Origin of the sequence: Vibrio sp. EJY3 (genome assembly GCF_000241385.1) — a bacterium.
GTDB lineage: Bacteria > Pseudomonadota > Gammaproteobacteria > Enterobacterales > Vibrionaceae > Vibrio > Vibrio natriegens.
In genome coordinates this window covers 1,441,786-1,557,128 of the sequence record NC_016613.1, presented here as the reverse complement: position 1 = coordinate 1,557,128, position 115,343 = coordinate 1,441,786, and the positions used below count along the sequence as shown (strand labels likewise).

The 115,343-nt window shown below is 45.1% G+C and carries 107 protein-coding genes, 2 tRNA genes and 1 pseudogene (2 of these 110 only partly in view); 47 read left to right on the top strand and 63 right to left on the bottom strand.

Going from position 1 to position 115,343, the window contains the following annotated elements:
- The 3 genes from VEJY3_RS07100 to VEJY3_RS07090 all read left to right on the top strand — a co-directional run.
- Window positions 1–794, top strand: the 3' end of a protein-coding gene (locus VEJY3_RS07100) for an ABC transporter transmembrane domain-containing protein (protein WP_014231759.1). Its footprint begins 949 nt before the window's first position; 794 of the gene's 1,743 nt are visible here — the last part of the coding sequence; its start codon lies off the left edge, out of view; the stop codon is at window positions 792–794.
- Window positions 795–2,573, top strand: coding sequence for an ABC transporter transmembrane domain-containing protein (locus VEJY3_RS07095; RefSeq protein ID WP_014231758.1), 1,779 nt, complete (start codon window positions 795–797; stop codon window positions 2,571–2,573). It begins immediately after the preceding gene.
- 273 nt (window positions 2,574–2,846) lie between these two features.
- Window positions 2,847–3,395 carry a hypothetical protein gene (locus VEJY3_RS07090; RefSeq protein ID WP_014231757.1) on the top strand — a complete coding sequence of 183 codons (549 nt, stop codon included), beginning with the start codon at window positions 2,847–2,849 and terminating at the stop codon, window positions 3,393–3,395.
- A 74-nt stretch (window positions 3,396–3,469) separates the two neighbouring features.
- Here the strand turns inward: VEJY3_RS07090 and VEJY3_RS07085 are convergent, their stop codons facing one another.
- The 4 genes from VEJY3_RS07085 to VEJY3_RS07070 form a co-directional block, all read right to left on the bottom strand.
- Window positions 3,470–3,688: a hypothetical protein gene (locus VEJY3_RS07085; protein WP_014231756.1), complete on the bottom strand. Its 219-nt coding sequence runs from the start codon at window positions 3,686–3,688 to the stop codon at window positions 3,470–3,472.
- 102 nt (window positions 3,689–3,790) lie between these two features.
- Window positions 3,791–4,906, bottom strand: a complete 1,116-nt coding sequence (locus tag VEJY3_RS07080; protein WP_014231755.1) for an HD-GYP domain-containing protein — start codon at window positions 4,904–4,906, stop codon at window positions 3,791–3,793.
- A 245-nt stretch (window positions 4,907–5,151) separates the two neighbouring features.
- On the bottom strand, window positions 5,152–6,357 hold the full coding sequence (locus VEJY3_RS07075; protein WP_014231754.1) for an aromatic amino acid transport family protein: 1,206 nt from the start codon (window positions 6,355–6,357) through the stop codon (window positions 5,152–5,154).
- A gap of 386 nt (window positions 6,358–6,743) precedes the next feature.
- Window positions 6,744–7,346: a 2OG-Fe(II) oxygenase gene (locus VEJY3_RS07070; protein ID WP_014231753.1), complete on the bottom strand. Its 603-nt coding sequence runs from the start codon at window positions 7,344–7,346 to the stop codon at window positions 6,744–6,746.
- 361 nt (window positions 7,347–7,707) lie between these two features.
- Here VEJY3_RS07070 and VEJY3_RS07065 point away from each other — a divergent pair, with 361 nt between their 5' ends.
- Entirely contained in the window at window positions 7,708–8,646 is a 939-nt protein-coding gene (locus tag VEJY3_RS07065; RefSeq protein WP_041170221.1) for a LysR family transcriptional regulator, read from the top strand.
- Between the two features lie 729 nt (window positions 8,647–9,375).
- Here the strand turns inward: VEJY3_RS07065 and VEJY3_RS07060 are convergent.
- The 16 genes from VEJY3_RS07060 to urtA form a co-directional block, all read right to left on the bottom strand.
- Window positions 9,376–9,849 (bottom strand): response regulator, encoded by a 474-nt coding sequence (locus tag VEJY3_RS07060; RefSeq protein WP_014231751.1) that lies wholly within the window; start codon window positions 9,847–9,849, stop codon window positions 9,376–9,378.
- A complete protein-coding gene (locus VEJY3_RS07055; RefSeq protein WP_014231750.1) occupies window positions 9,836–11,173 on the bottom strand; it encodes an ATP-binding protein in 1,338 nt (445 codons plus the stop codon). Before VEJY3_RS07055 ends, VEJY3_RS07060 begins: the two co-directional genes overlap by 14 nt.
- A 3-nt stretch (window positions 11,174–11,176) precedes the next feature.
- The gene (locus VEJY3_RS07050; RefSeq protein WP_014231749.1) at window positions 11,177–12,595 is read right to left on the bottom strand and encodes a DASS family sodium-coupled anion symporter; all 1,419 of its coding nucleotides are present in this window, start codon (window positions 12,593–12,595) and stop codon (window positions 11,177–11,179) included.
- 376 nt (window positions 12,596–12,971) lie between these two features.
- On the bottom strand, window positions 12,972–13,502 hold the full coding sequence (locus VEJY3_RS07045; RefSeq protein WP_014231748.1) for a HupE/UreJ family protein: 531 nt from the start codon (window positions 13,500–13,502) through the stop codon (window positions 12,972–12,974).
- A gap of 11 nt (window positions 13,503–13,513) precedes the next feature.
- Complete coding sequence (ureG, locus tag VEJY3_RS07040) at window positions 13,514–14,155, bottom strand: urease accessory protein UreG (protein ID WP_014231747.1); 642 nt, start codon at window positions 14,153–14,155, stop codon at window positions 13,514–13,516.
- Between the two features lie 2 nt (window positions 14,156–14,157).
- Complete coding sequence (locus VEJY3_RS07035) at window positions 14,158–14,820, bottom strand: urease accessory protein UreF (RefSeq protein ID WP_014231746.1); 663 nt, start codon at window positions 14,818–14,820, stop codon at window positions 14,158–14,160.
- Window positions 14,820–15,308, bottom strand: a complete 489-nt coding sequence (gene ureE, locus VEJY3_RS07030) for an urease accessory protein UreE (RefSeq protein ID WP_014231745.1) — start codon at window positions 15,306–15,308, stop codon at window positions 14,820–14,822. Before ureE ends, VEJY3_RS07035 begins: the two co-directional genes overlap by 1 nt.
- 28 nt (window positions 15,309–15,336) lie before the next feature.
- Complete coding sequence (gene ureC / locus VEJY3_RS07025; protein WP_014231744.1) at window positions 15,337–17,043, bottom strand: urease subunit alpha; 1,707 nt, start codon at window positions 17,041–17,043, stop codon at window positions 15,337–15,339.
- Window positions 17,044–17,102: 59 nt separating this feature from the next.
- The gene (locus VEJY3_RS07020) at window positions 17,103–17,408 is read right to left on the bottom strand and encodes an urease subunit beta (RefSeq protein WP_014231743.1); all 306 of its coding nucleotides are present in this window, start codon (window positions 17,406–17,408) and stop codon (window positions 17,103–17,105) included.
- Window positions 17,409–17,416: 8 nt separating this feature from the next.
- On the bottom strand, window positions 17,417–17,719 hold the full coding sequence (ureA, locus tag VEJY3_RS07015) for an urease subunit gamma (protein WP_014231742.1): 303 nt from the start codon (window positions 17,717–17,719) through the stop codon (window positions 17,417–17,419).
- 104 nt (window positions 17,720–17,823) lie between these two features.
- Window positions 17,824–18,681, bottom strand: coding sequence for an urease accessory protein UreD (locus tag VEJY3_RS07010; RefSeq protein ID WP_014231741.1), 858 nt, complete (start codon window positions 18,679–18,681; stop codon window positions 17,824–17,826).
- 4 nt (window positions 18,682–18,685) lie between these two features.
- A complete protein-coding gene (gene urtE, locus VEJY3_RS07005) occupies window positions 18,686–19,381 on the bottom strand; it encodes an urea ABC transporter ATP-binding subunit UrtE (RefSeq protein ID WP_014231740.1) in 696 nt (231 codons plus the stop codon).
- A complete protein-coding gene (gene urtD, locus VEJY3_RS07000; RefSeq protein WP_372378671.1) occupies window positions 19,378–20,157 on the bottom strand; it encodes an urea ABC transporter ATP-binding protein UrtD in 780 nt (259 codons plus the stop codon). Before urtD ends, urtE begins: the two co-directional genes overlap by 4 nt.
- A 53-nt stretch (window positions 20,158–20,210) precedes the next feature.
- Window positions 20,211–21,296, bottom strand: coding sequence for an urea ABC transporter permease subunit UrtC (gene urtC / locus VEJY3_RS06995; RefSeq protein WP_014231738.1), 1,086 nt, complete (start codon window positions 21,294–21,296; stop codon window positions 20,211–20,213).
- Window positions 21,297–21,298: 2 nt separating this feature from the next.
- Window positions 21,299–22,963, bottom strand: coding sequence for an urea ABC transporter permease subunit UrtB (gene urtB / locus VEJY3_RS06990; protein ID WP_014231737.1), 1,665 nt, complete (start codon window positions 22,961–22,963; stop codon window positions 21,299–21,301).
- A gap of 152 nt (window positions 22,964–23,115) precedes the next feature.
- Window positions 23,116–24,390: an urea ABC transporter substrate-binding protein gene (gene urtA / locus VEJY3_RS06985; protein WP_014231736.1), complete on the bottom strand. Its 1,275-nt coding sequence runs from the start codon at window positions 24,388–24,390 to the stop codon at window positions 23,116–23,118.
- Window positions 24,391–24,771: 381 nt separating this feature from the next.
- On the opposite strand from urtA, the gene VEJY3_RS06980 reads away from it, so the two are divergent.
- Window positions 24,772–28,083 (top strand): ATP-binding protein, encoded by a 3,312-nt coding sequence (locus tag VEJY3_RS06980; protein WP_014231735.1) that lies wholly within the window; start codon window positions 24,772–24,774, stop codon window positions 28,081–28,083.
- Complete coding sequence (locus VEJY3_RS06975) at window positions 28,061–28,963, top strand: response regulator (protein WP_014231734.1); 903 nt, start codon at window positions 28,061–28,063, stop codon at window positions 28,961–28,963. Before VEJY3_RS06980 ends, VEJY3_RS06975 begins: the two co-directional genes overlap by 23 nt.
- 76 nt (window positions 28,964–29,039) lie before the next feature.
- Here VEJY3_RS06975 and VEJY3_RS06970 read toward each other — a convergent pair whose 3' ends face one another.
- Complete coding sequence (locus VEJY3_RS06970) at window positions 29,040–29,648, bottom strand: alpha/beta hydrolase (protein ID WP_014231733.1); 609 nt, start codon at window positions 29,646–29,648, stop codon at window positions 29,040–29,042.
- 190 nt (window positions 29,649–29,838) lie between these two features.
- On the opposite strand from VEJY3_RS06970, the gene VEJY3_RS06965 reads away from it, so the two are divergent.
- Both VEJY3_RS06965 and VEJY3_RS06960 read left to right on the top strand, forming a co-directional pair.
- Window positions 29,839–30,090 carry a hypothetical protein gene (locus VEJY3_RS06965; RefSeq protein WP_014231732.1) on the top strand — a complete coding sequence of 84 codons (252 nt, stop codon included), beginning with the start codon at window positions 29,839–29,841 and terminating at the stop codon, window positions 30,088–30,090.
- Between the two features lie 91 nt (window positions 30,091–30,181).
- Window positions 30,182–31,003, top strand: a complete 822-nt coding sequence (locus tag VEJY3_RS06960) for a DNA-binding transcriptional regulator (RefSeq protein WP_014231731.1) — start codon at window positions 30,182–30,184, stop codon at window positions 31,001–31,003.
- A gap of 52 nt (window positions 31,004–31,055) precedes the next feature.
- On the opposite strand, the gene VEJY3_RS06955 is transcribed toward VEJY3_RS06960, so the two are convergent.
- The 15 genes from VEJY3_RS06955 to VEJY3_RS06885 form a co-directional block, all read right to left on the bottom strand.
- Window positions 31,056–32,414 carry an MFS transporter gene (locus tag VEJY3_RS06955; RefSeq protein ID WP_014231730.1) on the bottom strand — a complete coding sequence of 453 codons (1,359 nt, stop codon included), beginning with the start codon at window positions 32,412–32,414 and terminating at the stop codon, window positions 31,056–31,058.
- A gap of 92 nt (window positions 32,415–32,506) precedes the next feature.
- The gene (dmpG, locus tag VEJY3_RS06950; protein WP_014231729.1) at window positions 32,507–33,520 is read right to left on the bottom strand and encodes a 4-hydroxy-2-oxovalerate aldolase; all 1,014 of its coding nucleotides are present in this window, start codon (window positions 33,518–33,520) and stop codon (window positions 32,507–32,509) included.
- An 11-nt stretch (window positions 33,521–33,531) separates the two neighbouring features.
- Entirely contained in the window at window positions 33,532–34,467 is a 936-nt protein-coding gene (locus tag VEJY3_RS06945) for an acetaldehyde dehydrogenase (acetylating) (protein WP_014231728.1), read from the bottom strand.
- On the bottom strand, window positions 34,464–35,264 hold the full coding sequence (gene mhpD, locus VEJY3_RS06940; RefSeq protein ID WP_014231727.1) for a 2-keto-4-pentenoate hydratase: 801 nt from the start codon (window positions 35,262–35,264) through the stop codon (window positions 34,464–34,466). Before mhpD ends, VEJY3_RS06945 begins: the two co-directional genes overlap by 4 nt.
- A 10-nt stretch (window positions 35,265–35,274) precedes the next feature.
- Entirely contained in the window at window positions 35,275–36,138 is an 864-nt protein-coding gene (locus VEJY3_RS06935; RefSeq protein ID WP_014231726.1) for an alpha/beta fold hydrolase, read from the bottom strand.
- Entirely contained in the window at window positions 36,131–37,120 is a 990-nt protein-coding gene (locus VEJY3_RS06930) for a 3-carboxyethylcatechol 2,3-dioxygenase (RefSeq protein WP_014231725.1), read from the bottom strand. Before VEJY3_RS06930 ends, VEJY3_RS06935 begins: the two co-directional genes overlap by 8 nt.
- Before the next feature lies 1 nt (window position 37,121).
- Window positions 37,122–38,807: a bifunctional 3-(3-hydroxy-phenyl)propionate/3-hydroxycinnamic acid hydroxylase gene (locus VEJY3_RS06925; protein WP_202796680.1), complete on the bottom strand. Its 1,686-nt coding sequence runs from the start codon at window positions 38,805–38,807 to the stop codon at window positions 37,122–37,124.
- A gap of 572 nt (window positions 38,808–39,379) precedes the next feature.
- Window positions 39,380–39,907 (bottom strand): chromate transporter, encoded by a 528-nt coding sequence (locus VEJY3_RS06920; RefSeq protein WP_014231723.1) that lies wholly within the window; start codon window positions 39,905–39,907, stop codon window positions 39,380–39,382.
- Window positions 39,908–39,909: 2 nt separating this feature from the next.
- The gene (locus VEJY3_RS06915; protein WP_014231722.1) at window positions 39,910–40,494 is read right to left on the bottom strand and encodes a chromate transporter; all 585 of its coding nucleotides are present in this window, start codon (window positions 40,492–40,494) and stop codon (window positions 39,910–39,912) included.
- Window positions 40,495–40,520: 26 nt separating this feature from the next.
- Window positions 40,521–41,384: a DUF5718 family protein gene (locus VEJY3_RS06910; RefSeq protein ID WP_014231721.1), complete on the bottom strand. Its 864-nt coding sequence runs from the start codon at window positions 41,382–41,384 to the stop codon at window positions 40,521–40,523.
- Window positions 41,374–42,627, bottom strand: coding sequence for an allantoate amidohydrolase (locus VEJY3_RS06905; protein WP_014231720.1), 1,254 nt, complete (start codon window positions 42,625–42,627; stop codon window positions 41,374–41,376). The genes VEJY3_RS06910 and VEJY3_RS06905 overlap by 11 nt, the downstream gene beginning before the upstream one ends.
- A 24-nt stretch (window positions 42,628–42,651) precedes the next feature.
- Complete coding sequence (locus tag VEJY3_RS06900; protein WP_014231719.1) at window positions 42,652–43,881, bottom strand: alanine--glyoxylate aminotransferase family protein; 1,230 nt, start codon at window positions 43,879–43,881, stop codon at window positions 42,652–42,654.
- Window positions 43,881–45,446 carry a gamma-glutamyltransferase family protein gene (locus tag VEJY3_RS06895; RefSeq protein WP_193387281.1) on the bottom strand — a complete coding sequence of 522 codons (1,566 nt, stop codon included), beginning with the start codon at window positions 45,444–45,446 and terminating at the stop codon, window positions 43,881–43,883. The genes VEJY3_RS06900 and VEJY3_RS06895 overlap by 1 nt, the downstream gene beginning before the upstream one ends.
- Window positions 45,447–45,448: 2 nt before the next feature.
- Window positions 45,449–46,630: an amidase gene (locus VEJY3_RS06890; protein WP_014231717.1), complete on the bottom strand. Its 1,182-nt coding sequence runs from the start codon at window positions 46,628–46,630 to the stop codon at window positions 45,449–45,451.
- A gap of 110 nt (window positions 46,631–46,740) precedes the next feature.
- Window positions 46,741–48,180 carry an NCS1 family nucleobase:cation symporter-1 gene (locus VEJY3_RS06885; RefSeq protein WP_014231716.1) on the bottom strand — a complete coding sequence of 480 codons (1,440 nt, stop codon included), beginning with the start codon at window positions 48,178–48,180 and terminating at the stop codon, window positions 46,741–46,743.
- A 338-nt stretch (window positions 48,181–48,518) separates the two neighbouring features.
- Here VEJY3_RS06885 and VEJY3_RS06880 point away from each other — a divergent pair, with 338 nt between their 5' ends.
- From VEJY3_RS06880 to puuE, 3 genes are read left to right on the top strand one after another with little or no spacing between them, the layout of a single operon-like run.
- Window positions 48,519–49,190, top strand: a complete 672-nt coding sequence (locus VEJY3_RS06880; protein ID WP_014231715.1) for a GntR family transcriptional regulator — start codon at window positions 48,519–48,521, stop codon at window positions 49,188–49,190.
- A 6-nt stretch (window positions 49,191–49,196) separates the two neighbouring features.
- On the top strand, window positions 49,197–49,928 hold the full coding sequence (locus tag VEJY3_RS06875; protein ID WP_014231714.1) for an aspartate/glutamate racemase family protein: 732 nt from the start codon (window positions 49,197–49,199) through the stop codon (window positions 49,926–49,928).
- 57 nt (window positions 49,929–49,985) lie between these two features.
- Window positions 49,986–50,915 (top strand): allantoinase PuuE, encoded by a 930-nt coding sequence (gene puuE / locus VEJY3_RS06870; RefSeq protein ID WP_014231713.1) that lies wholly within the window; start codon window positions 49,986–49,988, stop codon window positions 50,913–50,915.
- A 135-nt stretch (window positions 50,916–51,050) separates the two neighbouring features.
- Here puuE and VEJY3_RS06865 read toward each other — a convergent pair whose 3' ends face one another.
- A complete protein-coding gene (locus tag VEJY3_RS06865) occupies window positions 51,051–51,410 on the bottom strand; it encodes a hypothetical protein (protein WP_014231712.1) in 360 nt (119 codons plus the stop codon).
- A gap of 278 nt (window positions 51,411–51,688) precedes the next feature.
- On the opposite strand from VEJY3_RS06865, the gene VEJY3_RS06860 reads away from it, so the two are divergent.
- The 17 genes from VEJY3_RS06860 (at window position 51,689) to VEJY3_RS06785 (ending at window position 73,693) form a co-directional block, all read left to right on the top strand.
- A complete protein-coding gene (locus tag VEJY3_RS06860) occupies window positions 51,689–51,919 on the top strand; it encodes a PAS factor family protein (RefSeq protein WP_014231711.1) in 231 nt (76 codons plus the stop codon).
- Window positions 51,920–52,124: 205 nt separating this feature from the next.
- Window positions 52,125–52,709 carry a DUF4255 domain-containing protein gene (locus VEJY3_RS06855; protein ID WP_014231710.1) on the top strand — a complete coding sequence of 195 codons (585 nt, stop codon included), beginning with the start codon at window positions 52,125–52,127 and terminating at the stop codon, window positions 52,707–52,709.
- Window positions 52,709–53,515 (top strand): hypothetical protein, encoded by an 807-nt coding sequence (locus tag VEJY3_RS06850; RefSeq protein ID WP_014231709.1) that lies wholly within the window; start codon window positions 52,709–52,711, stop codon window positions 53,513–53,515. Before VEJY3_RS06855 ends, VEJY3_RS06850 begins: the two co-directional genes overlap by 1 nt.
- Before the next feature lie 226 nt (window positions 53,516–53,741).
- Window positions 53,742–55,295 (top strand): phage tail sheath C-terminal domain-containing protein, encoded by a 1,554-nt coding sequence (locus VEJY3_RS06845; protein WP_014231708.1) that lies wholly within the window; start codon window positions 53,742–53,744, stop codon window positions 55,293–55,295.
- Between the two features lie 82 nt (window positions 55,296–55,377).
- On the top strand, window positions 55,378–55,857 hold the full coding sequence (locus VEJY3_RS06840; protein WP_014231707.1) for a phage tail protein: 480 nt from the start codon (window positions 55,378–55,380) through the stop codon (window positions 55,855–55,857).
- An 85-nt stretch (window positions 55,858–55,942) separates the two neighbouring features.
- Complete coding sequence (locus VEJY3_RS06835; protein WP_014231706.1) at window positions 55,943–56,386, top strand: phage tail protein; 444 nt, start codon at window positions 55,943–55,945, stop codon at window positions 56,384–56,386.
- A gap of 22 nt (window positions 56,387–56,408) precedes the next feature.
- Window positions 56,409–56,615: a DUF5908 family protein gene (locus VEJY3_RS06830; RefSeq protein WP_014231705.1), complete on the top strand. Its 207-nt coding sequence runs from the start codon at window positions 56,409–56,411 to the stop codon at window positions 56,613–56,615.
- Between the two features lie 2 nt (window positions 56,616–56,617).
- Entirely contained in the window at window positions 56,618–57,283 is a 666-nt protein-coding gene (locus VEJY3_RS06825; protein ID WP_014231704.1) for a hypothetical protein, read from the top strand.
- A 12-nt stretch (window positions 57,284–57,295) separates the two neighbouring features.
- Window positions 57,296–58,114 carry a phage late control D family protein gene (locus VEJY3_RS25900; protein ID WP_202796679.1) on the top strand — a complete coding sequence of 273 codons (819 nt, stop codon included), beginning with the start codon at window positions 57,296–57,298 and terminating at the stop codon, window positions 58,112–58,114.
- A 57-nt stretch (window positions 58,115–58,171) separates the two neighbouring features.
- Window positions 58,172–59,089, top strand: a complete 918-nt coding sequence (vgrG, locus tag VEJY3_RS25895; protein WP_202796678.1) for a type VI secretion system tip protein VgrG — start codon at window positions 58,172–58,174, stop codon at window positions 59,087–59,089.
- Window positions 59,090–59,114: 25 nt separating this feature from the next.
- The gene (locus VEJY3_RS06815; RefSeq protein ID WP_014231703.1) at window positions 59,115–59,414 is read left to right on the top strand and encodes a PAAR domain-containing protein; all 300 of its coding nucleotides are present in this window, start codon (window positions 59,115–59,117) and stop codon (window positions 59,412–59,414) included.
- A gap of 24 nt (window positions 59,415–59,438) precedes the next feature.
- Window positions 59,439–59,888: a GPW/gp25 family protein gene (locus tag VEJY3_RS06810; protein WP_014231702.1), complete on the top strand. Its 450-nt coding sequence runs from the start codon at window positions 59,439–59,441 to the stop codon at window positions 59,886–59,888.
- A complete protein-coding gene (locus VEJY3_RS06805; protein ID WP_014231701.1) occupies window positions 59,885–63,919 on the top strand; it encodes a hypothetical protein in 4,035 nt (1,344 codons plus the stop codon). The genes VEJY3_RS06810 and VEJY3_RS06805 overlap by 4 nt, the downstream gene beginning before the upstream one ends.
- A gap of 2 nt (window positions 63,920–63,921) precedes the next feature.
- Window positions 63,922–64,749 (top strand): hypothetical protein, encoded by an 828-nt coding sequence (locus VEJY3_RS06800; protein ID WP_014231700.1) that lies wholly within the window; start codon window positions 63,922–63,924, stop codon window positions 64,747–64,749.
- Between the two features lie 2 nt (window positions 64,750–64,751).
- Window positions 64,752–67,121, top strand: a complete 2,370-nt coding sequence (locus VEJY3_RS06795) for a hypothetical protein (RefSeq protein WP_014231699.1) — start codon at window positions 64,752–64,754, stop codon at window positions 67,119–67,121.
- Window positions 67,118–70,921: a contractile injection system tape measure protein gene (locus VEJY3_RS06790; RefSeq protein ID WP_014231698.1), complete on the top strand. Its 3,804-nt coding sequence runs from the start codon at window positions 67,118–67,120 to the stop codon at window positions 70,919–70,921. Before VEJY3_RS06795 ends, VEJY3_RS06790 begins: the two co-directional genes overlap by 4 nt.
- Window positions 70,922–70,933: 12 nt before the next feature.
- On the top strand, window positions 70,934–73,693 hold the full coding sequence (locus tag VEJY3_RS06785; RefSeq protein ID WP_014231697.1) for a hypothetical protein: 2,760 nt from the start codon (window positions 70,934–70,936) through the stop codon (window positions 73,691–73,693).
- Between the two features lie 486 nt (window positions 73,694–74,179).
- Here the strand turns inward: VEJY3_RS06785 and VEJY3_RS06775 are convergent, their stop codons facing one another.
- From VEJY3_RS06775 to hcaR, 3 genes are all read right to left on the bottom strand, one after another.
- The gene (locus VEJY3_RS06775) at window positions 74,180–74,617 is read right to left on the bottom strand and encodes a DUF4157 domain-containing protein (RefSeq protein ID WP_014231695.1); all 438 of its coding nucleotides are present in this window, start codon (window positions 74,615–74,617) and stop codon (window positions 74,180–74,182) included.
- An 82-nt stretch (window positions 74,618–74,699) separates the two neighbouring features.
- The gene (locus tag VEJY3_RS06770; protein WP_014231694.1) at window positions 74,700–76,082 is read right to left on the bottom strand and encodes an ATP-binding protein; all 1,383 of its coding nucleotides are present in this window, start codon (window positions 76,080–76,082) and stop codon (window positions 74,700–74,702) included.
- A gap of 277 nt (window positions 76,083–76,359) precedes the next feature.
- Entirely contained in the window at window positions 76,360–77,253 is an 894-nt protein-coding gene (gene hcaR, locus VEJY3_RS06765; protein ID WP_014231693.1) for a DNA-binding transcriptional regulator HcaR, read from the bottom strand.
- Window positions 77,254–77,389: 136 nt separating this feature from the next.
- Between hcaR and hcaE the strand changes: the two genes are divergently transcribed.
- The 8 genes from hcaE to VEJY3_RS06725 all read left to right on the top strand — a co-directional run bounded on the left by hcaE (window position 77,390) and on the right by VEJY3_RS06725 (window position 85,646).
- A complete protein-coding gene (gene hcaE, locus VEJY3_RS06760) occupies window positions 77,390–78,748 on the top strand; it encodes a 3-phenylpropionate/cinnamic acid dioxygenase subunit alpha (protein WP_014231692.1) in 1,359 nt (452 codons plus the stop codon).
- Complete coding sequence (gene hcaF, locus VEJY3_RS06755) at window positions 78,745–79,263, top strand: 3-phenylpropionate/cinnamic acid dioxygenase subunit beta (RefSeq protein ID WP_014231691.1); 519 nt, start codon at window positions 78,745–78,747, stop codon at window positions 79,261–79,263. The genes hcaE and hcaF overlap by 4 nt, the downstream gene beginning before the upstream one ends.
- Window positions 79,263–79,580 carry a 3-phenylpropionate/cinnamic acid dioxygenase ferredoxin subunit gene (hcaC, locus tag VEJY3_RS06750; protein ID WP_014231690.1) on the top strand — a complete coding sequence of 106 codons (318 nt, stop codon included), beginning with the start codon at window positions 79,263–79,265 and terminating at the stop codon, window positions 79,578–79,580. Before hcaF ends, hcaC begins: the two co-directional genes overlap by 1 nt.
- Window positions 79,577–80,389, top strand: coding sequence for a 3-phenylpropionate-dihydrodiol/cinnamic acid-dihydrodiol dehydrogenase (gene hcaB, locus VEJY3_RS06745; protein ID WP_014231689.1), 813 nt, complete (start codon window positions 79,577–79,579; stop codon window positions 80,387–80,389). Before hcaC ends, hcaB begins: the two co-directional genes overlap by 4 nt.
- 9 nt (window positions 80,390–80,398) lie before the next feature.
- Window positions 80,399–81,604 (top strand): 3-phenylpropionate/cinnamic acid dioxygenase ferredoxin--NAD(+) reductase subunit, encoded by a 1,206-nt coding sequence (gene hcaD, locus VEJY3_RS06740; RefSeq protein WP_014231688.1) that lies wholly within the window; start codon window positions 80,399–80,401, stop codon window positions 81,602–81,604.
- A 193-nt stretch (window positions 81,605–81,797) separates the two neighbouring features.
- A complete protein-coding gene (locus VEJY3_RS06735) occupies window positions 81,798–82,754 on the top strand; it encodes a homocysteine S-methyltransferase family protein (protein ID WP_014231687.1) in 957 nt (318 codons plus the stop codon).
- Between the two features lie 440 nt (window positions 82,755–83,194).
- On the top strand, window positions 83,195–84,796 hold the full coding sequence (gene mqo, locus VEJY3_RS06730; RefSeq protein ID WP_014231686.1) for a malate dehydrogenase (quinone): 1,602 nt from the start codon (window positions 83,195–83,197) through the stop codon (window positions 84,794–84,796).
- Window positions 84,797–85,304: 508 nt separating this feature from the next.
- Window positions 85,305–85,646, top strand: a complete 342-nt coding sequence (locus VEJY3_RS06725; protein ID WP_014231685.1) for a DUF3316 domain-containing protein — start codon at window positions 85,305–85,307, stop codon at window positions 85,644–85,646.
- A gap of 87 nt (window positions 85,647–85,733) precedes the next feature.
- On the opposite strand, the gene nlpI is transcribed toward VEJY3_RS06725, so the two are convergent.
- Window positions 85,734–86,675 (bottom strand): lipoprotein NlpI, encoded by a 942-nt coding sequence (gene nlpI / locus VEJY3_RS06720; RefSeq protein WP_014231684.1) that lies wholly within the window; start codon window positions 86,673–86,675, stop codon window positions 85,734–85,736.
- A 360-nt stretch (window positions 86,676–87,035) separates the two neighbouring features.
- Between nlpI and VEJY3_RS06715 the strand changes: the two are divergent.
- The 4 genes and pseudogenes from VEJY3_RS06715 to VEJY3_RS06700 all read left to right on the top strand — a co-directional run bounded on the left by VEJY3_RS06715 (window position 87,036) and on the right by VEJY3_RS06700 (window position 91,617).
- Window positions 87,036–87,857, top strand: a pseudogene (locus VEJY3_RS06715) (HAD family hydrolase).
- Between the two features lie 123 nt (window positions 87,858–87,980).
- The gene (locus tag VEJY3_RS06710; RefSeq protein ID WP_014231683.1) at window positions 87,981–88,751 is read left to right on the top strand and encodes a DeoR/GlpR family DNA-binding transcription regulator; all 771 of its coding nucleotides are present in this window, start codon (window positions 87,981–87,983) and stop codon (window positions 88,749–88,751) included.
- Window positions 88,752–89,024: 273 nt separating this feature from the next.
- A complete protein-coding gene (locus VEJY3_RS06705) occupies window positions 89,025–90,824 on the top strand; it encodes an amidohydrolase (protein ID WP_014231682.1) in 1,800 nt (599 codons plus the stop codon).
- Between the two features lie 367 nt (window positions 90,825–91,191).
- Window positions 91,192–91,617 (top strand): septal ring lytic transglycosylase RlpA family protein, encoded by a 426-nt coding sequence (locus VEJY3_RS06700; RefSeq protein ID WP_049794662.1) that lies wholly within the window; start codon window positions 91,192–91,194, stop codon window positions 91,615–91,617.
- Window positions 91,618–91,704: 87 nt separating this feature from the next.
- Here VEJY3_RS06700 and VEJY3_RS06695 read toward each other — a convergent pair whose 3' ends face one another.
- Window positions 91,705–92,322 carry a LysE family translocator gene (locus VEJY3_RS06695; RefSeq protein ID WP_014231680.1) on the bottom strand — a complete coding sequence of 206 codons (618 nt, stop codon included), beginning with the start codon at window positions 92,320–92,322 and terminating at the stop codon, window positions 91,705–91,707.
- Window positions 92,323–92,436: 114 nt separating this feature from the next.
- On the opposite strand from VEJY3_RS06695, the gene VEJY3_RS06690 reads away from it, so the two are divergent.
- Entirely contained in the window at window positions 92,437–93,414 is a 978-nt protein-coding gene (locus VEJY3_RS06690; protein ID WP_014231679.1) for a GlxA family transcriptional regulator, read from the top strand.
- A gap of 187 nt (window positions 93,415–93,601) precedes the next feature.
- On the opposite strand, the gene VEJY3_RS06685 is transcribed toward VEJY3_RS06690, so the two are convergent.
- The gene (locus VEJY3_RS06685; RefSeq protein ID WP_014231678.1) at window positions 93,602–93,985 is read right to left on the bottom strand and encodes an energy transducer TonB; all 384 of its coding nucleotides are present in this window, start codon (window positions 93,983–93,985) and stop codon (window positions 93,602–93,604) included.
- A gap of 285 nt (window positions 93,986–94,270) precedes the next feature.
- Between VEJY3_RS06685 and VEJY3_RS06680 the strand changes: the two genes are divergently transcribed.
- Window positions 94,271–94,552: a YhdT family protein gene (locus tag VEJY3_RS06680; RefSeq protein ID WP_014231677.1), complete on the top strand. Its 282-nt coding sequence runs from the start codon at window positions 94,271–94,273 to the stop codon at window positions 94,550–94,552.
- Window positions 94,545–96,032 (top strand): sodium/pantothenate symporter, encoded by a 1,488-nt coding sequence (gene panF / locus VEJY3_RS06675; RefSeq protein WP_041170219.1) that lies wholly within the window; start codon window positions 94,545–94,547, stop codon window positions 96,030–96,032. Before VEJY3_RS06680 ends, panF begins: the two co-directional genes overlap by 8 nt.
- A 191-nt stretch (window positions 96,033–96,223) precedes the next feature.
- On the opposite strand, the gene VEJY3_RS06670 is transcribed toward panF, so the two are convergent.
- From VEJY3_RS06670 to hppD, 8 genes are all read right to left on the bottom strand, one after another.
- Window positions 96,224–96,300 (bottom strand) — tRNA-Val (locus VEJY3_RS06670).
- Window positions 96,301–96,335: 35 nt separating this feature from the next.
- Window positions 96,336–96,412, bottom strand: a tRNA-Val gene (locus VEJY3_RS06665).
- Between the two features lie 179 nt (window positions 96,413–96,591).
- The gene (locus tag VEJY3_RS06660; RefSeq protein ID WP_014231675.1) at window positions 96,592–96,930 is read right to left on the bottom strand and encodes a hypothetical protein; all 339 of its coding nucleotides are present in this window, start codon (window positions 96,928–96,930) and stop codon (window positions 96,592–96,594) included.
- A gap of 166 nt (window positions 96,931–97,096) precedes the next feature.
- A complete protein-coding gene (locus VEJY3_RS06655; protein WP_014231674.1) occupies window positions 97,097–97,759 on the bottom strand; it encodes a DUF2726 domain-containing protein in 663 nt (220 codons plus the stop codon).
- 143 nt (window positions 97,760–97,902) lie between these two features.
- Complete coding sequence (maiA, locus tag VEJY3_RS06650) at window positions 97,903–98,571, bottom strand: maleylacetoacetate isomerase (protein ID WP_014231673.1); 669 nt, start codon at window positions 98,569–98,571, stop codon at window positions 97,903–97,905.
- 14 nt (window positions 98,572–98,585) lie between these two features.
- Window positions 98,586–99,623 carry a fumarylacetoacetate hydrolase family protein gene (locus tag VEJY3_RS06645; RefSeq protein ID WP_014231672.1) on the bottom strand — a complete coding sequence of 346 codons (1,038 nt, stop codon included), beginning with the start codon at window positions 99,621–99,623 and terminating at the stop codon, window positions 98,586–98,588.
- Between the two features lie 9 nt (window positions 99,624–99,632).
- Window positions 99,633–100,763 (bottom strand): homogentisate 1,2-dioxygenase, encoded by a 1,131-nt coding sequence (locus tag VEJY3_RS06640; RefSeq protein ID WP_014231671.1) that lies wholly within the window; start codon window positions 100,761–100,763, stop codon window positions 99,633–99,635.
- Window positions 100,756–101,829: a 4-hydroxyphenylpyruvate dioxygenase gene (gene hppD, locus VEJY3_RS06635; RefSeq protein ID WP_014231670.1), complete on the bottom strand. Its 1,074-nt coding sequence runs from the start codon at window positions 101,827–101,829 to the stop codon at window positions 100,756–100,758. The genes VEJY3_RS06640 and hppD overlap by 8 nt, the downstream gene beginning before the upstream one ends.
- Window positions 101,830–102,359: 530 nt before the next feature.
- On the opposite strand from hppD, the gene VEJY3_RS06630 reads away from it, so the two are divergent.
- Together VEJY3_RS06630 and VEJY3_RS06625 are read left to right on the top strand one after the other, a co-directional pair.
- A complete protein-coding gene (locus VEJY3_RS06630) occupies window positions 102,360–103,466 on the top strand; it encodes a M20/M25/M40 family metallo-hydrolase (RefSeq protein WP_014231669.1) in 1,107 nt (368 codons plus the stop codon).
- 182 nt (window positions 103,467–103,648) lie between these two features.
- Window positions 103,649–104,086 carry a hypothetical protein gene (locus VEJY3_RS06625; RefSeq protein ID WP_014231668.1) on the top strand — a complete coding sequence of 146 codons (438 nt, stop codon included), beginning with the start codon at window positions 103,649–103,651 and terminating at the stop codon, window positions 104,084–104,086.
- Between the two features lie 147 nt (window positions 104,087–104,233).
- Here the strand turns inward: VEJY3_RS06625 and VEJY3_RS06620 are convergent, their stop codons facing one another.
- Window positions 104,234–105,316, bottom strand: coding sequence for an ABC transporter substrate-binding protein (locus VEJY3_RS06620; RefSeq protein ID WP_014231667.1), 1,083 nt, complete (start codon window positions 105,314–105,316; stop codon window positions 104,234–104,236).
- 181 nt (window positions 105,317–105,497) lie between these two features.
- Between VEJY3_RS06620 and VEJY3_RS06615 the strand changes: the two genes are divergently transcribed.
- Window positions 105,498–106,550 carry an iron ABC transporter permease gene (locus VEJY3_RS06615; protein ID WP_014231666.1) on the top strand — a complete coding sequence of 351 codons (1,053 nt, stop codon included), beginning with the start codon at window positions 105,498–105,500 and terminating at the stop codon, window positions 106,548–106,550.
- Window positions 106,550–107,320, top strand: a complete 771-nt coding sequence (locus VEJY3_RS06610) for an ABC transporter ATP-binding protein (protein WP_014231665.1) — start codon at window positions 106,550–106,552, stop codon at window positions 107,318–107,320. Before VEJY3_RS06615 ends, VEJY3_RS06610 begins: the two co-directional genes overlap by 1 nt.
- A 114-nt stretch (window positions 107,321–107,434) precedes the next feature.
- Here VEJY3_RS06610 and VEJY3_RS06605 read toward each other — a convergent pair whose 3' ends face one another.
- The 11 genes from VEJY3_RS06605 to VEJY3_RS06550 form a co-directional block, all read right to left on the bottom strand.
- Window positions 107,435–108,079 (bottom strand): hypothetical protein, encoded by a 645-nt coding sequence (locus VEJY3_RS06605; RefSeq protein WP_014231664.1) that lies wholly within the window; start codon window positions 108,077–108,079, stop codon window positions 107,435–107,437.
- 33 nt (window positions 108,080–108,112) lie between these two features.
- Window positions 108,113–108,592: a DUF2059 domain-containing protein gene (locus VEJY3_RS06600; protein WP_014231663.1), complete on the bottom strand. Its 480-nt coding sequence runs from the start codon at window positions 108,590–108,592 to the stop codon at window positions 108,113–108,115.
- A 96-nt stretch (window positions 108,593–108,688) separates the two neighbouring features.
- Window positions 108,689–109,393 (bottom strand): hypothetical protein, encoded by a 705-nt coding sequence (locus VEJY3_RS06595; RefSeq protein WP_237708173.1) that lies wholly within the window; start codon window positions 109,391–109,393, stop codon window positions 108,689–108,691.
- A gap of 445 nt (window positions 109,394–109,838) precedes the next feature.
- Complete coding sequence (locus VEJY3_RS06590) at window positions 109,839–110,627, bottom strand: aminoglycoside phosphotransferase family protein (RefSeq protein ID WP_014231661.1); 789 nt, start codon at window positions 110,625–110,627, stop codon at window positions 109,839–109,841.
- 83 nt (window positions 110,628–110,710) lie between these two features.
- The gene (locus VEJY3_RS06585; RefSeq protein ID WP_014231660.1) at window positions 110,711–110,968 is read right to left on the bottom strand and encodes a nicotinamide mononucleotide transporter; all 258 of its coding nucleotides are present in this window, start codon (window positions 110,966–110,968) and stop codon (window positions 110,711–110,713) included.
- Window positions 110,969–111,004: 36 nt separating this feature from the next.
- The gene (locus VEJY3_RS06580; RefSeq protein WP_014231659.1) at window positions 111,005–111,430 is read right to left on the bottom strand and encodes an N-acetyltransferase; all 426 of its coding nucleotides are present in this window, start codon (window positions 111,428–111,430) and stop codon (window positions 111,005–111,007) included.
- A 152-nt stretch (window positions 111,431–111,582) separates the two neighbouring features.
- Window positions 111,583–111,963 (bottom strand): hypothetical protein, encoded by a 381-nt coding sequence (locus VEJY3_RS06575; protein WP_014231658.1) that lies wholly within the window; start codon window positions 111,961–111,963, stop codon window positions 111,583–111,585.
- Between the two features lie 592 nt (window positions 111,964–112,555).
- Window positions 112,556–112,945, bottom strand: a complete 390-nt coding sequence (locus VEJY3_RS06565) for a hypothetical protein (protein WP_014231656.1) — start codon at window positions 112,943–112,945, stop codon at window positions 112,556–112,558.
- Window positions 112,946–113,401: 456 nt separating this feature from the next.
- Window positions 113,402–113,659 (bottom strand): hypothetical protein, encoded by a 258-nt coding sequence (locus VEJY3_RS06560; RefSeq protein ID WP_014231655.1) that lies wholly within the window; start codon window positions 113,657–113,659, stop codon window positions 113,402–113,404.
- Between the two features lie 201 nt (window positions 113,660–113,860).
- A complete protein-coding gene (gene rlmF, locus VEJY3_RS06555; RefSeq protein WP_014231654.1) occupies window positions 113,861–114,985 on the bottom strand; it encodes a 23S rRNA (adenine(1618)-N(6))-methyltransferase RlmF in 1,125 nt (374 codons plus the stop codon).
- Window positions 114,972–115,343, bottom strand: the 3' portion of a protein-coding gene (locus VEJY3_RS06550) for a M48 family metallopeptidase (RefSeq protein WP_014231653.1). It continues 144 nt past the right edge of the window; only the last 372 of its 516 coding nucleotides appear in the window; its start codon lies beyond the right edge, outside the window; its stop codon occupies window positions 114,972–114,974. The genes rlmF and VEJY3_RS06550 overlap by 14 nt, the downstream gene beginning before the upstream one ends.

Sequence of the window (115,343 nt, the reverse complement as noted above, 5' to 3'; positions counted from 1 at the left end):
AGCAACCTGAAATTGTCAGTGGCGACACGCCGCTGCAAGATAAGCCTCTGCCCCTGCAAATCAATATCGATACGTTTTATTGGTCAACGGATTTACCGCCTGCCCTGGCGGATATAAATGTGACGTTAGAGCCAGGAAAAATGTTAGGTATTGCAGGCCCGGTTGGAAGCGGCAAATCAACATTATTGACGCTACTTTTCCGTCAGCATGATTTGGAAAACGGCACAATTAAATTCGGTGATGTATCAATTAAAGACGCTCAACTTCCGCAATGGCGAAATCGCTTTGCTGTGGTAAATCAAAGCCCATTCCTGTTCTCAAAATCGATCTTTGACAATATCGCATTGGGTAATCCAAATGCGTCTAAAGAAGAAGTGTACCGAGCAGCAAAACTGGCCTGTATTCACGATGACATAGAGAAATTTCCAGATGGATACAACACCGAAGTGGGCGAAAAAGGCATCACGCTTTCTGGTGGCCAAAAACAGCGTATTGCGATTGCTCGCGCCATGTTACTCAATGCTCAGGTCCTTGTTCTGGATGATGCATTGTCTGCTGTCGATGGACGTACCGAGCACCAAATTCTGAAGAACCTTGAAACACACTATCGTGATCAAGCCTTAATCGTGATTGCTCATCGTTTAACAGCACTCAAATCGGCTGATGAGATTATCGTCCTCAATCACGGTCACATTACAGAGCGTGGTCGTCATCAGCTATTGGAGCAAAACCAAGGATGGTACGCGGAAATGCTTCAGTACCAGAAACTAGAACAGGCAATGGAGGAGGAATAGATGAAACAGACGAGTACATTTAGGCGGTTGTTGTCTTACCCATTGTCCCAGCCAAAACCGATGCTCAAAGGTCTAGGTCTGCTGTTTATCGCCGCATTAGCCAGCGCAGGCGGGCCTTGGTTGATTCAATATTTTATTGATGAACACATTGCCAAAGGGGATTACTCGCAAGGTGTCTTGATCACGTTAGCTGCAGGCTACATTGCACTTCAGGTGATTTCAGCGACTTTTCAATACTTGCAGTCATTGCAGTTCAGTATGGTCGCAACCAACACCATTAAAACGATTCGTAAGCAAGTGTTCGCTGGCGTGATCAAACAGCCGCTTTCTGCCTTCGATTACACACCCGCAGGAAAGTTGGTCTCGCGAATTACTAACGATACCGAATCTCTCCAGCAGTTCTATGAGCTCTTGATTGCGACGGTGGTAAAAAATGCAGTGATGATCCTCGTAATGCTGGGGGTTATGTTCTTTATGAGCTGGCAGCTCACACTGGTTGTTTTGGTGCTACTTCCAATCGTGATTGGTTTTATGTATCTGTTTAAGCAACTCAGTACAGAAAGCTACCGCAGAATGCGTGACTTGCTCACTGACATTAACGCCAACTTAAGTGAGTCAATCCAAGGGATGAGCGTTGTTCAGTTAATGCAACAAGAAGAGCGTTTTAATAAACAGTTTAACGAGTTAACCGAAGAGCACCTAGTCGCTTCCAAGCGAGTTATTCGTTTAAACGGCTATCTATTACGTCCATTAATGGATCTGTTAGCCGGTCTTGCTTTGATGAGTCTGGTCGCTATCTTTGGTTTCAATGGTGTCGAGGTGATTGGTGTCGGTGTACTTTATGCATTCATCAGTTACCTGGGCCGCGTTACTGAGCCGCTGATTGAAATGACTCAACAACTGGCTCTATTGCAACAGGCACTAGTATCGAGTGAGCGAGTGTTCGAACTCATAGATGCAAAAGAACAGACGTACGGCGATGACAAGGCCGTTCTCAAAACGGGATCTATCGAGATTAAAAACCTGACGTTTAGCTACGATGGAAAGCAAGACGTATTAAAAGACATCTGTATTAAAGCTGATCATCAAGACTTTATTGCCTTAGTTGGTCATACAGGAAGCGGAAAAAGTACCCTAGCCTCGCTGCTAATGGGATTTTACCCAACAGAAGTTGGCGAATTGCTAATTGATGGCCGTCCGCTCAATACGCTAGACAAGCATGTGCTGCGTAAAGACGTGGCAATGGTTCAGCAAGACCCGCACATTCTTCCCGACTCAGTTAGGGAGAACGTTTCTTTGGGTCGGCCCGTTGAAAACAATGAAATATGGGATGCATTAGATAAGGTAGGTTTATCGGAGCAGATCCGTCGTTATCCTAACGGGCTGGATACTCAGCTAGGTCAGGGTGAAACTAACCTTTCCGCAGGTCAAAAGCAACTGCTCGCTTTGGCAAGGGTATTAGTGGCGAAACCAAAAATTCTCATTCTGGATGAAGCAACGGCAAACATTGACTCTGGCACTGAAGCTTTAATTCAAAAGAGTTTAGCGGTATTACGTCAGAATATGACTTTGATAGTGATCGCTCACCGTTTGTCTACGATCTTGGATGCCGATCAGATTGTGGTTCTTCATCATGGTGATTTAGTTGAAAAAGGTACGCACAAATCACTTCTTGCACAAGATGGCCGCTATGCGCAAATGTATCAATTGCAACAAGCTAGCAGACATTTACAAGAAATTGAGGAAGAGGAAGCAAATCAATTGGAAGAAGCGGTTTAGAGTATGCGCCCGTAGCCAGTTTACGGGCGTACTATTTTGGTGCAGTAATCACACCTTAATATTCAACTTCTGCATTTTGACGTAATTTAGCGTTACATTTCGCAACAAACGACAATAATTTTCTATTTCCTCACCGATAATTGACATAACCCCTCGCTAATTAACGCGATGTCGTTGTAAAATCGCAATTAAATTCAGCCAGTCTATTTTCTATTTCTCGATCGGCTGGTTATCACATTTCAATATTGCATATTAATCTCATGACTGAAGTCCATGGATAAAGATAAGTTTACTAATATCTATCGTTTACCAGGCTCGATTCAAATTCGCATTGGTAAATGGCAAAAAACGTTCCGCGGAACCTCAGATTTGGTTTTGCACCAAGCTTTAATGGAACGTAACAAACAATTTAAGAAACCAGACTTTCTCCCAAAAGGCTGGTGTATTACTCCTATTGACGAAAATGACATCACCGTAACGCATCATGGCAAATATATTCAGACTGTCATGAGAACCATGCTGGACAGAAAAGTTTCTTATAAAAGGCTTTTCCTTTCTCGTATGAGCGAAGACAAAGGTGAACAAGTGCTTCGTGACTACAAGTTAGAGTGGGTAAGAAAGCACAATCAGATAGCGAAGAAGTACAACCAGATTAAGAAAAAGCAGTACATGAACTTTTCCCGAGAAGAAGAAGAGACCCTCTACCCTTCTATCCCTAAAGGTGAGTTTGATAAAGCACTGTGGAACAAACTGGTGGTTTCTGCATTTGGTCCAGCAAAGAAATACAAAAACCCGCACTACGTACGCAAAGCGGATTTCTAAGCGCATCCAGTTAATGCAAAAGCAATTGCGCTGCGGCATTTATTATGTGTAAGCCGCAGCAGCGATGAAAAGGATTAATGACGAGAATCCGCGCTAAACTCTACTTCTTTGTATATATCAGCCAGCGATTTTTTACCTTGTCTGTCTTTGGCTGAACGCGCGTTTTTTGGTTGGTAATGATACTCTTGCTCATGCAAAGCCTGTTCATGCTCTTTGGCCGACTGAACAAACTCAGAATTCGCAAGTGCTTGTTGGCGTAAGCGGTTTACTCTTTCTAGGGTTTCCCACAACATACTTCACCTCCAAACTTAATCTAAACCACAATACTGTACATGCATACAGTATTGTTTATAAAATCCTCCTGGTCAAATTTTCATCTCCTTCATTGTTTACCACTATTCGACAGAGCAGTGTTCTGGATATTTATGGATAATTTGTTTTAGATAAACTTGGTTATCCCGCAAGACGTTGACACATTCACCAGACAATAATCCGTCACTTACCCATTTCTCTAACTCAATTAACGCATACGGAATAGACCATGCCTGACGGTTTGGGTGGTGCGTGGTCAGTACGTCAAAGGAGTTCGCAACTGCAACAATTTGAGCGGCGATTGGAATATCCTTTTCTTCCAATCCATGCGGGTAGCCTGACCCGTTTAAATTTTCATACTGATAAGTCACCATCTGCATGAATAGCACAACACTCGGATGAACGGGGTTACCAATGCGGGCAACGGTGTCATCTGCCGACTCGATACATTGCTCAATATGCTGGATGATGATGGACTCTTGCTCTTTGCTAAAATGACTACGATGACAAGCAATATCAATCGGCAATTGGGTACCACTCACAGCATGGAACTGTGCGAAAATACCAATCTGTTCAACCATTTCATCCGTCAACTTATGTCGTTCCGCAAGGTGAACACCAAGCAAGTGAGCGTAAAGGCGCATTCTCTTGGTGTGGGCGTAGCACTCTGGACAATAACCAGGCATCGAACATAGCTTACGCTCAGACAGCCTTTCGATCTCATTCACAACATGATCTTCCGACTCAACGGCAAATTCGACCATATCAAAATAAGGTTTGAGCACATCCAGCGTTTCTAACTTAAATGAATTGGGTTTAACGGAATTCAAAAAGACAAAGCCGGTAAACACTTTGTTTTCGTAGCAAGGAATTGCGGCAGAGGATCGATACCCGTAGTTAAGCAGGACTTTAACGCGATCGCTGTGGTTAATGTCGTTGAGATCATCAACGATACGAGGTGTTCCGTTTTGAGCCGCGGCATACAAGTTGGGGAGTTTACGAAGTGGCGCTTCATAATGCGCTAAATCCCAGTTATCAAACTCAGTGTCAGCGAAAGATATGAGCATATCTTGTCTGGGGTGATATTTTGCGAACGACACCCTGTCAATGCATGGCATATGTGCCTGCATCCTATTTTTCAACGCTTGCAATTGCTCATTAAGCGGTTTTGCAAACGGATAAAAACTACGGTGTGTCATACTTCCACTCTCCCAGTCAAACTAGGTATTGAGCGAAAAAGCCCATTTTATCAGTTTATTGCGTAAATTATCAGAGCAAATTTTTTCAACTCAAATTTTTGATATACCACAATATAAGTGTACAAAACAAAACCGAACATCCGCCAACTTTTTTAGTGGATATATCCAACTCACCTGATCCAGATTAAAAAAGCCAATGAGTCATACCCATTGGCTTTAAAAATGTTTAGTTTTAGACAGAATAATCAACCTAAAGCTGGCAACACTCCAAGCGTAATCAATATCTGTGCAGCGACGATTCCCGTACCTGCGATACCTGTGATCACTAACGCCCCCTGCCCGCCAGCTACGCGGTATTCTCCGGAAAAATCGTCAGAACGACGGACTTTAATAACCATCACCAGCGGTAAAAATATCGCTAGAATAGCCAGAGCGATAGCCGCATAGCCTAATGCCATGATGAAACCTTGCGGATAAAACAGCGCAAAGCCTAATGGTGGAGTAAACGTGATTAACGCAGCAATCAAACGGTTTGGCTTTTCACTGCTTCCTTTGATCGTATCGCCCAAGAACTCGAACAAGCCAAGACTCACGCCAAGGAAAGAGGTTAATAGAGCCAAATCTGCAAACACGCCAACAATGTTACCCAGATTTGATTGGTGAACCGTCAGTGATAACTGTCCAATAAGAGCACTTAATCCGCCATTTTCAATCAATGTATCCTGACTGACCACACCTAACGTCACGACTTGCCAGAATATGTAAATGACCAGAGGAATAGTAGAGCCTACGATCACGGCTTTACGCAATGAGGCAGTGTCTCCGTCTAAATAGTTCACAATAGCCGGAATACTGCCGTGGAAACCAAAAGACGTAAAAATCACAGGAATTGCCGCCACAATAAGACCTTGTCCTATTGGCATGCTTAGCAGGTAAGATTGCGTCACATTTGGCGCTAAAAATGACAGTACCGCTACCATAGTAAGAAGTTTGAGGGCAAACAAAACACGGTTCACTTTATCTACGGTACCAGTGCCGACAGTCACAACTAACGTCACTATCAGTGTGAAAATGATGGTTGAAGTCGAACCTGAAATATCAAGATCAAACCATTGGGTTAGGCGTTCGCCAAATTGTGCACCGCCACCAGCGATGTATGCCGCACACAAAGAGTAAAACAAAAATAGCATTGCAAAACTGGCAACCCATTTACCCTTCTGGCCCAGTATTTGTTTCGCCAGAGTATGGAGTGTTGCACTGCTTTCAGCATACTGATGAAGCTCGAGCATCAATAAGGCGGTAAATGCCATTAAAGCCCAAAGACCCAACATAATAACGAGGGAAGTAGAAAAACCGATACCAGCAGAGGCAAGAGGAAGCGCCAGCATACCGGCACCAATTGTAGTCCCTGCAATAATTAGGGTGCTACCAAACACTTTAGAACGACTCATTGTATATTATTCTTTACATCATATTGAATATTAGCAGCACCAGATCGGGTAAGAATGACCCTACATGACACCATATTTTGTTATTATCCCGATATTGTAGGATATTCACGATAAGATCAAGCAAAGTGTAAGAATAAAAATCCATTAATGTATATTTTTATTTACACATGGAAATCAGCCAAAAAAATTCATGACGATCGGGTGAGACTCATCACGACTATCAGGGCAAAACTTAATTATATGATTTCTGGTAGGTTTGTTATGGATGGTTGGGAGTGAAACAGAGGATTCAGAACATGGTTGAAAATGTTCTGTTATAGGATGATGGCGAGACGTAAAGATTACGCCTCACCTGATTTTAAGAAAAAGGGATTAAATCGTGTCAGTTAGCTTGCGATATCTAACAAATTATCTCTGACGCCATTGATACGGAACCAACCTGCGATACTAAATCGCTCTGCATTAGTCGGTAACACTTCATGTGGAAATTGTTCTGACAAGAAAACAAGAAGACGCCCTCCACGCGGTGGTATCTTGGCGATTACGTTGTCTTTAAGATCATAAACGACCAGTTCGCCAGCGTCTTCTTCACTCCAGGCTTCATTCATGTAAAACACGGTGGTCAAACGACGATTTTCGTTTCCTTTGAAACTATCGAGATGTTTTTTATAAAAATCGCCTTGCTCGTATTTCGCAAAGTGAGATTCATATTCAAACAGACCGAGATATAGATGACGGTTAACCGCTTCGCGAATGTCTTCCATCTTATTAAGGTAAGATGCTATCGGCTCCCCCATATCAGGTTTTAGCCATTGAATTTTGTCACTGCGAATGGATTCTATGCGTGTAACATCTTCATTACGACCAATGCGCGCCTTTTTCCAATTGTCAGGGATACACGCTCTTAAGTGAGCAACCTCTTCTTCTGAAAGAAAATCGTCCCAAATATAATATCCATGAGTCGCAATAGCATCGATCAGTTCGTTCATTTAATCTATTCAATCGTGTGGTTAGATGCGTCTTATATGTAATTCAACCAACAACGACAAATGTGATATTTTGTCGATACGACAACTATTTAGTTTTATAGGTCGTCCTTCTCATTTCCGCTCTGTCTTCCCTATAAAACCTTACGAAAACAGAAACTCTCTGCTTTACTAATAGAATTGTTTGCAAACCGCCTATCCACATTTTCTCGGTAACAACGCTCAAACTGGACGAGATGGGACGAACAATCCTCATCAAAATCGAATCGCTATAGTGATAAACACCAGAAAAGATTGTTTTCATAACATGATAAATTACAAAATTGCTGTTATTCTCGAATAAAACAAAGACCGAAACTCACTTATGGACTATATCACTCTTTCTAGAATCAGTTTGAAACACCTCACCGTGTTACACATGTTGCTGACAACACACAGTGTCACTCAAGCTGCAGAGCGACTTTGTGTTACACCTTCGAGTGTCAGTAAAACACTAAGCCAGCTTCGTGAAACTCTAAAAGATGAACTTTTCTATCGTGATGGTACCCGTTTAGTTCCTACGCCATTTGCAATAAATATCGGTCCTTCTATTCACGGTATCTTGTCTAGCATGAACGGCTTATTGCACCAGGGCTCATTCAGTCCGGCGTACTATCAGGGCGATTTTTCCATTGCGATGCGTGAAAGCTCAATGGAGCTGTTTGCTCCAGTCTTGGTTCACTTGTCACAACAGCTTGGTAACCATGCTTATTTAAACGTCCATTCTAAAGACGAGATGAGTTTTGATGCGTTGATCAGAGGGCAGATTGATTTCTTGTTGCTGCCCCATGATCTTAGTCAGCCACCGACTCATAACAAAGATCTCGTTTGGCAAACCATATTAAAAGATGAACTGATCTGTTTGATGGGCAAATCTAATCCGCTGGCCAAGCAACCACTGACGATTGAAGGGTATCTGTCCGCTCGGCATATAGGTATTCATGACAAAGACCTTTCTCGGCCATACTTTGAGCAAAACTTGCAACAAAGGCACCAGAAACGAAACCTTGCCATGCGCGTCGCTGATTTCGGCTCTGCAGCGGTAATGTGCCATCATACAGATTACTTATTCACCTGCTCTAAACGTTGGGCAAGAATCGCACTGCAAACAAAAGGTTTGGTTGAGCAGCCTCTGCCGTTTGATTTTGGGCAAGTGTCGTATAGTTTGGTCTGGAACAAAGCGAGCTTAAATGATCCCGCCTTACGCTGGTTACAACAGCAACTACTTGATGCATGTAAAGTGCTTAGCGCTTGTGAATATTGACTATTAACATTTTGAACAAGCTGAAGATGTAAAGATGGGATTTTTGTCTTGAGAGTCGAGGAAGATTCCCCACCGGATGTCGTCACTACGCAGGTAAACGTCTTAACATCATCAAATCGCCCACCGCTTTTATAGAGTAGCCAGCCATTTTTAATTTAGATTGTACTGGTCTATCTCTACTACGGTAAACGCAGTGGGTTCACTCCTTTTTAAGCCAAACAACGTTGTTGTTTTGTTATTCTGTCGAACCACACACAGAGTTTACTCTAGCCAACGATTGGCAACTAATGAAAAAACCCGCACGCACTATTTCCAAAAAGGAAATAAGACATGCCTAAATTAGCACTTAATTATGCAATTCAATTTGCCAATCTTGATTAGTTTCTTCTAAACAACGATCTTTTAATAAACAGCAGTTATTTCATAAAGTTAATTAAGTTGCACCCAGAAAGAGTGATAAGTTGTTAAAGAATAGAAAAACGTGCCCCTTTCACGCCATAAGCGACTAAGAAACTTTGTGTGATATCGTCAAGCCGGAAGGCAAATAATTAAAATTTCTGATTATATCTGAGTGTTTTATTCGCTACGGTTTTAGCGTAGGAATAGTATGACATATTTCCATAACAGAAATTAAAAGACTTAAAGATGATAGATTTCTATTTCGAGGCGTGGGAAATAAAACGGCTACGATTTTGAACTCGTAGCCGTAAAAAATGACAGAGATATTCGTTATCTAAGTCTTTCAAAGACAACGCTTTGATCAAGGTGTTCATGGTATTGAGTATAATCCAGCCCCCTATCAAAGATGTATGCGGTCACCAGATTCCTCACACACTCTACCAACTGACTGGCCTGCCACGGCTTCTCGAAGTAACGGTCGATGCCTGCCGTATTAATCGCATTAATGGTATCAGTGTGCGTTGCCTGCCCGGTTAAAAGGACTTTTCTAGTATGAGTAAAACGACTGTCTTTTGAAATTTCAGCCAAAAGCTCAACGCCAGTTTTTCCTGGCATGACGTGATCAGAGATGATCAAAGCAATCATTTCACCCTCTGCATCAAGTTCATCCATCAGTTCCAGAACTTCATCTGCGGACTCACAATCTTCTATGTTTAGCCACTGAGATAATGGTTCTAGATCAAGTAAAACTGCGCTTAACACCTCTCGTTGGTCATCAACGCAAATTAAATTAAGCTTCTCCATGTTCACCCTCTACCGGTAATTTGATTCTAAAAATAGTTTTGTCACTGTTACTCTTTACAACAATCGAACCGCCATAGCCTGCTACGATCCGTTTAACTATCGACAAGCCCAAGCCCAGTCCAAATGACAGCCCCCCTTTCTTGGTAGTGAAGTTCGGCCTAAATATCTTTCTACGCGTCGCTTCATCTATCTCAGGGCCGTTATTAGTGATAGTGACAAGAATTTTTCCTTTGCTGGCTCGAGTTTGAATCTCGATGACTGGCGAATCTACGCTAATGAGCGCGTCACAAGCATTTTTTAAGATATTCACCCAAATCTGGACGAGTTCAGTCTGTGAGCCAACAAACAAAGGGAGTTCCGCAGGACTAAAACGAACCTGTACTCGTCTTAAATCACTTTGTAGTAATGCAACCGCTCGGTTAATCGAATCATTGATATTCAAAGCCTCATCCAGATCGATATCGGTTCGACCCAATTGCTTAACAGAGCGAACAATGCCCACCGTATGCTTGGAAGCCAGACGCAAGTCATGAAGATCTCTCCCCATCTGCCAGTACCTGATGGCTTCCTCGGGACGCTTCAACCAATGCTCTGAGAGGTAACCTTCTGGTACCGCACGAGCCAAATCCCTCGCTAAGTCCCTCGGGAGGCCATAATACTTTTCAAAATGCTTTCCTCGTTTGCGTGCCTCACTAGAGGAGACTTTTTGCCCCTGAAGCAAGCCAAAATCAAAAAACTGACTCGCCTCCGGATGCACTTCCTCTAACAGTTCCATAATCACAGTTTGTAAACGTTCGGACTTACTGCTTACTACCCCAATGGCGTTGTTAAGCTCATGCGCAATACCCGCAGCCAATTGCCCCAGCGTTGTCATCTGCTCTGCAGTATGAAGCTTTTGCAGGGCCTTTTCTTTTGCAAGTGCCTCTTCCATTGCGCGGTGCTGACGGCGAGATAACTCGTTGACCATTACCGGCATAAATTGCGTTGTCAGAGGACCGAATTGTGATTCTTGCACCGCTGGCGTACTTCGCTCTATCCAAGCTAGCTCTGCGGCTGTTTGGGCAACCACGGTTGACGACGCCGTCCACGTACCAGAAAAAAAGCTATGCACCCCGATAAATGTCCCCTCGGAGGCGGAAAAAACTTTAATGGGCTTTTTGTCATCTTCTGAGTAGTAGCCCGCCAATTCACCCGAAATCACGAAATATAGACGATCGTTATAGCCAGCTTGTTCAATCAATACCGACCCTGCCGACACATTAATTCGGCGGTCGTTATTATCGAAGTAGCGTTCTACCAACGCATCTAATTTGCTTTCATACATGACTTAACCGATATGCCCTACAGAATGCAGTATCCAAACCATAACAAAGCTTAGCAGTACACCCACAACACCAAGTACCACGCCAATCCGAGCCATTTGGTTACTTTGTACATGCCCGGTAGCATGAGCAAGCGCATTTGGTGGCGTACTGATTGGCAGAGACATACCCAAGGAAGCAGCAAACGTCACTACCAGAATCAACGTTACTTCACCACCTAATGGCGTTAGTGATGCCATCGATGTACCTAGAGCGGCCATAATTGGCATCAACAAGTTAGCGGTTGCCGTATGCGACATAAAGTTGGCCATCGCTAAACAAAGGAAAGCGGCACCAAACAACACCACATAAGGTGAATATTGGTCGAATGGAATGCTGTTCACGACTAATTTAGCCAAGCCGGTTTTATCAAGGGCTAACCCTAGGGCAATACCACCGGAAACCAACCAAAGCACGTCCCAGGAGATTTTCTTTAAATCTTCTTTGTTGATGATGCCAGTTAAGGAAAAGACCGCGACAGGAATCAAAGCGACTGTATATGAGTTCATGCCGTGTGCTGAACCCATTAACCAAAGAATAATCGTACCCGCAAATGTAATGTACACAATCATCGCTTTCGGCGTCTTCAGGAATTTGCTCTTAATATTCAAGTCGATTGTGGTTTGTTCGGCTTTATACATTGCCCCGATAAGTACCCAAGCTAGAGCCATCATAATCACGACAAACGGCACACCAAATACCATCCATTCACCAAAAGTAATCAGGTTCTCCCCGACTAAATATTTAAGTGCAATCGCGTTAGGTGGAGTCCCGATAGGTGTCCCGATGCCACCGATGTTTGCCGCAACTGGAATACACAAAGCAAATGCGATTCTGCCTGGGTCTTTCGGCCCGAATACAGCAATGACAGGAGTCAGGATAGATAACATCATCGCGGTAGTTGCCGTGTTAGACATAAACATGGAGAAAATGGCGGTAATCAGCATCAACCCCAACATAACGTACTTGGGATTTTGTCCAAACGGCTTCAAAAGTACACGCGCTAAGTTCACGTCCAAACGGTACTTGGTCGCCGCCATCGCTAGAAAGAAACCGCCCAAGAACAGCATAATAATTGGGCTGGCAAAGGTCGCCATGATCTCATTGTATTGCAACAACTCGCCAAAATGCGCCTGCCCTTCTTGTGCCCTAAACAACACGATTCCCTTATTGGAAATCAGCAGTAGTTCCAGAACAATAATCACCACCGAAGTCGCGTAAATTGGGATAGGCTCGAAAACCCAACACAATGCCGCCAGCAAGAAAATCGCGATGACGCGCTGTTGAATAATGGTGATGCCATCAAATGGAAACGCAGACAAAGGCATCAGCCAGATGATTAACGGAATTATCGTTGGGATGATGTATTTAAGATAAGGACGCATAGTGCTACTTCTCTTCCTGAGATGGTGTAAAGATGTAGGAGTTTCACTAATAAACGGACGTTTTGCTGTTTCGAATACTGGCTTTGTTGATGATGCTTATCCGAAACAAACGCAGCTAATCACGACTCCGATTTGGAATTATGCGCACTGTTAAGGGAAAAAGATTTGGTGTTAGATCAATGAACTTGTATTCACATTGGAAAACATCTTTGAGATGTGTTCGACCTCACTAAATACGTGTCATAAATAATAATTTTCGTTATAAGTCACTACAACCTCATGCCCTTGGTCTCTGAAAATAAACATGCCGACATTCGCCAGCATGTTTTCGCTTTGGTTTGGAAAGGCGATGTGACAACCGCTACAACAAAATCTTTTATTGACGGGCAAAACGCGCCTTTATCGCCACGACTTGTCTAGAGACAGTATAAGTAGCACCAATTACCAGTGCGCTCGCCAGCATTACACCCAAACCAAATTGAGTAAATGAGCCCTGAGCCTCAGCGCCTTGCACCAATCCATGAGATAAACTGAAAAGAAGTATCGCAGCGGCAGCAATCACACTCTTCGCACCACCCTTTTTCAGAGCGATAAGCGCAAGCGGTAAACCGATTAATGAACTAGCGACTAAAGCTTCTACTGAATTAGCCGCAGCCCACTCAAGACCAATCGCATACCCGCCAATAATTGCTGCCATTATCAGTGCTGAAATTTGGCTCGCTCTACGTAGTGCAAAGCTTGAAAGAAACAATCCGATCAATGCCAGTGCGGATAAATGATCCCAGCCGGTCAATGGGTGCAAAAAACCTTGAGAAAAACTGGCCTGCATTGCGTGGCCCGTATGGGCAAAACTGCTTGCACTGACTAAAGCCAAACTTGCTGCAAATCCTTTTGTTAGTCCTTTCATATCACTGTTCCTTATGCTTCCGTTACTTCAACTTTTACGTCACGCTTCTCCAGCATGCCGCGCTCAACAATAAAATTGATCACTTCCTGTAAACCATCACCACGAATCAGGTTGGTAAATACAAATGGCTTTTCGCCACGCATCTTTTTCGCGTCACGGTCCATAACGTCTAACGATGCATTAACCATCGGTGCGAGGTCGGTCTTATTGATGATCAATAAGTCAGACTTAGTGATACCCGGTCCGCCTTTACGAGGGATTTTATCTCCCGCGCACACGTCAATCACATAAAGGGTTAAATCAGATAACTCCGGGCTGAAGGTCGCACTCAGGTTATCTCCGCCACTTTCGACTAACACGAACTCTAAGCCGGGATGACGATCTTGTAGCTCATCGATCGCTGCCAAATTCATAGACGCGTCTTCGCGAATAGCCGTATGTGGACAACCGCCTGTCTCCACGCCCAGAATACGGTCAGATTCTAACGCTTCATTGCGCAGTAAAAATTCCGCATCTTCTTTGGTGTAAATGTCGTTAGTGACAACGGCTAAATCGTAATGTTGGCGCATTGCTAAACATAACTGACGCAGCAGCGCCGTTTTTCCTGAGCCAACCGGGCCGCCCACGCCAACTCGTAAACATTGTGTACTCATCCTTAACTCCTAAATAATCTTGAATATTGGGTTTCATGCCATGCACAGGCCATCGCAAAGTTCGGTAAAGTCAGCCCTATTGCTTCGTCTTCTACCGCAAACCCTGTGGTAATTGCTTCTTCAATTTGTGGCATTAATGCGATGAGAACGCGTTGGGCTGACGTCTGCCCCAACGGCACCGTTTTACATGCCACGGTAATTTGATTCTCCAGCCACGACCAAAGCCACCCCGTCGCAGCTTGCTCCAGTGATACACCAAAGTACTGGCAAGCTTTGGCAAATAACGGCAGATAAGTCATTGTTTTTGCCTGTGGCGGTAATTCCACTTCTAAGCTCGTTAATAAACGATAAAAGGTTTGCCCAAGTTTTTGCTCTTCCATCACCAGCTCCGCGGTTTCCCGGTTTGCCAGTAACACCGCCTGCCAATGTTCCAGAGCTGCCATGTCGTTTGCTTGCCACGCTTGATAACAGCGAACTAAAAGTGGTACTTCCAAATTGGCCTGAGCATGATTAAGAATCGGTTCAAGCCAGCTTTGTAGTGTCGCCTCATCGCTCACCCACTCCAGATCCACTGCCGTTTCCAAACCTTGGCTGTAAGCGAATGCACCAATAGGCAGACTCGGACTGCTAAGGTGCAACAGAGAGAGTAATGACTGAACGTTCATTAATGGCTATGCTCCCCATGGCTGTGATGATGTTCATCATGGGAATGACCGTGACTATGCCCACTGCCGTGATACGCACCAGACTCAGGATTAAACATCGCTTGATGATGGTTGCACTCCAGCCCAAATAGTTCGACCATCTCCTCCAATACGTGGTCAGGTTGAAAACGCAGCCAAAGTTCACCGATTTCCATTGGTACATGGCGATTTCCCATGTGGTAGCAGGCTTTGGAAAATGTTAGCCAGTCTTTTGCTGAAGCCGTGACAATCTCTTCCTCCTGAGCTTCAACCAGAAATACCTTTCCGCATTCAGTGAAAAGACAGTCACCATCTTGAAGAACATCACCTCGTGGTAGAAAAACGCCCACGTCCATACCCGTTTTGCTTGATGCTCGAAAACGTCCGCGTTGACGCACTTCATAAGCCAATACAATCGAGTCATCGATTTCACCATGATGATGATCTGAGCGGCTAATTACTCGGTACATAATAAAATTCCTTCTTTAAACTGAGCGATCAGAACAGGGTGTAACGCTGCGCGAGAGGCAACTCTGTCGCTGGGTCGCACGTTAATAGCTCGCCATCTGCTCGAACTTCATAAGTTTGTGGATCTACCGTCACCGTTGGCATATAGTCGTTCAGAATCATGTCGTTCTTGGTGACAGTTCGGCAATTCTTGCAGGCTATCAACTCTCGCTGTAAGCCCAGTTTGTCTTTCAGCCCATTCTCACTGGCGACTTTGCTGGTGAAGGTGACGGACGTTGCAGAAGCTGCGCTACCAAAACCACCAAACATACGGCGATAGTGAACAGGTTGAGGCGTCGGGATTGACGCATTCGCATCGCCCATTGGTGCTGCAGCAATAAAGCCACCTTTAATGATTAACGCTGGCTTAATACCAAAGAACGCTGGTTTCCAAAGAACGATATCCGCTAGCTTACCCACTTCAAGAGAGCCGACCGTATGATCAACACCATGCGCGATTGCAGGGTTTATGGTGTATTTTGCGATGTAGCGTTTAGCGCGGAAATTATCCGCCTGAATCTCTTTGTCTTGTTCCAGATAACCCCGCTGTACTTTCATCTTGTGTGCGGTTTGCCAGGTACGGGTAATCACTTCACCCACTCGCCCCATCGCCTGTGAATCCGAGGCAATCATGGAGAACGCTCCTAAATCATGGAGAATGTCCTCTGCTGCAATGGTTTCTTTGCGAATACGAGAATCGGCAAACGCGACATCTTCCGGAATGTTTGGATCAAGGTGATGGCACACCATCAACATATCCAAATGTTCATCAACGGTATTCACCGTGTAAGGACGTGTTGGGTTCGTTGACGATGGCAGTACGTTTGGCTGACCACAGGCAACAATAATGTCAGGAGCGTGACCGCCACCCGCACCTTCGGTGTGGTAAGTGTGAATCGTACGTCCTTTAAACGCTGCAAGTGTGTCTTCCACAAAACCAGATTCATTCAGCGTGTCCGTATGAATGGCGACTTGCACATCGTATTTTTCAGCAACGGTCAAACAATTGTCGATCGATGCTGGTGTTGTGCCCCAGTCTTCGTGCAGTTTTAATCCGCAAGCGCCAGCTTCAATTTGCTCTGCCAACGGCTCCGACAAACTTGCGTTACCTTTGCCCAAAAAGCCAAAGTTCATCGGCATTTGGTCCGTACTGCGCAGCATTTGCGCCATGTTCCAAGCGCCTGGTGTACACGTCGTAGCGTTCGTTCCCGTTGCTGGGCCAGTACCGCCACCAATCATAGTCGTGGTGCCAGCCATTAACGCTTCTTCGATTTGCTGAGGGCAGATAAAATGAATATGCGCATCGATAGCACCTGCCGTGACGATATGACCTTCGCCGGCAATCACTTCGGTACTTGCGCCAATGTTAATCGTGACATCAGGCTGAATGTCTTTGTTACCTGCTTTGCCGATCGCGGCAATGTTGCCATCTTTAATGCCAATATCCGCTTTCACAATGCCCCAGTGATCAAGGATTAACGCATTGGTGATCACGCAGTCCATCACTTGATCACGACATAACTGGCCTTGTCCCATGCCATCACGAATGACTTTACCGCCACCAAATTTCACTTCATCACCGTATACGGTGTAATCCTGCTCAACTTGAATAAATAGCTCAGTGTCGGCCAGACGGACTTTGTCGCCTACAGTCGGGCCATACATATCGGCGTAGGCGCGACGAGAAATTTCTGCCATTGTTTAGTTCTCCTTAACCTTCAATGCTTAGCATCTCACTAAAGCTGGCTAAATCTGTATTAGACCTTTCCCATGACTTCACCGCGGAAGCCATAGATGGTTTTCGTTCCGTCAATCTCGACCAATTCTATGTTGCGAGTCTGCCCCGGCTCGAATCGTACTGCGGTACCAGCCGCAATGTTGAGTCGCATTCCTTTGGCTTTCTCGCGGTCAAAATCCAGTGCCGGATTGGTCTCAAAAAAGTGGTAATGACTGCCAACTTGGATCGGGCGATCACCATGATTAATTACTGCCAATTGCTCAGTACGACGTCCTTTATTCAGCTCGATTGGCACGTCACTTAAAATGTATTCACCAGGCTTCATGGTTGCTCCTATTGAATCGGGTTATGAACAGTGACCAGCTTCGTGCCATCCGGGAACGTCGCTTCTACCTGCACTTCCTCTAACAGCTCTGGAATACCTTCCATCACGTCATCTTTGGTGAGCAGTGTGCGTCCATCACTCATAAGCTGGGCGACCGTTTTGCCGTCACGAGCGCCCTCCATGATTGCTGCGGAAATATAAGCAGACGCTTCTGGATAATTGAGTTTTACGCCGCGAGCGAGTCGACGCTCTGCCACTAACGCCGCGGTAAACAGCAATAACTTGTCCTTGTCTCTTGGAGATAATTCCATTTGTAAACCCTCTAACCTATGCGTTACGTCCCTAAACGTTACATTGTGACTTTTAATGCCGCTGTACTTAGCAGGCTTCGTTTAGTTAATGGACTTAATTTAAACTACGTATTCCAAATTCTCGGTGGGCATGCCGGACGCCGAAGCAGCTCTGGACGAATAAGTTGCCAGCACGCTCGCAGTTGCTGCTGAGCCTCTTCACTGCAATCACCAAGGTAACGAACTAATAAAACATTGAGTCGATAAGTGATGCTCAAAGTGCCCAGCGTATCCGCGCAAAAGTGTTCACGTAGTGTTTCAACCATGCTTTGACCGTCACTCAATCCGACAACCGTTAAGGTGCCAGAGACTAAATTGCTGTTGAAACCACTGATAGCGGTCAAAAGCGGATCGTCTGCGGCTAGATATTGGCGTTCAAGTAACAGAGGCGTGCCGTCTTGATAGATGGATAAACGCTGCTCAACACTTCCCTGTATGAACGGAAAATGACTTTTCGGGCGACCTAAACAGAAAACATCAATACCGATAAACTTCGCGTCACCGTAGAGATTGACGTTGGTGGTTAACTTACCGTGTGCCCCGTTGAAGACGATGGTTTCCATGGTTAGCCACTCGCACGCGGCATTATCAACTTCGATATCGACATGCTGTTTTTGCTCGATGTTTTTACTGTCAGCCTTATAAATTTTGCCAGCAGACGGTGTGGTGATCAGCGCATGACTATCGTTTTGGCAATGAATCTGAATACTCAAATCGTCACCAGACACCAACCCACCCGGCGGATGAAGCAGGTAAACGTGGCAGACATCCAATTCTGGGTAAAATGGTCGCTGCACGCGCAAAGGGCCTTGAAACTCCATACGCTTCATCTGCGTTTTGTCATCGGACTTACTAAAGCCGAGGGACAGATAAGCTGGCCAATGGCGCTGCTGTTGGGTCGACATGTTAAATACACTGTTCATACGCTTACACCGTCAGGTATTTCTTAACTAACGTATCATCGAGTGCTTCCATCTCTCCCATCGCCACCTGACGACCACGATCAATAATGCAGAAGTTGTCAGCGACTTTACGCGCAAACGGCAGTTTCTGTTCAACGAGTAACACCGTCAGGCCAATTTCTTTATTCAGACGGCGGATGATGTCGCCAATTTCAGCGACGACATTGGGCTGAATGCCTTCGGTAGGTTCATCCAGAATAAGGAGCTTAGGGTCAATAACCAAAGCGCGACCGATCGCAAGCTGCTGCTGTTGTCCGCCAGATAAATCACCACCACGACGGTGAAGCATCTCCTTCAATACAGGGAAAAGCTCATAGATGAATTCCGGAACTTGTCTCGCTCCATCTTTGCGCATCGGTAAGCCAATACGTAAATTCTCTTCTACCGTCAGCAACGGAAATATCTGGCGTCCCTGAGGAACATAACCTATCCCGATTGGCGCACGTTTCTCTGCGGCCATTTTGGTTATGTTTTGTCCCAAGAAGTTAATCTCGCCGCTCTTGGTTGGTAACAAGCCCATGATGCATTGTAGCAACGTCGTTTTCCCTACACCGTTGCGCCCCATCAGAACGGTACATTTGCCTTCAGGTATCTGCATGTCGAGATCCCACAACGTGTGGCTCTGTCCATAGAACTGGTTTAATCCTTTAATCTCAATCATGCTTCTTCTCCAAGGTAGACTTCCACGACCTTACGGTTGCTTTGAACTTGGTCCATCGTGCCTTCAGCCAATACACTGCCTTGGTGTAAAACCGTTACATCACGCGCTATTGAGCGGACAAAATCCATATCGTGTTCAACCAGCACAATGGTTCGCTCACCCGCTAATGACGTTAGCAATTCGCCCGTTCTATCCATCTCTTGGTGGGTCATCCCCGCAACAGGCTCATCAACCAGCAACAGTTTCGGGTTTTGCATCAGCAGCATGCCGATTTCCAGCCACTGTTTCTGACCATGAGATAATGCACCAGCCAATAAAGCACGCTGCTCGTACAGACCTATTTGCTTGAGTACGTGATCGATATGATCCACCTGGCTTGGCGTTAGTGTGGCAAACAGCGTAGAAAACACCGTTTTTGCCCCAGCCATCGCCAGCTCTAAGTTGTGAAATACCGATTGAGATTCAAACACCGTCGGCTTCTGGAATTTACGGCCGATGCCCGCTTGTGCAATTTCAGGCTCACTCATTTGTAACAAGTTAATGTTTTGACCAAACCACGCGGTACCGGTATCCGGACGGGTTTTACCCGTAATGATGTCCATCATGGTGGTTTTGCCTGCGCCATTAGGGCCGATGATGCAGCGCAATTCCCCTTCTTTAATGTAGAGATTGAGGTCGTTGATCGCTTTAAAACCATCAAACGACACGCTGATACCTTCGAGATACAACAAGCAACCATGACCGACTTTAAGCATCGGGTTAACTTGCGGCTTCATAAACTCATAAACGTGTTCGCGGTCCGTCAGCTCTTTAGCAAGGCTTAGAATACTCATGAATGCACCTCTTTACGTTTGATTAAGCCGGTTACACCCTTAGGCAGGAATAGCGTGACCAGAACGAACATTGCGCCTAAGCTAAACAGCCACACTTCCGGAAGCGCTGCGGTTAAGTAGGTTTTGGCGTAATTGACAGCTAAAGCACCAACCACCGCACCGTACAATGTTGCACGTCCGCCAAGCGCCACCCATACGACAAGTTCAATTGAGTTAAGAGGAGAAAATTCTGAAGGGTTGATGATGCCCACCTGAGGGACATACAACGCACCTGCAATGCCAGCGAGTACCGCAGAAAAAGTGAAGATAGCTAACTTGACGTATTCCACTTTGTAGCCGGTGAAACGAGTCCGAGCTTCAGCATCACGAACGGCCATGGCAACTCGACCTAAGCGGCTAACGACAATGAATCGACAAGCCATATACCCTAATCCAAGAGCGATGCCAGACAATGCAAACAGCGTCAAGCGCGTCGAATCCGATTGCAGGTCAAAGCCAAGGATATCTTTAAAGTCAGTTAAGCCATTGTTACCGCCAAAGCCCATCTCATTGCGGAAGAAAGCCAGCAGTAATGCATACGTCAGAGCCTGAGTGATAATGGATAGGTAAACACCCGTTACACGCGAGCGAAAAGCAAACCAGCCAAACACGAAGGCGAGTATTCCAGGCGCTAACACTACCATCAACATTGCAAACCAGAACTGGTCAAAACCATGCCAGAACCAAGGCAGCTCTTGCCAGTTAAGGAAAACCATAAAGTCCGGCAGTTCTGGATTGCCATACACGCCGCGATCACCAATCTGACGCATCAGATACATACCCATCGCATAGCCACCCAGCGCAAAAAAGGCGGCGTGACCTAAGCTCAGAATACCCAAATAACCCCAAACCAAATCCACTGCGACTGCCAGTAGCGCATAGGTCAGATACTTACCCATTAGCGTGACGGTGTAAGTCGAAATATGAAGTGCAGATCCTTCTGCAAAGAACAGGTTCAGCGCTGGAATTAAGCAAAGCGCCGCACCCAATACAATCAAAAACATCAGTGTAGAGCGATCGAACAATTTTGATTGATGATCCATGATTAACCCTCCGCCGAGCGACCCTTCTGAGGGAACAAGCCTCGGGGTTTCTTCTGAATAAATAGAATGATAAATACCAGCACCAGGATTTTAGCCAGAACGGCACCAGCCCATGGCTCCATGACTTTGTTTGCGATACCAAGCGACATACCAGCGACGAGAGTTCCCCACAAATTGCCGACACCACCAAACACCACGACCATAAATGAATCGATAATGTACGCCTGACCTAAATTTGGTCCCACGTTGGTGAGCTGACTAAGCGCGACACCAGCAATGCCTGCAATACCAGAACCGAGACCAAAGGTCATTGCGTCAACCCATTCCGATTTCACGCCCATTGCTCTCGCCATACTGCGATTTTGCGAAACAGCGCGAACTTCAATGCCTAAACGGGTGTAACGTAATACTGCAAACAACAGAGCAAAGACGATCAAACAGAAGATGATGATGTAGAAACGGTTCAGGGTCAGACTTAGCAGCGGGTTAATTTCAATCACACCTTGCATCCAGTCCGGTGTTGATACCGAACGGTTCAGTGGAGAGAAAATCGTGCGTACGGTCTGTTGCAAAACCAGGCTGATACCAAACGTCGCCAACAAAGTTTCTAACGGTCGTCCGTATAAGAAACGAATCACACCTCGTTCGATCAATATGCCTACTGCTCCAGAAACTAAAAATGCCACAGGTATCGAAACTATGATTGACCAGCCAATATGATTCGGCATCAACGTTTGAATCACGTATGTGGTGTAAGCGCCAAGCATGATCAGTTCACCATGCGCCATGTTAATCACGCCCATAACACCAAACGTAATCGCCAGACCAATTGCGGCAAGCACCAGAACGGAACCTAAGCTCAGACCAAAAAACAAGGTTTCACCAAAATGTGCCAGACTGACGCGCTGCTCTATCAAGCCGAGTGCTTTGTTTGTCGCATTGGTGAGTGTTTCATTAGGTTCTGTGGCTAAAAATTGGGTAAGTGCATTGCGCGCGGTTGGCTGATAGCTATCACCCAGTGTTGCTATCGCTTGTTCTTGTGCCGCTTGGTCGCTCGAATGTTCTAGTTGATATATTGCTAGTGCTGTATCTAAAACTTGTTGGACATCCGAGTCTTCTTCACTAAGTCTCGCTTTTTCTAGCAAGGTATACGTTTGTTCGTTCAGGTCACCCATAAGCTGTGTCACCGCATTGATACGGGTGCCTGAATCTGGGTGACGGATATTAAGCGCTGCCAACTGGGCTTTAATCTCGCCGCGAATCTGATTATTAATGCCAATTTTTTTGACAGAACGACGTTTGACTGATTGAGGTTCTGCTGTCTCTTGAGCAAAAAGTGGGGTGATTAAATATTGACTGCCCTTTTTCTCCACAACTTTGACCAGTTGCTTAGATTCTTTATCAAGATAAATATCGCCACTGAATAACAGCTCTAATACTTGAATTGAACGTTCGTCGCCACTCTCACCAATATTGATAACCGCCTGGCTGATTTGATCATAGTCTCGCGTCGCTAGGCGTTGTAGCTCACTCTCTAACCCTGTCGTTGAGGCTAGAGTTTGAGCAGATAAAAAAAGGCTAAAAAGAACAACGGTAACATGCGAAGCCGAGGAAAATATCCCATAGCAACATTGAGTTAGTCGCTGAAAAATGGATGCGTAAAACATCGTAGGCAAACCTCTGGTTAAACGAATATTCTTCTCGAGTGAACGGAAAAATAAACAAAAGACTCGAATAAGTGACAGTGCCACGTATGAGTTAAAGGCACTGTCACTAACGTTTAACGATTGAACTCTGCTATGAGAGCGTGATGGTCAACTTAGAAGTTTTGACCAGAACATTTGCCAGTTTTGGTGTTGTAGTTACCGCAAGATAACGGTTGACGCCAATCCGAGATAAGGTCTTTTGAACCCGGTAGGAAATCCGACCATGCATCACCAGCCACTAATCCCGACGTTTTCCATACCGTTTCAAACTGGCCATCGTCTTGGATTTCGCCGATAAGAACGGGTTTAGTGATGTGATGGTTAGGCATCATTGCGGAGTAACCACCAGTCAAGTTAGGAACGGTCACGCCGACAAGCGCATCACCAACAACAGCTGGATCGGTTGTGCCTGCTTTCTTAACCGCCTCAACCCACATGTTGAAGCCAATGTAATGCGCTTCCATTGGGTCGTTGGTTACGCGCTCATCGTTCTTGATGAACTTGTGCCATTTTTCGATGAACTCGTCATTCACGTCGGATTCAACGCTCATGAAGTAGTTCCATGCCGCCAAATGGCCAACCAAAGCAGAGGTATCCATACCGGACAACTCTTCTTCACCCACAGAGAATGCCACTACAGGAATGTCATCTGCTGAGATACCTTGGTTACCTAGCTCTTTATAGAACGGTACGTTAGCGTCACCGTTGATGGTAGAAACCACTGCTGTTTTCTTACCTGTAGAACCGAATTTTTTAATATCTGAAACGATTGACTGCCAATCAGAATGACCAAACGGCGTGTAGTTGATCATAATATCGGCTTCAGCCACGCCTTTTTCTTTTAAGTATGCTTCAAGAATTTTGTTGGTAGTGCGCGGGTAAACGTAATCTGTTCCGGCTAAAACCCAACGCTCTACGCCTTGATCAAGTAGGTAGTCAACCGCTGGAATGGCTTGCTGGTTTGGCGCGGCACCCGTGTAGAATACGTTTTTCGATGACTCTTCACCCTCGTATTGAACTGGGTAGAACAATAGACTATCGAGCTCTTCAAAAACAGGAAGGACAGACTTACGAGACACCGACGTCCAGCAGCCAAATACTGCGTCGACTTTATCTTTTGAAATGAGCTCACGCGCTTTTTCAGCGAACAGTGGCCAGTCAGAAGCTGGGTCCACAACCACAGCTTCAAGCTTTTTACCTAGTAAGCCACCTTTTTTATTTTGTTCATCAATCAGCATCAACATCGTGTCTTTGAGTGTTGTTTCACTGATTGCCATGGTGCCGGATAGAGAGTGAAGTACACCGACCTTGATGGTGTCTTCTGCCATTGCGTACCCACTCAGTAATGATGCCGCTAATACCGAAGTCGCCAAGAAATTCCGTTTCATTTGTCTTCTTCCTTTCAATAATTTGTTGATAACAAATACTAATTCACGTCGCGATGTTACTTATCCAATGGATAAATCCTGCTGACTAAATGAACGAGTTTGAGTATTGACCAGAATGGAAAGTTTGAATATGCGCGGTTCGTGCATAAAAACTACGTATAATTACGCATAGGTGGAAAAATAAATGCGAGCTATAATTGCGCGCGTACAAGGTGCACAGGACGTGCATTTGATAGTTTGAGCCACCAAATCGAAAAGTACTTTTACTCAAACGACACTGTTAATTCTCAAGGATGAAGAGTTATCTCTATACAAAAAGTCACCGTAACCCGACGCAAATACAATAAATTAGTCGGTAACGAGCTGCTCGAAGATTTCGCGTTGCGCTTTACTGCTAAGCGTGCACGAAAATGGTCGGCCAGTTGGATCGCGAATACCGCACTCGGTATCGTTTCGTTTTTGGTGCTCGAAGCACTTGGTGGCACGATCACGCTCAATTACGGTGTCACCAATTCACTTTGGGCGATTCTCGCCGTTGCTTTGGTCGTCATTTTTTCTGGTATACCCATCTGTTATTACGCCGCGAAGCACGGAGTCGATATTGATCTACTTAGCCGAGGGGCGGGTTTCGGCTATATCGGCTCTACCATCGCCTCGCTCATTTACGCCTCATTCACGTTCATCTTCTTTGCTCTGGAAGCGGCGATCATGTCGATGGCTATCGAACTGTTGTTTGATATACCTTTGGCTATCGCTTACGTGATCAGCTCCGTCCTCGTTATTCCCCTTGTCGTACTTGGGATTACCAATATCGGGCGCTTTCAAATGTGGTCTCAACCTATTTGGCTGATGCTACAAATCATACCGTTGATCTACGTTTTTACTCATGAAGACGCCAAGATTGATGAATGGCTAAGTTACACAGGCGTAAACGATGTCGGCCCTGACTTCAACTGGCTACTTTTTGGCTCAGCCTCAGCAGTACTGCTTGCGGTTGTGGCTCAAATCGGCGAGCAAGTGGACTTTTTACGTTTCCTTCCTGCCAAAGAGCGTTGCGGTAAACTAAAATGGTGGAGCGCCATGCTGTTAGGTGGCCCCGGTTGGATGATCTTCGGTTCGATGAAGCTTGTGTTAGGCAGCTTTTTAGCTTGGTTAGCCATCAGTCACGGTGTGCTGCCGAATCTTGCCGGCGATCCTGCACACATGTATTTTACCGTGTTCAGTTATACCTCAGACAACACGCAACTGGCTTTACTGGCTGCGGGCCTGTTCGTGATCATTTCCCAGTTAAAAATCAATGTGGCAAATGCCTACGCTGGCTCACTAGCTTGGTCAAACTTCTTTTCACGCCTAACTCACCACCATCCCGGCCGGGTGGTTTGGATGGTATTCAACGTATTAATTGCCCTGCTTTTAATGGAACTTGGGGTCTATCAACTCATTGAGCAGACATTGCAGGTCTACTCCGTATTAGTACTGGCCTGGATAGGGTCCATTGTCGCAGATTTGGTGATCAATAAACCTTTGGGGTTGAGCCCTAAAACCATCGAATTCAAGCGCTCTAAACTTTACGACATTAATCCAGTTGGTGTGGGGTCCATGCTGATAGCCTCCGTTATCGGCATTACAGCTCACCTGGATTTTTACGGAGAAGTAGCCAGAGCCTTTGCTTCATACATCGCTTTTGCGTTGCCGTTTCTGACGGTGCCGATCATCGCATTGCTCACCAAAAGCCGTTATTACTTGGTTCGCAACGATATCATCGTATCCAGTAACGATGAGGAGCACCAATGCTCAGTCTGTGAACACACCTTTGAGCATGAAGATATGGCACTATGCCCGGCGTATGGGGGTCATATCTGTTCACTATGTTGCTCGTTGGATGTCCGCTGTCATGATAACTGCCGTCCTGATGCAACCTTTAGCGCACAATTAAAACAGATACTGTCGCCCTACTTCTCCTCAACTTGGGTTAATCGGCTTTCATCCACAATTGCGCACTTCGTCATTGTGATGCTGACAGTAAGCTTAGCGATGGGAAGTATTCTGGCACTGGCGTATTCTCAAATTCCCCAGCTAGAACAAGTGCACATGGATTCCATTTCAAATGGATTAATTAATGCGTTTGCTCTTCTGCTTATCCCAATTGGCATCATCAGTTGGTTGTTCGTTCTAGCTCGTACGAGTAACCGAACAGCTGTCAAAGAGTTAAAATCGCATACCGCGCTGCTGACTAAAGAGGTGAACGCGCACCACAAAACTTCTCAGGCATTACAGCAAGCGAAACGTTCAGCAGAAACGGCGAATAACGCCAAAAGCCGATACCTCGCGAGCCTGAGTCACGAGTTGCGAACCCCGTTAAACATTCTGCTTGGCTATGCGCAATTATTGAGTTCAGACAACAAACTGGACAAACAAACGAGACAGTATGCTGAGGTTTTAAAACGCAATGGAAAACACCTGTCTGACATGATCGAAGGCTTGTTAGAGATTTCAAAAATTGAAGCGGGACGCTTAGAACTACACCGAGATGAATTTAGCCTCACCGCACTGCTGGAACAGCTCGTCGATATGTTTTCCATGCAAGCAAAACGTAAAGGGCTGGAGTTTGAATTTGAAACCTCCGGTTACTTACCGACGTTCGTTGCAACAGACAAACAACGCTTACGCCAGATACTCATCAATTTGCTGGGCAACGCGATCAAATATACCGAAACAGGCACCATCATTTTTAAAGTGAGCTATCGCAATCAGGTAGTGCATTTTACGGTGCAAGACACAGGCATTGGTTTATCCGAACAAGATTTGGGGCTGATATTTAAACCATTCGAACGGATTAAAAACCAAAAGACCGAAGCGATTCATGGCTCCGGTCTGGGGTTAACCATTTCGAACGCATTAGCGGAGATCATGGGCGGTGAAATATCCTGTACCAGTAAAGTCGACTACGGCAGTGCATTCGTATTAAAGCTGATGCTCCCTGAAGTAAAAGATGGACGTCCTGAACCGGAGCTTTTAAGCGATGCCGTGATTGGCTACAACGGGGACCGCAAAACGATCATGATCGTTGACGATATCGAAGATCAACGTCAATTGATGTCTCGAATTCTGACGCCTCTGGGCTTTAATGTTTTGTTGGCAGAGAATGCGCCACAAGCTCTCAAGCTAGTAAAACAGCATCATGTCGATCTGTTTATGCTGGATATTTTTATGCCACAAGTAAATGGCTGGCAACTGGCGATCCAATTGCGCAAGGAAGACTTCCGCCAACCCATCCTGATGTTATCCGCTAACATTCAAGAACTGGAAACCAATAACCAACTCCAACGCTACCATAATGACTATTTAACCAAGCCCGTTTCTGTGCCTATGTTGCTTGCCAAGCTCAATCGCTTACTCGACATTGATTGGCTTTATGATGAAACCAGTAATCAAGCATCAGACCTCAAAACCGAGGCCGTTCACGTTCCGCACCAAACGATCCCGACTTATGAGCAATTGGTTAAGCTACGTGAATACGCAGAAATTGGTTTTTTGTCTGGAGTGAGCGGCGAACTAGAGAAAATCGAACAGGGTTTAGCTGGAAGTGGCGATTGGGTTGAGAAGCTGAAACAACACCTGCAGGAATGTAACTTCAACAATATTATCTTGCAAATAAATGGAATGATTAATGAGCATTATAACAAGCAATAACATCACAGTGTTGGTCGTGGATGACTCACCTGAATCTCTCAGCATGTTAAACGCCACGTTGAATCAGGCTGGGCTTACGGTACTCGTCGCGCTCAATGGCGTTCAGGCTCTCACTATTGTTGAGAAAGTGCAGCCCGACGTGATCTTGCTTGATGCCATCATGCCTGAGATGGACGGGTTTGATACCTGTATTCGGCTGAAAGAGCTTTTGCCTTCAACACCCATTATCTTTATGACTGGCTTAAATGACTCGAAACATGTCATGCGTGGTTTTGAATCCGGCGGCACCGATTACATCACCAAACCCGTCGTTCCTGATGAAGTCCTCGCCCGAATCAAAGTCCATAGTCAATCTGCTCGTCTGGCAAAATCGGCACAAGCGGCTTTAGATTACGCGGGGCAATATATTTTTTGTGTCTCCAGTAACGGTAATCTGGAATGGGCGACGCCTCATGCTCAAGAGTTACTTTCTTCACTGGGTGACGACTTTTCTGAAACATGGCAAAAAATCCAACAAGATATCGCCATTTGGTTGATGCAGTCCCCGGCAGATACCCCACTCACCTTAAAACAGTTTTCCCCTCCGCTAGAAGCCAGTTACGCGGGCGATTACAACCGTATTCACTCGCTAGTGCGTATTTCGACGCCCAAGCAAAACGGTTCAGAGAAAGATCTTCAAACCCATCTGGGTTTAACCAGAAGAGAATCACAAGTGCTCTATTGGCTTTCATTTGGAAAGACAAACTGGGAGATTGCCCAAATTTTAGAGATGAGCCCTCGAACGGTGAACAAGCATCTCGAACAGGTTTATAAGAAGCTCGACGTCGATAACCGTACCTCAGCAGCAAGCGTATCAATCAGAATATTAGAGCGAGCATAAGTCAGTCTGACTATCCTACCCTTAAGCACTTTTACTAAAGCAGTAAAAGTGCTTACGTTATCCGGGAATTGACGGGTTATTCGCTAAAACACTTCTTAATAAATTCCGCTGCAGCCATCGCCCCCTCTGGGGAAATTGTATGTTGTGTGTGATCTTCATAACGAGCTTCCACGGTAAAACCTAAGTCCGTCAATTGATCTTTCGCTTTTTCACTTTCTGACCATGGAATAACAGGATCACTTTTTCCGTGCACAAGAAACACGGGTATCTCGCAATTTTTTTCATAAGGTTGAGGAGAAGATAGACGCCCTGAGAACGCGACAACTCCCACCAGCGGATAGCGACTACGCACTAACGCATCTAAAGACATAATCGATCCCTGCGAAAAGCCAACAAACACAATCTTGTCTCTGTCCGGATCAATGCCTTGCTCTGAGAAAATCTGGCTAATCGTCTCATCAAAACTTTCTCTGGCTTGAGAAATTCGTTGCGGGCGATTTTCATTCGTCACTCCAATCAGGCTAAACCATTGAAACCCTTCACCACCCTGATCAAAATGAAACGGCGCGTCAGGAGACAAAAATACCGTATCCGGCAGTACAGGCTTCCAGAAATCACCCAGCGCACTTAAATCTTTACCATTGCTTCCAACACCGTGAAGCAAAATCACCACTTGTTTAGACATAACGATTAATCCTTTATACAGTTTTAGAACCCATACTAACCTGAGCCAATGCAATAATTAAATTGTGTTTAACACCATGGTTAACAACACAATTCGTATTTCTTAAACTTGATATCCGCCAATGACATCCTGATTTATTACTTTACGCTGGTGTCAGGTATCGTTGAGTGACTCTTTCAGGGAATCCTGCATGACAACCGTACTCACAAGTCACACTCATCCTTTACAAATAGCTGAAGTCAAAACCCATTCAAGTTATGGTCGAATTGGTATTACATTCTCCACAGGTAAACACGATCGAATAGCCATCGCAAGTATATGGGAAAGAAACCTCGATGTTGATTTAGATACCATTAAACTCTGGGAAGCCCATACCGTTGTTACCTTGCTGGAGTCTTCCGAAATGTTTGAGCTTAAATGCTCAAGTTTGGAGAATAAGTAACGCGTAGAGGAATTAACACCACGTAGCGCAACGTATTATCCAGGAAAATCGATTACTCTATTCCGCAACGTCAAACAAGCTGCGTTCTTCCATGAGCCAAGATCAATCATCGAATTACAAAACTGTACAGGGTTTAACCCGCGGGCTGTATTTACTCAATATACTTAATCGCCTTGATGGTGGTGCGAGTGTGCGTCAGTTATCAGAGTTAAGTGGTATTCACCGAACAACGGTCAAACGTATACTTGAAACACTCAAAAGTGAGGGTTATGTACGTTACAGTGATTCTGACAATAGCTTTCGCTTGACCATGAAAGTGCGAGAGTTAAGTGAAGGGTTTCGAGATGAACAGTGGATCTCTGCAGTAGCCGCTCCGTTACTTGGAGGTTTGTTAGAAAAAGTGGTCTGGCCTACCGACATCACAACTTTGGATGTCGATGCGATGGTAGTCCGCGAAACGACACACCGTTACAGCCGTTTATCATTTCACCGCGCGATGGTAGGACGCCGCTTACCTATCTTACAAACTGCATGTGGACTGACCTATCTCGCCTTTTGTCCGCAAAACGAACGGAGCAATATCCTGACCATTCTCGCTGAGCGAGATGAACCCGAGTATCAGCTGGCCAGAGAACCACAAGAATTAGACAAGATACTGCAACACATCAGAGAAAAAGGCTATGGCGAGAATAACCAGAGCTGGCAACAAGAGAATAAAATCGCGGCTATCGCCGTTCCAATCCATGACGAGGACCGCTTACTTGGCTGTCTGAACCTGGTTTACATTGCTAAAGCCATGTCTTTGGATAAAGCCGCAGAAAACTATTTGGCTGATTTACAAGATGTTGCTAACCAAATTGAATCAGGCGTTTCAGAAAATACGATCCGCTTTGGTTATCCTCTTCAGCAATAAAAAAACCAGTCGCAAGACTGGTTTTTAAGCACTCAAATTACTCAGAGATGGTTTATATCGCTTGTTTCGCCTTTGCGTGAAGCGATACTGTCTCTTGTTTAACGGCAGCGGTTTCTTTGGACAAGTAAACACCAATACCCGTTACTGCACACAACACACAAAACAACATCGCAATGTAGTGTGTATTTGTTCCACCACCGGCCTGCTCAAGTAATGCCTGAGCGATAATTGGCGTAAATCCAGCACCGATCAGTGAAGTTAATTGATAAGTTAACGACAACCCGGTGTAACGAGTACGAGTAGTAAACTTCTCGCTGATAAAAGCGCCCATCGGTCCGTACATGACGGCCTGGATGATCGGGTTACCGATGATAAAGCCCAATAACATCATCCACGGATTTTCGTGACTGATTAATTCGAACATTGGCCAAATCAAAATCATACCCAGTACGACACCAGTCAGCATAACTGGACGACGACCATATCGATCGGAAATAGCGGCCATCAGTGGAATGGTGAATATATGCAGCGTATTCGCAATTGTCAGCATTAATAACGCATCGCTGCGACTGTGACCAATGGACACCGCGTAAGTAAGAGCGAAGGTCGCTAACAGGGATTGAATAAAAAGTGGCGCAATACCAGATAAGGTGCCTAAGCCAATCTCTTTAGATGAACTACGAAACAGCTCAACAATTGGCACGCTGGCGGATTCAGATTGTTGTGCTTCTTTGGCTTTTGCCTGTTCAAAGTCAGGCGACTCCGTTACCCTGTGACGTAGATACAAGCCAATCACTACCAGCAATGCCGACAATAGGAACGGTATACGCCAGCCCCAGCTCATAAACTGCTCTTCTGGCATTAACGAAAATCCGCCCAAAACCAGAGTCGCAAGTACAGCGCCTGAAGGCCCGCCTGAGACAGCGATACTTGCGCCCAAGCCTTTGGACTTTTTACCTGAGTGTTCCATTGCCATCAGGGTTGCGCCAGCCCATTCCCCACCAACGGCCAGACCCTGCAAAACTCTTAATGCAAGAAGCGCGATGGGCGCTGCGATACCAATGGTTTGGTAAGTCGGTAGCAAACCGATCAATATCGACACGATTCCCATTACCATCAGGGTAATAAATAAGATCTGTTTTCGGCCATATTTGTCGCCGAAGTGGCCAAAAAGCAGGCCGCCTATTGGCCTCGCAATATAACCGGTTGCTAAGGTAAGAAACGACAGAATGATTCCCAGACCTGGGTCTAAGTCGCTAAAGAACAATGCAGGAAACACCAGACTTGCTGCACTTCCGTATAACAGAAAGTCATAGTATTCGACGGTTGAGCCAAGATAACTTGAAATGACCGCTCGGCGGCTTTCACGCTTTTTCTGTTTCAACTCTGCTTCACGTATTGGATTAGACATATTCCTCACTCCATGTAGGGATGGCCAGTATCGGCGTGGGATACCGGCTCTTAATATTTATTATTTAATGAGTGTTTTTACAGAGAGAACGACTATCGGTTTTTCAGCAAATCAAGCGCAACATCGACGATCATATCCTCTTGACCACCGACCATGCGTCGCTTACCAAGCTCAACCAGAATATCTACGGTATTTAAACCGTAACGCTCTGCTGCACGCTCAGCATGACGTAAGAAACTCGAGTAAACACCGGCATAGCCAAGTGCAAGCGTTTCACGGTCCACACGAACCGGGCGCTCTTGCAGTGGTCGCACAATGTCATCTGCAGCGTCCATCAATGCGTATAAATCGGTGCCATGATTCCAGCCAAGTTTGTCTGCTGCAGCGATAAAGGCTTCTAGTGGCGCATTGCCTGCCCCCGCGCCCATACCTGATAAACTCGCATCGATACGGTTACAGCCTTCTTCAACCGCCACCAAACTGTTGGCAACACCCAAGCTCAAATTGTGGTGAGCATGAATACCCGTTTCAGTTTGCGGGTCCAGAACCTCTTTCAGAGCGCGGAAACGATCACGAATGTCCTGCATGGTCATCGCACCGCCCGAGTCCACAACGTAAATACAGGTAGCGCCGTAGCTTTCCATTTTTTTCGCTTCCAGTGCTAAGTTCTGTGGCGTTGTCATGTGGCTCATCATTAAAAAGCCAACGGTATCCATACCTAGCTTACGTGCATGCTCAATGTGCTGACGGGATACATCCGCTTCGGTACAATGAGTTGCAACACGTACGATTCGCGCACCTGCGTTATAAGCGTTATCAAGATCGTGAACACTACCAATTCCTGGCAATAACAAGGTCGCGACTTTAGCGTGGCTCAGTTCTTCCGCTACCGCCTCAATCCACTCGAGATCGGTGTGAGCGCCAAAGCCATAGTTGAAACTAGAACCTTGTAAGCCGTCACCGTGAGCAACTTCGATTGAGTCAACGTTGGCATTATCAAGCGCACGCGCTATCGACTTAACTTGCTCAATGGAGTACTGGTGACGAACCGCATGGCAACCATCACGCAATGTCACATCTGAGATATACAGTTTTTGTTCATTCATGAGGGTCTTCCTTATTGGTTCAGACAAGATTGAGCGATACGTTCTGCGGTCGCCATAGCCGCACAAGTCATAATATCGAGGTTGCCAGCATAAGCAGGGAGATAATGGGCAGCCCCTTCGACTTCAATAAAGGCAGACACTTTGAGCCCACTGAACTCACCGTAACCCGGAAGCGTAGCTGGCTTGTCTTCGCCAATCGATTCAAACTGCACCGCTTGTTTTAAACGGTAACCCGGCACGTAGCTTTGAACCGCGCTGACCATTTCTTCAATTGATGCGCGGACTTTGTCTTCATCTTTGCTGTCACAAAGTACGTGGACAGTGTCACGCATCATCAGAGGTGGCTCTGCCGGGTTCAGAATGATGATCGCCTTACCTTTTTTCGCACCGCCTACTGTTTCAATGGCTTTAGAAGTGGTTTCGGTAAACTCGTCGATATTCGCGCGCGTACCTGGTCCTGCCGATTTACTGCTGATCGACGCAATAATCTCTGCATAATGCACGGTGGCTACTTGCGCTACCGCCGCAACAACAGGAATGGTTGCCTGACCGCCACAAGTGACCATATTGACGTTATTCTTCGCAAGGTTTTGTTCCAGATTCACGACTGGAACGCAATAAGGACCAATCGCTGCCGGAGTTAAGTCAATCAGCTTAATGCCTGGTTTCGCCTCACGCAGAAGGGCATCATTACTGATGTGCGCGTTAGCCGACGTCGCATCAAAAACGATATCGATGTCATTAAACTCTGGCAATTTAATCAAACCTTCCACACCTTCATGAGTGGTGGTAACCCCCATTCGACGTGCTCTGGCCAGGCCATCCGATTCTGGGTCAATCCCAACCATGACACTCATGGTCAAATGTTGGCTATTGCGCAGCACTTTTATCATTAAGTCAGTGCCGATATTGCCTGAGCCAATAATCGCTACCTTCATGGTTTTCATTTTTCACTCTCCTCTTGTTCTGTAAAGGAGACTGACACACGACCAACTCCTGTAATTTCGGCATCGAAACGGTCACCCGGCTGCACCGCTGCCATCGGACCTAACGCACCCGTCAAAACAACATCACCGGCACGTAATGGCTCGCCGAATGCACTCATGGTGCGAGCCAGCCAAACTGCCGCATTTAATGGGTTACCAAGACACTCCGAACCGTCACCTTGGGATACGACTTCGTTGTTGCGTGACATCGTCATGGTTGCGCCACGGAAATCGAGGCCGTCTACTGTTCGAGCTGGCCCGCCAAGCACATACAAACCGCTGGAAGCGTTGTCTGCTACGGTATCAACAAACTTAATATCCCAGTCACGAATGCGGCTACCGACGATTTCTAAAGCGGGTACAACCCAGCCAATCGCATCCATTACTTCGCCTATAGTCGGGTCACTTTGCGGTAAGTCTTTCGCCAAAATCAGTGCGATTTCCGCTTCAATTTTCGGCTGCATGACCGCTTCATAGGGCACTACTTCATTGTCACCGACACACATATCAGCGAAGAGCGTGCCGAAGTCAGGTTGATCAACGCCTAACTGCGCCTGAACTTTAGGGTTAGTCAGACCAATTTTGCGCCCGACGATACGCCGACCTTGCTCGACCGCTACAGATACATTCATACGTTGGATAGCGTAGGCTTGCTGCACACCGGCGCCTTCGAACTCGTCACGCAGTGGTGAGATTGGCAGGTTATGCAGCTCTGCTTCACGCAGTCTCTGTGCCAGTTGTTCTATCTTGTCAGACATGGTTCTCTCCTTAATGCTGAATGAAGTCGACAACCAAACGGTTGAATGTGTCAGCATGTTCCCACTGCACCCAGTGACCGCACTGGTTGAAAACATGCAGTTGCGCCTGTGGAATGCCTGCCATCAAACGTAAGCTGGTATCAAACGGAACAAAGCGGTCTTGGCGACCCCAAATGACCAATGTATCGGCTTTGATCTCGCCTAATCGCGCAGAGAAATCCGGGAATTGTTTTGGATTGGCTTCCAGACTTTTCACAAAGTTGTCGAGGTGATCCTGACGAGCAAGAATGTTATTCAAACGAGTCTGGAATAGCTCTTCAGTAAGATCGCTGGTATCGAAGACGAAGATATCCATCATCGCTTTTAGGTTTTCGATAGTTGGCTCGCGGTAAAGTTGATTTAGGCGCTTGATACCTTCTGCCGGCATTGGTGTGAACAAGCTCGCACCGCCAGTGCCGCCACCCATCAGAATCAATTTACCTACGCGTTCTGGGTAGGAAAGAGTGAATGCGACAGCCGAGTGCCCACCCATGGAGTTACCGATTAAATGCGCGCGCTCAATATCCAACGCGTCTAGCACACCTTTTAATGCGGTTGCGTTTAGGTCGGAACGAGATTGAGTAGAGACTATTGAGTCACTCTTTCCCCAACCCGGACAGTCGAGAAGGATGACGCGATAACCAGCATTGACTAAAGGCTCAATATTACGGTTAAAGTTAGCCCAGCCCGTAGCACCCGGTCCTGAACCGTGTAGCATCACGACGACTTCACTCCCTTCACCGCAATCGTTGTAATGCAGTTTGAGGTTGAGGTCTCCTTCCTCAATTTGAACAACGTTGCTTGTCTCTTGTTCAGTAAAAATTAGTTTAGACATTCCTATACTCCTCGTTTACAGCTTTAGTTTTTGTGTTCTTTGTTGTGGTTGCACTCATAGAGCCAAATCCGGCGATCCACTCTGGTATCTCGCGGTAATAGCAACCTTCAGTTTTGTAAGATCCGTAAGCAGATAGCGCCGCGCATGCCGCCACCCAGGTTTTCACTTCATGAGTGGACTTTCCGGCAATATCTGACAGGTCCTGATTGTTCATTGCATCCAGCTTGTTTATTTGCCCGTTGGCAAGATCGTCCATAAAGGCGCGATCCCATTCCGGATTTAGTGGATGTAACGTGTTTTGGTCATAGGTAAATTCAACCGCTGCGTTGATCACTCTTTGGGTGCGAGCGATACGTTCATCCTCAGGAAGGCATCGACCACTGCCTTTTAGTCGGTCTGCGATATGCTCGTTGGCAGTGGCTAGCTCAGGTACTGGCGGCTGGTGTGATAAACCGCCGGAAGCCAGAAATAACACGCGTTTGTTTAAGCTCTTGGCGTATTCACCGATGGCTTCACCCAGTAAGCGGGCTCGCTGAAAACCGGGCATTGGGGGCGCAACACCGTTGATAAACACCGGGATAACCGGAACGCGATCCAGACTGCCTAACAGAAACTCGAGAGGTTGAGCGAAACCGTGGTCTACCTGCATGTTGTAAGAAACCGCTGCGTCCACCCCTTTAGCCAGCACGTATTGTGCGCACCCTTCAGCAAGCTCTTGAGGGACGTTTAACGGGCCAGCTAAAGTGCCAAAATCACCAATCGCATGAGCGGCCATTCCGATACAAAACGACGGCATAACATCGTAGAAAAATCCGTTGTAATGATCAGGTGAAAACAGGATCACCAACTCTGGGTCAAATTCATCAATGCGCTTTTTGGCGTCAGCGATAACGCTGTTAACTTCATTGATAACCTCCTGAGGGGGATCAAAATGACCGACTAATGGAGTATGCGACAAGCAGTGCAAATAGGCTTTACTCATATCAAGCTACCTTCTTGTCATTGGTATCAAGTTTAGGAGCCGCGTCGCTGTGCTTAGTTGTGGCGCTCAGTGCCTTACGTACTTGTTGGCAAATGGTGTTGATCGACTGTGGAATAGTGATACTTGCAACGAATCGGTCAGGTCGGATAATGGCTACTGATGCTGGGTAACGACCAAACCAATTTTTTAGTGCGTGGGTTTCATCACCAACACACAGCACATCTGGATGCGTCTGAATCTGTGACTTGAGCTGTACTGACGGAACCACTTGAATAAACTTGGTACCGAGTTGCTGCCAATGCTGGATTTCAGCTTCACTCAACCCCTGCATTGGGTCGGTGCCCCATGCGATGATTGCGAAGTTTTGCCCGATGACATCATCAAGCTTGCTGATCTCATTACCCACTCGCACCATAGGCTGAATAAACAGTTTGCCCACTGGAGAGTCTTTGAGCGCAGGTTTAGGTTCAACAAGAACGCCTTGATGATACTTAGGCATTGGTTTAAAGCGCATTTCAACAAAGTAACGCTTAACAGGCGGAACATAGTTCAACAGCCAAGATACGCCGTCACGCAAGGTTGCCTGCCATTTTTTAGGTGGTGCCAGTACCTTACCGGCTAAAACTGACAGATCGATCATCGCTTTCGCATGGTCACGACGTTCTTGTTGATACGTGTCTAACAGGCTTGGATCCGCCAGCCCTTTAACCACTAAAGAGAGTTTCCACGCCAGGTTATTTGCATCGCGCATACCGGAGTTGTAACCCTGTCCTTGCCAAACTGGCATAATGTGCGCCGCATCGCCTGCTAGCAGAATTCGACCTTCGCGGAACTTACCAGCAAGACGGGCATTGTGGGTATAAACACGCTGACGGATAAATTTGATGTTTTCCGTTGATGGCAGCACTTTACTCAACAGACGATCCATATTTTCTGGCTTGCTGAGTTCCTCTTCGGTTTCACCCGGCATGACCATAAACTCAAATCGACGAATACCTTGTGGTAGAGCCGCTGATACATATGGACGTTCAGCGTCGCAACATAAGTAAATGTTAGGGGTACCAATTGGATCGTTTTCCAGATCCATTACGATCCATTGGTTTGGTGCGGTTTCACCATCAAACGAGATGTTCAAATTACGACGGACAAAACTATTACCGCCATCACACGCAATCATGTATTTTGCTGAAATTCGCTCTTCTTCACCCTTTTCGTTAGTGAAGTTAGCCCAGGTTTGTTCGTTATCTTGGCCAAAGTTAACCAGTTCACGTGAGAACAGCACTTTGACATTCGAGAAACGGTCTAATCCTTCATAAAGCGCTCGGTCGGCCTTTGGCTGAATAAAAGCGTTTCTTCTCGACCAACCAAACTCGTTAGTATTCGGTTGAATATCTGCGAAACAACGGCCTTTAGGGGTTAGGAAGCGCATGGCATGATATGGCGTTGTGTAAGGCACAACTTCTGAAGCTAACCCTACAGCCTGAAACGTTCTTAAACTCTCGTCATCAATACCAATCGCGCGAGGGTAATCGATTAGTGTCGGCAGTTGTTCAATCACAGTGACGTTAATGCCTTGTGCGCCGAGATAGTTTGCAATCATTAAACCGACTGGACCAGCCCCAATAATCATGACTTCTGAATCATAATGGGCAGTCGAGACCGTTTTCGGGGAAGTGGATACTGTCACTTTGAATTCTCCAGGTACGTTCAAGTTATGGGAACCCTATTTGATCACGTAGATCGCTAGGGAAAGGCCTACTCATTCGCGTTCTGAAGGAGTCAGGCTGTATAAATGTTTTTATTTTGTTACTGAAACGTACATCCAGAGCGGTTATATCCACAACCGCAACTCAACTTTAGGTGCACATAGTGCACAATGTTGTTTTAACTTGTTTTTATATAATTACACCTCGATAAATTGGGCTGTGAGCACAGCTAAATTGAGCAGATTTCGCCAATATTTAGTGATGCAAATCTCGATTTTTTAAACGGCAAAGTTACACGTCTGTAACAGTAAGGCGACAGATAGTTGTGAAAAGTTGTAAAGCAAAGGGAGGTATAGATTTTGTTAGAAAGGAGTAAAAGTGGTTAAAAAGCTGGTCTGATTGCTGATGAAGAGAGTTTGAAAGTAAGAATTAAGGATGCGTTAAAAATAATAACAACGCGAGAAGCTCCAGGGCTGAAGCTTAAAAACGAGGCCGATACATTTTGTATCGGCCCAGTTAAAGACTTACACCGTCTGTTTAAAACACGTGGAACCTACAGCAAGAATGCGCCATAGGCTAAACTTGCGCAAATTACATAAGTTGGGTGCACTTTGAATTTTTCCAGACACAGACCCGCGACGACAAATAGGAAGGCAAAATGTCCCCAACCCGCTTCGCCACCAGACATAATCAGTTTGTAGCTCAGCAATAGCATCAACGTGAAAATGATTGGTAAAACCCACGCGCCTAACGCTTTTACTTTTGGCGAGTTACGGTATTTGTACAGCACACTCATCGCAAGCACCATGATGATAATGGTAGGCGCTACCGTCGCGAACACGGCGATAAACGCGCCAAGCGTTCCACCGACTTCATAACCTATATAACCCGCCATTTTCGTCGCAATCGGACTTGGCAGTGCGTTGCCTAATGCTAGTACTTCGGCGAACTGGCTGGCATTCATCCAACCATACTGACCAACAACTTGCGCTTCAATCAAAGGAATGATTGCAGGACCACCGCCATAACCGACGATGTTAGGAATAAAAAATGCTAAGAAGATATCGATATAAAGTTGCATACTTATCCCTTTTTATTTTCTGGTTTTAGACTTTGCTCAGCCGTACTAGGCTTTGGGTCAGGTTTCACCAATACGGCAAGAAGTACTGCTGCGACAACCAGACCCGGGTGTACACCCAATACCACAATAAACAAAATAGAAAGCGCAATACCAATACCCGTCGCAATTGCGCCAAGTGATTTGTAGCCCTTCAGTAAGAAGTCATAAGTAAGCTTGGCCATCATCCAGGAAACTACCGGCAATACCCCTTGAGCCATACCCGCTACCCAAGGCTTATCACGGTATTCATTTAATAAGCCTAATCCCGCAATCATGACGATAATCAGTGGAATAATCGTCATGATCACTGCATTGATACATCCGATCTTCCCACCTACTTTATAGCCAATATAACCCGCCATTTTAGTCGCAATTGGGCCAGGAAGTGTATTACCGATGGCGAGTACGTTGGCAAACTCGTCATCGGTCATCCATTTATAGTTGTCGACCACTTCTTTATGAACCAAAGGGATCATCGTGGGGCCGCCACCAAATCCAAACAAGCCTATGCGGAAGAATGCACTGGCCAGATCTCGTTGTGTTTTCATCGTTCTTTGTTACCTTGCTGATTATTTTATTTATAAACCGTTTGCTCTAACCACATCATACTCGAAGCGGTTACCCACTGATCTTGTGGACAGTCTATCATGGCCTCAATATCACTTAACTGGTGCTCTCTGTCATCGTATACACAAACAAATACCCGGTCACCATCAAGCAACTGATGGTCTTCTCCATAAGATGTGTAACACGGTGCGCCAATCGCAATAGTGATTTCACTTGGTTGATTCGCCTCAATGAACAAGCTGTGCGTATTATGCATCGCGCCATCATCGGCTTGGTGGTTAATTGTCTCTACTAACCAGTCGGTTAACGATTGATAGAAGACATTGTATTCTGTTACCGACACGTCTTGGCTGCACAAGTGCCATTGCCCATTCCGGCTATGAAAGCCGCACAACCTGAGATGATCAAGCGGTGTCTGCTCAGAAAATGAGTCAACAGGAATATCTAGTTCGGCAATACCCTTACTAAATGCGCCCCAGTTTTTCTTCTCAGCTAGCTTAGATACCGTTTTATTGCGGTAGGTTGCATCATTGATTAACGTCAGCGCAAAAGGAGTAAGAGCGGCAATCTGGCCTTGCTCTGTATAGGTAACGCTGCATTTGATCGCAACCTCAGGCTCCATCTGAACCTTGGCATCTTGCTCTTCAGGCAACACCAATTTAGATGAACTGAAAGGCATCTGCCCGAGATAAGAGTCGCTAAGCTCACGAACAAACATAGGAAACAGCGCTCGTGGGCGCTGTGCTTCCTGATGTTCCTTTTTTTGTTGCTCGCTGAACGCAGAGATCTCTCCGGTCTGTGACAGATAACCCGGCGAGTTTCCTGCAATTCCCAGCACAACGGAATGTGTCAGTGGTTGTTTAGTTTCCATCCGTTTTGCGCTCCTGCTGGGCTAGAATCATTTGTGTTAAACACTGTAAAGCTACTGCCACGTCATCCTCTTGAACACTTTCCAGTGGATTATGACTAATGCCTTTATCACAGCGAACAAATAGCATTGCAACTTCAGTTAGATGGATCATCGCAAGCGCATCATGCCCAGCGCCACTTGGTAGGAATACCGGTTCAGATTCGGTTACTCGAGAAACAATCTCTCCCCACTGACTTTGCAAAGCGTCATTACAAGGTACCGCGCTCGCCTGATAGAGCAATCGATTGGAGAAACTGACTTCACGACGCTTTGCAATCGCGTTAAGTGCCGTTAGTAGATCGTCACACGAGCTCTCCAGTTGCTCCTGATTCAAGCTGCGGATATCCACAGTAAAGTTAACCTCACCGGGAATAACGTTGACTGAACCTGGCGAAACCTCACACTTACCGACTGTCGCTACAACTTTGTTTTCAGTTTTGCTCTGTTCGGTCGCATAGTTTTCTATCGTCGAAATCATCTCAGCTACAGCGCACAACGCATCCATGCGCATGCCCATTGGAACTGTACCTGCGTGTCCAGCTAAACCTTTCACCTGAAACTGAAAACGTTTTGCGCCAGCAATACCAGTCACAACACCAACAGGCTGATTTTGAGCTTCAAGCACGGGGCCTTGTTCAATGTGCACTTCCAGATAAGCCATCACGTCATCTGACGAACGGCTATCTTTCCCTACCTCTTCCGGAGACAGACCAAACTCAACCATAGCCTGTGACATTGTCACGTCATCGTTATCTTTCAGGGACAGCCAGTTTTGGTCAAATACACCCGCAACTGCGCTTGAACCAATCAATGTACTGTTGAAGCGGGTGCCCTCTTCATCGGCAAACGCGACAACGTCGACGTGGAATGGCAACTCAACATCCTTGAGCTGCTCCAACGAGGAAATACCAACCAGTATCCCCAGGTTTCCGTCATATTTACCCGCATCCGCAACCGTATCACTGTGAGAGCCGATAATTAGCGTTGGCATGGTAGGGTTGGAAGATACCTTCCTTCCCCATTGGTTCCCAACACTGTCCTGCCATGTTTCAAGCCCAGCTTGTAGCATCCATTCGCCGAGTTGATGGTGCGCCTGCTTATGTTCCGGCGATAAGTAGGTACGTTTTAATCCATCTTGCATCGACGTAAACGTAGCCAAGTGGTCAGCACGTTCCATAATGCGTTGGGCATCCAATTTACTCATCCTTGATTCACCCTCTTAATGGCATTAAACATATTTTTCCATCGCAGCAATGACTGCGTGTCCCGGAATGATTTTGGCTTTATTACGGATAAGGATGGCTTCCAGCGCAGCAAGCGTGGTTAATACTGCTTCTTGGCGCGCGTTGTAACCCATTGTACCGATGCGCCAGATTTTGCCGTCCAATGGACCAAATGACGTGCCAATCTCAATACCAAAGCTGTTAAGCAGTTCCTGACGTACTTTGTTGCCGTCCACTTCTTTAGGAATGTAGACACCCACAACGTTGTTCATTTTGTACTTCTGGTTACCAAACAGCTCTAAGCCCATTGCTCTTAGGCCGCATGCCATTGCATCACCCGCTTGTTTGTGACGAGCAATCACGTTATCCGCGCCTTCTTCAAGGTAGATACGTGCACATTCACGCGCCGCGTAAAGCATACTGGTTGCTTCGGTGTGGTGGTTAAGACGCTCTGGTCCCCAGTAATCCATAATCATCGACAAATCGAAGTAGTTCGAACGAATGATCTCTTCTTCACCCGCCGTGTGGTGATCAGCGCGAATACCTGCTTCGACGTGTTTACGACGATTGATCAGTTCGGCACATTGATCGCTCAGCGTAATTGGAGAACTACCAGAAGGACCGCCAAGACATTTTTGTAGACCAGCTGAAACCGCATCTAGATTCCACTCATCGACCTTAAGTTCATTACCTGCAATCGATGCTGTTGCATCACAGTAGAACAACACGCCATGACGTTTACAGATTTCACCAAACTCTGCCAGTGGCTGGTTCATGGTTGTCGAAGTATCACCTTGTACCGTCGCCAGTAGTTTTGGCTGGAATTCTTTGATTGCTTTTTCTACCAGTTCCGGTGGACACACTTCGCCCCACTCAACGTCAATGGTTTTGACTTTTGCGCCAACACGATTCGCGATTTCACTCAACAGGTGGCCAAAACGACCAATAATTGGGATAAGTACTTTATCGCCCGGCTTAATCACTGAGACAAGTACTGCTTCAATACCTGAACGAGCCGTACCGTCAACCAGCATGGTTTGTTGGTTTCGTGTTTCGAATACACCGCGATACAGCGACTGAACTTGCGTCATGTAGCCCGTCATAACCGGATCATATTGACCGATTAAAGCCTGTGAAATGGCTTGGTGCACACGTGGATAGGCATTAATTGGGCCAGGACCCATCAACAAACGTTGTGGTGGGTTCAAAGTTTCAAATAGCGTTTGAGTTGTCATTATCTCTCTCCTAAAAATATATCGCCATCGCTGCGAGGGTCACTCGTTGCGTCTGCCTGTCCTTGCTGATCCAGGGTTATTGCTCCCGCGTGTCCCATCAGCTCACTCAAGTTTTCAACCTGAGTCACTTGGTGGCCCATCTGCGTTAATGTTTGCCCGTATTCGCTGTACAAGTCTTCTTCAAGTCGTAAATTGTTTGTCGCATCACCCCATGTTCTGCCGAGTAGCCATCGAGGCATAGACACCGCTTGTTGCAGAGACATGTTTTGATAAATGTGTCGGCTGAATAAACAAGCCTGAGTTTGCGGTTGCCCTTCTCCGCCCATCGTTCCGTACACGATGCGTCGTCCATCTTTAAGCTCAGCATAAGCTGGGTTCAGTGTGTGGAACGGCTTTTTGCCAGGTACTAAAGCATTGTGATGTTCGCTATCTAGCGAGAAGCTTTTGCCTCTGACGTTCCACATAATTCCGGTTGAAGGAAGTACAACACCTGAGCCAAACTCCCAGTAAACACTCTGAATAAAACTCACCATTGTGCCGTATTGGTCGGTTGCGCCCATCCAGATGGTGTCGCCCGGCTTTGCCTGATAAGGCCATGGCTGAGCCTTGGTTAATGAGATACGCTCTGCGCACTCTGCCACCACACTTTCATCTAAGTACTCTTGCAGTGGCTTGCTTAAAAAGCGTTCATCGGTAACGACTTTGTCGCGAATAATAAATGCTTGCTTCGTTGCTTCGACGAGTAAATGAATATGATCTAGCTCTGAGTTTGCTTGCGATGCTAAGCGATCGTATATCGCTAAAATTAATAACGATGCCAATCCCTGCGTCGGCGCACCCAGGTTATAAAGCTGGCCTTTTGAGGTCTCAACGTTTAACGGGGTCGTAACCAATGCCTGATGCTGATGAAAATCTTCAATCGTTAGCGGACTTCCCGCCTGTTGAAGCTCTTTTGCTGCCAGTTCTGCAATCTCACCTCGGTAAAAGTCATCCAACCCTACCTCGGCCAATCTTTCCAGTGTTTTTGCCAGCGCCGGGTTGACCACTGTTGCACCAAGTTTTAACGTTTCACCGTTATCAAGGAACAAACGGCTGAATTCGGCTTCATCTTTTAAGCGCTCAAAGGTTTTTACACTCGCATCGACAAGGCTTTGTGTAACTTCAATGCCGTTTCTTGCAGCGTCAATAGAAGGTTGTAACAGAGTACTTAAAGGCAGTTTACCACCGTCGATTTCCAGCGCTTTTTGCCAACCGGCGACTGTGCCAGCCATGGTAATAGACGCTTCGCCACCTTTTTCAGGCAGTTCGGTGCCCAATGCACGGTAGTGGTCAGGATCGATGGATAATGCCGCGGCTCCGCATGCATCTATGGCAACTGGTGCTTCTCCCGGCTTACTGATTAGCCAAAATCCGTCACCGCCAATGCTGTTCATATGAGGGTATTGCACCGCAATCATAGACGCAGCCGCGACCATCGCTTCAGCAGCCGTTCCGCCTTTTTCTAAGATTTGTTTTCCCACTTCCGTTGCTTTGTGATGCGGGGCGGTAAATGCGGTTTGAAACACCATTAAGACTCTCCTTTGATTAAAGACGACGCTGTCGCAATCAGATCGTATTCGCTGTTAGCAGACCCAAGTAACGACACACCACAAGGTCCATTTGTTACGTTATTCATTGGGATATGAAGTTGAGGGAATCCACTTAAACCCGCGAGACTGGTTAGCCCCATAAGATCAGAGCGATATTCCGCTAAGTCTGCATCTGGAGTCGTGAGCTTAGGTGATTTTCCTGGGGTGGTCGGTAATACCCACAACGTATCCTTGTCCGCAAGTTGCTCAGCTAGCCAGCTGGTAAACTTAGCTTGTTGTTCTTTCCCTTTACGATAATCTTGAGCCGAAATGGTACGCGCCCATACAACTCGTTCTTGTATTGCTGGTGCCAGCGTATGTTGCCACTCATCAAGCCACGCGCTGTGGCGGTCAATAATTTCGTAACCTTGGATGGTTCGGAATAATGCGCTTAATTCGCCAAGGTCATAGCCTGCGTCTTGCAGAGCATTGCTGTATTCAAGCTGAATATTTGCACTGTCAGCCCACTGCTTCAGTTCCTCTAGTCGTTCATTTCCCAGAGTTTTTGACAAGCTTTGATCCAAAATCAGTGTTTTCGCGACAGTTTGAGCCTGAGTTTCGGGGCCAAGACATGCATACACGTTTTCCAGCGTTGATAGATCTCGACTGAATACACCTGCGGTATCGAAGCTTTCAGCCAGTGTGAAACTGCTTTCTAGTGACAACTGACCCAATGTTGGGCGTAAGCCGAAAAGACCGCAGTAACTCGCTGGAACACGAACCGAACCACCAGTATCTGTTCCGATAGAAAAATCAACGTCACCTTTTGCTACCGCGACAGCGCTGCCACTTGAAGAACCACCAGGTAAACAGTCAGGCGCTAAAGGATTAACTGGCGTGCCATAGTGAACATTAATACCATTCAGGCTGTAAGCTAGCTCATCCGTTTGAACTCGGCCTTTGCACTCTGCTCCTGCATTTAAAAGCGAGATGATGAGAAGCGAAGTACTTTCTGCTTTGCTGTGAGTCTCTAGCCACTTAGGGTTTCCTGCTCCGGTGACATATCCCTCTACGTCAAAGAGATCTTTAAAGACAAAACTCAATCCATTCAGTGAGCCTTGCTTTAAAGCCGGTAGGTAATCAGGTCCTTGGGTACAATAAATACGTTGATCGATTTCCATTCTTTCTTCTCATTCCTTTGAAGTAAACAAGCAACCACTTGTTGAGTTACTTGTTTACTTTATCTTTAAGTTGGCGATTTAATTCAATTTAAAGCCACGCATAAAGTTGTTTATTGTTGCTTTGCTAGAGCTGCCTTTGATACCCAAAACAATTTATTTTGCATCAACTGTTTGTACACGATTGCTGAAACGAAACCACCGATAAACAACGCGTAGTTCGCTAATTCCGTGACAAAGAAGGTTGCAATAATGGCAGCGACACTTGCGATTACCAGCGCATAAACACTGTTCATGTTAACGCCGTTTTTGTACCAGTACTGACCTTGTGGCGACTCAGTGTAAAGCGATGGGACATCGATTTGTCCTTTCTTCACAATGAAGTAGTCAACAATGATGATGCCGTATAGTGGACCAATCATCGCGGCTAAAACGTCAACCGTGTAGTGAATCACTTCTGGGTTATTAAACAGGTTCCAAGGAGTCAGTAGGATTGAACCAAACGCTGCGATGAAACCACCCATTTTAAAGCTGATTTTCTGTGGTGACACATTCGAGAAGTCAAACGCTGGTGCAACAAAGTTAGCCACGATGTTGATGCCGACTGTCGCGAAAATAAAGGTCAATGCACCAAGAACAGTGATTAATCCAGAATCAAGGCGTTTAACTGTTTCAACCGGGTCAACAATCATCTCACCAAAAACTGGAATCGATGCTGACACAATCACCACACTGAACAAAGAGAACACAATAAAGTTCAGTGGCAGACCTAACAAGTTACCAAGTTTCAAGTCTTTGTAGCTTGTACAGTAACGAGAGAAGTCACTAAAGTTAAGTGTTGGACCCGCAAAGTAACCTGCAACCAGTGCTGTAGCGATGATCATCTGAATGATTGCTTCAGAACCAACCAGTGTTTCTTTACCTAGGTTAAAGCTGATGTTCTCCCAACCTGCCAGATTGATCATGTATGCACAAAGAGCAAACATAGCAATGTAAATCGCAGGGCCAGACCAATCAATTACTTTACGAATCATGTCCATACCGAACATAAATACGATAGCTTGCAGTACCCACATTGAGCTAAAGCCAACCCAACCTAAGTAAGATAAACCTAGGAACGAGTCATTGGCTAAACTCTCCATCGATGGGAAGAAGTACAGCAGCAAGATAATGAACGAACTTGATGCTAAGTAAGTTTGAATACCGTACCAAACGACAGCAATAATGCCTCGAATGACGGCTGGAATATTCGCACCAAACACACCAAACGACATACGAGCGACGACAGGGAACGGAACGCCCGCTTTTTGTCCTGGCTTACCCATCAAGTTGGCAAATACTAATACAATAGATATACCAGCCAGCAAACTGATGAAAACTTGGATACCGTTTAATCCAAGCGCAAATAAACTCGCTGCAAATACATATCCCCCGACACTGTGCACGTCTGACATCCAAAAAGCGAAGATGCTATACCAGCCCCACTTCTGTTCCTTCTCTGGTGCTAGATCCTCGTTGCTTAGCCTTGGGCTAACAGGTAATTCCTTTTTCATGTGCTTATCTCCATTACTAATTGTATACAATCTCAAATACAATTAGCGTGCCAATTCTGAAAACCCCCGCCATACAACGAATTGGTGAAACTTGCCCTATGAAATCGCCCTTATAGCGCACCAGATTTGACCATAGTGCACATCTTTGGTGCCACAAGCAGTGCATATATACTCAACTCACCTGTCCTTTTGGTCAAGTAATTTGAATAGGCAATCACTATAGACACTATAATTGGCAAAGATTTATATTTAGATTGTATACAATGATGCATGCGAGATTGTTTAGTGGTATACATATTGCTTTATTGGGTTGGATAAAAAATTTGGATCGATTACCTATGTCAAACGATGAAAAGATCTATCAACAAATATTGAAGGCGATTGTTGAACACAAACTTGAGCCCGGAGAACGTCTTCCTGAGGACAAGCTGTCAGAAGCTTTTGGTGTAAGCCGAACTGGCATTCGAAAAGTGTTGCAACGATTAGCGCTTGAACGATTTGTGGTTATTCAACCGAATAAAGGCGCCCACGTGAACAGCCCTAGCAAACAGGAAGCTGAAGAGGTGCTGAACAGCCGAATTTTACTTGAGCCACTACTGATCACCGACATTCTTCGTAACTGGGACGAAAAGCAGTCTAATTATTTGCGCTCCATTGTTACTCAGGAAGATAAGGCGACCCAACATGGTGATTTAGCCGAATCTATCCAGCTGACAGCTAAGTTTCACTATGAACTGGCCAAACAGTCGGGAAATTCCGTATTGGCCGAATTTGTTGAACAGCTTTGTTACCGCTCTTCACTGGTCATCGCCGCGTACGGCTCAAAACATAGCGTCAGCTGCGATTGTGGCTCTCACTCAGAACTTATCGATCTGCTCGACAACTTTCAGGATGAAAAAGCTCAGCAATGGATGAAGCATCACTTGGTCGTGATCAAATCGTCATTGGAGTTGGAATCGAAATCTAAAGAGCCGGTTAATTTTCATAAACTTTTTTGCGAAACGGACTAATACAAAATGAAAATCAATTTGATCAACCCTAATACTTGTCAGGGAATGACAGACAAAATTGCGATCAGCGCACAAACCGTTGCCTTACCTGGCACAGAAATCATTGCATCTTCACCAGTTAACGGTCCGGAAAGCATTGAATGTGCATTTGACGAAACGCTCGCTGCTGCAGCGCTCCTTGATGTGATTCGCACTGGCGAAGAGCAAGGTGTCGATGCACACATTATCGCCTGCTTCGGTGATCCTGCTCTTGATGCAGCCCGTGAGATTGCAACCAAGCCAGTGATTGGTATCGCAGGTGCAGCGTTCCAACTCGCAAGCTTGGTGTCTTACCGCTTTGGCGTCGTCACTACAATGACCAGAACACTACCAGCAAGTGAACACCTTCTTCAAAGATACGGTTACCACCACTTGTGCAGCGGTGTTCGAGCGACAGATATTCCGGTATTGGAACTTGAATCTCTGAGTATGGACACTTATCAGCTACTTGCTGAAGAATGCCGTAAAGCGATCAAAGAAGACGGTGCCGAAGCCATCGTACTCGGTTGTGCTGGCATGTCTGACTTAGCCAACGAGCTTTCAGAAGAACTGAATGTACCTGTGATCGATGGTGTTGCTGCGGCAGTGAAACTTGCTGAGTCACTGCACCAACTCAACTTAGTGACATCGAAAAGTGGCCAATACGGGGCACCGTTGGTGAAGCCAATCCACGGAATTTTCAAGCACTGGTCGCAGTAAAAGTCACCACATACCCATCCTGCTTTTTAGAAGAATATTTATATCAAGGTTTACTTTATGGAAGAAAATAACCCTCGCGATTATATCGGTTACGGAAGAGATAACATCCCTCACGCTAACTGGCCTAATAACGCTAAGATTGCCGTGCAATTTGTACTTAACTATGAAGAAGGTGGTGAAAACTGCGTACTTCATGGTGATGAGCATTCAGAAACATTCCTTTCTGAGATCGCAGGAGCAGAAGCGTATAAAGACCGACACATGAGTATGGAGTCACTTTATGAATACGGTTCCCGTGTCGGTGTTTGGCGAATCTTAAACGAGTTTAAACGTCGCGAGCTTCCGCTTACTGTATTTGGTGTTGCTACTGCACTACAGCGTAACCCAGAAGTGACCAAAGCGATCATTGAAGAAGGTCATGAAATTGCCTGCCACGGTCTTAAATGGCTGCACTACCAAAACACGCCAATTGACGTTGAACGTGAGCATATGATTCAAGCGCTGGATATCATTGAAGAGCTGACAGGCACTCGGCCAATTGGTTGGTATACCGGACGTGATTCACCGAATACACGTGAACTTGTCGCAGAGCAAGACGGCCTGCTTTACGACTCGGACTATTACGGCGATGACCTGCCTTTCTGGACACAAGTGTCAGATAAAAACAATGCCGGCAGCACCCGACCACACCTTGTGGTTCCGTATACATTAGACACCAACGACATGCGTTTCTCCTCCCCTTACGGCTTTAGCCACGGTGACGAGTTTTTCGAATATCTGAAAGATCACTTTGATTGCTTGTACGAAGAAGGGGCTGAAACCCCAAAAATGATGTCGGTCGGTCTGCACTGTCGCGTGGTTGGTAAGCCAGGTCGCTTCAAAGCGTTAAAACGTTTCTTAGACTACATTCAATCTCATGATGCAGTTTGGGTAGCAACCCGTGAAGACATAGCAAGACACTGGATTGAAAACCACCCACCAGCGTAATTGGCTTTTGACTAAATAAGTATCAAAAAGAGCGAGTATTATTTCGCTAGCCACTCAGTTCATCGAGAGCTTTACATCACTCTCGATGACTCTTTCTGTTGCAATGCCTTCACTTATTCTTGAGCATTCCCTTTATCACGTTGCTAATGAACGAAACGCAGACAAAAGCTCGGAGCAGACATACTTGAGCAAGAGGTCAGTTTCATTCTCGCAGGATAGATTCAAGTGCAGTTTGGTTGTGTTGCCCTTACCTGTCACCTCAACCAACAACTTTCTCTCGTCACCGCTCAACGGGATATTGAACAATCTCAATAGCGATTCCGCTTGGCCAGAGGCGTTCTCAAACTCTAGATCGTGCTGATACTCGAGAAATACCTCTTCACCTTGCACGACACAAGAATACTGCCCCTGTTGAAGATAAGTACCAAGCTGATATTCAAGGTCTGCCATGTGCTCTGCCACGGTAGAAAGACGATTGTTTAGTTTACTTAACATATTGCCACCTTTTGTTTCGCTCACCTCAGTACATTAAAGCTCATAAGAAGCTTCTCAAGGTGGATTTTGCTCAAAACTTTAATGATCCCTTAAGCTTTAGTGCAAACGAACCAATTTGTGCAGTGAAAACTGCTAGTAATAAAAATCACACCAAATTATTCATCCAGCTAATTACACCAATACCTGTTAAACCCGTTGATATGTGACCTAAGCGTCGGATTTTCGTCTTGCAAACCACTAAACTATATGCACCCCCAACAATAAGAAACGTAATTACAATGAAAAATCTTATTTATGACACACTAGTTAGCCTTGCAAACCAGGAACCAGAACAACACGCCAAAATCCGTCAAGACTTATACGAGCAGCTCGATCTGCCATTCGATAAGCAGCTGATTTTGTATACGTGTGCACTTGGTCCGGCAAGCTCTGGTAAACTCGACAACAGCGAGGCGCTTAACAACACGGTAGAGAGCGTCATCAAATTACTGGGAACTCCTGAACGGTAATTTTCGTTGTCTTGTTTAAGGTCCGCATCTCAACCGGGCCTTTTTTGAATCCTGCTTTTTCAATGTAAAACCGCTCAACAGCCCCTTACTCGTCACGCCTTTTAAGTAACCCAATAAATCTCGACCCCACAAAGAATTTGTTTAACTTGCACAGCAATCCAATTAAATCTAGCTAAACTAAGTTTTAACCGAGAGTGAGAAACCTATGTTAGATAGCTGTCTTGAGTACCTGTGCGAACGCATGAATCAGTCAATAAACTCTGCTTTTGATCTGTCAGACAACTTAGTCATTGTGGCTTCCCCTTCTGATATTAATAAGCAAAGTAATGGCTCTAATGAAAATAAAGTGCTTATTTTTATTAGCGGCCTGGAAAGAGATCCCTTTTCCAAGGGAGGAAATATTGCCGCTTTCCAGCCCACTTCTCGATCCGCAATATCGAACAAGCCTCTATTTTTAGCGGTTTCCGTGGTGGTAGCTGCAAACTTCTCTGCATCTAATTACACCGATGGCTTAAAAATATTGTCTCATTTGCTGGCATTTTTTAATCGAAACCCGTTATTCAATCGACAGAACTCCCCCGACATGCCTGAGTTTGTCGAACAAATCGCGATGGAAATGGCGACTCTCACCGAAGCAAACTTGAGCCACATGTGGAGCATGCTTGGTTCCCATTACCTGCCTTCATGCGTCTATCAGGTACGTGTTGCGATCCCGAACAGCGAAGCGATATTGCTACAATCTGGGCCGTTAAATTTCGTCAAATCTAACTTACAAAAACGGGAGCAATAATGTCGAATTACATTCCCTATATTGCTCTCTCGGTCAATCATGAGTACTTTTCTAACAGTCGTATGAGCGTACCTGTTGATGTGGTTCCGACAAACGAAACGATTCAATGGCTAAAGCATCACTACATGTTTTTAAAGCCTACACTTGGTGGGTTATATGTTGTTGCAGACATAGACATGCTGAAAGAGATCTCTGCACCTGACTCTCCTGCGTTATTGCAATTTAAAGTATTCAGTAAAGACCCACTATTTCGTAATTATACCGATATTCCATTGTCCACGCCGATGTCGGTTGCACTATTCGAGATGCACTTAGGTAGTGAGTCACCTCTTTCGGTGTCTCCCAAACAATGGTTGACCGCTGAAGATATTATCAACGGTGATCAATACGCTGCTATTTCAGAATTTGAATTAAGTCAAAACCTTGTCGGAATAATAAATCTGACAATTAATGACGACTATTTTTATAATGAAAACAGACAAGTAATATTAAATTACAGCCACACTTACGCTTATTGGCAGTATTATTTTTTTACCGACAATGAGTCGAAGGAATATCAAATTATCGACTCCAACGGCGAACTCACATTTAAAAGTATCGGGATACAGCATCTCAATCATAAGCCTTGCCTAGTGTTCCGCTCCAATACCTCGCTGCCCATTTTGCACCGTTCTGATTTGACACTTCAGCTCAAAGCCAACCATAAAATCATTTACCGTCGTCTCGCCTCCGCCAGCCCCGCTCACATTGAAATTGAAACAGTCGATAATCAACTTCAACGACTGTGCCATATTTTTTTGGCCTAGTGATAAAAACTGTTTTTAAATTGAAAACAGTGATTTACATTCCAAATAAATCTTAATGATACAAAAATCAGTTTGCACATCTAATATTAATTTAAATGCAGTGCATTTTGTTTACTACATTATTTATTAGTAACTGCCTCGCTATGACAGCAGTACTGGGTGAAGTATTACTCTGCTAATCGCGAGCATTTGGTAACCATTCAATTCTCACTTAAAGGATTTAACTATGGTTGTAATGAAAACACCGGGCGTTTACATAGTTGAGAAAAATGCCTTCCCCAACTCTGTTGTCGAGGTCGCTACTGCTGTGCCAGCGTTTATTGGCTATACAGAGAAAGCTGAAAATGGCGGAAAATCGCTGAGTAAAGTACCCTGGCGTATCACTTCGATGTCAGAGTTTCGCCAGTACTTCGGTGGCGCGCCGTTACCAACCTTTGAGATCAGTGAAGCTGGTGATGATGCGAGTGCCGCGGTCGCTTTCAGCCAACAAGGTACGGCTTATCAGATAAAGCAATCGAATACACGCTATACGCTCTATCACAATATGCTATTTTTCTTTCAAAATGGCGGTGGGCCTTGCTATATCGTGTCGGTTGGAGGCTATAGTGATGACCTCGACCCAGGCGTTTTAAAAGGGGGAATTGACCCGCTGATTAAAGAGCCTGAGGCTACCATGCTCGTGATCCCTGAAAGTGTGCAACTGGCAGAAGATGCGTGCATTAATGTCCAGCAAGCCATGCTTGGTCATTGTGGTGGTAAGATGAAAAATAGAGTCGCGATACTCGATATCTGGGAAGGATTTAAAGATCGTCAGGATCCAAGTGGTGACTGTATAGAAAACTTCCGTTCTAAACTTGGTATTAACTATCTGGATTATTCCTCGGCATACTACCCTTGGCTCAATACTTCCATCGTGCAGGACAGTGATGTTAACTTCCATAACATCAGTAACTTAGATAAGCTTTCTGAATTACTCACCAATGAAGTCAACGAGGCATTCAAAGATCTTGATGGCCTTTCCGATGATGAGCTAAACAGCGGCAGTAATAAACTTCGTGTTACTCGAAAACAGCAGATGCTTGATGAAATTGCCAAGCTCGCGACAGACTTACCTGATCAAGAACAGGTACTGCTTAATAAGGTACTACAAACCATCAGCCCGCTTTACCAAACCATCATGAAGGAAGTGAAGCACCAACAGAACATACTTCCTCCAGCGGCGGCAATGGCTGGTATCTATACCATGGTCGATAATTCAAGAGGGGTATGGAAAGCACCTGCTAACGTCAGCCTAAACGCCGTTGTCTCTCCAACGGTTAATATCAGCGATGACGAACAAGAAGATCTCAACGTTACTACTCAGGGTAAATCCATTAACGCGATTCGACCATTTGTTGGTGAAGGCACCTTAGTTTGGGGTGGACGCACACTTGATGGTAACAGCCTTGACTGGCGATACATTAACGTTCGTCGAACCATGATTATGCTTGAAGAATCTATCAAACTTGCCTCAAAGGCTTATGTTTTTGAGCCGAATGTCTCCAGTACCTGGGTATCGATGGAAAGCATGATTGGTAACTTCCTATACGGCATTTGGAAACGCGGAGGTCTGGCGGGGGCATCCCCTGGCGAGGCATACAGCGTTAGCGTCGGGCTGGGTAAAACAATGACCGGCGACGATATTCTAGAAGGTATTTTGAGAATTACAGTGTTGGTAGCCATCAGTCGTCCGGCTGAATTCATTGAGATTACCTTCCAGCAAAAAATGCAAGAATCATAATTACTTAGTACTCAAAAGCGCAGAAGGCTTTTAGCCGTAGTCCTTCGTAACTTTATGAACGAATTGTAGAAAGGAGACTACCATGGCAGATGATGGTTCAGCTCAATCAGAAACCGTATGGCCGATGCCCAAATTCCATTTTGAAGTCAAATGGGATGGTGGTGCTGGTGCCGACGCAAGTATGGTCGCCGCATTCCAGGAAGTATCGGGTCTAGATACCGAAGCCCAACCAATTGAATACCGCGCAGGCAACAGCAAAGTGTTCTCGACGATCAAGATGCCGGGGCTAGTGAAAACCAGTAACGTCACTTTGAAAAAAGGCATTTTTAAGAGTGATAACAAGTTCTATGACTGGTTTAGTAAGATCCAAATGAACACTATTGCTCGAACCGCCGTCACCATCAACTTACTTGATCAAGATAGTGGTGTGGTGATGAGCTGGAAACTAAAAAATGCGTGGCCAACAAAAGTAACAGGCACCGACTTGAAATCCGACGGTAATGAGGTTGCCGTAGAAACCATAGAACTGGCACATGAAGGGTTAGAAATCACAACCTCATAGTGCAACTCATTGGCTTGGTTATCGTGCTTGATGCGTTAACCAAGCCAGTTTGTGGCATACAAAGCGTTATTGGAGATCAGAGCTTATGGCAGATGAATGGCCCCTACCCGCGTTTTACTTCAGCGTAGTGATCGGTAACAACCAAGATGATTCTGCGTTTCAGGAAATCTCTGGTTTAGAAGCTCAAATAGATACCGAAGACTATCAGGAAGGCGGCAATAATCTGGTCTATCACCTACCTAAAGTGATCAAACACTCTAATCTGACGCTAAAGCGGGGTATCGCTGATTCCAGTTCGGCATTGGTGAAATGGTGTCAGGACACGCTTGAAGCACAACTGTCCAAAGCAATCGTCCCAAAAACGGTCTCGGTCCGATTGCTTGATGAAAAAGGCTCTCCATGCCGGGTATGGGTTCTCTATAACGCCTACCCCGTTAAATGGCGAGTTGAAGGGTTCAACTCGACGAAAAATGACGTTGCGATTGAAGAAGTTGAGATCTGTTACAGCAGAGCAAGCCGCACAAAATAGCCGTTCAAGAGGTGACTAACGTATGCCTATAGAAATCAAACAAATGTCGATTCGTTCCAATGTCACGACTGAAGAAAAAAAATCGTCGAAACAAAAAAAGGAGCACCAATGTGAGGGCGCGGATAAAGACACAGGAGCTCTCTCCGAGGTTTCTTCTCAACACACGGCGCAATTCCAAACCATAAAATGGATGCACCGTAAACTCCAACAAGAAAACAGAGAGCGATAAGCATGGTCGATAAGCTAAAAATTGAGTCGATTGCAGCTTCCGGTAATACCGCAACCACTTTTAATGCCATGCTTAATCCAAATTCCATCAAGCAGGATTATGGCATTGGATATACCGACGACCCTTGCAAACACCGACAATCTCAGGGCGATATAGCGCCGACAGTGCAGTTTCAGGGATACCAAAGTGAGAAACTCAGTTTTGAAATAATGATCGATGCTACGGGTGTGGTTGAGTATAAAAAAGGAAAGTCCGTTCAAGACCTGCTGACTCTGCTTCGGAAAGTGATCTACGACTATAACGGAAAGCAGCACGAACCGAACCCTGTCAAAATCAGTTGGGGCACGGCGCTTAGCTTTCGTGGACGCCTCACGTCCATGTCTGTCTCTTACGTACTTTTTGATTCAAGTGGTGTTCCTTTACGCGCAACCGCTGCACTAAACTTTACTCAATTTCTCACTGAGCAAGAGAAAGAAGCACTTGCCAAAAAGTCCTCCCCCGATCTGACACATCATGTCGTTTTTAAAGCGGGTGACACCTTACCGGGACTTTGCCATCAAATTTACAAAGACAGCTCCTACTATTCCAAAGTGGCGGCATACAACCAATTACCCAGTGTGCGAAACATTGCCCCTGGGACCAAGCTCTATTTTCCACCTCTGAGCTAAAAGTGAGGCGACATGGCAGCATCTCCCACCGAGACCAATAGTGACATTGTCACGTTAAGCATCAAATCAAATGGCAATGTCATTGAGAGTTCAATTGGCATTATCTCGGTCAATGTTTTTTATCAGGTAAACCATATTGCCTATGCAGAGCTTGAGATCCGTGACGGAGACATCGCTGATCAAACTTTTGAAGTCAGCTCAGGAAACACATTTAAGCCAGGGTCAACGATCACTATCGATGCCGGCTACGGAACGGAAGACGAAACCATCTTCGAAGGCGTGGTGACCAATCATTCTATTCGCATCAGCGAAAACAACCAAACCACGCTCAATGTGACATGCAAAGATCAAGCGGTTGCCATGACGATAGCGAGAAAAAGCCAATGCTATTTGAAGCAAAAAGACAGCGACATCATAAATTCTCTTATTAGCAACTACTCAAGTATCACGGCTGACAGCGTAGACAGTACGTCTGTTGAACACGACGAACTGGTTCAGTTTAACTGCAGTGACTGGGACTTTATGCTGACTCGTGCTGAAGCAAATGGCTTGGTAGTAGCAAACCAGCAAAACAAACTTTCGGTAGAGGCTCCTTCCGTTAGTGATCCTGCGGCACTTGTCGTTACCTACGGCACTGACCTGATCAATTTCTGTGCGGAAGTCGACGCACGTTATCAATTTAGTAGTGTAACCAGTACCGCCTGGGACCCAAGTACACAGGCAATGCTATCGCAACAATCTGCAGCGAGCGAGATTAGTAATCAGGGAAATTTATCAGCCAGCGAACTGGCAAACGTGCTAGGTATTAGTGAATATCGAATGCAAACCTGAGCCAGTTACACCCAGGACAGCCTGACCAACTGGGCAAAAGGACAACGTGCGAAGTCGATGCTTGCCAAAGTACGTGGCACTGTCACATTTCAAGGTAATGCAAAGGCGCAAATTAATAGTCTTATCGAGTTAGCAGGCGTTGGCGATCGATTCAACGGCTCTCACTATATCGGCGCGATACATCACAGAATCGAGCAAGGTCAGTGGCTAACGACCGTTGACTTAGGGCTTGCTCCGGTATGGTCTGCAGAGCATCGTGACCTCGGTGCCCCACCCGCCTCGGGATGGCTTCCTCCCGTGGACGGTTTACAGATCGGCGTAGTAACTCAGCTCAATGAAGACCCAGAAACCCAATATCGAATCAAAGTAAAAGTACCCGCATTAGGTGATACCAATAACGAGGTTTGGGCAAGGCTTTCCAGTTACTACGCGACTAACGAAAGTGGCAACTTTTTTATTCCGGAAATCGACGATGAGGTCGTGCTCGGTTACATCAACCAAGATCCCGGCCAGCCAATCATTCTCGGCAGTTTGTACAGCAGTAAAAAAGCGATGCCCTATGAGCTCACCCAAGAGAACTACACCAAAGCGATAGTGACTAAAAACAAACTCAAAATAGAGTTCGACGATGACAAGAAGATCATCACCATCACTACGCCCGGTGAAAATTCGATCACCATTAGTGACGATGAAAAGTCCATTACGCTCGCCGATCAAAACAGCAACACCGTCACTTTAGACGACAGTGGAATCACGTTGGATTCCCCTAAAGACATAACCATATCGGCGGGGGGAAACATTTCGCTGAAATCAACCGGTGATACCAGTATCGAAGCGACGGGAGACACCAATATAAAGGGAATGAACGTTTCAGCAGACGCCACCACTTCGTTAACCGCCAAAGGCTCTGCCAGTGCAGAACTGTCTGCTTCAGGGAATACAACCATTAAAGGCGCAATCGTCAATATCAATTAACGACTGATTTAAAGAGGACATCAACATGCCACCAGCAGCAAGAATTACCGATATGCACGTCTGTCCAATGGCCACGCCAGGCGTTCCTCCCGTTCCCCATGTCGGAGGTCCGGTGATTGGGCCTGGCGTACCCACGGTGTTGATCGGGAAAATACCCGCCTCGGTCGTTGGTGATTCATGCACATGTGTCGGCCCCCCATCCACCATAATAAAGGGTTCGGCGACCGTGATGATTGGCGGAAAACCCGCAGCAAGAATTGGTGACAGCACAAACCACGGTGGCAATGTTGCGATGGGTTGCTTCACAGTGATCATTGGCGGTTAGTTTTCAATGTAAAGGGACTGGATTATGGACAGAGACAATGGATTCTTGGGGACTGGTTGGGCGTTTCCTCCCACCTTTACCTCCGACAACTGCTCGGTCGAACTGTGCAGTAACGAAAAAGACATCAAACAGAGCCTTGCGATCCTTTTATCCACCTCACCCGGCGAACGCCTGATGCACCCTGAGTTTGGGTGCCGAATTAACCGTTTTGTTTTTGATGAACTAACAAAAACAACATTGACTGAAATGGAATACGAGATTCGGCAGTCGATATTGCTGTTTGAATCACGTATTGACCTGGATTCGTTAACGCTGACGCCCGTTCCGCTAAACGGGAAAATAATGATTGAGCTTGATTATCAGATAGTCACCACCAACACGCGAGACAACATGGTGTATCCGTTTTATCTGCAAGAAGGCACCCTGGTTAGCCCTGATCTTCTGCCTGATCTCGGTTCGGGAGATGCTTTATGACGCAACAAAACGAACGAGGTAACGTTGCACTTAGCCCTCACTTCTTTCAGCCCTACGAGCTCAGCTTCGAACAGCTCATCCTATGGGCGAAAAAGTTTGCCGAGCTTGTTCCTTATATGGATGAGAACAAGCAGATAAAAGGGAATTGGAGTGCGATGTTTGAACAAAATGAATTGGTGGTTTGTGCTGCAATACTAAGCATGGATGAAGCAGCATTAAAACGTCAGTTCAAACAAGCACAGTGTCTGGATGAAGAGCAAACGCTAGAATTTATTCTTCACCTTTTTACTGTGTTAAACAGCTGGTACCGACACTTACCGAGCACACCAGAAATAAGCTACGAGTTAAAACTTCGCCTGCTCAACCGCTATCAGGCTCAACTTAATGCCCCATTACAACAACTATTTAATTGCACACCCAAAAACCTCATCAATAAATACGAGCATCTCGACCCTTTGTGGAAACTATCTGATTCATCCCAGAGCGAAAAACAAGCGGCTCACTTAACCAACATCAAAGAGGAAGCACAACATTGTCTGTCTAAGATTCTGGTGTTGATTGAGTCCTTAAAGCAAGACTGTCATGATACGTTCGAACAATCTCTGCATCATGGTGAGCACCCTCCACAGCTTGCTCTGTTTCTCAGCTTTTTAAAACTTTTTAAGCGTGCTCAAAACAAAATTAATCAGTTTACTCATAAACATCTTCTGTTTTATTACCAAGACGTTTTGAACCAGTATCCGCAAAGTGCAGAGGAAGCGCCTGTCTTTCTCAAATTATCTCAAGGCAAAGCGAGCAAGACGCCCGTGATCATCAACAAAGGGCAAGCCTTCACTCCCGGCAATACAGCAACGTTTGAGCCGATAGAATTTCGCACCAACTACGCTATGTCAGTGACCGATGCGGAAGTGAAAAAGGCGTTCGGTTTTACACTTCGCCGTGATCCTCTGATTTCTCCAGAAAAAGAGCTCGGTTTTAATTCTGGTATTAGTCGTCAGAAAATTGAGCTCGATCCGATGCAGACAGGTGCTCAAAGTGACAATACCCAAGCGTTCAAGATGTTTGGTAGCCACCAGATTGATGATGACAGCCTTGAGAAGCATCTTGGACTGGTGATTTCAGATCCAATACTCTCTTTGGCTGAAGGTCATCGAGAGCTCACTTTACAATTTCAACTTCAAGAAGTGGGCAATGGCATTGTGTATCAAAGATTATCTCAGCTCTATATCGAACATGATCAGGAACACTCGCAAGAGTCCAGTAAGTTGAGAGATGCGCTTGAAGCCGTTGTTAATGAAATCGTTTTATTGCAAGTGCCTGTGATTGGAAATTGGCTGTACGAAATACAAAGCAAAGCGCTTGTCGACAAAGTTGACGATGATAGGATTTTGCAGTTGGCCGACAGAGAGCCGACTCAGCAACTTCGCGCGGTGTATCGTGGTGTATTACTCGCGCTGCTAGAGGAAGTCGCGTCAAAACCCACCCAAAATCTCCACGCCATGGAGCAAAAAGAGCGATTTTTCCGCGTGCTTGGCCAGTTAGTGTCACGTTACGCATTAAATCACGTTGAGTGGCTATCAGAAGAAGACATTAACAAGATCAAGTCACTGACTGAGCAGCTGATTGACGAGTATGTTCTCGATGAGTCGGTCAACGCGACGGTAAACTTACTGCTCGGTTATTCGCGTATTCAGACCTTTTACCAATTATTTGAAGAGATATTTGATGTCGCCATTTCCACTGAAGAAGGATGGCAGCTCGTCGATTGTGCTCAGATCATTCCGATTGAAAATGACAGCGACTTTACCATGGGGTTTGGTCTACATATCCAGCTTGAACCGGGTTTCCCCGCGACAAAAGTGCCTACCCCAGCCATTCACAACTCGAAATGGAATTTTACTGCGCCAGCATTAAAGCTGTGTTTAAAAGCGCAGAGTAATTGCTTCCCCTACACTATCTTCCGCGATTTTGAATTCGCTCAGCTTTTGATGGAATGCCGTGTAAAAGGAGCAACTCAAGTACAGCTGTTTAATCAGGATGGTCAGGCCGATCCAAGCCGCCCCTTCTTGCCACTTGGTGCCCAACCCAAAGATGGCTCCTATTTGGTTGTCGCAAGCAAAGAATTCGCCATCAAGCATCTCAAGCAGCTCACTTATCACCTCGATTGGTCTGGGTTACCACAGGGAAGTGATGGGTTCCGTGACCACTACAATGAGTATCCTTTCCCTTATCGAAACCATAGTTTCAAAGTGGTAACTGAAGTACTGAATAACGGGCGCTGGGATACGACAGATGATGGCCCACAAAGTTTGTTTTCACCGCAAGACGGCGCACTGGATCGCGAGAATATTTTAACGTTTGGCAATATTAGTAACAGCTATACGCCAACGACTCAAACGTGGCCCCAGACACCATACAGCCCTCAGTCAAATATTCGTAATGGTCTGTTTAAGATCACCCTGGTGACACCAATGGATGCTTTTGGGCACGATCAATATGGATTGCTTTTGAGCAAGACACTGACGGCGAATGCGAAATCGAAAAAACAGCAACCTTTGCCAAAAGCGCCATACACCCCGATGTTAAACCGTCTGTCGATTAACTACGTAGCCAGACACAAAGTCGGGCTGGGTGATATGACGACGAAAACCCAGTGTCGAATGATCCACCTCCACCCATTTGGTGAAGTGGAAATCTATCCACGAAACGAAAAACACAAGTTCGCTTATCCTCGCATCCTGGCTCACTACAAAGAAGACAGTCACTTGTTTATCGGCTTAACGGCGTCAGAGCTCTCAGGCTACCTCAATCTTTATTTTCTGCTTGGTGATAAAGCAAAGATGTTGACGCCTTATCCGTCTACGGAATATCAGTGGTATTACCTTGTGGGCGAACAATGGGTCGAGCTTCCGGCAAAACACATCATTCATGACACAACGCACCGATTTTTGACGTCCGGCATCATCACGTTGGATATTCCGGATGCTATCAATACCGAGCACAATATTATGCCGTCGGATTTATATTGGCTTAGAGTCAGTACAAACCAAGGCATTGATCAATATCCAAAATGTTACCAAATTGCAACGCACGTCATTCAAGTGGAAGGCGGACGAAATGCAGAACCGCAAACACCACCCTTTGCGTCCTGGCAATGTCTGAATAAGCCTGCGAATCTGGGTGCCATTACGCAACTCACTCCTATACAACAATTAAAACCAGATGAGACCTTTGATCATTGGGTCACGAGAACCAGTGAGCATTTACGACATAAAGGAAAAGCAATAACCCCATGGGACTATGAGCGCCTGGTGCTGGAACAGTTTCCGGATATAGACGCCGTAAACTGTTTCGCAGCTAAGCAATTTAACTCTAACTCGCACAAGCCCGGTCATATTTTGCTCACGGTTATTCCGGTGCACAACGACTGCAATCACAACCCTTGTCAGCAGCGTTACATCGATTCAACCACGCTTATCGCAATACGTGATTACCTTAGCACTATCGCCCGTGCCCACACTCAAATTGATGTCCGCAACCCCGGATATGAAACGCTACAAGTTCGCTGTTCTGTAACGTTCACTGAAGGTACCCACCATGGATTAGCGTTACGTCAGTTGGAGTACGCCATCATGCAGACGCTTTGCCCCTGGAACAGCGAAGGTATGAACATGGGTTTGGGATGGCAGTTATCGCTGTCAAAATTAGCCGCATTCATCGGTAAACAAAAACAGGTGACCAGCGTCAGTGGTCTGTCAGTACTTAAAATAAGCCATCATTCAACCAGCAAGTATCACTTACAAGACAGCGCACGTACTGAAGAACCCATCGGCGCAGAACTTCCATGGTATTTATTGGTGCCATCTCAGCACCATTTCATCACCATTGCACCCAAGCATCAGCAAGCGGCACCGGTTCCTGCCGGTGTAGGAGACCTTGTTATCGGCGAAGAGTTCATCATCAACACTCAGCCCCAATCATCACATAACGGTGAAGAGACGCCTGTTCAGCATCATAAGGGGACGGATTAACTATGCCAAAACGCAATAGAAGTACACTCAAAAACTTTTTCCAACCCGGCAATATGCCCTCTGCGGAGCATTTCGCGGACTTGATCGACTCCTGCGTCAATCAGGTTGAAGATGGATTTGAGAAACCGCCTGCAACTGGCTTGCAATTGACCGCTTTAGATCAGGAGCACTTACTGAGTTTTTATCAGCAAAGTGATCGCAATACTGCTCTTTGGCACGTAGGTTTAGCCGCGAAGACCACCAACTTGCATTTTAAGGCTAACCCACTCGCCAATGTTACGGATTCAGATGAGGATGACGCTCCCGAAACCAATTTGACGCTGACTCCGAGTGGTAATGTCGGGATAAAAACCGAAACGCCAGAACACGAGCTCGATATAAAAGGCACCGTTTCTTCACAAGGCCGACGCGGAACAGAAACGGTCGACGCTCTGATTCCTGCTGACGGAAAATGGCACGACATCACGGAAACATTAGAGGGTTGCCAAATGCTTGAAGTGGTCGCGGGCATCGGCATCCGACACACTGGCCGATATGCGATGCTCCACGCGATCGCCATTAATACATGCGCGCCGAATCACTGGTGGTGGCAATGGCGAAGAAAAAATCCAATAAAAGCGCAACACGCATTCTTTCGCTCTCCTGCGGACAAGTTAAAACTGAGGTGGCTGCATGAAACTGAAAAAGGCACGAAGCGACCTTATCGACTGCAAATTCGAACCAACACCAGTTATGGAGATAACCGATACATTCGCTATCACATCACGAAATTATGGGATGACGACTACATGACCAATTGCGAGATTGTCCAAGAGGATAAACAGGCCTGATTATGTCAGTGACCATATCGAAGCAAGAACATCAAAACGACCCGGATAAGTTTGAACGCTTGTTCCAGCTTGGTATTACCTATATCCAACAATTAGGTGGCAAAGTCTGGACAGACTACAACACCCACGATCCTGGCGTCACCATTCTGGAACAGGTCTGTTTTGCGCTTACCGATATTATCTATCGCAGTGATTTTGCCGTATGCGATCTCTTGGCCGACGATTACGGTCGCATTGATTATCCGTATTACGGGTTAGCTCGTCCCGATGAAGTGTTATCTGCCCCGCCTCAAATACCGGGCGAATATCAGGACTTTATTGTCAGAACAACGCCGCAACTGGAGCAAGTTTGGTTTCAAGGCTCAGAACAATACCCACACTTGGGCCTTTATCAGATTTCCGGGTTATTACAACGTTTCTTTCGACGCCAGCAACATGCTATGCAAACCAAGGACGAGGATTCCAATCCGGAAAAAAACGACCCTACCATACAAAGTATTCTTCAAACCTACCACCAGATAAGAGGATTAGGTGAAGACATCGAAGAAGTAAATGTTATTGGAGAAACTTGCATTCATCTGGCAGCCACTATCGAGATAAGTAATGATGGAGTCGATGCAAATCAGATAGCCGCTAACATCTATTATCAGTGTGCGCATTGGTTGAGACAAAGAACCAACGGAGACTTAAGTGAGCTTGAAGATCTAATTCTAAGCAGTGCCAGCATTCAACAAGTGAGTGGTATCAGGTTCGAAGCGGAAACACACCCAGATGAACCCATCGTGGCAATATCAGAGATTCCTGAGTACGCCAGTTTAATCATGCCAGAAGCCGATTCAGATATTCGCCTTGAGATTGTACAAAACCAACATCTCGTCGCTCTTGACGTTGCCGATGTGGTCATTCAAATTGAGCAACAATTGCAGCAGCAAACCATACAGCGTCAGCATTTAACGACAGCAATGCCACTCCCATCCGGTCATCATCGCGATCTCAGTGGCTACGACTCCATCCAAACCTTATTCCCGCGAAACTATCAATTAGCCACAAAAACCAATACTGGCTATGATCCAAAATCTCAGGCACAGCGTCATCAATTGCGCAGTTACCTGTTGCTGTTTGATCAATTGATGGCCAATTTTTGTGAGGATCTGACAAAGCTGCCCGAGCTGTTTTCTACTTCATTGAGTCAACCCACCAGCTACCATGTCCACACGCTGACGCCTCAAGAATTCAACGATATCAACAGCCATTACCCTGCCGACGCAAAGTCGAAACTGCAAGCGCTGCAATCCGAGTTCGATAATTTTCCGGAGCGTAAAGGTCGAATCTATGATTACCTGATCGCACTTTATGGCGAACAGTATCCCGATACGCTTCATCGTGCGTTTAACCCATATTGTAGAGAGCAAGATATTGATTGGCTGTTGCTAGAACACAAACAGCGATTTATTCGCAACATCGCAACCATTAGTAATCAGCGCGGTTTGGGTAATAACTTGCTTAACCCGAGTCACACCGGCGGATACCAACAAAGGTTATCGATTCTGCTCGGCATGAACGACTTGAATAATGAAGATGAGGGGACAAACCTCAATATCAGTCGCTACCTTTTGAATATCGTCTCTGACGAAGACTATCTAAGCAGCGATATGGGACAAAAAGCGGTTTTCGAACTCAAAGAAACCGTCTTACCCAACCTCGAAACGCTACCGGAAAGCCAGGAGAAAATATCACTTTCTACTCAGCAAAAACGTCAAATTCGCGCTTCGGTCTACGCATTAGATGCTCAAACGCTACCTGAATCGCTGTTGCAATTTGGCATCGACAATCAACGCTACCGGATACTCAAACGCGCAAGAACGGGAGACTACCGACTCTTCTTTGACATTGGAACAAACGAAGAGAAACGTTGGCTATACATAGGGCGTTACAACCACAAACAAAAGCTGATACGTTTTTGCCATTGGTTGCAAGCGTGGCTGGTCGAAATCAATCAGCAGACAGAAACACTGCACGTGGTGGAGCCAATCACACTCCGCCATCCCGAAAGCGACATTGAATCGCTGGCCAATCAGGTCTGCGTGGTTATACCGGGATTCACCGCCCGTCACCGCAGTCCTTTGTTCCGACAACAAGTGGCGCAACTGATCAGAACGAATACTCCGGCTCATCTCTGTGTTCACTTAATGTGGCTAAATTTCAATGCCTTTTCTGAGTTTGAAGATCTGTATCACGCATGGAGAAAACAAAAAGCCTTAACCATCCAACTAAATAGTAATGAGGATAAGCAACAATGCGATGAGATGGCGAAGAACCTATTAACGTTCCTGCAAAAACCAGATGCCGCGCAGGAGGCGCTAATCTTATGATCAAAGCAGACAAAATAGCGTCGAAACCTGAAACTCAAACCCACTTGTTCAAACAAGTAGAGCTTGATATCGAGTTTGATAACGCGGTCGCTGCAGAACAGTTTGAAGCGGAGGCGTATCATTGGCTAATAAACGATCTTCTGCCTTCGATGGATGAACTTCTTAACCAGATTTGCTCACCGGAAATCGTTATTTGCATTGATAAAATTGAGCTCGATACTGGCGATATTGCGAGTACAAACCTACGCCCTGCCCTGCAAACGCAGATCTTAAGGCTGCTGTACCAAGAGCTTTACCGAGAAACGAGCGTGGATGCTTCGTCCAGGATGCGAAAATCGAACATTCACATGTCGAAGAACCAAGTCAGTGAAAGTATCGAGAACGGCGCGAACCAACATGAACTCAGTGACTATCGCTGGCAACAAGCGTGGCATTTTATCGAAACAGGACAACTCGCGTGGCCGTTTAAATATCAACAGCAACTGTCCGAAACCGGGGTAATAGAGGCTCTGCTCAACGCTCCACACCGCATAAACAATGCTCTCGAGTTCTCGGATAACTCTGAAACCCTCTGTCTAAGATTGGCAATGCAACTTCCTGAGAAATCACTAACGAAGCTCTTACCGCTGTTGAGCGATAAAAACCGTCTCGCGGTAATGATTGCGTTACTGGAAACAGGTGGCATTCACCATGATTCAGGCCTGAAAACCCAGCTCTCCAATCACTGGAACCACTATGTTGATACCGCGATTTCGAACCGTAATTTGTCTGCATTGCTACCGCATTGGGATCGACTCATGGAACGATACGCATCGAGTATTCTTTTTGCGTTGGGTAAACACAGCAAAGACCCACGTTTACCCCTGCTTTTGATCCGGTCTCTCGACGAAAATAGACGTTTCTCTTTACTAGAACGTTTAGAGCCATTGCATTATCCATTTTTAGCCCAACTCTTGTCTCGCCCTCAGCTATGGCTGCTTGCGAAGAATTCAGCCCCTGCAACCACTTCAACAGCCGTTTATTCTGCCGTATCAAACCAACAAGTGACGCTGCAACTGTGGCACTTCACTTTCCATTACGTGCTGGTCGAGCGTGGCAGCCACTTCAATAAACAGCAGTACATGAAAAGCGTGATCGTAAAAATGGCCGCCATGCATAACCTCAAAGCATCGGCGTTATTTTCAGATCTTCGTAACAGGCTCCAGATGACTGGTATCGATAGTGCGCTAAGACAGCAAATGATGAAATTACTGGATGCTATAGAACCCGACATTTTCGGTGATAGCACGGACAAAACATCACTTAGCGATACAGACAAAGCGGCATACGAAACCCAAATCTCATGGCATACACTTGCTCAAGACCACACGCGAGTTTCAACCAACACAAGTAAATCAGACTCGCTAAATGCCCTCTTACTGATCCTCCAACATGGAGATGAAAAAAGCTTGCTCCGCGCATTACCTGACGAACGTCGCTTTATCAAAGGATTATTGCTTTGGATCGGCCAACTCGCCGCCGTACGCCAGCATTGGAGCGAACACTATTCCGATACCACTCTATTTCGATTCATCGACATTATTGAACCACGAGCGAACGAAGTGGTTCACGACATCATTTCCAACCGTCATCATCTAGAGAGGACGATCATAACGGAAACTGAGTCAAAGCCAGTTGAAGACCATGCTCTACGCAGCAGCTTGTGGCAATTTACCCTCAGCTATTTGCTGGTTGAGCGTGGCAGTGAGTTTAATAAACGCAGTTACTTGTTGTCCCTCACTCATCAAATTGCTTCGCGCCGAAATATACACCATCTCGACTTGGTTCAATCGCTGCTGTCTTCGTTAAATACTCAAACTAACTACCGGCTCGTGCAATCGTTACGTTCTCTTTTACCCGCATTAAAGAGTACCAATCACAATTTGTCTTTAGAGACTCCACAAGATGCTGATACTCCTCTTCAGGCTAACCAACACTGGTTAAACAGCGTTATTTCGAGCCACATAAATGTTCCTGTTGAAGTGATTCAGGCTCTGGCAGACGGGAAGCCCGAACAGTGGCAACGGCTATTGAAAACTGCGCGTTCTTCTCTTGATGCTAAATCACTTACGGCGGTGATTATTAAGTTAAGCCAGTCAAACAAGATAAGAAAACGGTGGATTCAACACTTTGACGAGCAAACGCTTTTCCAGTTACTCACTCTGGCGAATAAAGACTTATCAACCGTTGCGTTTGATGTTCTCTCTATCCGCTCATGGATAGCAGATTCGATTCATGAATTGACTCATCATCCAAAAACCAGCATCAGGTCATCGATTGATAGACTGATTTGGCAATGGATATGGGAAGCTTCGCTAACTCAGACAGGGCTATCCTTCTCAGCAGAAACAGCACTGCGTTCCATTCTTTTAACATTGAGCAATCACTTCCAAATAGAAGTCGCCCAACTTGTTCAAACAATGGTGAACAAAGGTAAACACAATTCTGAACGGCTCAATGGCTCTCGAATAACGAACGGCAGCATTCAAGCTGTGCTTGAACAGGTGTTAATGGAACGAACATCTGGAACCGATATTTCTTCGTCTCAACATTTCCGGGGGCATTCAGCATCGAGCACACAAAACGACACAATCGCGCACATTACGAATTGGGATTTTCTGCAATCGAGTCAAATTGATGAAACCAAGTTAGAACTGGCACTGAATCTCGATCATCACGCATTATGGACGCGTCTGTCTGCGGAGCTACTCAATCCAGAAAAGCTCGCGAGTTGGATAGACGGACTGACCGACCACTATCACTTTCAAGTATTCGCAAAACAATACACAAATTTCGTGCCCGTCATGGTTAGCCTATATCAGACGTTTTCTGTGTTGATGGGAAATACACAAAAATGGAAACAGGTATTTTGGCGTGTCATCTATCACCGTTTGTTGCTTCAGGGAATAACAGCAAGTGCGGTTCAATTGCTGCATGTAGTGCTCAACGACCTCACTGCTTATCCAGTCATTATGGATAAACTCGAAGACGATGATAAAAGTGACAAGACAAAACAGTTAGCAGAGAAACTTAACTTATCCCGCCAATCAACACTATTCCCGCTGTTAGAAGAGATAAGTCGCGACACCTCAACTTTGAAGTTCACAGCTCCAGCTCCACCAGCCAGTCTCGACCGTTCACAACCGCAAGTTCAACGTCTCTATAGCTCAATAGAAAACAAAATAGAACCAAGCCGTTCAGAGAGGAAAAGCAAGCCGTTATTGTGGAAAGATCCAAATGAAAAAGAGAACAAAAAATCAGAGCCCATAAGCATCAATAATGCAGGCTTAGTGCTCGCGTCCACTTATATCCCCACTTTGTTTCAACGACTCAACCTCACGGACGGAAAAGTCTTCGCCAGTGAGAAAGCTAAATACCAAGCGCTGTTTTATCTGCAGTATTTGGTTGATGGTCGAAGCGAAGCACCTGAGTACTTGCTGCCACTAAATAAGATTTTATGTGGCATACCGATAAGTACTCCTATCCCCAGCCAAGTGGATTTACCAAGTGAGGCTATTTCGATAATTGATGGTCTGCTCAATGCAATTATTAGTCACTGGAACTCCCTTGGTTCAACTTCGATAGAAGGCTTGAGAACAACTTTTATACAACGTGAAGGCCAACTATTAGACGAAGAAAAACAGTGGCAACTTAGCGTAATTCCCGGTGCATTTGACATGCTGTTAGACCAAATTCCCTGGAGCTTCCAAACCATCAAATTCCCATGGATGGACAAACCTCTGTTTGTCACGTGGCGGTGAGGATAACTTATCATGAATGATTTCTTCCTGAACCTGATTCATAGTCATCATCTAATCAACCACGGCCGCACTGTGCTGCGCTGGCTACTAGTCGCCACAATAATCTGGGTGTCCTTTTTATCGGTGTCGGCACAAGCTCCATCGGCATCGACTTTCGCCTACAGTTGCAGCGGCCAATTGCCAACCAAAGATTCCCGTTATAACGGGCGCGTCATTCAGCAGCAATTGAAGGTGATTTACCAGCCTGACGCGACTTATCAGGCGGCATTAAAGTCCAATGGAAGGCTGTTAACCGACGGCATTTTCGGGCCAGTGACTCGCCAGTGGCTGATTAATTTTTGTAATGATTTCAACGTGTCGGATACCGTAAGTGAAACCTCCGGCAGCAGTTCAGATTTTGTTGACACAACGCTGAAAGATCTGGCACGTGCGGCAGAAATTAGTGCCGTATTCCCGAACTGGAGAGACAGTGTAGACTCAGGAGAACTGCTAACTTTGAGTTCATCACAACTGGCTGAGCTCTTAGCGCCAGATCTGATTCCCGGCTCTACTGGTTCTTCATCGTCAGGCTCTCAAGCCAATATACCAAGCTATTACTACCAACTGACTGATAATGACCTCAACAGACAAGCGACGCTCACTGCACTCACCGCCTTAGGAAAGCAGCAGTTCTCACAAAGAAACGAACTCTATAACCAGTTAGTGACGCTTATTGATCAGCTTGATGTCACGTTCAACCCAGCATTGGACCTTAACAGCTTTATTCAATCTCAGAGTATTGACCAAGCGACACAAAGTAATAGTGAAACCGAAAGTACCACCACATCCCAAACCAGCAAAAATAGTGACGCTACAGAGTCTGATTCAAGTTCCGATACAACGACAGACTCCGGTTCTAGTTCTAGTTCTAGTTCTAGTTCTAGTTCTAGTTCTAGTTCTAGTACAAGCTCAACGTCCAGTTCTGCGCCTAGTTCAAGCTCCAATACTGATTCAACGGCTTCTTCTGCTTCAGATTCAAATAGCAGCTCTACAGAAAGTTCAACAACATCTGACGGTGAAAGCAACAGTGACACCAGCCCACAAACGGCTGATGATGGAAAGAGTGTGACAGAAAGCAGCACCACTGCGACAACGAAAACCACCGCGCCTTTGATAACCTGGCAGCTAGACAGCGATACCCTTGCAACCGCATTGCAAAAGCAAAACATCTACGTCGTACCTGCTAGTCTGCAAAAACTACTTGAGCCTATTGCTAATCAGGTTTTCGCCAGCGAGTATTTGATGCAAGCGGCAATGACGCTTGAAGGTATAGATACTTCGTCGAGCGACGCCGAGAATGTACTCAAAGTAGCCTATAAATCAGGGCTTGCTCCTGATACAAGTACACCAGTGGTCTGGGAAGCACCTGCGGGTTGTGGTTGTCAGGACAGTCGCGACTCCATTTTTAACGATGCAACTTTCTATGGCTTTTTTCCATACTGGTATCAATCCGAAGAACAGCAAGTCATCAATTTTAGTCAGCTTGACCGCATCGGCTTTTTTGGGGCAGTGGCAAAGCCAAGCAACAGTGGTAGTTTGTTAGTCTTACCGCCGAATTGGAAGCCAGAGCCAGATAATACTCAGTTTATTCGATTGGCTCATCGCTATCGCAGCGAGGTCGACCTTGTTGTGACAACGCCAAGAGACTTAACTTTAGTGTCCCTAATCGAGCTTTTGGATAAGCCGTTAATCGATCAATTGGTAGACGCCATTGATCAACCGCTCGACAGCAGCTTCATTAATAGAATGAAGCCAATCATGACCTTAGGTATCGAACCAGTCCCTAGCATTGGCGATGGTATTACATTGGATATCGACTTATCGGTGCTGAAAACGTCACAAAGTCAGCAAATATTTATTACCTTTGTACGCGAACTCAAATTTGCTTTACTCAAGCAAGAAGGATCCGACATTGCCAGCAGTAGCGATGTTGTAGCAAGTCCACACGATCGCTATTTTCTCAACGTTGTTATACCTGCCAATCAGGTTCTTAGTGGAGACTCTTCCAGTTTCTATCAATTTGATAACCTCAATGCTCTTGGCCAAGTGACAAATTTAATGATCATACGCCCTCAGGTTGATACCGCTGACACAACTGGATCAAGTGGTCAAAGCGATTCATCTCAAGAGGCCATCGCACAACAAGAACTGACTCAAATACAGGAATTCCATCACTGGTTGAGCAACCAAAGCGATCAGCTCGCGGTCGAAAAACTGTTTAAACAGATTGTTCCTATGCTCATTACTGAATTTAACCGTAACTCAGAAATCGAGCTAACACAGCTACTTCGCCTTTCAAGCTGGAGCTTTATCGGAGCGGCTTACCAGCCAATCCCACTGAATGACCTAAGCCAGCAATTGGTGGATGACACCTTTTATCCAAAAACTTCGTCACTACCATCCATGTTCGCTGCATTACAAGAGCAGATTCTGGTTGTGATGGACTGGATCTGTCCAAACCGATGGTTATTACGCACGATACTGTTTGTTGTCTTTATTGGTATTGCCGCCGTACTCATTATTAGCAACTGGTATTACGAACTCAGAAAATATCTCGTTCAGCTGCCATTCGTCCTGCTATGTATCGGCTCTCTGGCTGCATTAATGTTGGTGTTTGTCGCAGACCCATACTTTAAAGCCTATCAGGTTCCGATATTACTTGGATTTATGGCATTAATTATATGGATATTGTTGGTGGTCAGATGGCTGACAATGGAGGGGGATAAGCCGTAAGTTTAATACCTTGCATTACTTGACCGGCGTATAACATCCTCACCCTCTGGTATAATAAGCGCCATCACGATGAAAATCACACGAGTACATTACACCAGTTGTTGTGTCGGTAACCTTCACTCCGTGATGACCAGTAGTAAAGTGTGGCGCTCCATCACTAAAAGTTGATCCTGATTCTTGATCTATCTCGTAACGATTTGCTGGACCTCCAAACACTCTGGCCAAAGACTCTTGCATATTTTCTTTCATCCTATTTGACACAGTCCGCTCAAATTGAACCACTGGTGACGACTTTCTTTGCATGACTGTTTCACATCGATTATCCACCAACTCTAGACGTCGGCTGACTGCACTTCTCTTTTGTGTAACAGCATTAGAGATAGATCTATTTTTATTTTCTCTAGAGTTATTTACGTGCTCGTACATATATTAATCCCTCGTTAATCTATCGCGATAAATTGCTATTCAGAACAACCTAACTATCAATCACATTTTCAAAGCCCTATTCCCCATATCCGTAGCTTCATTTTCTAAAGATGGGTTATCGTTGACCGCCATTCCTCCTATTGAGGTTGTTGGCTGGACCCGCCCTTCCATTTGCTGAACGACGTGTCCCAATTCGTGAGGTAAGTGTTTTTCCTGTCCGGATGCAAGGTGGATATCGCTGCCCTGCGCATACGCGTGAGCCTGAACGGCTGCCGGCTTGCTGGAGTTATAGTGCACTTTGACATGGTCAAGACTCTGGCCGCTAAGGCGTTCCATACCAGACTTTAAGTTGTCCGGTAGGCCTGTGCGGTTCGGTTGACGCTGAATAGCATTAGATTCACGGTTATCTTCCAAGACTTGCGCGCTTGATTGACCAGATTTACGTTGGACAGATTCTTTGGACTGTGAAGTAGACTGTTTTTTAAGCTCAGAAAACACTTTGGTTATCCTCAAACGTTGCTCTAGCTTACATTGAGTCTAGGATCGAACGTGCATTATGCAATAAAGCGCAAACACCAATTTAGACCAGTTTGTTGTCTTTTTTGAACTCATTCCGAATGCCCGAGATAATATCTTGTTGATATACAATTCGTTCGTTTCGACGTATTGCTGTTAGAGCGCATTGCCGAAGGACATTAATAATTTGCCCACCAGCCATCTGGTAATCACTAGCTATGCTGTTTAAGTCAACGTCATCAGCAAGATCACATACATTGTGGAAGGCATTTTTCCACAGCTGCAAGCGCTCCTCTGGGCCGGGGATGGTGAAATGCACCATATTTTGGAATCGACGAGTAAAAGCCTCGTCCATATTGCTTTTCAAATTGGTCGCAACAATCACCGTTCCGGGAAAGTCCTCAATCTTTTGTAATAAGTATCCCGTAAGCTGGTTAGCATGGCGATCATTTGAAGAACTGGCTTCAGTCCGTTTGCCAAACAGAGCATCGCCTTCATCAAAAAACAGTATCCACTCTTTGTAACTGGCAGCGTCGAATACGCGCGACAAATTTTTCTCGGTTTCCCCTATGTACTTTGAAACCACCATCGACAAATCGACCCGATACACGTCTCTGCCAGTAGACTTACCAAGCAATGCAGCCGTCAGTGTTTTCCCTGTACCGGGTGGCCCAGAAAACACAGCTCGATAGCCGGGTTTTACTTTTTTCGCCAGTTGCCAGTCTTGCATCAGAGTATTGCCGTGGGCGAGCCAGGCGCGGATCTCGTCAATCTGGCTCATTACGTTATGCTCCAACACCAATTCCGACCATTCTAGCGGCGTATCTAACGGATGTGCGGGAAAGCTCGTACTTAACTCTGGCCGATGCTGCTCACCCGTAATGAAATAATTTAGCCAGTGGTCATTCAAACGGTAGACACCTGCTAAACTTGGGATTCCTGACTCAACAGAGAGCAGCTCTGTGACTTGCTCTGCCATCAGCTTATGTTGGGAAGAGAGAATAGACATCGTATGGACACGCCATTCAGGGTTATTGGCACTGATTAAAAAATTGAGCGTTTGGCCCGTAGGTACGAAACCGCTGAATGTTCGATCAGCGACGCCACCAAACTCGGTGAATGGACGATCAATCATCCCGTTAAGACCAAAAAAGAAATCCAGTGCATCGGGACGGATTGAAGGCGCCATTGCCAAGGCTAATGCGAGTCGTTCAAAAACGTTTAACTCCCAGTCAATGAGCATGTCAGCATACAAACTGCTACCGGGTGCTGTATCTGGTGGAGGAATATCAATCCAATGCTGCTCATGTCCGTCTTGTTTTAGATAGCTACAGATAACTTGGCTAATAACATTGGTTAGCCAGTCCACTTCCCGATACAGTGCTACCATATTAGCCGTTGTATTGTTTGGGTTATCACCATAGTAATCGCTATCGATTAACGCCATTTAGCCATCTCCACCATACACAACTCATTGCTCATTCAACCAGTCTGTAAAAGTATAGGCAAAGCTGGGTTATTGGTAATGTATGATACGCGGACTTGCTCGACTCATACCAATTTGGATAATTAAATGGGCAAGTTATTTTCCAAGAAAGATCACTTACAGCAAGGTATGGGAAAATATATCCCACTAGAAAAAATCGGGTGTGGCAAAAAATAAACTTCGATTTGGCTATCCGTTATTAAATTAAAACAAGAGATATTTATTTCAATAAAAGGAATTAATTAATTCTCGGCTCATTAAATTTTGACTTCACAATTGAAACCAGTTCCTGCAAAGCTGGATTTTGATTATCTTTATTCCACGCCATAATAAGATCAAAACGTGGTGCTTCTCCTTGTAATGGGCGAAAAACCACATTACCTGGATTAAATTTTTCCATATAACCCGGGCATATAGTAAGCCCTAATCCCATCCCAACCAAATTCATCGTAACCAAGATATTAGTCGACGTCTGTACAATATTTGGTTGGCATTCAGTGGAATTAAGATAATCTTTAACCATTGGCGACAAGGCCCCTGAATAAAGCGGATCTGTGGCAATAAAATCCTGCCCATTGAGCATCGACGGACTAATCTCAGAGTGCGAAACCAAAGGGTGCGATACGGGCAACATCACGATTAGCGGCTCACTAAACACAACAATACGTTCTACAAATGGGCTAATAACAGGGTTACGCATGAAGCCTACATCAAGCTGACCGTCGAGTATTTGGGACTCCTGCTCCGTGGTGATGACACTACTCAACTCTATTTGCATATCCGGATTTTCAAGTCGTAGTAACGGGAGCACTTCAGGTAATACGTTAACTTCTGCTGAAGGCACAAAACCAATCGTTATTGATTTATCGTTTAACATTGCCTGTCTTGCTTTAATCTTGGCGTTTTCAGCCATCTCCAATATCGAAATAGCTTCCTTAAGAAATAACTCCCCCGCAGCAGTGATCGTCACTTTTCTTCGATTACGCATTAGCAACGGCACGCCCACGCACTCTTCCAAATCCTTTATCTGACTACTCAACGATGGCTGTGATGTATGTAACTTCGCCGCAGCCCGAGTAAAATTTAACTCTTTCGCAACAGCAACAAAATAACGTAAGTGCCTTAATTCCATGGTTTTATCCTATTTATAGGTGAAAACGATTACTTAATACAAATTAACTATTTCACACTTTCCCTACCAATCTGCAACATGATTAGGGACTCTACAAATAAGGTCAATAACTCTGTAACCCGAGGATATCAATAATATGACCACACACTCAAAACTGGACATCTACAGTCTGATCGATAGCACAAATGGCCGTGTCACCCCAAGTATTTATACAGATCCTGATATATATCAACTTGAATTAGAAAGAATTTTTGGTCGATGCTGGCTATTTTTAGCCCACGAAAGCCAAATTCCTAAACCCGGTGATTTTTTTAACACTTACATGGGGGAAGACGCTGTAGTTGTTGTACGCCAAAAAGATGGCAGCATCAAAGCTTTCCTTAATCAGTGTCGTCACCGCGCTATGCGCGTCAGCAATGGTGACTGCGGAAATACTCGAGCTTTTACCTGCCCTTATCATGGCTGGTCATACGGTATCGACGGTAACTTGATCGATGTACCGCTCGAACCACGTGCTTATCCCCAAGGTCTGTGTAAATCACAGTGGGGCCTGAATGAAGTACCTTGTGTCGAAAGTTACAAGGGATTGATTTTCGCTAACTGGGATACCAGTGCTCCGGATCTTAAAGAATATTTAGGGGATATCGCCTGGTATTTGGATGGTGTATTAGATCGCCGCGAGGGTGGAACCGAAATCGTAGGTGGTGTCCAGAAATGGGTGATCGACTGTAATTGGAAATTCCCAGCTGAGCAATTTGCCAGTGATCAATATCATGCACTCTTCTCGCATGCCTCTGCGGTGCAGGTGTTAGGTGCCAATGATGACTCCGACAGAAAACTTGGTGCAGATCAGACTGCCCGACCAGTCTGGGAAACAGCCAAAGATGCTGTTCAGTTTGGACAAGATGGTCATGGCAGCGGCTTCTTCTTTACAGAAAACCCAGATGCAAACGTATGGGTCGATGGCGAAGTAGCCCGTTATTACCGAGACACCTACGAAGAAGCTAAACAACGTCTTGGAGAAGTCCGTGCATTACGCTTAGCTGGTCACAACAACATCTTCCCGACTTTATCATGGCTAAATGGTACAGCTACGCTGCGTGTCTGGCACCCAAAAGGACCTGATCAGGTAGAAGTATGGGCATTCTGTATCACTGACAAAACGGCCTCTGATGAAGTAAAAGCCGCATTCGAAAACAGTGCCACTCGCGCATTTGGTCCTGCTGGTTTCCTTGAACAGGATGATTCAGAAAACTGGTGCGAAATTCAGAAATTACTTAAAGGTCACCGAGCTAGAAATAGCACTTTGTGTCTTGAAATGGGACTAGGTCAGGAAAAGCAGCGTGAAGATGGTGTTCCAGGTATCACCAACTATATCTTCTCAGAAACAGCGGCACGCGGCATGTATCAGCGCTGGGCAGACCTACTAACGAGTGAAAGCTGGGATGAAATTCAAACCAAGACTGATGCTTTTCAACAGGAGGTTTTGAAATGAAACCAGTATCTCTTCAAATTCATCACGAAATCAGTCAATTCTTATTTCATGAAGCCACATTACTCGATGACTGGAAGTTCCGCGATTGGCTAGAACTTCTGGATGACGAGCTGGTTTATACAATGCGCACTACTGTGAATGCTCAAACCCGTGATCGTCGCAAAGGCAAGCAGCCACCGACGACATGGATTTTTAATGATACCAAGTCACAGCTTGAACGACGCATTGCCCGCCTGGAAACCGGTATGGCATGGGCGGAAGAACCACCTTCAAGAACTCGCCACTTAATTACCAACTGTCAGGTGGAAGAGACTGAACTACCGGGTGTTTTTGCCGCGAGAGTCAATTACATACTGTATCGCGCACAAAAAGAACGCGATGAAACCTTCTATGTCGGCACTCGTTTTGACTTGGTGAAACAAACCAATACCGACAACAACTGGAGCTTGTTAAAACGAGAAATTGTTCTCGACCAAGCGACTATCAATTCTCATAACCTTAGTGTGCTTTTCTGATGAACCGAATTAAAGCTTGCCTCGTTGATGAGTTACCGGAAGGTGAGGCTCTCCGGATTGATGCCGACCCAGTTATCGCACTGTTTCATGTTGGCGACGAATTTTATGCGATGAATGATCGTTGCAGTCATGGTAACGCCTCTATGTCTGAAGGCTACTTGGAAGATGATGCGACAGTGGAATGCCCGCTACATGCCGCCAGTTTTTGTCTAAAAACGGGGAAAGCACTATGCCTTCCTGCCACCGATGCCATTGCCACCTACCCGGTCAGTGTTGAGGACGGCACCGTCTACATTGATTTACCGGAGGCGTCATGAGTGATTTACAAGACAATGTCGTCTTAATTACCGGGGGTGGTTCCGGACTCGGGCTGGCACTAATAGAGCGCTTTATTGAAGAAGGTGCAAACATTGCCACGCTCGACATCTCTGCAGACAAAATAGCCTCTCTTAAGCACCAGTTTGGAGGCCGAATTGTCGCCGTTCAGGGTGACGTAACATCAGTGGAAGATAACCAGCGTGTTGTAGACGCAGCCCTAACTAAGTTTGGTAAATTGGACTGCTTCATTGGTAATGCTGGTATCTGGGATCACAATGCATCGCTGGTTAAAACTCCGGCTGAGAATTTAAAGCAAGGGTTCAGCGAATTGCTTGGTGTTAACGTGCTTGGCTACATTCTGGGAGCCAAGGCCGCCGCACCAGCTTTGATTGAAAGCCAGGGCAGCATGATTTTTACCCTGTCCAACGCCGCCTGGTATCCGGGTGGTGGAGGTCCACTTTACACGGCCAGTAAACATGCTGCGGTCGGTCTAATCCGTCAGCTGGCTTACGAGCTAGCACCAAAAGTGCGTGTTAACGGCGTTGGACCTTGTGGTATGGCGACGGATCTTCGTGGTCCTAAATCACTCAATCAGCAAGACTGCGCGATTATGGATTCACTAACCCCCGAAAAAGTAGCAGCAATTCTACCGCTTCAGTCTATGCCAGAAACCCAAGATTTTACCGGACCATACGTGATGCTAGCGTCGCGACGCAATAACCGAACGCTGACAGGCGTGATGATCAATGCCGATGCCGGTCTTGGTATTCGTGGTATTCGTCACGTTGCAGCAGGTTTGGATCTGTAAGGAGAATCCATGGAAAAACACTTTGTAATCATAGGTGGCGGCCAGGCGGGAGCGATGGCTGCCGCCTATTTGCGCCAAAAAGGCTTTGATGGACGTCTCACACTAATTTGTGATGAAGCCGTTATGCCCTATGAGCGTCCACCTTTGTCAAAAGCGGCACTATTAGATGACGATCCCCAGTTGCAATTTATCCTGCCAAGCGACTGGTGGCAGCAAAATAAAGTCAACATAATGCAGCAATACACGGTAAAAGCTATTGAACCGCAACAGCAACGACTTTGCCTAGAGAATGGTACGTTTATCGACTTTGATAAGTTGCTAATCACTACCGGAGCTTGTGCACGCCGTTTTCCGTTATTAGATGAACTCGGAGAGAGAGCGTTGACTTTACGTCATCGTCTAAATGCTCAAGCCTTGAGGCCTCATCTGCAAAAACAGGAGCGTATCATCGTTGTCGGTGCCGGAACTATTGGTCTGGAAGTTGCCGCCAGCGCGCGCCAAAGCGGATGTGAAGTGACCGTAATTGAAGCCGCTCCGGTATTGATGGGACGCAACACACCTAAGCCGGTACAAGAATTTCTGCTAGATTATCACCAAAATCGTGGCGTAAAGTTTTACTTCAATGCCCAAATTGAGTTAGTCGAATCCGCTAGTGACGTCACCCTTACGCTGCAGGACGGCCAGCAAATCAAAGGCGATCGAGTAGTATACGGCATAGGTATTGAACCAAACGATCAGCTCGCTCAACAGGCTGGTCTGGAAACACACAACGGCATTATCGTGAATAACCAATGTCAGACATCCAACCCAAATATCTTTGCCGCTGGAGACGTCACCCTGTGTAAAAATGCGCAAGGTCAACTGGTACGCAAAGAAACTTGGGAAAATGCCAACCAACAAGCCGATATCGCAACCTCGGCAATGCTGGAGCAACCTTTTAGTCAACCTGGTGCGGTCTGGTTCTGGACCGATCAATACGATCTTAATCTGCAGTTTGTGGGTGATATTCACGGTGAGCACTGGATAATCCGTGGTGATGTATCAACTCACAAAGCAATCTGGTTTAACGTAGTAGACAATCAGGTAAAAGGCGCCATCACTTTAAATCAAGGTCGCGAAATCCGTGTACTAAGAAAGTTGATCGATTCAGGTACAGTTGTCGAGATACCGTCCATAACTGATGAGACTGTGGCACTAAAAAGCCTGTTAAAATGACCTCTCCTCTGCCAAGACAAAGTAGCCGAGCCACTCTCGGCTACTTTTTGTGTTCCTAACCAAACGAGTCAGACCACTGACAACACCTCATTAAGAAACCTATTAACAATTCCATCATTATAATTGCCATTAATGACGAACTGTTTCTAAACTTCAAAGAACATTTCTCATCTAAACAAGATGGAGGTTTATCATGGCTGCGCAAAAATCTTTTCCTACTCAACAAGATGGACGACTTTATCTAACAGAGGGAGGGACGGAAACGGAACTGATGTATAAGTACGGTTTTGATTTACCCCAGTTTGCCATGTACCCCCTACTCGATAACCCAGCAGCGGTTGAAAAGATGAGAGAGATGTTCCGAAGTTATCTGGACGTCGCGGCGAAACATAAGGTCTGTGCACTTATGGGTGGGCTCGACTACCGCGCCAGTCCTGACTGGGGAGCGCTATTGGGCTACTCTGCACAAAGTCTCGCTGACGCCAATATTCAATGTATTGAGTTTCTTCGTGAGGTCGCAAAAGAGTACGCCACAGATATTCCGGAAGTTCTGTTCCAAGGTTTAATCGGACCACGAGGCGACGCCTATTCCACCAATCACAAGATCACGGAGAATGAAGCCGAAGACTATCACTCTGTTCAGTTAGAGACCTTGAAAAAAGCGGATGTCGATTTAGCGTTGGCCATCACCTTCAATAACATCCCTGAATCAATCGGTGTTGTCCGAGCAGCTCAGAAAATCGGTGTGCCTCTTGCCATTTCACTGACATTAGATAGCAGTTCGAAACTCAATTCAGGCCCCAGCTTAGCCGAGGCAATAAAAACGATTGATAGAGAAACAGACAACGCAGTCGAATTTTATTTGATCAACTGCTCTCACCCAGTGGAATATGAACCTGCGATTGAGAATAGTGACTGGATACATCGCATCAGAGGCGTTCGACCGAACGCGTCCAAGATGGAAAAACTCGCGCTGTGTAAGCTTGGACATCTCGAGGATGGCGATCCCGTAGAACTGGGCGAGCAATGTGGCGACCTGGCTAAAAGATACCCACACATGGACATTTGGGGTGGCTGTTGCGGAACCTGGGATAACCACTTGGACGAGATAACCAAACAGGTCATCGCGGCTAAAGCCAAAGAAGATTAGCTTACTTTTCGGTTTAAACTTACAACAAAGCTCTCTAACAAATGGGCTTTGTTTTTGTTTACTAAGAGAAAAGTGATAATGCGAACCAAAGACAACCACGTGACTCCAGAAGTGATGAATCAAGCCTATAGATAGCGCCCCCGTAACATTGCTGCTAGTTCACAAAATTTTTCATTTCCCAAGCATCACAACGGTGGCGATCTCATCACCCGACGTGGTACAGTCGGTGCCCCTATTATTCTCGATCACTTATCTATGGGCTGTATTTATCCGTAAACGTATAAAGAGAGCTCAATCAGGAGGCACTTAACAACCTGATCGACCCAAGCGATTTTAACAATCGTAAATAACTATAAAAAATAAAAAAATAATACTTTTGAAGACAATAACGTATCCCTCGCTTTCGACTACTTGTTATTTTAGAGAGAGATTACACCCCAATGAACAACGCAACTGGTATAAATGAATTAAACCAGCTCAGTTCTGACAGAGAAAAAATGGTTGATATTGTCTTAATCGGAGGAGGTATCATGAGCGGGACGCTCGGTACATTCATCCAACAACTAGAGCCCAACTGGACAATAGAAATGTTTGAGCGCCTTGATGATGTCGCTCAAGAAAGTTCCAACGCATGGAATAACGCCGGAACGGGGCATGCCTCTCTTGCGGAATCTAATTATACGCCAGAGATGCCGAATGGCCAGGTCACGATAGGTAAAGCTGTTGATATTTATGAACAATTTCAATTGTCTCGTCAGTTTTGGTCCTATCTGGTAAAGGAAGGCACCATTGGTAACCCAGGTAGCTTTATCAAAAGTGCTCCTCATATGAGCTTCGTCACTGGCGAAAACAATGTCGAGTTTCTGCGTAAACGCTTCAAATTGCTTCGAACTATTCCTCTTTTTGATGGCATGGTTTATTCAGAAGATGAACAACAGATCTGCTCTTGGGCTCCATTACTGATGGAAAACCGCGATCCAAGCCAACCTGTTGCGGCCACCCGTTCTCGTTTTGGTACCGATGTGAACTTTGGCGCTTTGACACATCACATGGTTGACGCCCTGGGAACAAATCACAACTTCAAACTCAACTTGCAACACGAAGTCCGTTCACTGAAACACCAGCCTGATGGTACCTGGAAATTAAAAGTGAAGGATTTTAGTAGCAACAAAACGCGTACCCTTCATACCAAATATGTATTTATAGGCGCAGGAGGAGCATCCCTTACGCTCCTGCAAAAATCAGGAATAAAAGCAGCCAAAAGCTATGGTGGTTTTCCTGTTGGTGGTCAATTCCTAGTGACCGAAAAACCTGACATCATTAAAGCCCACAAAGCCAAAGTATATGGCAAAGCTCCCGTCGGTGCCCCACCCATGTCGGTGCCACATATGGATACCCGAGTCATAGATGGAAAAGAAGTGGTTCTATTCGGCCCATTTGCAACCTTCTCAAGTAAGTTCCTGAAAAATGGTTCTTTATTAGACTTGTTTAATTCCGTACGCCCATCAAACTTACTGCCAATGACACAAGTAGGCATGAAGAGCTTTGATCTTATCAAATACCTTATCGGCCAGCTAACACAGAGCAATGAAGACCGAATGAATGCACTGCGCGAATTTTTCCCATCGGCAGACATCAAGGATTGGTCTTTGGTACAAGCAGGTCAGCGCGTCCAAATCATAAAGCATGTGCTAGGTAAAGGTGGAGAATTACACCTCGGATCCGAACTTGTTCACGCTGAAGATGGTAGCCTCACCGCCTTATTAGGCGCATCACCCGGTGCATCTGTTTCGACTTCGATAATGCTTCAATTACTTGAACGTTGTTTCAGTAACGAGATGGCTTCAGATAAGTGGAAGCATAAAATTAAAGAAATGATTCCATCATATGGGTTGCCATTAATCGAACACCCTCAATTGAATCAGGAAATTTTACGTACAACGAGTGAAATACTGCACTTAGAGCAGGACTTACTTGAGGTTCGCTCGAGTAAAGAAAGCATAGTGGAACAAAACGAACCAGTTTATGCCTGCAGGGCTTAACCTCCTGCGGTTTTCAACGTTTTATTCCCCTCTTCTACTCAACTTCCATAACTAAAATACCGCCCGTTGAGGGCGGCATTTTTTTCTTCAAATGTATGAAATGTAAGGAAAAACCTGAGCCTGACATAAACTCCTGCACTTCTCAGTCTAAACCCAAATACTCTTGTGGGCTCATTGAACGACTAAAAAGCAATCACTAAGAACATAAGAATAAATATGGCCAGCTGTCCCATATTTATTAATGACAAAACACTCAGCTAATATCCATCAAAACTTGATCGAGGTCAAATTAGTGCTACTTTTTATGTATGGGTTCTCTGTTTTTGAGAGTACACCCATACAAGTCGAAGCTGATTTTTCATTTTCAGATAGCCGTTTTTTCATTTTCAGATAGCAGAAAGCTTGCAAGATTGTGACAAAGATGACTATCGGGATGACATCAAGAACAAATGAATTGGAACTTAGTCTTTGTGTGTGCCTAATATCCTGTTCATTATAAGGTACTGTTATGAAAGCGTTAATTACAATCTTATGTATGTTTTTTGCGTTTACCGCTACCGCTGGTGAACGGATGGTTCAAAACAACAAAAAACTATACTCAGATACATTTGCTAGTAAAGAAGAAGCGATCAATGCTGGTTTCAATATGTACGATTCACTAGCGAGCGCAAATGACAACCAGTTACGTTGGAAACTGAATCCTACTGGTCAAAGCGTTGTCGGACATAGTATGAATGTAGAAAGTGCTCAAGTGAGGGTTGAGGAAGTCCCAGTATCTAGAGGTACTGTTGAGTATCGTGCCATTGTTGACGTTGATTTCAACTACAGAGTTAATGAAGACGGTCGCTAAACGACAGGTTTTGAATTGAATTAATAAAAAAGGCGAACGACTCAGTGAGTTGTTCGCCTTTTCTGTTTAGGTATCTTCAGATGGTATTTAGTTTAAACTAACAAATTTTTCTGTATTACCCGCTTCTTTCGCAGCTTTAAAATCTTTGGAAATACGTTCTAACTCTAAATATGCATAGCTATGCTCATTATAACTGCATACGTTCAAAGATATGGCTAACTTGTACACTGATAGCGCTCGGCTCATATCGCCATGTTCCATATAATACTTACCTAAATAAAAATAAGCTTCGGTAAGTCGCTGTGCCATCACTTTATTATCTGTTGTGCTATTAGTAACCAGTTTAACAGCATTTTCTTCAGTTATTTCGTTTAGCAGTATACCCGCTAACACCCAACCCCACTCATCGGTGCGGTTTTTATAACTCTCTTGTAACTTTGCCGTTGCTGCAGTTTTATCAACGTCCGATTCTATAATGTATAACCAGATAGCACGGAAAGGATCATTCGGGTTGTCCTCATGGAAAGTTTTCATATCTTCCAGTGCAAGTTCTGGTCTTCCACCATAATAAAGTGCAATTGCACGGTTGTAGATAGCCTGCTTATTACTCGGGTCCAATTCAAGAGATGAATAAAATGCGTCATAGGCAGCATCAAACTGACTCAGTTGGGTGTAGTACATCCCAAGCAGATTGTAGATATCAGGTTGTTGAGGGTTGATCTCCAGCGACTTGGCATAGTCTGTACTCGCCAAATCTCTTAACCCAATCTCATCATAATAGAGACCTCGTTTTAAATAGATTTCTGCACGAGCCTCATCGTCGAGTTCTTTATCTGTCAGGAGCTGATTTAGTTTTGCAATATTAGCCTCTGCCATTGCATTCGGTTGCAACGGTACAGCCATAGCTGGATAAACTAATTGTTTTTCATTTCGGGTTGAGCTTTCTTGTGAAATGTCTTGCTCAACAGGGTTACATCCTGTCAAAACAATCAGCGCACCTAGACTATAAAACTTATACCATTTAACCATATCTTTACTCCAATTCTACTCCCTGAATCAGCTTGGGAGTCATTCGAGCACCTTTATAGCACAAAAAATAATCAAATTGCCAACTATTAACCAAATACTCAATAAGGATCTCATTGTTACTGATCTAGTTAGTGATCACTTTACTTAAATGTCTTTTCCTTGCTGTCTATTTGCGTGTTATCGAAATGCATAGCTCTCCACACAAATTGGCTAATCATTATTTCGTCAAGCCATCAAGTGCTACTCGCAAGGGAGCATAAACAAAAACAAACACCAATGAACTCAAACAATCAAAATGATGTTCATTTGTTGATCATTATGTCCACTTGTGTTTTTATTGCTTCAGTGACCGATTAAAAAATGAGGAATGCAATAGTGATTAAACTGATTATCACGGATATGGATGGGACGTTTCTAAACCGTCATGGGGATTACAACCGCGAGTTATTCCAGCAGGTAGTCACTAGCATGCAAGAGCATGGTGTGAAGTTCGCCCCTTGTACTGGCAAGCAAGTTGAGCGTGTTGAAGAACTATTTGGTGAGCAAAGCAAAGATTTTTGGATACTCGGAGACAGTGCTACTCGTATCAAACACTAGGGAGAATTTATTTATCAATCTCTTCTCAACAATACGTTAGGTCTTAATATCATTCAGCAATTAGAAACTATCGAAGGTTCACATATTGTGATTGCATGTACTCCTGAATTTGCAGCCATCAAAAGAGATACACCCGAGCATTTACGCACCTTAGTGAGACGTTCTTATGCCGAGGTAAAACTGGTCGATTCATATGAAGATATTGCTTCTGACTTCGTTAAGATCACTGTTTATGATGAGAACAAACAGTGTCCACTAATTCGTCCTCAACTCTCTCACTTTGACGAACAAGCCTATATCGTTGTATCAGAAGCTGCATGGATCGATATTGCGAATGCTGGCGTTCACAAAGGAACCACCGTTGAAAAACTGCAATCCATCGTCGGAGCGACAGAAGCTGAAACCATGGTATTTGGAGACGGATTCAATGATATCGAGCTAATGGAACGTGCTCACTTTAGCTTTGCCATGCGTAATGCTTTTGAAGAAACGAAAGCGGCGGCAAACTATATTACCCGTTCAAATGATGAAGATGGCGTAATGCACACGATTTTACAGTTCCTAGCCCTGCAAACAAAATCATAACCTGTTCCTTAAGTTGGGCTGGCCACTTTAAAGATGGAAACTCGACAAGCATAAACGAACAGATATGAACACAAAGCGTGTTTGTTTATAATGGTTGCACTAGTTCATGAATAGAAAATGATAATGGAAAAATTTTCACCAGAAGAACGCCATCAGTTAATCCTGAATTTACTGAAATCTCATAATAAAGTGATGGCAACTGACCTAGCCGTGCAACTTGGGACCACCGAAGCCACGATTCGTCGAGACTTACGTTTTCTTGCCAATGAAGGATTATGTAAACGAATTCATGGCGGTGCGCTGTCTCTCGTGCCACCGACAGGAACGCAAGAGCAACGCCTGGAGAACAGAAATAGCGAAAAACAGGCTTTAGCACTTGCAGCACTAACTATTATCAAAGCAGAACAAGTCATTTTCCTAGATGCCAGCAGTACCCATATGTTGCTAGCAAGCCTGTTACCTACTGATATCGGTTTAACGGTCGTAACTAACAGCCCAGCTATCGCCACCCGACTACTGGAAAGGCAACATATCAGAACCATTCTTATTGGTGGTGAATTGAATTATGCCGTTGGTGGGGCCATCGACATTACAGCCGTTGAAGCACTAAGCAAATTTCGATTTGATCTTTGTTTTATGGGGATTTGTGGTTGGTCGTCTGAAGCAGGATTCAGCGCGATTCACTATCAGGATGGCGAGTTCAAACGCCATGCAGCATCAAAAGCTGGCGCAATTGTTGCGTTATGTACTGAGGACAAAATTGAAGCATTAGGCCCCTACCCATTTATGGAATCTAAGGACGTTGATTACCTAATCTGTTCTCCAAGCAATACGGTAGCAAAAGATTATTTCAGCCAATTAGATTGCACCGTGATTACCACTAATCCTCTTTAACGAAAAATTCTAAGGCTTCTAAAGTTGATATGCCGACTATCGTTCAGACAACTTGAATTAGGCCTATCAACTCTACCTAACACAAAGTTGGTAAGCATCATTCGTCAACCGTCTGTTTGCGCATTTGTAATACCGCCTACCATTTTAGCGTTCGACTAAACTCTTCTCCTTAAATGAAACCTTTTTGATATAAGTTGGGAAAAATCTACCTGATTAATCTACACTTTCTACTTCCTACCAATTCATTTTTCGACGTTCCTTGAGGGAAACATCATGAGAATTTCACCTTTGGTATTCGCTTTACTTTCCGCCAGTGGGACCACTTGGGCGGCAAGTCCAGCAAAACCTTTTGCAGATACGATCTATGTTGGCGGCGAGATTATTACGGTTAATGACTCCGAACTTACCACTGAAGCTTTAGCGATTAAAAATGGTCGCATTTTAGCGGTCGATAAAGAATCAGAATTGATGAAGTTACGAGATGATCATACGAAAATTGTCGATTTAGATGGTAAAACGATAATTCCAGGCTTTATCGATGGTCATGGACATGTTTTTAACACGGGCATTCAAGCATTATCTGCGAACTTACTTGCCGATCCTGATGGTAATGTAAATAGTATTGCGTCGCTGCAAGAAGAACTAAGATCTTGGGTGGCGAAGCCAGAAAACGGCAAGCATGGAATCATCCTGGGGTTTGGTTATGATGACTCACAGCTAAAAGAGCAAAGGCATCCTACTCGCCAAGAATTGGATGAAGTATCTAAAGACCTTCCGGTACTTATTATTCATCAGTCAGGTCACTTAGCAACGTTGAACACTAAAGCATTGGAGTTGGCAGGTTTGACGGCTGAGAGCACCGATCCTGATGGCGGTAAGATTCGTCGTGAGAGTGATGGAAAAACACCTAATGGTGTGCTGGAAGAAACTGCTTTCTTTGGGACCTTGCTACCGCTATTTGCCAAACTCAACGCCAAAGAGAATGAAGTCATTTTTAAAGCGGGTATGGAGCTTTACGCAAGTTTTGGTTATACCACCGCTCAGGAAGGCCGCGCTTCAACGTCGGCGGTGAAAACCATGTACGACTTAGCTCAATCGGGAAAACTCCCTATCGATGTGGCCGCGTATCCTGATATTCAAGTGGCTCAAGAGGTTATCTCTCCTCCGTATTACTCAAGTGAGTATTCTAATGGATTCCGCGTGGCAGGAGCTAAGCTTAATCTGGATGGTTCTCCTCAAGGCAAAACCGCTTGGCTAACGGAACCTTACCTTGTTCCACCTGTTGGTCAAGAGAAAGGCTACAAAGGTTACCCGAGTATGAGTGATGAACAAGCCGCTGAGCTTATAGAGTTAGCACACCGTAATGGGTGGCAATTGTTAACCCATGTCAACGGTGATGCTGCAATTGATCAATTGCTTAATGGTATTGAAGCGAGTGAGAAAAAACACGGTGTACCTGACCGAGGTTTTATCGCAATACATGCGCAGACCGCTCGTAAAGATCAAGTAGAGCGATTTAAGCGCTTGGGCGTTTTTCCGTCGTTTTTCCCAATGCACACTTTCTATTGGGGTGATTGGCACATGAATTCCGTTTTAGGCAAAGATCGAGCAGAGAATATCTCGCCAACAGGCTGGGCTCGATCTTTAGGCATGATTTATACCTCTCACCATGATTCTCCTGTGGCTCTACCTAACTCAATGCGTGTTTATTCCGCGACAGTTAACCGCGTAAGTCGTACTGGGCATGTTTTGGGGCCTAAACAACGCGTGTCGGCGCTGGACGGATTAAAATCGCAAACATTATGGGCGGCCACTCAATACAAAGAAGAGAAAAGCAAAGGTTCTCTGGAAGTAGGAAAACTCGCTGACTTGGTTATTTTGTCTGAGAACCCGCTCACGGCAAAACCTGAAACACTGGCCGATATCAAAGTATTAGAAACGATAAAAGAAGGGCTAACGGTATATTCAAGTGATCAACAAGTCGCCGCAGGTAGTTGCGTAAACACTAAGCGATGTCAGGAAATCGCAACTGCCACGATGATTTCTGCCGGACTATTGCATCACTCCCACTGATCTCTTTTTTCAGTCTCTTACTTTTAACAAACAATTAGGAAGCCAGTTGTGCTTCCTATTTGTTTAACCAACTCTATCTCTAAAATATGGATATATTTGAAAAACAACAATGAATCGCCGCGATTCACTGGCATACAGTTCGTTCTTACAGACTATTAGAGGACATTAATCATCTCGTTCAATCGTCAAAAAGGGCCTAACGTTAGTAATTTCAGATCCAAAAATTTTCTTACCCATGACCAAACTAAATGCAGTCTATGAAACAATCAGCAATCGTATTGAATGATAGCGCTTGTCTCATTCAATTTTCTACTGACTTAATGTAATAGTGGCAAGCCTGACCATGTTGTATAACAAGCTAAAACGCATGAAAAAACTTAATCTCATTTTTGTCGCTTTGATCCTTAACTTGTTAGTTGGGTGTTCCTCCGCTTCGGCCATAAGCCAAGATAAAACAACAAGTTATTCCAGATCGCATCAGCTTACAGGTAAAGCTTCATGGTATAGTCAAAAGTTTCACGGAAAACGTACAGCAAGTGGTGAGCGATATAACAAAGGAGCTTACACAGCAGCTCATAAAAGCTTACCTTTTGGAACAATCGTGAGAGTCACTAATACAGCAAACGCCAAAAAGGTAGATGTCAAAATCAATGATCGAGGTCCTTTTGTAAAAGGCAGAGTCATTGATCTTTCACAAGAAGCATTTGAGCAAATAGGCAGCATCAAAAAAGGCGTCGTGCCGATCAAAATTGAGATTATTGATGATAGTAATACCTTTAGGTATAAAAACTAAACCCCTGCTCGAATTCAGCTTGATAGTAAACAAGGCTCAGACTAAAACCTTTCGTGACAGCCCTGAAACAACAGCTATGCCGTTCCGTTATGATAGGCTTTTAACAACAGCCACTGCTGCTAACAGCAAGAAAATCGCACCGCAACACTGATTGAAGATTCGCCCATTGGTTAAAAGTAGCGTTTTAACCTTATCAGCGAGTCTTGCCACGCTAAACTCTACAGCGAACTCGATGCAAAGAAAGCTGAATGTTATCACCAGGAACTGTGGAATAAATGCTTCTTCTGGGTTGATAAACTGAGCTAAAAAAGCCGTAAAAAATAACAATACTTTCGGGTTGGACAGTGCTGCAAAATACCCTTGCTTAAACAGCTCCTTAGGCAACACAGAAACCACATTTCTTGTTTGTTCTATGCTCACTGCTGATACGAAGAACAGCTTGAAACCTAACCAAGCAAGATACAACGCACCCAACCATTGAAGACCAATCATCAACTCAGGTTTTGCTTCTAGTAGCGTGCCCAATCCTAGCATTGCTACCGTGATCAATATGAAAAAGCCACTAATCCCCCCACATATCGTCCAAATTGTCTTTTTATAACCATATCGAGCACCATGACTTAGTGCCAAAAGTGAGTTTGGGCCCGGCACACAAGCAAGACCTAGAGCAGACAAAGCAAAAACACACCAAATTTCAAACGTCATAAATAACCGATTAATTGAGAAACTGAATTGGGTTTAGTATCTCTCAGTTCCAAAATTGTTTATGGTATATTCTGGACGTAAAACATGACTATTTAGACAAAGGGCGCGAGACAAATGAACGCAGAAAATGGTGTCCGGTTTCTATTGATACCTCTGAATAATTTTAACATGCTTCCGTTTGGCGGCTTCTTGGATAAACTCCGTTTTTCAGCAGATGAAGCCGATAACAGTCAACAACGGTATTGTTCATGGAAAATTTTATCTCACACCAAAGGTTTAGTTGTTTCCAGTAGCGGGATCCCGATTGAAGTTGATCTCGACCCTAGCGAAGTTCAGCTTGCGGATTTTGACTATGTGGTTCTGTTTGGTAGTCGCACTGCGATTGAATCACAGCAACAATCAGCTTATTACCGCTCTTTTATTCGAACTGTTGTCGCAAATGGAATACCAATAGTAAGCATCGATAACGCTTGCTTTACCCTTGCTGAGCTAGGGTTACTGAACCGTCACCAAATCGTGGTTCATTGGCGACATCATAGTGAATTCAAAGCGACCTACCCTAAAGTCGTCGTACGAGATGAACAACTTTATCATTTTGATCGCAAGCTGATCAGTTGTACTGGGGGAAGTGCCGCTATCGATCTTGCGGTGGCAATTTTGCAAAAACATGTTGGCCAGATAAAAGCAGAAAAAGGCTTAGCGGATATGCTGGTTGATGAAAACCGCAGTATGCAGCACCGCCTGAAATCGTCACATCAAGGACTATACCAGAATCGTCATATGGATAGAGCGGTCTCTTTAATGCAAGAAAACTTAGAGCAGACAATAACCGTTGAACAGGTTGCTACGCTCATTGGCATCAGCCGACGACAATTGGACCGTTTATTTCAGCAAAAGCTTGGCGTTTCCGCGCGTCACTATTGGCAAGAGTTGCGTTTACAACATGTGTACTGGCGATTGACGCATTCTAGCCATGACCTTGTGCAACTTGCAGATGAAGTTGGTGTAAGAGATATCAGCTATCTATGCAAGATTTTCAAAAAAAGATTTGGCATCACACCAGGGCAATGCCGTCGCGATCCAATAATTTAACTATGAGATGTGTTTATTTAAACCCTTTTCGAGGCTAATTTATTTTTTAATCTGTCTTTCTCGGCATTGCTAAATGATCAGAATGCAAAAGTGAAGATAACTTTATTGTTCGAGATAAATTGGCTGCTGACACAGCCAAAACGATACGATTATCTAATGAAAGAAGACTTATAAGTTTTAGGCAAGTTTATCTACTTTGAAAACTGATTTCACTTGTCACGTAAACAGGTATTTTTAATGTATTAGATTCAGACGGAACATATTCTAGTTTACTTAAAGCCTTTAACGCGATGAGATCCCACTCCCCCTCGGGAGATGACTCTACAATTGTAGGGTTAAATATCTCTCCATTCGAGTCTATTAAATAGTTGATTTGTACATAACCACCTATTTTTGGCACATCAATATGAGGCTTTAAACTGAACCTAAAATCTTCAGATGTCTGAACCCAATAATCTTGTAAATCCTGTAGCTCAACTTTAATTGGTGATTGTGTCAAATATACTTCCTGCTTTGATGCACAACCACTTAAAGCTAAAAGACTTATCGATAATAAACTCAAAATTCTCATTTACACTCCTTGTAAAATATAACACCTTGTTATGGGGTGAGTAGCATAATGCTGAAGCTTATTAAGCCACCTTATAATTTATAATCAACAGGTTGAATGGATAAAAGAAGGTTGGTTCACAAAATCGAGCATTCGCTCTAGGTTGACCTGATTGAAGGCTGACGATGAGTATTGCTAGCTAAAGCCACTGAAAAATGGAAAATTAGGCCTCACCTGTTAATGTTCTAGTCCAATTGTTTTAGAGTATGCCTCCTACGGTAGTCGATTTAACTAAACAGTGAATTTATGCAAAAAAACTCTGATCTTATCCATCAGGCCAATCGCGAAGCATGTTGGGCGATACTTCTTGCTCTGGGCTACTTTGCCTGGTGGTACTGTGGTGCCTATGTTTTCTCTGCGCCAAAAGACGAACTGCAACTCCCTCAATTATACTGGGGCATGCCACTGTGGTTTGTATTGTCATGTGTACTTGGCCCCATCCTTTTTACCGTGCTATGCGCGCTAATGGTTAAATACCTTTATAAGGATATCCCTCTCGATAAATACGATGACGAACATTATGAATAGCCAGCTTATTATTCCTTTATGTATTTACCTTTTTGCGGTTTTCGCTCTGGCATTCCTGACTCGCCGTTATCACAAGCCGGGGAACTTTCTTACCGAATACTTCGTGGGAAGCCGCAGTATGGGAGGATTTGTCCTTGCCATGACGCTGGCGGCAACCTATGCGAGTGCCAGTAGCTTTATCGGCGGACCGGGAGCGGCTTACAAAATGGGACTGGGCTGGGTGTTGCTGGCAATGATCCAGCTGCCGGCTACCTGGCTGACTCTGGGCGTTCTCGGGAAAAAATTTGCGATAGAAGCAAGACGCCATAACGCTGTGACGATCAACGATATGTTATATGCCCGTTTTAAGAGCCGAAAAGTCGTGATCTTCTCTTCACTTGCTCTGCTTCTGGCCTTTTTCGGAACAATGGTAGTGCAATTTGTTGGGGGAGCCCGCCTGTTGCAAACTGTGCTTGGGATCAGCTATCAGAATGGGCTACTGTTATTCGCCTGTACAGTCGGCATATACACGACGATTGGTGGTTTCCGGGCTGTTGTTCTGACCGACACCGTTCAGGGGGTGATGATGGTCATCGGCACCATCGTTCTGCTGGCTGGTGTTATTCATGCTGGTGGGAGTCTGGAAAACCTGGTCACTAAACTTCACTCCATTGACCCTGCTCTGGTGACACCATATGGTCCGGATCATTTCCTGAGTCAGCCGTTCATCCTGAGCTTTTGGGTTCTGGTCTGTTTTGGCGTGATCGGGTTACCTCAGGCTGCTGTACGATGCATGTCATACAAAGACAGCCCTTCTCTGCATAAAGGTATGGTGATCAGTACAATTATGATTGCATTACTGATGTTTGGAACTCACCTGACCGGAGCCTTAGGCAGAGCACTAGTGCCAGAGGTTGCCAGCCCGGATCAAATCATGCCAACACTGATGATGACGGTTCTGCCCCCGATGTTTGCCGGAATTTTTCTCGCAGGGCCAATGGCGGCCATTATGTCGACTATCGATTCACAGCTGATTCAGGCATCATCGACGCTGCTGAAAGACCTTTATATAAACTATATCAATCCCCAGATCGTTGAAGACAAGCGTGCAGACAGTAAACTGAACCGCATTTCACTGTGGACGACAGCTATCTTCGCCAGTCTGGTTTTTGTTGCTGCGACGAATCCCCCAGATATGATCATCTGGCTGAACCTTGTGGCATTGGGTGGTTTGCAGGCGGTATTTTTATGGCCGCTGGTATTTGGTTTGTACTGGTCAAAAGCGTCGGCAACCGGCGCATTTAGCTCCATGGTCATCGGGCTAGGCGTATACATCAGCTTAGTTTGGATCAAACCCGATATGGGTGGTGTTCACCCCATCGTTCCGACGATGATTGCGGGCATGCTTACGTTCGTTATCGGCAGTTTATTGAAGCCGAATGCTTCTGAAAGCAAAGAGCTAGTATCAGTCAAAACATACTGCACACAGAAAGAGCGATAGTTGATAAAAGCGACATGCTCATGGGCACAGATAGGCACAATTGTTCCTAACTGTGCCCAATAAGGAATGACTCAATTCCGCAAATATAGGCAAAGTTCAGATGGAGTAATTTGGGCAGGATTAGATAAACCCCAGATACGACAAAGCCCGCTATAAAGCGGGCTTTGTGTTTGTTCACGAAGAACTAAATTTGGTGGGTCCGGGCGAACTCGAATCGCCGACCCCTACCATGTCAAGGTAGTACTCTAACCAACTGAGCTACGGACCCAAATTTTGTGTTCCTGCTTACCATTCAAATCAGAATGGTGCGTCCGAGTGGACTCGAACCACCGACCCCCGCCATGTCAAGGCGATACTCTAACCAGCTGAGCTACGGACGCATTTCTCTGGAACGAGTGGGATATTAGCCATAAGCTATCTGGGGTGCAAGCATAAATTCACTAACTTTGAATCGTTTGGCGAAAATGTAAACTCAACACCCGTTTTTAGGCGTATTTATAAGCGAAACATACCTAATACGGGTATAAAAATGTGATCTAGGTAACTTTCGAATTTTTGCTTAATTATCATAAGGTACGTCACTCAGCATCCAGATCTGTAAGGTATAAGAAACATCAGGACAAGAACCGAACAGAATTTGGTATTTAGGCTCAAATGGTTCACCGATATAGGTGGTACGAATCAATTCGCCGGTTTTAAGATCCACTTGAGTGACAACTCGCCCTTTGAAGTTTTGAAAAATGACAAACTGCTCGCTGTGATAAACCATTTGATCTCGATAAAACAAAAAATGGTCTTCTGGTGTATCAGTAAGCCTGCATTCCAACGGCTTTAAATTAGGAAAAGCATTGGCATTTGAAACGAACAGCAACAGAGCAAAAATCCATCCATATCGCATAGCACTAACCTACTTTTTGTTTCTCTTTTCAAAGTATAGAACTGATATCCAAATTACTTCTAAATGCTTGGCCCTAAGTTACTAAAAAGGCTTTGACTCAAACAAGTCAAAGCCCCAGAAAAGCTACATTTTATTTTTCGTTTTCTTGATGACTAATCGTCTATTGTTAATCATCCGGAGCATCAAACACCACGTTGTAGTTCTCGGTGTAAGTACAGTTTGGTTGACGGCTGCACGTAAAAAAACGTCGGCCTTTAAATTCGCCTTGGCTGGCTGTCTTAATTATCATCGGGCTGCTGCACTTTTTACAAAAACGCACCTCTTTATCCGGCTCAATCAAATCGATGTGGGCCGCAAGTAAACGACGTAATCGCCCTACTTGATAGCTGTGTTTTATCGATGTACCAATTAACGGCAAGTTGGCTGTTTTACACACGTGAATCAACAGCTTTTGTCGCGCAGCCTTGCCTTTGTTGAGAGGCTTTCCATCATCCAACTCTAAGATCACTCGCGGTTCTAACGTGCGCGGGTCACAAATTACATAGTCAAAATAGCTTCTGGAAATACGGTTACTCGCTACAAAAAGCTGCCTTTTGTTTTTAATGTCCCTCGGCGCAACCAAGCTGGACATATTAACTTTGCTAAATATCACCGCGTGATCGCCAACAGCCGTTCTTAAGGCATTGAAAAACGCAGCTTCTTGCCCTCTTAACAAAGCACCTTTTGAGCTATATGAGTAGTCTCGGGTGTCATCATGCTTGAGCACATACTTTTGAATAATGAAGAAAAAAACAACCAGAAGAACTACGATGATAAAAATGTTGGTCATAGAGAAATCGAGCCGAAAACAACAAGTTGCTCAAGCCTAAATCGAAACGTTAACCAGAGCAACAAAAGGGCTCAATTTTGCAATAATGGTGAGATTCAGGGTAGGAAATGAGCTTAACAGAGGCCTCTATTAAGCTCTAAGATCTAACTGTTGGCATCCGGTTGATGCTCTGGCATTGCATCAATGAAAGCCGGAAGTTGGTAACAGGCTTCAACAATCGAGTTGATTATCGGATAAGCGGCCAAATCAACACTAAAGCGCAACGCATTATACACTTGCGGTACCAAGCAAATATCAACGATAGACGGCGAATCGGTCAGGCTGAACTTACAATCACCATACGTTTTTCGATGGGCTGCAAGTTTCTCCTCTAATGAAGAAAACCCTTTGTTAATCCAGTGATGAATCCAGGCAACTTTACGCTCTGCATCACACGCCAACTCCCCTTCCAGATACTGCAAGACGCGCAAATTATTCAAAGGGTGAATCTCCATGGCAATATCCTGTGCCATGGAAAGCGCTTGATATCGTAAAGGCGAACGCTTTGGAATGACAGCAACATCCGGATAATTTTCATCGAGATACTGAATAATAGCCAGCGACTGGTTTAATCGAAGCTCACCATCCACCAGCACCGGCACCAGCTCAGAGGGATTCAGTTTGTGATACTCCTCGCTGTGTTGCTCTCCTCCCTCACGCACCAAGTGCACCGATTTTGATTCATACTGGATCTCTTTAAGATTCAGACAAATGCGCACACGATAAGCCGCGGAGGATCGCCAATATCCATAAAGCGTGATCTGTTCGCTCATTCATTTTCCCTGCATTAATGCTTCAAGTACTGGCTAACTTGTTGATCAATCGAACCGAAGATATTGTTGCCATCTGCATCAAACATCTCAAGTTTGATTGCATCACCAAACGACATAAAGTTCGTCGACGGTTTACCATCGCGTATGGTTTCAATCATGCGCACTTCAGCAATACAAGAGTAACCGACGCCACCTTCTTCAATCGATGTGCCATGTTCAGTACCTTGTTTGTTAGACACGGTACCAGAGCCGATGATCGCTCCAGCGGACAGCGGACGCGTTTTAGTAGCATGGACAATGAGATCCGCGAAGTCGAATGTCATGTCCACCCCTGCATTCGGGCAACCAAATGGCTTGTGGTTGTAGGTCGAAACCAGCGGTAAATGCACTTTGTTTTCGTACCATGCATCACCGAGTTCATCTGGTGTTACCGCCACAGGAGAAAATGCAGATGACGGCTTAGACTGGAAGAAGCCAAACCCTTTTGCCAATTCGGCAGGAATAAGTCCGCGTAGTGAGACATCGTTCACCAACATGATGAGCCTGATCGATTCTTGCGCCTCGGCGATACTCGCACCCATTGGCACATCACCCGTCACTACCGCGACTTCGCCTTCGAAATCAATGCCCCACTCGTCACTGGCAAATTCGATGTTGTCGCAGGGTCCGATAAACGCATCTGAGCCACCCTGATACATCAATGGATCTGTCCAGAAGCTCTCAGGCATTTCTGCTCCACGAGCTTTACGAACCAGCTCCACGTGGTTTACGTACGCGCTGCCATCTGCCCACTGGTATGCTCGTGGCAAAGGAGATTCACAATAGTGAGCTTCGAATTCTTCAAATCCAGCGACGGTGCCATTATTCAGTGCGATGTACAATTCTTCTAGTTGCGGTGCCACTACGTCCCAGTTGTCCAGCGCGACTTGCATCGTTGGCGCTAAATTTCTTGGATGGAACACTTCTGTCGCTGGTACGCAGCGAGTTAGATCTTTACTCACGACCATCAACAGGCCGTCGCGAGTACCATTTTTCTTGGTTGCTAATTTCATCCTTGCCTCTTATTTTTCTTGCCAGCTGTAGACGTATTCTTTGTTTTCTACCTTTTCCAGTTCATCCGAGAACTGAAGCGCGTGGCGCGTATCTATCATCACCGCCACTTCGTCGGTAAACTTCTTCTTGTACTCCTGACCCGCTTTAAATGCTTTCGGGTGAGGGCCGTGCGTAAAGCCAGCTGGGTGGAATGTCACCATGCCCGCTTCAATATTGTCACGGCTAAAGAAGTCACCTGCGTGGTAGAACAAGACTTCGTCATAGTCATCATTATTGTGGTAGAACGGTACTTTAAGCGCGCCAGGATCACTTTCTATCGGACGAGGAACAAAGGTACACACCACAAATCCTGCTCCTACAAATGTAGTATGCGCGGACGGTGGTAAGTGGTAACGGTGCGACATAAGTGGACGAATATCACGCCAGTTAACTTTTACTACCGCTAAATCGCCATGCCAGCCAATCGCGTCTAAAGGATTGAACGGATAAGTAATCACGCTAACTTTGTCGTGACGCTTCACCTGTACCTGTGTGCGGTTCTCAGAATATTGCGCTCGGAACTCATCGTTTATCGACGGTGTTTCCAGTACGGCAGGATCAAACACAGCGTGATTTCCCACCATGCCCTTTTCTGGCAAGGTATAAGCCGCATCGGTGTTTTCTATCATCAGAATAAACATCGGCTCGCTTGGCTCTAAGCGCCAGCTCGTTGAGCGCGGGATCATGACATAATCCCCTTCGCTCACCTTTAAGTGCCCGTAGTCACAGTAAAGATCGGCAGTCCCCTGGTGGATAAACAGCAGCTCATCGCCGTCCGCATTTCGTACCAGAAAATCCATCTTTTCATCCATACGCCAAACACGGATTTTGCAGTTAGCGTTATGCAGTAAATGCGGCACTGCCCAAGGCGTTATGTGGCTGGCTTTCTCTACGAGATTGAAATCAAACGCTCGTGGGCGAAGCTCCCCTTCCCACTCAGACCAACCTGTTGGTGCGTGTTGATGATGAAAATGTGCCGCAGGGCCAAAGAATCCACTTCGACCTGCTTCACGTTCATAAATTGCCTCTTCCGGGAAATCAGCATGTGCTTGCTTTGAGCACACTCCCTCCCGATGAGGGAATGTGATCCATTTATGCATCGTTCAGTACTCCTCGGCGAATTTGGTCTTCTTCAATCGATTCAAATAGCGCTTTGAAGTTACCTTCACCAAAACCTTCGTTACCTTTGCGCTGAATGATCTCGAAGAACACCGGGCCAATCACGGTTTGCGTAAAGATTTGCAGCAAGATACCGTCTTTCGTTGGTGCACCATCAATAAGGATCTGCAACTCACGGAGTTTACTGACGTCTTCTCCATGACCTTCAACACGTTGGTCAACTTTCTCGTAGTAGGTATCTGGTGTTGGCATAAAGTCCATACCACGGTCGCGTAACGTTTGAACGGTTTGATAGATGTCATCCGTTGTCAGAGCAATATGCTGGATGCCTTCGCCATTGTACTCACGGATAAACTCTTCGATTTGCGATTTATCGTCAGAAGACTCATTGATAGGAATTCGGATTTTGCCACAAGGTGCGGTCATCGCGCGGCTGACAAGGCCTGTGAGTTTACCTTCAATGTCGAAGTAACGAATTTCTCGGAAGTTACCGATGCGCTCATAAAAACCAGACCATACGTCCATGTTGCCCTGTTTAACGTTATGGGTCAGGTGATCGATCTCGTAAAGACCCACATCAGATTTCGCCAGACGCGCTTCTGCATCATCGTAAAAACGGAAGTCAACATCATAAATACTCTGCTTACCGTATCGGTCAACAAAATAGAGCAAGCTCTCGCCGATACCATATATAGCTGGGATGCTGAGTTCCATCGGCCCGATTTCGGTTTTGTATTCTGTTCCGCCGTTTTGTATTGCGTGCTCAAGCGCCGCCGTGGCATCTTTTACTCGGAATGCCATCCCACACACGGACGGACCATGTACCTTCGCAAACGCTTCAGCTTGACTATGAGGCTGCGCATTGACGATAAAACTGATGTCACCCTGACGATATAACCAAGCTTCTTTCGAACGGTGCTTGGCAATCTCTGCGAAGCCTAACGATACAAACAGTGCTTTGAGTTGTTCGATGCCTTTACTGTCTGCAGCCGTGTATTCCACAAACTCAAATCCGTCTGTACCTAATGGGTTGTATGCGTCCACCATGACTTTCTCCTTGCGTCATTAATTTGTTTACAGCGTTTCTAAACTATTTTTCTAACTTGGCGCAGGCGGAAGAAAATTGGAATACATCAACCAAAATCTCTGTTTTCAGGTTTCGAAGGTGTAAATGTAAAATATTTGTTACGCACAAGATCTATGCAATATCCGCCCGTAAATTTCACAATATTAAACATTAATTTCAATAAGTTATTCTCTTTAACTGGAATTACAACCACACAGACCAATGTAAACAGATTGTTACCGTGGTGATATTTATTGGCAGTGTGGTGATGTTTTAAACAAATCATTCACTTACATTAAAGCAGCGCCTTCAGCTTGCATGACCTTTCTCTTATAGCCTGACAATGCGATCAGTTTCTCAGCATATCTGGTTATAATTGTGTCAGCCTCCCCACTTTATTGATTCATCTCAGTATCCCTAACTCTCCAGTATGTAATAACAACGACTCTGTTTAGAGGACGTGTTCTAACTCCCCCGTTTACGCCCTCGCCCTACAAGATGAGACCTCCAAATGACACAAATTAATCAAGAACGTCTAGTTGACCACTTCTGCCAACTGGTTCGCATTGACAGCGAATCGATGAATGAAAAGCAAATTGCAGAAACGCTGGCTGAACAATTGGGCGAGTTAGGCTTTACCGTTCAAAAGCTTCCTGTTCCAGAACATATTTCCAATGGCTTCAACGTATATGCGCGTTTGGAAGGAAAGAAAGCAGGCTCTATCCTGATGAGTTGCCACATGGATACAGTCACGCCAGGTATCGGTATTGAACCGATCATTGAAGACGGTATTATTCGCTCGAAAGGCAATACGATCCTTGGTGGTGACGACAAATCCGGTATCGCCGCAATTATGGAAGCTGTACGTTGCATTCAAGCGGAAAATCTAGCGCACAAAACGTTAGAACTTGCTTTCACTGTGCATGAAGAAGGTGGTCTGTTTGGCTCTGAGTACTTCGACATGACACATGTAACGTCAAAAGAGGCAATCGTACTTGATACAGGTGGCCCAATCGGAACGATCGTGACAGCGGCTCCGGGCCAGCAAAAGATCGTTGCTACAATCAAAGGCCGTCCGGCACACGCAGGTCTTGCGCCAGAAGAAGGCATCAGCGCAATCATGGTTGCGGCAGATGCAATCAATCAGATGAAACTCCTTCGTATCGACGAAGAAACGACGGCTAACATCGGTATGGTAAACGGTGGTCAGGCGACCAACATTGTTATGCCTGAGCTAAAAATTGTCGCTGAAGCGCGCTCGCTAAATGGCGATAAACTGGAAGCACAAGTCAACCACATGATCTCGACCTTTGAGTCTGTTGCAGAAAAACACGGTGCAGAAGTCGACATCGAATCTAAACGTGCATACGATGCGTTTGTTATTGAAGAAGACAATGCACACGTTGCTGATATCAAAGCGGCATTCGCGGATATGGGCATCGAAGCGTTTACCAAAGGCACGGGTGGCGGTAGCGATGCGAACAACTTCAACAAGAAAGGCCTGACAACCGTTAACCTTTCTACTGGGATGGCAAAAGTGCATACCACGGAAGAGTACATCGCCGTTGACGATATGGTGAAAATCACTCAGTTCATCAAGCACTACCTGGTGAAATAATCGAAAACAGAGATATCGCCTCTCACTGGCGATACTGGTTGAATACAAAGGCTCTCGCTTTCGTCGAGAGCCTTTTTTATTCTGCATCCAAAACACTCACATCGCTCAAAAGCGGCGTTTTATGGACGAATACCATCGCCCCACGCTAAAATGCGCTACTTTTGATAACTTCGTAAAACTCTATGACCGACGCTGATATCGAGCTTCAACACATTTGGCTGGAAGTTCAGGCAGAACGCTGGCACAACATCCCTCGTTTCCTGTTTAGTTTTTACTGCTACAAACACAACCTCGTTAGTAAAACGAATAAGCCGCGTTGGGAAACCGCGCGTAATGAATTATCTGCATCAAGCTCAGTTCAAGCTCGAAAAAACAGTGTGATTGACCCGCTGGTTCCGGAAGACGCAGTCGTTGGTTTGCTTAAAACGCTATACAAAGATGGAGAAATGTCTTTCGACGCTATGGCGAAAACATTAGACACGTTTTTGCACTATGTGGTGGTGAGTAAACAAGAGCACGCAAAGCTCAAGCCAAATATGCCGGCGAGCTGGTATCAGGGGCATGAAAAGCCGTTAATGGCTCGTTTTGACCTGGCAGGTATTTCAATCAAGAGCCGCTAAGTTTTAAAAAATAAGCTAACTCAAAAACTTAATCGCCTAGCCACTGTTAGTCAATGAATAGCGCGTAGTCAATGAATAGCGCGAAGTAAAAAGCCGAAGTGAATCAAGAGTGACTCATTTCGGCTTATTAAATATTAAGGCTTTAGATTAAAGCTCGGTCATAAAAGTGCCAGCTGGTTTGATCGGCAGGTACTTCTCATAAAAGTTGTCGTAAGCCGCTTCAGGGTTTAAGTCACTAAACACATCTGGGTACATGATTTTGGCATAAAACTGGATCAACGCGCCGTCGATGATCGTGCGGCAAGCACCGTGGTAAGCTGCATACATACGGTTGCTTTTCACCGCAGAAATTGAAGACCAACCAATACGATTTTTAAAGCCCGCTAATCGCTCTTTTGCCAATGCTTCGTCAACACCTTCGCCCATGATCATCGAATCATCCGCACTGCCAGACTCGTAGCCAGTCATTACGATAACGTCAGGGTTTGCTGCAATGATCTGTTCTGGGTTCAGCTTGCCCCACCATTCAACAAACGGTGCAGAAATGTTGTCGCCACCCGCCATTGTCGCAATAGCGCCCCACATGTTCTTACCGAATGTGTAGCCAACCTCATTGACACCAGATGCGCCGTATTCGGTGTAAACTTTCGGTTTATCCAGATTGGCTTTGGCTAAACGATCGCTGATCATCTCGACGTTCTGTTTGTATTCATTCGCGATGGTCTCTGCACGCTCTTGCTGGCCGGTGATTTCACCAATCAGCTTAGTCGTCTGAACGTGACGCTCTACCGTTTGAGCGTTGTAATCCACCACGATAACGGCAATACCTGCGCTCTTCATGCGCTCAACGTCTGACTCCAGTGCTTTGAACTGCCAATCCGCAAGCATTACCACATCCGGGCTCAGGCTTATTACCTTCTCAACGGAAAACGCATTGGTATCGACACGGCCAATCTCAGGGATATTATCCAATGATGGTCGATGCGCCACATACGCCTGCCAACTTGCTGAACGTGCCTGCCAAATGTACTTTGACATGCCTACAACGTTGTCATACGCCGCTTCGGTACCGATCGCCATGTAATCTTCTGGGTAGAATCCCACTACCACTCTTTTCGCCGGCGAATCAAACGTAACCTCACGCCCTAGCACATCTGTAACGGTAGTTTGTTCGGCAAAAGACAACGTGCTAACGCAGACAGCAGCAAGCGCGAATAAGTGTTTCAACATCAAGAAGGTTCCTTTTTATTCCATGAGTCAGGCAGAGACACTTCCACCCTCGTGGCGTATATTAATTCTTTTGTTAACGATAATGCAACTAACTATCATTAGTGCTAATATCGCCACCTTCTCACGAGCTCTGTAGGCCCCTCTACTGGTCGTAAAATAAATAATAATTAGGTAGTAAGTCGTGCAATCTGCAGTTTTAGAACAACTCATTCAACAACAACGTAAGAGTGAAAAACGTCGAATCTTGGTGATCGGAGCTTTTGGCTTACTCATCCTGACGACCTTCATTCTTGATATCATGACAGGCCCCTCTTTACTGGATGCAACCAAAGTACTCCACTCTCTGTTTGAGTTCATCGGCTTTCCCTATCAGGTTGCGCCATCCACCCAGATCATTGTGACTGAGTTGCGACTTCCAATCGCGATAATGGCGATTGTTGTTGGCGGCGCGCTTGGTATGGGCGGCGCAGAGATGCAAACCTTACTCAATAATACAATGGCCAGTCCGTACACCTTGGGTATGGCGGCAGCGGCTGGTTTTGGCGCGGCGATTACTCTTTATATGGGGTCCTTCGGTTTAAGCAGCTATTACGCGGTGCCGATGGGAGCATTCTTATGCTGTATGCTTTCAGCGTGTTTTCTATTCTCGTTAGCATCAGCTCGTCATATTAGCTCGGGACAACTCATTCTGGCGGGTATTGCCCTACTGTTCTTATTCCAGTCACTCTTATCTCTGGTGCAGTTTGTCTCCTCTCCAGAGCTTAGCCAGCAGATCCTGTTTTGGCTGTTTGGTAGCTTAACGAAAGCAACCTGGAATACAGTCGCGATTACCTCTGCAGTTGTCTTCGTCGGCGGGATATTATTACTTAAAGACGCATGGAAGCTTACCGCCCTACGACTGGGTGAAGAGCGAGCGAAAAGCGTCGGCGTGAACATCACTCGCTTACGCATGAAAACGCTGTTTATTGTCGCGGTCATCACCGCTACTGTCACCAGTTTCGTTGGGATAATCGGATTCGTAGGCATTGTCGCGCCAAACATGGCTAAATCTATGGTGGGAGAAGATCAGCGCTTCTTCTTACCGCTCTCCTTCTTGATTGGTGCGTTCTTACTTTCTGGCGCTTCAGTACTGTCAAAGATCATCGTTCCAGGTGCATTATTCCCGATCGGTATCGTTACGGCGATCATCGGCGTACCTTTCTTTTTCTGGTTGATTTTGGCGAAGCGAGGTTAATGATGCTGGTAGCAAATAATGTAAATATTCAGATTGAGTCACTTACCCTTGCCAAGAACTTCAATTTCACATTGGAACCGGGTCAGGTAACCGCCGTTCTTGGTCCAAATGGCGCGGGTAAAAGTACGCTACTCAAAGCCATTTTTGGAGATGTTAATCTGGCCAGTGGTTCCATTTCTCATTACGGTGACGAGCTAGATAGCAAGTCTCTCTCCTCATGGCGAGCCAAGTTTGGTTACATGCCACAGGACATCGGCTTACAGGTTAGTTTGACCGTTCTTGAGGTTGTACTGATGGGACGTTTAGACAGTTTAAGCCTGCGCATCGATGACAAATTACTTGGTGAAGGCTTACAAATACTAAACAGTATTGGCATGGCGCATTTAGCAAACCGGAACGTAAGCTCTTTAAGTGGTGGTCAGCGTCAAATGATCTTGTTCGCGCAAGCCATCATGCGTAACCCACAAATTATGCTGCTTGATGAACCCGTCAGCGCGCTTGATCTTCACCACCAACATGTTTTGCTCGATCACCTTGTGACTCAAACCCGAGCCGAGAATTACGTGAGCATCATGGTACTGCATGATCTCAATCTCGCCGCTCAATACGCCGATAATCTATTGGTGATAAAACAGGGTGAACTGGTTAGCGTAGGCTCGCCAAAAGACGTCTTAACCACAGAATTAGTAAAAGAAATCTATCAAGTGGAAGCGAGTGTTCATCGTGACGACGACGGCATACCATTCGTCAGAACGATGAAGGCCAGTTAGGCGAAACTCGGTAAATTGGCGTTGATGAAATATTGCTAGATATCGCAATAGCTGCCGATATCTAGCAATAAATTATCACTTGGGAACACATCCAGTTTGTTTGCTATTTCGCGTTTAATACGAAATTTGAATTGATACCCCTAGCCAAGACGCCCCCTCTCTCTTATCGCTTGAAGAGTGCCAATTTTCAATGAAATCCCACTTGGAGTTCGTCACGTCATCGACGCCTGAGTCGAACCACTCGCCTTGGGCACTATTGAGAATGCAATGCAATGAATCATACACCGAAACTACGGATATAAGCATCGTTTTATTTGGGGTAGATTCCTCCATATACAGACTGCTCACCGGAACCTGTAATTTTTCCATCAGCTGGAATTCGACAGGAAACACCTTACGCAAGTATCGGTTTGTTTCATCGTCACGAATGACAACTTTACACTGCAAGCCAAATTGACCAAGAACATAAAGCATTGCGCCTAGGGAGTTGTACCCCGAGTGTTCTATGTAATCTGGATTCTCTCCGGGTGTAATGATCCCGGTGACTTTGTAGAGCTCTAGTGCAAGGCTGGTTAAGTCGTATGAATCGTTTATTTCTATTGAAGACCCTGTGAATGCAACTTCTTCTGGCACATATCTTCGTAATTCAATAGACGATGTAAAAGGCAATCTCCCCAAAGCTGCTAAACATGCAACTACACAATAAGGACCACAATACAAACTACCATCTGGCTGCCTTAATTTAGGAAAAATACTCATTTGATCCTCATTGTTGTTTTAAACACATAGCGTCTACTGTATTTGGTGCTTTTCTAAGAAAGGAGTCAGTTTCTCAATAAGTTTGGGTTGAGCACGCTCAGCTTCTTGCATGCCTAGTTGAGCGCCTGCTTGCATTAATGCCGGCGATTTTTCTACAAGTTTTTGCCCTACAGGTGTCGCGTAAAACTCAATCATTAATTCGATTTCTTGTTGGCTGAAAGCTTGAGAATAAAGTGCACCCATCTCAACGATGATGTTTTGGCGATTGATATCATTGATGAACCAATCTCTATAAATGTTAACGAGTTCCTCTTTTTCAATTGCATTCAACTGAAGGTTATTCGCTAATTGTTCGATGACTGGTGTCATTGCTTCAAAGCCACCGGAAAGCTGCTTCTCAACTTTCATCACCTCTAGTAAGCGATCGACGACTTCTTGTTTATCAGCTGCCATACCACTAATTGGGCTAGCCACAAGTAAAGCTACCACCATAAACTTGCGTAAATTTTTCATTTTAACTCTCTAGTTTTTTAACATTCTGTTGAGGGAGAAGAAAAGGCAGATAAAGTGCCATCTGTTGCGAATCTGCTTTAAACACTGTTAGCTATTTTATTCACCCATAAGACCGATGGCATACTCACGAAGAACTCTGGCATTGTCTGCATAAGCCGCATTGCCACAAACAATGTTTTCATAACTAATCTCTGGTGATGAATAGAATGGATGCGTTTCATCCGCATAAGCCATGATGGTACCTTTGCCACCACAAATATAACCATATGAATACTTTGTAATTTTACTCGCTAAGCTTAAGGGGAGTCGTTTTGAAAGATCAAATGGCATTCCACCAGTTTGGTTCGATAGCGTTTCCATATCATGGCTTGCCCACGCCAAATGACCTAACTCATGTTCTAACACATGATCTTTACATGTAAGTCCAATTGTAAAAAACTGAGGATACACTGATGGACGAGTTTCACCACACCAATCGGTTGTAAATTGCGAGATGTTTTTTTTGAAAACCAGACCATAAAAACCCGTTTTACTGCCATTGACCCGCTCAACTTCTTTAGAGTAGTAATACGCTAAAAAATCGTGCACTACGCTAAATTCTTCCGCTTCTTCCCCAAGAATTTTGGGAGCATAGATAATTTTGTCCAACGTCCGCTTTATAGGAATACATGAGTTTTTCAAAGCGCTATTCGAAAACGTTATCCATCGTTGAATGTGATCTTCGATGACAAATGACTCGTAATCTTTTTGAACTGAATCTGAGATAAAGAATGTAATTGGTGTTTCTAGAGTACGTGACATTTGACATTCTGGTAGGTCAAGAGTACTACTCAGAGAGTCCCAACATAATCCGAAAATGAGTAACACTGAAGCTAGTATTTGTTTCATCTCACTACGACTCCTTTCTGACTAACAACCCACATTTTTCAGACGTCACCAAGCGTCTTTTTCTGTCCACTATGATGTCGTCTTTTTTTGAGCACTTCAAAGGATAATCAGTAAGTTAGCGATCGACACTATGAATTTAGCGATACAATATTGCATTATTCTGGACTTTCGATGTGACACAGCCATTTGAGGAACTTTTGTTACGGGAAAGGCACACATTCCGCTTATGAGGGAAGCTACCACTATAAACTTGCGTCAATTTTTCATTTTAACTCTCTAGTTTTTTTAACATTCTGTTGAGGGATGAGCAGCGCAAAGCAAAAAGGCCACGCGTTGCGAATCAATTTTATGCGCTTTGCTATAGGCATTCGTCACACATCAATACGTCTGCAATGTGGTGTGAATTATTTTGCAAATATTCGATATCAGCTAAATACGCCAAGTGATGGCCATTTTTAATATTTGCGATAAAAGCTTCATTTCCACTGCTCGCTTCATTATGAATATGCTCAACCAACGCTTGGATTCGGTGGCACATATCAGTAACAAGAGAAATTCGTTCCGCTTTACTCAAACCATAAGCATCACAAAACTGCTTTGCCCTAATCGACTGCGAATGTAGATCCCCCATTGCATCATATTTATCTGTTTTGAATGGAGCCCAACAATAAAGTGCGTAAGCAATATCCCAATTCCTTGGAGCCGGGTGAGCAGTGTCAAAGTCAATAACCCCTACGACTTTGGAACCAACCAAAGCAACATTATATGGCGCATAGTCACCATGGCAGATAACCTCCATTGGTTCTCTACATGGGAGCATCCAAGTTAAATCTTCTGCTGAATTTTCTGATATAAATGAGCGAGATGCATCATGATACTGACGTAATAGCTGGCCAGCTGAAACGAGAGCTTCTACAGTTGCGATATTTCCTTTGAGAGGATAGTTGAAAACCTCACCCTCAACATATGACAGAATTTCATTGCCATTGTTGTCAAAGCCGAAAGGTTTTGGGGCAGAAGTAAAGCCTTTATTGGCGATATGTAATAGCAACTTTTGAACGGTTTCAGACCATTTACCACTTGGGCGAGACACCTTGTCCCCTAAGCGATAAATTGCATTTTCTCGTCCGCCATGCAGTTGTTCCATTTAATTCCTTATATGTATTTTACTTGTAGCCAAACGCCTCGAAAGTACATCATCATGTGCGTACTTTTTTGGTTTGCGAGTTACTAGTCAACCACGCCAACTTTCGATTCTTGCTCGGGTTTTGACCACTTGATAATTGCTCTTAGGTTCATTGAGAAAAAGATGATATTTGCAATAATCATGGCAACACTGCCTGTAAGGTAGCCAACCGCGACCCAACTCGTATTTCCGCACATCATTAGAATGAAGCCGATTTTGTTCTTATTCCCGATCTGCCAAATTGCGAGAAATGTAAGCACCATAGCAATCCAGTCAATCCCATAGTACTGAAAGTATTCCATTTTTCCTCCTGGTCTATAGCGCCGTGGTTAAGTGTTTCAGGAGCTCAAACACATTGTGAGTTCTGGGTGTCCAGTATGCTCATCTAGTTGTTCGCTGACCACTTTGAACCCCTGAGACAAATAAAACTGACAACTAGCTTGGTTTTCCTTGTATACGGACAGACTTAATACCGTTCTCTGCGCTTTAGCATGGCTCAACAACTGCTTACCAATGCCTTCACCTTGACGTTCGGGAGCAACAAATATCGCAGCCAATTTATTTTCATACAACGCATAAAAACCAATTACTTTAGACTCAACTTCATAAACGTAGGTCTCTGAGGATGGGATATAGATATTACGCATGTTATCGAGTTGAGATTCCCAGAACTCTGCTGAAACGAAATTATGGGCTTGAACTGAAGCTTTAAGCCAAATTTCAAGAACTGAATCTAAGTCATTTTCGTTGTACTTTCGTATCATTTTCAAACTCTAGACAATCAAATTTATTGGGCAACTTCACGCCCTATTAATGGGTGAACAACGAATACCGAAGTCACTACAAACCGCCTTAATCACTCAAACCAACGTATAGCTAAAATACCACGTGTGCCGAATCTCGTTTAAATTATTTGTTACGTGCGATACTTAACCAGCTGTTGCCATTCAGTAAAGCTAAATACAGTACTTGGAATTCTAACCATGCGTCTAATCATACCCTCCATGTAAGTCAGTTCTAAATATGACCATATGCTAAAACCTGAAATCTCAACATCACAACCATGTCCATCCCAAAAAATAATCCCGCGAGTTGTATTGACAGAAAGATTTTTAAAGATAAATTGAAGATACTTTCGTTTATCAAAAGCTAGAAAAACAGATGATAGAACGAAACATATAAGCAGAAATAGGCCAAACTCCCTAGACATCGCATAAAGCGCGCCAAAAAATACAGCATCTTTAACTAACTCAATTCCCAAATACCTATCAATCTTTAATAGGTCTCCATCTTCCATATTTTCTCCAAAGCACATAACGCCACATTACTGTGTGAGCGACGCAATAACCTGACCATAACCATTACGACGTAAACACATGACCCAATCCTGAGCTGAGAATGCCAAGCGTTGGGAACGCTGCCTTAAACGCTTGTATGGTAAATTATTAAACATTAAGTGAGGTTAGAGAGCTTAATCACTAAATTATAAGCAATTATCGCTGTTATCAACCCGAGTAATATCGTTACTAATCTTACATTTAATTTACTCATAATCTTCTCATGCTGAAGAATAAAGATTAAAGGTAATAATGGGTCAGATAGTGCTTCCAATGTAAATCCATCGGCAAGATCATTGGTAAAAAAGTACGATTGCACAGCTAACCATAAGAACCAAAAATATAGAGACCATTTAGAATGCAAAATTGCATTAGTTCCCACATAAACTCCTTTGAGCGATAAGTCGCCAAAACTACCAATAACCATTGGGGATGCACTAGTTAACAACTACTTAGATCAAGCTTATAGTCCCTCACCATACCACCGAAAACACAATACCAAGAGATGGAATGAAAAATGCCATGCGTTGGGAGTCACTCTTCAATGCTTTGTTATGTGCGTGGATTTGATACAAGCTCAATATCTCCAGACTGATTAATTCTAATTACGTGGTAAAAGTCGAAGCCACCAGATAGATAGCCAAGACTTTCCTTTGTATAGAGCTGACCATCTTTTAACTTAACAGAAACGCTATAACTGCTATCGGACAGGTTTTCAAAGTAACACCGAAATTTACCACCTGGCACTAGGCCGCTCACCAAACACGATTTATCACTAACAGCTATTTCTACAGACTCAACAACTTGGCGGGAAGCGTTTTGGAATTCCATACTCGCACCCTTATTGGAATAAAAAACGTAAACCAAAGCAAACACGAGCAACAATCCAATTAAAGTCAGAAGAAGCAAAACAATGGTCGTAAATTTAAATAGATTTTTCATATTAATCTCATTGAAAACGCATCATACGAATGTGGCCGTCTCGTTTATTCAACAGAGCAACTTGTATAATTTCTTTGGGGTGGGTACAGAATTTACTGCACATAACGCTATTTAGACGTCACCAAGCCTGCATTTTCTGTCAAATATGATGTCGTCTTTTTTTGAGCACTTCAAAGGATAATCAGTAAGTTAGCGATCGACACTACGAATTTAGCTATACAATATTGCATTATTCTGGACTTTCGATGTGACGCAGCCATTTGGGGAACTTTTTGTTCGGGAAAGGCACACATTCCGCTTATGAGGGAATGTTGATGCGAAATGACAGAGGGATGGCTGAAATAAAGCAGTCCGTCAGTTCTAAATACAGAAGTAAATTAGAGCTGACGGGTGGAAAGAGGTAGTGGGCAAATAAAGATAAGGCGAAACCTTAAATCTCACATTTTAAATATCCATCTATTTATTATCCGCAACATTTATCGTGATCACGCCAGCTGCAAGCGCCATATCGACCACCTTTTGAAATTCGGAAGGGTGAAGCATGACATACCCCGTCAAAGCGTACCCATCATGTTTGGAGGTTGGATCTCTTTCACCGCTACCACTTATGCGGATTTCACCGGCGACTAACTCTGCCTTTCCTAACATGACAACACATTCGTCTTCTTCAACTTTATCCGTTGAAGAATATTCTCTAACAATTCCTACCTTCATGTTTATTCACTCATATAAGGGAGTTTATTGAATAGTAGTAACGCCCTGAAAGTTCGTCAAAATAGAAAGTGATGTTGTAGGCTTAAAGCAAAAATGGAGTATGCGCTGGGAATAACTAAGTAGAATCTGTCAGCTCTGATTGCAGAGTAAATAAAGAACTGACAGATTGAAAGATTTAGGTGAGCTACATTGTTTATTTGGCTACTTAAGCGCTCGCCACGCCTTTCGCTGCTCTTTATCCATATACGACCAGGCAATAAAACGGCTGATTTTTTGTCCTTGGCTCATCTCTACCACACGAATGGCTTTTACGCCCAATTTCTCAAGCTGCTTGCGCATAGGGCGAACATTCTCTTTTTTCGAAATCAGCGTAGTAAACCAGAGCACTTGGGCGCTGAAGGCTTGGCTTTCGTTAGCCATTTTACGGATAAACGCCGCTTCTCCGCCTTCGCACCAAAGCTCTGCGTTTTGACCACCAAAGTTAAGCGTTGGTTTTGCCGTGTTTTCGCGCGCTGGTTTCACGCCTTTCTTACGTTGGTTAGCTCTAAGGTTGTCCACTTTACGTTGACTTCCCATCGCGGCTTCTTCTGCCGAACGGTGGAATGGAGGATTACAAGTTGTGACATCGTAACGCTCATTCGGCTGAATTACCCCGCGATAGATGTTTGCCTGGCTCATCTGGCGAACCAGTTCGATTCTGCCATTTAGTGACACATTGCCATCGACGATTGCCTGAGCCGATTCAATAGACTTAGGATCAACGTCGCTTCCGGTATAGTGCCATCCGTATTCTGTCACTCCAACGATTGGGTAGATACAGTTTGCACCAACGCCAATGTCCAACGCTCGCACATCGTGATGCGGGTATTTACCTTTCACTTCCCCATCGAGTAACTCAGCGACACGGTGAATGTAATCCGCACGTCCCGGAATTGGTGGGCAAAGATAGTGTTCAGGGATATCCCAGAATTCAATATCGTAATGCGCGGCTAACAAGGCTTTATTGAGCATTTTTACCGCTTTTGGATCAGAGAAGTTTATCGAGTCTTCCCCGTTTGGATTTTTAATCACAAAAGCTTTTAGCCCAGGCTCACTTGCCGTCAATTTTTTAAAGTCATAGCGGCCACGATGCTGGTTACGTTCGTGTAATCCACTTTTAGCTACTTTAATGAAGTCCACATCGCTGTTCGTTACCACTGGCGATTTTGCTTTAGCAGAGTTTTTTTGCTTCACGCGCTTTTCGACTTTTGCATCGCCTCTACTCTGCTTTGGCTTGGCATTTTTTTTAGAATTTTCTGGCTTAGCGGTGTGGTTATTGTTCTTCATTCAAATTCGCTTTTAAATCGAGGTAAATCATAAACAGACGGGCATCAAACTCTAACTGGTGATACTCGGGTTCCATATAACAGCACAGTTGGTAAAACGCTTTATCGTGGTTTTTCTCTCGCGTATGAGCCAGTTCATGAACCACCAGCATTCTCAGTAGTGGCTCCGGAGCTTCTTTAAAAACACTCGCGATACGAATCTCGTTCTTCGATTTGAGCTTGCCACCATGATTACGACTGATCACGCTGTGCAGCCCTAGCGCATTATTAATCAAGTGAATTTTCTTATCGTAGACCACTTTACTGATAGGTGCTGCTTTCTTCATGTAACGATTTTTTATCGCTATGGCGTACTCATA

Bases quoted from the DNA above. Each gene is read 5' to 3' on its own strand.
- VEJY3_RS06620 (WP_014231667.1), bottom strand. From the start codon at position 105,316: ATGTTGAAACACTTATTCGCGCTTGCTGCTGTCTGCGTTAGCACGTTG.
- VEJY3_RS06600 (WP_014231663.1), bottom strand. From the start codon at position 108,592: ATGAAAAATTTACGCAAGTTTATGGTGGTAGCTTTACTTGTGGCTAGC.
- VEJY3_RS06785 (WP_014231697.1), top strand. From the start codon at position 70,934: ATGAATGATTTCTTCCTGAACCTGATTCATAGTCATCATCTAATCAAC.
- VEJY3_RS06865 (WP_014231712.1), bottom strand. From the start codon at position 51,410: ATGTTAAGTAAACTAAACAATCGTCTTTCTACCGTGGCAGAGCACATG.
- VEJY3_RS06725 (WP_014231685.1), top strand. From the start codon at position 85,305: ATGAAAGCGTTAATTACAATCTTATGTATGTTTTTTGCGTTTACCGCT.
- hcaC (WP_014231690.1), top strand. From the start codon at position 79,263: ATGAACCGAATTAAAGCTTGCCTCGTTGATGAGTTACCGGAAGGTGAG.
- VEJY3_RS06685 (WP_014231678.1), bottom strand. From the start codon at position 93,985: ATGAGAATTTTGAGTTTATTATCGATAAGTCTTTTAGCTTTAAGTGGT.
- VEJY3_RS06770 (WP_014231694.1), bottom strand. From the start codon at position 76,082: ATGGCGTTAATCGATAGCGATTACTATGGTGATAACCCAAACAATACA.
- VEJY3_RS07090 (WP_014231757.1), top strand. From the start codon at position 2,847: ATGGATAAAGATAAGTTTACTAATATCTATCGTTTACCAGGCTCGATT.
- VEJY3_RS06695 (WP_014231680.1), bottom strand. From the start codon at position 92,322: ATGACGTTTGAAATTTGGTGTGTTTTTGCTTTGTCTGCTCTAGGTCTT.
- VEJY3_RS07080 (WP_014231755.1), bottom strand. From the start codon at position 4,906: ATGACACACCGTAGTTTTTATCCGTTTGCAAAACCGCTTAATGAGCAA.
- VEJY3_RS07085 (WP_014231756.1), bottom strand. From the start codon at position 3,688: ATGTTGTGGGAAACCCTAGAAAGAGTAAACCGCTTACGCCAACAAGCA.
- VEJY3_RS06575 (WP_014231658.1), bottom strand. From the start codon at position 111,963: ATGGAAGATGGAGACCTATTAAAGATTGATAGGTATTTGGGAATTGAG.
- urtC (WP_014231738.1), bottom strand. From the start codon at position 21,296: ATGGATCATCAATCAAAATTGTTCGATCGCTCTACACTGATGTTTTTG.
- VEJY3_RS06845 (WP_014231708.1), top strand. From the start codon at position 53,742: ATGGTTGTAATGAAAACACCGGGCGTTTACATAGTTGAGAAAAATGCC.
- VEJY3_RS06800 (WP_014231700.1), top strand. From the start codon at position 63,922: ATGCCAAAACGCAATAGAAGTACACTCAAAAACTTTTTCCAACCCGGC.
- ureE (WP_014231745.1), bottom strand. From the start codon at position 15,308: ATGTACCGAGTAATTAGCCGCTCAGATCATCATCATGGTGAAATCGAT.
- hcaR (WP_014231693.1), bottom strand. From the start codon at position 77,253: ATGGAATTAAGGCACTTACGTTATTTTGTTGCTGTTGCGAAAGAGTTA.
- VEJY3_RS06850 (WP_014231709.1), top strand. From the start codon at position 52,709: ATGTCGAATTACATTCCCTATATTGCTCTCTCGGTCAATCATGAGTAC.
- VEJY3_RS06815 (WP_014231703.1), top strand. From the start codon at position 59,115: ATGCCACCAGCAGCAAGAATTACCGATATGCACGTCTGTCCAATGGCC.
- hcaD (WP_014231688.1), top strand. From the start codon at position 80,399: ATGGAAAAACACTTTGTAATCATAGGTGGCGGCCAGGCGGGAGCGATG.
- VEJY3_RS06795 (WP_014231699.1), top strand. From the start codon at position 64,752: ATGTCAGTGACCATATCGAAGCAAGAACATCAAAACGACCCGGATAAG.
- VEJY3_RS06885 (WP_014231716.1), bottom strand. From the start codon at position 48,180: ATGAAAAAGGAATTACCTGTTAGCCCAAGGCTAAGCAACGAGGATCTA.
- VEJY3_RS07060 (WP_014231751.1), bottom strand. From the start codon at position 9,849: ATGGAGAAGCTTAATTTAATTTGCGTTGATGACCAACGAGAGGTGTTA.
- urtA (WP_014231736.1), bottom strand. From the start codon at position 24,390: ATGAAACGGAATTTCTTGGCGACTTCGGTATTAGCGGCATCATTACTG.
- VEJY3_RS07075 (WP_014231754.1), bottom strand. From the start codon at position 6,357: ATGAGTCGTTCTAAAGTGTTTGGTAGCACCCTAATTATTGCAGGGACT.
- VEJY3_RS06590 (WP_014231661.1), bottom strand. From the start codon at position 110,627: ATGGAACAACTGCATGGCGGACGAGAAAATGCAATTTATCGCTTAGGG.
- VEJY3_RS06805 (WP_014231701.1), top strand. From the start codon at position 59,885: ATGACGCAACAAAACGAACGAGGTAACGTTGCACTTAGCCCTCACTTC.
- VEJY3_RS06960 (WP_014231731.1), top strand. From the start codon at position 30,182: ATGAGCCAAGATCAATCATCGAATTACAAAACTGTACAGGGTTTAACC.
- VEJY3_RS06975 (WP_014231734.1), top strand. From the start codon at position 28,061: ATGAGCATTATAACAAGCAATAACATCACAGTGTTGGTCGTGGATGAC.
- hcaE (WP_014231692.1), top strand. From the start codon at position 77,390: ATGACCACACACTCAAAACTGGACATCTACAGTCTGATCGATAGCACA.
- VEJY3_RS06905 (WP_014231720.1), bottom strand. From the start codon at position 42,627: ATGAGTAAATTGGATGCCCAACGCATTATGGAACGTGCTGACCACTTG.
- dmpG (WP_014231729.1), bottom strand. From the start codon at position 33,520: ATGAATGAACAAAAACTGTATATCTCAGATGTGACATTGCGTGATGGT.
- ureG (WP_014231747.1), bottom strand. From the start codon at position 14,155: ATGAGTACACAATGTTTACGAGTTGGCGTGGGCGGCCCGGTTGGCTCA.
- VEJY3_RS06875 (WP_014231714.1), top strand. From the start codon at position 49,197: ATGAAAATCAATTTGATCAACCCTAATACTTGTCAGGGAATGACAGAC.
- VEJY3_RS06935 (WP_014231726.1), bottom strand. From the start codon at position 36,138: ATGTCTAAACTAATTTTTACTGAACAAGAGACAAGCAACGTTGTTCAA.
- VEJY3_RS06880 (WP_014231715.1), top strand. From the start codon at position 48,519: ATGTCAAACGATGAAAAGATCTATCAACAAATATTGAAGGCGATTGTT.
- mhpD (WP_014231727.1), bottom strand. From the start codon at position 35,264: ATGTCTGACAAGATAGAACAACTGGCACAGAGACTGCGTGAAGCAGAG.
- VEJY3_RS06710 (WP_014231683.1), top strand. From the start codon at position 87,981: ATGGAAAAATTTTCACCAGAAGAACGCCATCAGTTAATCCTGAATTTA.
- VEJY3_RS06835 (WP_014231706.1), top strand. From the start codon at position 55,943: ATGGCAGATGAATGGCCCCTACCCGCGTTTTACTTCAGCGTAGTGATC.
- VEJY3_RS06585 (WP_014231660.1), bottom strand. From the start codon at position 110,968: ATGGAATACTTTCAGTACTATGGGATTGACTGGATTGCTATGGTGCTT.
- VEJY3_RS06660 (WP_014231675.1), bottom strand. From the start codon at position 96,930: ATGCGATATGGATGGATTTTTGCTCTGTTGCTGTTCGTTTCAAATGCC.
- VEJY3_RS06625 (WP_014231668.1), top strand. From the start codon at position 103,649: ATGACCGACGCTGATATCGAGCTTCAACACATTTGGCTGGAAGTTCAG.
- VEJY3_RS07045 (WP_014231748.1), bottom strand. From the start codon at position 13,502: ATGAAAGGACTAACAAAAGGATTTGCAGCAAGTTTGGCTTTAGTCAGT.
- VEJY3_RS06970 (WP_014231733.1), bottom strand. From the start codon at position 29,648: ATGTCTAAACAAGTGGTGATTTTGCTTCACGGTGTTGGAAGCAATGGT.
- puuE (WP_014231713.1), top strand. From the start codon at position 49,986: ATGGAAGAAAATAACCCTCGCGATTATATCGGTTACGGAAGAGATAAC.
- VEJY3_RS06920 (WP_014231723.1), bottom strand. From the start codon at position 39,907: ATGCAACTTTATATCGATATCTTCTTAGCATTTTTTATTCCTAACATC.
- hcaB (WP_014231689.1), top strand. From the start codon at position 79,577: ATGAGTGATTTACAAGACAATGTCGTCTTAATTACCGGGGGTGGTTCC.
- rlmF (WP_014231654.1), bottom strand. From the start codon at position 114,985: ATGAAGAACAATAACCACACCGCTAAGCCAGAAAATTCTAAAAAAAAT.
- VEJY3_RS07055 (WP_014231750.1), bottom strand. From the start codon at position 11,173: ATGTATGAAAGCAAATTAGATGCGTTGGTAGAACGCTACTTCGATAAT.
- VEJY3_RS06910 (WP_014231721.1), bottom strand. From the start codon at position 41,384: ATGGAAACTAAACAACCACTGACACATTCCGTTGTGCTGGGAATTGCA.
- VEJY3_RS06690 (WP_014231679.1), top strand. From the start codon at position 92,437: ATGAACGCAGAAAATGGTGTCCGGTTTCTATTGATACCTCTGAATAAT.
- VEJY3_RS06655 (WP_014231674.1), bottom strand. From the start codon at position 97,759: ATGACCAACATTTTTATCATCGTAGTTCTTCTGGTTGTTTTTTTCTTC.
- VEJY3_RS25900 (WP_202796679.1), top strand. From the start codon at position 57,296: ATGGCAGCATCTCCCACCGAGACCAATAGTGACATTGTCACGTTAAGC.
- VEJY3_RS06810 (WP_014231702.1), top strand. From the start codon at position 59,439: ATGGACAGAGACAATGGATTCTTGGGGACTGGTTGGGCGTTTCCTCCC.
- VEJY3_RS06560 (WP_014231655.1), bottom strand. From the start codon at position 113,659: ATGAAGGTAGGAATTGTTAGAGAATATTCTTCAACGGATAAAGTTGAA.
- VEJY3_RS06640 (WP_014231671.1), bottom strand. From the start codon at position 100,763: ATGCATAAATGGATCACATTCCCTCATCGGGAGGGAGTGTGCTCAAAG.
- VEJY3_RS07065 (WP_041170221.1), top strand. From the start codon at position 7,708: ATGGACTATATCACTCTTTCTAGAATCAGTTTGAAACACCTCACCGTG.
- VEJY3_RS06930 (WP_014231725.1), bottom strand. From the start codon at position 37,120: ATGAGTAAAGCCTATTTGCACTGCTTGTCGCATACTCCATTAGTCGGT.
- VEJY3_RS06860 (WP_014231711.1), top strand. From the start codon at position 51,689: ATGAAAAATCTTATTTATGACACACTAGTTAGCCTTGCAAACCAGGAA.
- panF (WP_041170219.1), top strand. From the start codon at position 94,545: ATGAATAGCCAGCTTATTATTCCTTTATGTATTTACCTTTTTGCGGTT.
- VEJY3_RS06855 (WP_014231710.1), top strand. From the start codon at position 52,125: ATGTTAGATAGCTGTCTTGAGTACCTGTGCGAACGCATGAATCAGTCA.
- hppD (WP_014231670.1), bottom strand. From the start codon at position 101,829: ATGGTGGACGCATACAACCCATTAGGTACAGACGGATTTGAGTTTGTG.
- VEJY3_RS06735 (WP_014231687.1), top strand. From the start codon at position 81,798: ATGGCTGCGCAAAAATCTTTTCCTACTCAACAAGATGGACGACTTTAT.
- VEJY3_RS06840 (WP_014231707.1), top strand. From the start codon at position 55,378: ATGGCAGATGATGGTTCAGCTCAATCAGAAACCGTATGGCCGATGCCC.
- VEJY3_RS07050 (WP_014231749.1), bottom strand. From the start codon at position 12,595: ATGCGTCCTTATCTTAAATACATCATCCCAACGATAATTCCGTTAATC.
- VEJY3_RS06900 (WP_014231719.1), bottom strand. From the start codon at position 43,881: ATGACAACTCAAACGCTATTTGAAACTTTGAACCCACCACAACGTTTG.
- VEJY3_RS07070 (WP_014231753.1), bottom strand. From the start codon at position 7,346: ATGAACGAACTGATCGATGCTATTGCGACTCATGGATATTATATTTGG.
- vgrG (WP_202796678.1), top strand. From the start codon at position 58,172: ATGCTTGCCAAAGTACGTGGCACTGTCACATTTCAAGGTAATGCAAAG.
- VEJY3_RS06605 (WP_014231664.1), bottom strand. From the start codon at position 108,079: ATGAGTATTTTTCCTAAATTAAGGCAGCCAGATGGTAGTTTGTATTGT.
- VEJY3_RS06565 (WP_014231656.1), bottom strand. From the start codon at position 112,945: ATGAAAAATCTATTTAAATTTACGACCATTGTTTTGCTTCTTCTGACT.
- VEJY3_RS07010 (WP_014231741.1), bottom strand. From the start codon at position 18,681: ATGAACAGTGTATTTAACATGTCGACCCAACAGCAGCGCCATTGGCCA.
- VEJY3_RS06915 (WP_014231722.1), bottom strand. From the start codon at position 40,494: ATGAAAACACAACGAGATCTGGCCAGTGCATTCTTCCGCATAGGCTTG.
- mqo (WP_014231686.1), top strand. From the start codon at position 83,195: ATGAACAACGCAACTGGTATAAATGAATTAAACCAGCTCAGTTCTGAC.
- urtD (WP_372378671.1), bottom strand. From the start codon at position 20,157: ATGAAGCCGCAAGTTAACCCGATGCTTAAAGTCGGTCATGGTTGCTTG.
- VEJY3_RS06595 (WP_237708173.1), bottom strand. From the start codon at position 109,393: ATGTCACGTACTCTAGAAACACCAATTACATTCTTTATCTCAGATTCA.
- VEJY3_RS06965 (WP_014231732.1), top strand. From the start codon at position 29,839: ATGACAACCGTACTCACAAGTCACACTCATCCTTTACAAATAGCTGAA.
- ureC (WP_014231744.1), bottom strand. From the start codon at position 17,043: ATGGCAGAAATTTCTCGTCGCGCCTACGCCGATATGTATGGCCCGACT.
- VEJY3_RS07095 (WP_014231758.1), top strand. From the start codon at position 795: ATGAAACAGACGAGTACATTTAGGCGGTTGTTGTCTTACCCATTGTCC.
- VEJY3_RS06680 (WP_014231677.1), top strand. From the start codon at position 94,271: ATGCAAAAAAACTCTGATCTTATCCATCAGGCCAATCGCGAAGCATGT.
- VEJY3_RS06955 (WP_014231730.1), bottom strand. From the start codon at position 32,414: ATGTCTAATCCAATACGTGAAGCAGAGTTGAAACAGAAAAAGCGTGAA.
- VEJY3_RS06825 (WP_014231704.1), top strand. From the start codon at position 56,618: ATGGTCGATAAGCTAAAAATTGAGTCGATTGCAGCTTCCGGTAATACC.
- VEJY3_RS06790 (WP_014231698.1), top strand. From the start codon at position 67,118: ATGATCAAAGCAGACAAAATAGCGTCGAAACCTGAAACTCAAACCCAC.
- VEJY3_RS07035 (WP_014231746.1), bottom strand. From the start codon at position 14,820: ATGAACGTTCAGTCATTACTCTCTCTGTTGCACCTTAGCAGTCCGAGT.
- urtE (WP_014231740.1), bottom strand. From the start codon at position 19,381: ATGATTGAGATTAAAGGATTAAACCAGTTCTATGGACAGAGCCACACG.
- VEJY3_RS06890 (WP_014231717.1), bottom strand. From the start codon at position 46,630: ATGGAAATCGATCAACGTATTTATTGTACCCAAGGACCTGATTACCTA.
- VEJY3_RS06700 (WP_049794662.1), top strand. From the start codon at position 91,192: ATGAAAAAACTTAATCTCATTTTTGTCGCTTTGATCCTTAACTTGTTA.
- VEJY3_RS06830 (WP_014231705.1), top strand. From the start codon at position 56,409: ATGCCTATAGAAATCAAACAAATGTCGATTCGTTCCAATGTCACGACT.
- hcaF (WP_014231691.1), top strand. From the start codon at position 78,745: ATGAAACCAGTATCTCTTCAAATTCATCACGAAATCAGTCAATTCTTA.
- VEJY3_RS07020 (WP_014231743.1), bottom strand. From the start codon at position 17,408: ATGAAGCCTGGTGAATACATTTTAAGTGACGTGCCAATCGAGCTGAAT.
- VEJY3_RS06610 (WP_014231665.1), top strand. From the start codon at position 106,550: ATGATGCTGGTAGCAAATAATGTAAATATTCAGATTGAGTCACTTACC.
- VEJY3_RS06945 (WP_014231728.1), bottom strand. From the start codon at position 34,467: ATGAAAACCATGAAGGTAGCGATTATTGGCTCAGGCAATATCGGCACT.
- ureA (WP_014231742.1), bottom strand. From the start codon at position 17,719: ATGGAATTATCTCCAAGAGACAAGGACAAGTTATTGCTGTTTACCGCG.
- maiA (WP_014231673.1), bottom strand. From the start codon at position 98,571: ATGAGCGAACAGATCACGCTTTATGGATATTGGCGATCCTCCGCGGCT.
- VEJY3_RS06705 (WP_014231682.1), top strand. From the start codon at position 89,025: ATGAGAATTTCACCTTTGGTATTCGCTTTACTTTCCGCCAGTGGGACC.
- VEJY3_RS06580 (WP_014231659.1), bottom strand. From the start codon at position 111,430: ATGATACGAAAGTACAACGAAAATGACTTAGATTCAGTTCTTGAAATT.
- urtB (WP_014231737.1), bottom strand. From the start codon at position 22,963: ATGTTTTACGCATCCATTTTTCAGCGACTAACTCAATGTTGCTATGGG.
- nlpI (WP_014231684.1), bottom strand. From the start codon at position 86,675: ATGGTTAAATGGTATAAGTTTTATAGTCTAGGTGCGCTGATTGTTTTG.
- VEJY3_RS06630 (WP_014231669.1), top strand. From the start codon at position 102,360: ATGACACAAATTAATCAAGAACGTCTAGTTGACCACTTCTGCCAACTG.
- VEJY3_RS06645 (WP_014231672.1), bottom strand. From the start codon at position 99,623: ATGAAATTAGCAACCAAGAAAAATGGTACTCGCGACGGCCTGTTGATG.